The following is a 113,203-nucleotide window of genomic DNA, read 5'->3' as shown; positions in this document are numbered from 1 at the left end:
AGCACGGTCACCTCGCCGTCCGGGGTGGACAGCATCGGTGCCGGGTGACCGGCGCGTGCCAGGGAGCAGTGCCGGGAGACCGGATCGTAGACCGCGTACACGCAGGTGGCCCCAAGCATCTGGTCCACTGTGGACCCCCCGCTGCCGTCGGCGTTCGCCTCCAGCTCGGCGGCCAGCAGGCTGACCAGATCGTCCAGCCGTGCCACCACCTCGTCCGGTTCCAGGTCGAGGCTGGCCAGCGTGCGCACGGCGGCGCGCAGGCGGCCCATGGAGGCCGCGGCATGGAGCCCGTGGCCGACCACGTCTCCCACGACGAGTGCGACCCGGGCCCCTGACAACGGGATCACGTCGAACCAGTCACCGCCGATGCCCGGTTCACCGCTCGCCGGGAGGTAGCGGCAGGCCACCTCGACCGCCGGCAGGTCGGACACCGCACGCGGCAGCAGGCTGCGCTGCAGGGTCAGGGCGGCGCTCTGCTGCTGGGTGAAGCGGCGCGCGTTGTCGATGCAGACGGCCGCACGCGAGGAAAACTCATGGGCCACCGCGGCATCGTCGTCCTCGAAAGGCTCCGAGTGGCGCACTCGCCACAGGCTCACTACGCCCAGTACCAGGCCGCGCGCCACCAAAGGCACCACGATCAGCGAATGAACACCGAGACCCATGGCTATCTCGATCCGCCGCCGGTCCATGGCGTACCACTCGGGACGCAGGGACAGCAGCCGGTCGAGTATCGGGCGGCGCTCGGCCAGGCACCGCGCCTGCGGGGAATCCGGAAGGACCGGGACCACCTCGCCCTCCTGGTACGGGACCCGGCGTTCCGGGGGCGAGAGGGCTACTCGGAGCAGCGGACCTCTCACACTGGAGGGTGGTTCGTCACCAAGTGTCACCGGCTTCACAAGGTCCACCGAGCAGTAGTCGGCGAGGCCGTGTGCGGCCACCTCGGCCAGTTCCCGGGCCGTCTGTGCCACGTCCAGTGAGGTTCCGATCCGGGCGCTTGCCTCGTTCAGGAGGGCGAGTCTGCGTTGGGCCCGATGACGGTCGGTCACGTCCTCGATCGTCTCGGCCACGCCGAGGACCCGGCCCGCGGGGTCTTCCATCCGGAACGCCGAGACGGACACGATCCGGTCCCGGCGCGGATCATGGCGTGCCCGGGCCGACTGCTCCGTGAAGATCAACGGCTCGCCGGTCTCCAGGACGTGCCGTACCCGCTCTTCGGTCGGACCCGCGTCCTCGTCGACCATGAATTCGCGAGGGCGACGGCCCACCGGCGCCTCGGCCGGGACGCCGCTCGCCTTTTCGACCGCACGGTTGACCCGGATCACCCTGCTGTCCGGGCCGTAAGTGACCAGACCGATCGGGGACCGGCGGTACAGGCCGTCCAGCAGCGCACGGTCCCGCTGCCAGGCAATGACCTCCGAGGCGGGGGCTCCGACCAGGATCCACTCCCGACCGTCCCCGTCCCGAGTGATCGCGCGGGCCCGGAAACCCATTTCCATACGCCGTCCGTCGCGGTGCCGGACGGGCAGGACCCCGAACCAGCCCCCCGTCCTCATGGCGTCCACGACGACGGACCGCACGACAGGCAGGTCACGGGCGTCCACCAGGAGGTCCTGCCACGCCCGTCCGATCACTTCCTTGGCCGGATAGCCCAGCAGCTCCTGCGCACGTGTGCTCCAGCCGACCACGGCGCCTCGATCGTCGAGCACGGCCGAGGCGCCGCGCCCGAGGGCGAACGGATCCTCAGGACTCTCGCTGAAATGCATCGACGGCATCCCCATAGCCACCACCTTGCCTACGTGACTCCGATGTTCCTCCCCGCGCTCTCCGTTCGCGACCTTCCCGTCGACTCAGGCCGGCCCGGCCACGTCTCCGATACCTCCGGCTGCTTCTCCGGTACCTCCTTGTCGAGGTACTGCTGGTGGCTGCGGTTGCCAGGGCTGATGCGTCCCGAAGTACGCTCACCTCTTGGAGCTCTGCCGTCTGGTGCTCGCCCAAAGCCTGCTGCTGAAGGGCGAGTTGGACGGCGCGGAGGCGACATCCAGCCGTCCGAGCTCGCTTCGCCCATGCGCGGTACGGGTAAACCTCCGCCATGGAGACGTTGTCGATCGTTCTGCCGGTTGCCGCGACTGTCTCGGTGGCGGCTCTGGCATTCTTCCAGTGGGCCCGCAGTGAAAAGCGACAGGCCGGCAATGACCATGCGACACGGCAAGCACTGGATATAGAGCAACGTCGAAATTTGGCAGCACCATTTCGCCAAGAACGCGCAGCCGCTCTCCGGGCGCTGATCGACACCCTCAAGCAGCTGGAGCTGAATTCCCGCTGGAACGCGGGCAGTCAGGACATGAGGGCTGAGATTCCTAAGCTGAATTCATTCCTCATTCAAAATCGCGCATTGCTCGGGCAGTACGAGTGCGAGCTCGCGCGGCAATTCTTGGAAGGTCTGACCTGGATTGACCAATATCAGGAGCAGCGCCGCGACAGCTGGAGAGAATACCGTCAGTCGGAGATAGAGTCCGGTCGTGCAGATCCTGGCGAATATGAAAGCTCGTGGGCGGACACGAGGGCGTCGGACATCCCGCACGCGGAAATGTGGGACGCCGTTAGGAAGTGGGAATCGGCCGGAGAAGCCCTGGAGTCACGTCTCCGAGATGTGCTTCAGGGGAAAGATCTCCCCTTGTAAGCGGCTCCATGCCCAGTAGGCGCAGAGCCGCAGCTCAGGCCGCGCTGATGAGGAAAGGGAACCTCTGCCGGGCGTCAGAGAAGCCTGGCGAGGGAGGCCGGGGAGGGTTTTCCGCGGCGTCGGCGCGGTGGGCACAGGCCGGAAACACGAGCCGGACAATGCCGCCGACCGACTCTGGCGACTGCAGGTCTTCGGCACCCGAAAGGTACTACTGGTGCTTGCCTCCCTTGATGGCATCTTCCGGGACGACGTACCAGGCGTCCACAGCAGGAGTGCCGTGCATCGGGGCCGGCGGAACCTTCGTAAGGTCCACCGCAAGGTCGACCGTCACGCAGCCGTAGCCGCCGTGCCCGCCACCTGCGTTGCGGGATCTGAGCGTGCAGCGCGCTGCTCACCGGATCGGAGCCGGTCAGCAGCGCCTTCAACGTCCTCGTCGCGTCCTGGAAGAGAGACTCAGGCATTCGCCTTGGCCACGCCGACCGGGTACGAAACCCCCGTCCCGCCGTGCCTGTGCTGTCATGTGGCCCGCCGGCCGCGGTTTACCGTCCGGTGGGCCGGCCCGTCACCCCAGGTGGTGGGTAAGAGATTCGTGTTCCGCGGGATAAGGACGTTCCTGTGGCAGCAGCCGGGTCGCGGAGGCCAAGTCACCATCGTTGACGAGGGCGTGGATCTCGTGAGCGAGCGGGGTCACGTCCCGGATGGCGATCGTCCACTCGTCCGCGTAGCGTCGTGCGGCCTCACCGGAGAGACCCAGTTGCAAGGACCGGTACGGCAGGCGTTGGAGGTGCAGGTCCCGTTCAGGGTCCCACTGCACACGGGTGGGCGCGTGTTTCAACTGACGTTGCCAGGTGGCGCGGTCGGGATGCACCCCACGGGCGTAGCTCGACAGACACGCGTGGCGCAGTGCCCAGTCGAAGCCGTCACGGCTGATCTCGACAGCGAGGACGGTCTCCTGCCCCGCTTTCGCGCCCCAGCCGCAGCGGTACATCATCCACAGGAATGACGGCTTGATCCACGTCATCCTGTCCCGCTTCCACGTGGCGGGGAAACGGCCCTCGCGTACGGCGGGCAGACCGATCTCCGGCGAGTACGCCTGGTAGACGGTGATCGTGGACTCCGTGTAGGCGGCACGGATGCCGCGTTGCGGTGCTTCCATGGCGTACAGCGTGGGGTCGGCGGGCACGGACGGCCACTGATTTTCGGCTGCCGTGCGCTGCGACGGAGGGCGCCCGTCGCAGCATCGTGCGAGTTGCCGGTGCCACGGCCGGCCTCTTCATGCGCCTGGTCTCACGGCACTGGCTACTTGTCCGTGGTGTCCAGCGCCGGAGCTACACCCGTCGGGCAGGACGCCCCCAGTCGCCTTCGGACGCGGTACTCAGCTTGACCCCTGTTGTGCCGTGTGACCCGTCGCTCACCTCGTGCGGTGGGCGAGCAGACGGCCGACACCATGTCACGTCGGCTCATCGGTTCCTGCTCAGGACCCGTACCTGGCCTGCGGGGCGGTGAGCCGGTCGACGACGAGCGCGAGCCAGCCGCTGGGTGAATACGGTGCCGGAGGGTCGACCTCCATGCCCAGCTCGGCAACGGCGAGGGCGTGGTCGGACTCGTCGAGGTCGAGCGTGAGGAGTTCGTGCAGCTCGCCGACGAGCCGGGCGACGAGATGGGGGTCGGTGAAGGTCCGGTAGTCGTCGACGGCCGCGTCGTGGTCGTTGAACTCGTCCGGCATGTCCTGCGAGAACCAGCCGCCGAGGAACTGGCCCAGCTCGGGGAAGCGGGCGCGCCATTCCCAGTGGGTGGCGGGGGTGTCCGGGGGCGGGGCCTCGCCCTCCTCGATGCTGTGCTTCAGGTGATCGGCGAGGCAGTGCAGCCACTGCCGGATCTCGTCTTCGGGCAGGCCTACGTCGGGGATCGCGTAGAACTCCCCGAGGCGAAGCCGCAAGCGCCCCGGCGGATTCTCGGCGTAGTCCCGCAGCTGTCGCTCGGCGATGGCGAGAGCCCACGGTCGCGTGTGCCAGGTCTGCCGGAGATAGGCAGTCAGGGCTTGACTGGCCGCGTCCGGGGTGTCGTCGGCCGGCTGCCCGGCGTAGGCGCGGATCACCTGGTCGAGTTCGCCGTAGCGGCGGTCGTGTTCGAGGGGGCTCAGGGGCACGGTGGTCAGCCTCTACGGGTCGTCTCTACAGGTAGATGGGGAAGGTGGTGTGGACGGTGAAGCCGTGGGGGCGGGAGGTGTCCCGCTTGAGGACCACGCGGGCCGCCCGGACATCGACGGGCTTCCGCCCGGCCAGCATCATCGCCTGCAGAAGGACGCGTCCGGCCGGCTCGGGCCGGGACGGCCGGGACGCCTCGATGGTCAGGCGCGAGCGCGTGGACTGGGCCAGCCAGCGATGGATGGCCTGCTCGTTGACGGTGACGACCTGCTGGGTGGCCCACTGGGCGGTCTCGCGGTCGGGGTAGGTGGCGGAACGGGTGCGCACCTTCGGTGTCCTCTCCTGGGAGCTGTGGGGGCAGCGATTGGCTAGTCGTCCTCGAAGCGCCAGAGCACCAGGACGTTCTCATCCGACACCCCGATGAGACAGATGTCGATGGTGGTGCCGGCAAGGGCATTGGCGTGAAAGGACGAGGCCAGGAAGTCGGCCTCTTCACCGTCTTCCGCGTGCCCATGATTGGTGAAGAAGCGCGCGTCATTCCCCACGGCGTTCAGGACGTCGCGCAGACAGACGTCGCGTTCCACATCCGGTGTGCGAAGGGATTCCAGAGGGCCGTACAAAAGAGATCCGACCGAAATCAGCCCGGCCAGATCCAGGGCTTTGGTGGGTGCGACCTGCAGGATCCCGTCTCGCAATTCCGTGCGGTCGACCTGCCGGAGTACGGGATGCTCCTGGATCGTGTTCATGACGGTGTCATGCCAGTCCGCGCCTTCGCGTGCCACGAGCGCGGCGAAAGACTGACCTTCGTCGAAACGCCCCTGTACGCAGGCGGGCAGGCCCGTCTTCCTCTCCATCACAGATCCTCCCACGGTGTGCTCACGGCAGCGTCGGCATGGACGTATAGACCACATAGGGCGGGTGAAGGCCATTCTTGTATTTAAGTACGACCTTCACGGTGTGTGTGTCCTGCGCCGCACTTGCCTGAGGGCTCCCTACCTCAACGGTACGCCCGGTCGCAGAATTGAACCCAACCGGATCCAGAGTCAGAATTGAACTGTCCCTACGCGGCCTGGAAAGCCACTTCTCGATCTTTTCCTGATTGTCAACGCCTGCGTTCTGCTGACCTGAATTAGCGGGCGGTCCCACATATTCCAGCGCGTCTTGTGTGTATTTCTGTGCGGAGGTCAGATCGGTGAAGCTGGAAGCGGCGTCGATCGTGGGCTGATCCCTGAGTCGCTGCGCGAGCTGCTCGTCGGTCTTGCCCACGTGTTTGTCGATGATGTGGCTCCCGTGGACTCCCTCCTGGTTCGCCAGGTCGATCGGATACACGTGGTTGGCTTCGTTGTCCCCCGGCACCGTGTACAGCGGGTTTCCCTTGAAATCGGTCAGGGCCCGCGCACCGAACGCCTCGGCCCTGGCCGACTCGGCATTGAAGGTCGGTGCGCTCGTGTAAGCCTCGTCCAGAGCCGGCAGCAGCGACTTGATTGCATGGGCCTGGCGGTGGACACGGTTGTTGTAGGCCGACACGGCGTCGTTCAGGGCGCCCTCGTCGATGTCCAGCACGATGCCGACCGAGAGGTCCGTGACCAGGCCCTTGCCCGCTTCCCACAGTCCTTTCACCAGGCTCTTGGCGTCCGTGACGTCCACATCTCTGGGATCGAGTTGTTTGAGACTGTCGATGACGGCTTGGCGGTAGATCCGGTGCACGTCGTGTCTGACGTCTTCGGCCGCCTTGGCGACGGCATAGACCGCGTCGACCATGGCGTCGCACGTGTCGAACAGGACGGCGAAGACGGGGTGGCTGGTCCCCCTTCTCTTGGCGTCGTCATTGGACCAGTCGTGTCCCTCGCGGGTTTTGCCCCAGGCGGAGGTTCCCCACAACGTGCTGCAGAACGTGCGCATCGCGTTGTACCAGTCCTGATTGGTCTGGTCCGTGATGGTGCCGACGAGGCCCGTGAGCGTTCCGTCCACCATGCCGAGCGTGGTCTGTGGCATCCGCCATGTCTGGGAGATCGAGTTCAGGCGCAGGTGGTTGGGCAACGGCAGGATCGTCGCCGCTTTGCCCCAGCGGCACTCGTGCTCCAGCAAAGGCCGCATGACGGCCAGGACCGCGGCCTCCAGGCCTTCCAGGGCCTCCTGCATCCAGTCCTGGCCGGCGTCGATGTCCCCCCACTTGAAGTCGGTGACGGGACCGTATTTCGGGGGTGTGGTGATGACGTGGGGGATGGGCCGGTGCGTCGTGTGCCCTGCCGGAGAGGGGTGTGTGGCGGCGTCGGCCGCCGCGTAGTTGTTGGCAGTGGTCGTGAAGCCGACCGCGGCGCCGCCGACGCTCACCACGGACTTGGCCCATACCTCGAGGAACCTGTCGGCGACTTGCAGGTAGCCGGTCGTGAAGTCCTTCATGGCCGCCCCTCTGCCGCCGCCGTCGGGGTACCGGGCCAGTTCGTCGAGGAACGACTTGATGCCCCGGTCCAGGGGGTCCTGCTGCCCGGCCACACCTGTCGAGACCCCGTACAGGACGGACGGGGTCACGTCGATCGTTCCGCTCTTTGGAGCCGGCGGAGTGGCCATCAAACGGCTCCCCAACCGCGCAGCACTGCTCGGTGTGCTGCCGCGTAGTTGGCGTGGCCGGTGGCGACGTAGGCGTGGAGCCACTTCTGGGCTGCCTGTAGGTCCTGTGCGGAGCGGTCCCAGTCGTTGAGTTTCTGGACGAAGACCTCGCGGGCCTCACCCTTCCACGACAGGACGACGGACTGGACACGCTCGTACAGGCTCTCCAGCTTGTCGTTGAGCTGCTTGAGGATGTCCTCCAGTTCGGTGGCGAGTTCGTGGAGGGTGGAGAAGGAGATGGTGATGTGACCGTCGTCGGCGGCGGGCGCGGTCGACATGATCCCCCTTGGTGTCGGCAACTGGGCGTGCGAATCGAGTACTTGGTGCGCGGCTGCTCAGGTCAGAAGGAGTCGAGGCTGCTGCGCGGTGGTGACGAAGCACCGCCCGTCCCGGTCTCCGGGTTGGGAGTGGAGAGCTTGTCGACTTCGCTGTTGATGTCCACCTGGATGCGCTGCATCTGTGCGAGCACCTCCAGGTCGTGTTCGCTGAACCCGTCCCGGCCCAGCCGTACGGCCTCCTCCAGCAGCTTCATCACTTCACGGATGCGTACGGAGTCCTCGGTGGCCGCCCGGTGGAACTCCCGGTACGCCGTGGCCGCCGGGCCGCGCCAGCCGGCCTCGATGCGGTCGACGATCGTGTCCATGCGCTTGACCTGCTTGTCGAGATGGTCCTGCATGTCGCCGAGGTCACCGGCGAGCTTCGTCAGGCCCTTCGACGACACACGCAGATCGGGGCCGCCTCCCTCGTCCGCGCTTGCGCCGATTACTCCCATGCCGCATCCCCCGTCTGGTCGGCATCTTGTGTCCCAACAGACTTGAGGATCTTACGGAAGGGACACCATTAACGGATGTACGGGGGGGGAAGAGAGCGAGACGACAGACAGCGGCGTGCTCAGGCCTCGGCAGACGCGACGCCGGTCAGGTACGTCGCCACCCACGCGGCCGTGGTGTCATGCGATCGGTGATCGACGCCACGGCCGGTTGGCCGGAAGCTCAGGCCGGTTCAGTTACTCCTCCGGTACTTCCGGCGCCGAAGCGATACCCGTCGGGCAGGAAGCCGCCCGTTCGTTTCGAAGGTGGTACTTGGCTTGACCCCGTCCCGCCGATCCCGCAGTACCCGTTCATGGTGCGGTCAAGATACTGCTGGTGACTGCTCTCGCCTGGTCGGAGTGGGTGTGCTCAGCGTTCGACGAAGCGAGGCTCCGGCCATGCGGTGATGGGCTCGCGGGACGCCGAGTAGAGCTCCAGGAGCGAGAGATAGCCGTCCTCCGTGAACACCATTACCCCGGTGGCCTCCGGCACGACGTACCAGGCATCCGCAGCCGGATTGCCGTGAGTCGGTGCCGGTGGCACCGCGGCGCGATCCACTGCCAGGTCTACGGTCGCGCAGTCGTATCCGCACGTGTTCGCCACCTGCGTGTGCGGGATCTGAGCGCGAAGGGCGCTGCTCACCGGATCCGTGCCGGTCAGCAGCGCCCGCAAGGTCTCCGTAGCCCGCTGGGAGAGGGGCTCAGCCATCTGCCTCGGCGACACCGACCGGGCACGAAACGCCCGTCCCTACGAGGGTGTACCGATGCGACCCATGACGAACTCCACGGGCACGAGACGAGCAGCGATCTATTGCCGGATCAGCCAGGACCGGGGAGGTGCCGGACTCGGATGCCAGAAGGTCACCGGATGCCCGTCGACCACCAGCGGCTGTTCGAGATCCTCGACGACACGAGCCGCCGGAAACCCCTCGCCCGCCAGCCACCGCGACACGGCCACCTCTTTGTGGGCCGCCGACAGATACTCGACCGACCACGCTATACGCACGATCACTGGCACCGAGGTGAGCCGGAAGAGCGCGTTCTCCCCGAGACGGATCAACTCCGCGCCTCTGTCATCGAGCCCCGCAGCCCGGCAGGCGGCAACCATCACCCGCGCAGCCCCCGCCGACGTGAACCCCTCTTCCGATCGAGCAGCGCCAACCGCCATGCCCGTACCAGCTCCGCTAGTCGCGCGCGATCAACCAGCGCACACCTATGGGTGACCAACCCGACGCACGCCAGACACGACCTCGACCGTACCCATCCACAGACGGTTCTCAAGGAGCGAACTTCCGCAGGCACCGACGAAAGGGGGACGCGAGAGCTCTCAGCTTGGGAAGCTGAGGGCATTTGCGGCTTACTCCGAGGCTGACGTGCGGCTGAGTCGTATCGGCGCCCGGTGCGAGGTCGGCCGGTTCCCCCGTGTTCCCCGTGGTTTCCCGTACGATCTGGCACGGATCTGGCACGACCGCACGGGGTCGGCTGTCCGTCCGCGGGTTCGCAGGTACCGCTGGAGCCGGTACCGCAGCAGTCCGGCCTGGCCGGTGCCCAGGCCGCCTGGGCGGTGCTTTCGGCGCAATTCAGCTTCCTCGTCTCGCCGCCCCCGCCAGAATCCATGCTTCGACCGCCTCGTACTGCTGGCGCTGTTCCTCGGCCTTTTGCCGCCCGGAGATCTTTGTCCCTGTCCAGCCGAGAGCGAAGCCCAGAGGTATGGAGACAAGGCCGGTGGTGGTGAACGGGAACCAGTTGAAGTTGGAGTGCGGGAAGGCGGAGAAGGGGGAACCGGAGACGAGGTTGGTGCCGGTCATGAGGACGAGGGTGGCGAGTGTGCCGCCGATCAGGGTCCACAGCAGACCCGTGCGGGTGTAGCGGCGCCAGAAGAGGCTGTAGACCAGTGCCGGTGCGAGTGCGGATGCACCGATGGAGGCCGACAGCAGAGCCAACGGCTGCAGATTGTGGTGCTGGACGAGGGTGGCCAGCAGGATGGTGGGGGCGCCCACCGCCAGGGCGGAGACCCGGGCGATGGTCATCTCGCGGCGGGGAGTCGTATCACGGTGCGCGAGCAGGTCGTGCGCGAGGGTGTTGGCACAGGCCAGGATCATGCTGGCGACCGATGCGAGCAGGGTGAGGAAAAGCGCCGTTGTGACCATGGTGAACAGGAACGTTTCGGACGTCGAAACGCTCGTTCCGAGCGCGGCCCGTGAGCCCAGCAGATACGCGGTCCTGCCCGTCGGGTCGGCACCGGCGATCGTCGTGCGCCCGATCAGCGCCGTTGCCCCGATGCTGACGACCGTGCAGATCAGCATGAACAGTGCGACGCACGACACAGCCCAGGACATGGACCGGCGCACCTGACGGGCACTGGTCGCGGTGTACATGCGCATGGTGACGTGCGGCAGGCAGGCGCCGCCGAGGATGACGGTGAGCTCCGAGCTGATCATGTCGAGCCGGGGGCTGGGGCCACCCGCGAACTGGAGACCGGAGTGCAGGAAGGCCGACCCCACGCCGCTGTGCGCTGCCGCGGCGGAGAACAGCTTGCCCAGGTCCCAGTCGAACTGCCGCAGAATCAGCGCGGCCACGACCGCGCCGGAGCCGAACAGCATCACGATCTTCAAGACCTGGATGAGGGCTGTGCCCTTCATACCGCCGATCACCGCGTAAGTGATCATCAGTGCGCCGATCCCGACGATGCATCCAGTCTTCAGCGAGTCACTGGAAAAGCCAAGGATGAAAGCCAGCAGATCACCGGTGCCGGCGAGCTGGATGAGCATCATCGGCAGCAGGGCCGCGATCGTCGCCACACACGCGGCGATGCGCACCTTGCGGCCGGGCATCCGCCGCGCAAGCACGTCGCCCATGGTGAACCGGCCCGCGTTGCGCAACGGTTCGGCCAGCAGGAACATCAGCAGCATGAGGGAGAGGGCTATGCTCAGTGCCAGGACGACGCCGTCGTACCCGTCGAGCGCGATCACCCCACCTGTGGACAGGACCGTCGCCGCGGAAATGTAATCCCCAGCGATGGCAAGGCCGTTGCGCATCGGCGACAGCGCCCCGTACCCGGTGTAGAACTCGTCGAGGTCGTCACCGTCAGGTCCTGTCATCACGCACAGCAGCAGGATGATCGTAGCGACCGTCGTGAATGCCACCAAAGACATCGCTTGCGTGGAACTGCTGAAACCGCTCACTGAGCCACTCCCCGCTTCACGTCCAGCTCGGCGTGCTTGCGAATGCGGTCCGCAATCGGGTCGACCCTGCGGCGCGCGGCGTGCTCGTACAGCCCAACCGACAGACAGGTGACGGGTACCTGGAGCAGCCCGAGAAGCAGCCCCGTGGACAGGCCGCCTGAGACAGTGCCCGTCATCAACGACGGTGCGAACGCGGACAGCACAAGAAAGAGCGTGAAGTATCCGAGCGCCGTCAACGTCGCCACGCGCCGCTGGGTGCGGTAGGCGCGGCGCAACATACGTAGGTCGCTGTGGTGACCGAGTCCCGCGTGAGGCGACGTCGTCCCACTGTCGAAGTCCTGATGCTGCTGCCACGCGTAGATGACATCGGAAGAGGAGAAATGAGGCGCGGGGCGGTACGGCGCTCCTGACCGGTGCGGCTGGTATTCGGGATAAGGGAACGGATCTGGCATCCCGTTTCTCCTCATGCGACTCATGGCCCCATACGGGACCGAAGGGAAGCGGGGGGTGCGCGCACGCTACCCAGCAGGTATGGACCTGCGCCAGACTCTGGCCAAACTGAACAGTTGGTATGCAGCAGATCGATGGCTGTATCAACTACTTCTGTTCGGCGCCGGGGAATCACGGGCCACTGGCCTCGATATTTCGTGACGGCCCGTTGGTTCATCCAGTGGGCCGTTTCGGCTGCTCAGGCAGGATTCGGCAGTGCCTGGAGTCGCGCGAACGCGGTGGTGATCAGCTGGGGCCAGTGCTGGGCCAGTGCTGGGCCAGGCGGAGCCAGCGGCACCCTTCGCGGCACCTCCGGCAATGCCGTGATGGCGACGAGGGTTGCAGTCGCGGTGCCGAAGGATTGCGGTGATGCTGTCAGCGGGAGCGTGGCCGGCCTCGCGCGGGCAGTGTGCGTCGGCCTCATCCTTATCAGGTCGATCAACAGGGCTGCGGGACCTCCGCGAGCCTCCCCCATGCCTCGATCTGCCTGCCGCTGAGGTTCAGCGTCGATCGGCACCGTTCGCGCCTGTTGGTGTCAGCTGTTGGTGTCAGGAATCCGGGCGGTCTTGACTGGGCGGCCCGTCAGACTCCCGCGCCCACGCGAAGGGCATGGGTTCGGTGGTGTCCACAACCCAGGGTTCAGGGTACCGAGCGTGACATCCTGCGCATCGAGCGACGAATGTCCCGACCTCGGGGTTCGTCAGGACGCTGTAGTGCGACGAAGGCAGCGCGCGCATCACGTAGCCGTTGGCGGTCGTTTCAAGTGCTGGCCACGCGGGCGAGCACTCACACGGCACGGCCCTCGCGAAGTCCTCGTCGCCAGGTGTGTGATGCGTCTTCGTGAACTTCTTGTAGAGCTCCCTCAACGGGTGCACGTTGTCCCCTCCCCAGAGGCCGCTTGGCGTGATCACGTGGGCCCCATGAGCCGCACAGACTATCCCGAGGCCGGCGGAGCGGCTTTGAGCCTCAACCCACCAGTCTCCGCAGCTCGCCACTACGGACCCGGAGCCGGAAACGGCGCCCCCTCCATCCCGGTGCCGGCCGATCCCCCGCCGGAGGCGCAGAGGGGCCGAGCCCAAGGGGCCAGCCCGCGCCTCGCGCGGGCCCTTGAAAGCCGTACAGGAAGTTGTAACTCGGAAATAGCCGAAGCGGGCCGAGCGGGACTGACTCGCAGCTGCGAGGGACAGCAGCACTGAGCCCCTTCCTTGATCAAGGAAGGGGCGGGTTCTTGTCGAGGTACTGCTGGTGGCAGTGCTCAATGGCCAAGAGGGGCCGCTGCGGCGTATGCGACGAGGTTCGCGAAGCGCAGCCACACGAGCAGATGACCGTTCAGGGGCGCGTAGCCCGGACGGATGAGGCTCTCGATTCGGAGGATCGTCTCGGCCAGGGCGTCTCGCGTCGGGGCGTCCACATGGCCGAGGTTCGTGAGGTACGAGGTGGCACAGCTGTCGAGGCGGGCGTGCAGGTCGGCCGGCTGCTGGGCCTGGTTGTCGCGGTACAGACTCTCGTCCGGGAAGGGAAAACGCTGGAACGTCGTGTGGTGGTTCGCTACGGCAGCGATGAGTCCCAAGCGAGAGGGTTCCGTTTCGCTGGGCCAGCGGGGTCCCGTCATCTGCGGTGTGTCGATGCGGCGTGGGGTGCGTCGGCCGGCCGTTTTCTCCGCGTGACGCCGGACGGCGAAGGCATCGACCTCGTTGAGCCGGACCGCTCGGCTGGCTTCCAAGGTCTCCAGCGCGCGCAGCAGGGCCGCCGGGTCTCTGCGGAGATCAGGGGAAGGGCGTGCCGTCGCGGCGAGGTAGGCCCAGGTCGCGTTGAAGCCCAGTGGACAGTACTGCCCGACGGCACATCTGAGGGAGGTGTGCCGTCGGGCGAGTGGCAACTGCTTGTCGCGCACCCTGCGCGCGTAGGTTCTGAAGCCCATCCGGCGACGTCAGCCTGCGGCCTTGGCCACGCCGGTCGGGCAGGACACGCCGGTGCCGCCCAGGCCGCAGTACCCGTCCGGGTTTTTGCTGCCTGAAAGGTACTGCTGGTGGTAGGCCTCGGCCGGGTAGAAGGTGCGGTCCTTCGCGGGGAGGAGTTCGGTGGTGATGGTGCCGTAGCCGGAGGAGGTCAGGACCTTCTGGTAGGCGGCGCGGGAGGCGGTCGCGGTGGCTGCCTGGGCGGGGGTGTGGGTGTGGATGGCGGAGCGGTACTGGGTGCCGACGTCGTTGCCCTGGCGGAAGCCCTGGGTCGGGTTGTGGGACTCCCAGAAGACCTGGAGGAGGCGCTCGTAGGAGATCAGGCCGGGGTCGTGGACCACGCGGACGACCTCCGTGTGGCCGGTCAGGCCCGAGCAGACCTCCTCGTACGTGGGGTGCTCGGTGAAGCCGCCCTGGTAGCCGACCAGGGTCGTGTACACGCCCGTAGGGAGCTGCCAGAACTTGCGCTCGGCGCCCCAGAAACAGCCCATGCCGAAGTCGGCGATCTCCAGGCCCTCAGGGTAGGGGCCGAGGAGGGGGTTGCCGAGGACGGTGTGCCGGCCGGGGACCGTGAAGATCGGCTCCGGGCGGCCGAGCAGTGCCTGTTCGGCGGTCGGGAGCTGAGGGGTACGGCTGTGCAGGAACATGCGGTCTCCACGGGGTCACAGGGGCACGGGGCCGGGGCGCCGCGGTGTTCAACGGGTGAGCCTCGGTCGTGATTCCGGGGCTCGTACGTCCTCAGCGGGGCAGTGACGCCGGCGTTCCGCCGTTGGCCTCGTAGCCCGCCACCGCCAGGGCGCGGTAGAGCGCGTAGTCCGCCGCCGGGTCGGGTGTGAGCGTCCAGGGGAGAGCGCCCACGTGGCCGTCCACGTGCACCAGCTGGTTCATGGCCTCGGCCCAGCGCTCGCCGCGGACCAGGAAGAGCACCAGGAGGTGGCGCACGTGAGCCAGCATCGGGTCGTCGGGGCGGGCCGCGTGCACCGCGTAGAGCGCGCCGTGGACCGCCTTGGTGACGACCTCGCTCTGGTAGAAGCCGCGGACCAGGTTCACCTCGGGGAGGTGCTCGAAGACCGCGAAGAGGGGCATGGCGGCCAGCAGGGAGCCCTGAGGGGCGCGGGCCGCCGCGGCCTCCGCGAAGGAGTACGCCACCTCGCGCGAGCCGTGCCACTTCTCGCACCAGTAGTGCAGGGCCGCCAGATGCGCGCCCATGTGGGCCGGCGCGCGGTCCAGGATCTTCAGCCAGAGCGCCTCGAACTCCGGCCGGGAGTAGGCGAGTCCGCGGGCCACCGACAGTTCGATGATGTACGGGATCGGGTCACCGGGGGAGAGCAGGGCCGCCTCGCCACATGCCGTCCTCGCCTCCTCCATGATGATCCGGAACTCGTCCGTCCCCGGCGTCGAAGTCCGCCACGCCTGCTGGACCAGGAACTCCGCGTGCACCGCCGCGCCGCCCGCGTCCTTGGGCTTCTCGGCCCGCCACACCCGCAGCCACTGCCCGCCCGGCGTCTCGCTGACCCCGCCCGGACGCTGCTGCAGCTCCAGGGACGCGGCGCCGGCGAAGGCCTGCACCCGCTGCCAGCGCGTCTCGCCCGAGATCTCCGTGCCCGCCAGGAGCTGCGAGGCCGCTTGGTACTCCTGCGTGCGCTGCACCAGGTCCAGGACGTCCAGGAGGTCCCCGTCCGGTCCGGGCATACGGATGTCCAGCTCTTCCTGACGCAGGAATCCGTAGTTCGCCGGGTCCGCCGCGTCCGGGTCGCCGGGCGAGACCAGCTGAATGCCGGTGCGCCTGCGCCTGAGGACCGGCAGCAGGACCAGGCTGAACATGGCCAGCGCCATCAGGACCCAGAGAATCTCCATGCCTCAAGCGAACCAGACGGGTCCGACAATTGGCCAACCCGGTCCGGTACCGGCCGGGACCGCAGACCACCAGACGCCCCGCACAAGCCGTGAGCCGCCATCAGGCCCGCGGGCGCACTACGCTCGGGACCCATGAGCGACAGGCACATCAGTCAGCACTTCGAGACCCTCGCGATCCACGCGGGCAACACCGCCGATCCCCTTACCGGCGCGGTCGTCCCGCCGATCTATCAGGTCTCGACCTACAAGCAGGACGGCGTCGGAGGGCTGCGCGGCGGCTACGAGTACAGCCGCAGCGCCAACCCCACCAGGACCGCCCTCGAAGAGAACCTCGCCGCCCTGGAGGGCGGTCGTCGCGGCCTCGCGTTCGCGTCCGGACTGGCGGCCGAGGACTGCCTGTTGCGTACGCTGCTCAGCCCCGGCGACCACGTGGTCATCCCGAACGATGCGTACGGCGGCACGTTCCGCCTCTTCGCGAAGGTCGTCTCGCGGTGGGGCGTCGAGTGGTCCGTGGCCGACACCAGCGACCCGGCCTCCGTACGCGCCGCCCTCACGCCGAAGACCAAGGTCGTGTGGGTGGAGACCCCCTCCAACCCGCTTCTCGGCATCACCGACATCGCCGCCGTCGCGCAGATCGCGCGCGAGGCGGGCGCCCGGCTCGTCGTCGACAACACCTTCGCCACCCCCTACCTGCAGCAGCCGCTCGCGCTCGGCGCGGACGTCGTCGTGCACTCGCTGACCAAGTACATGGGCGGGCACTCGGACGTCGTCGGCGGCGCGCTGATCGTCGGCGACCAGGCGCTCGGCGAGGAGCTGGCGTACCACCAGAACGCGATGGGGGCGGTCGCCGGGCCCTTCGACTCCTGGCTGGTGCTGCGCGGCACCAAGACGCTCTCGGTGCGCATGGACCGGCACAGCGAGAACGCCACCAAGATCGCCGACATGCTCACCCGGCACGCGCGCGTGACCCGCGTCCTCTACCCGGGCCTCCCGGAGCACCCCGGTCACGAGATCGCCGCCAAGCAGATGAAGGCGTTCGGCGGCATGGTCTCCTTCCAGGTCGAGGGCGGCGAGGAAGCGGCCGTCGAGGTCTGCAACCGCGCCAAGGTCTTCACCCTCGGTGAGTCCCTGGGCGGCGTGGAGTCCCTGATCGAGCACCCCGGGCGCATGACGCATGCGTCCGCCGCCGGTTCGGCCCTGGAGGTCCCCGCCGACCTCGTCCGCCTCTCCGTGGGCATCGAGAACGTCGACGACCTGCTCCAGGACCTGCAGCACGCCCTCGGCTGAACCCGGCCTCGGTCCCTCGGGGTCACCAGCCCGTCAGGGGTGGGGTCGTCTGCGAAGGCGGCTCCACCCAGGGACGGGCCATGGACGCCCACACCACGAAGGCGACGGCCGCGGCGAACAGCAGCAGCCACATCACCCGCCGGGCCAGCGTCCTGCGGCGCAGCATCCGGCTCCCGCGACGCACGACGTCCGCGTACAGGTCGGGCGGCACGGTGGGCTGCTTCTGCTCCAGCAGCCGCCGTACGTTCGCCTCGCGCTCGGGCAGGTTCACGACCGCACCACCGACCTCACGACCGCACCACCGTGTTTCACGACCGCACCACCGTGCTTCATGACGGCACCACCTTCGCCATGGTCGGTGCCGGTCCGCGCGGCGGGTGCAGCAGTGCCGTCATCGCCCGGGCGCAGATCGCCCTGACCCGTTCCACGGGGAGCCCGAGCAGGGCCGCCGTCTGTTCCTCGGCGACCCCCTCGTACATCCTCAGGACCAGGACCAGCCGCTCCTGGGGCGTCAGCCGGGCCAGGACGGCCACGGAACCGGAGGGGGATGGGGACGGGGACAGGGATGGGCGGAAGCGTCCCAGGGCGCCGTACTGGTGCCACGCCCCGCGCGCGAAGCGGACGGCCAGCTGCTGGCGGGCCCGGTCGTACGGGTCCTCACCGCGCAGCCGGTCCCAGGAGGCGTACGTGTGGGCCAGCGCCAGCGTCAGCAGGCGCCGCGCGCGCGGGTTGGCGTTCGGCGGCTCCGCGGTGAGCAGTGTGGCGGCATGCAGCAGCCGCCCTGCCGCGCCCGCGACGAACGCCTCGAACTCCCGGGCCCGGCGGGCGTTTTGGAACGCGCGCCGTTCTCGCACCACGCCTCCCGCCCGAGGACGAGCCTGACGGAACCAAGGGTCCGGCCGTGTACGACGGGCCGCACCGTGTGCGACAAGGACCCGGTCTCATATGAGGCCAGACGCGGCCCCGCGGTCAAGAGTCCGGCAGGCACACACGTGCGAAGGCTCAGGAAGGGGCGGGACGGCCAGGAAGCCGGCGCGAGGGTCAGGAAGCCGGCTGCTCCCCCGCCGCGCCCCCCGTCGGGGCCATCCGGGACGAGAGCGCGCTGTTGAAGCGCGTGAGGAGCGAGCAGAAGGCCTCACGCTCCTCGGGCGCCCAGTCGTGGGTCAGCTCGGCCATCAACTGACGCCTTGAGGAGCGCACTTCGTCGAGGCGGGACTGTCCGCGCGGCGACAGCTGGAGCACCACGGCGCGTCCGTCCTCGGGGTGCGAGGTCCGCTTGACGAGACCGGTGTCGACCAGCGGGGCCACCTGCCGGGTGACCGTCGAGGAGTCGATGCCCATGCTCGCGGCGAGCGCCTTGACGCCCATCGGGCCTTCCTTGTCGAGGCGGTTGAGCAGCAGGTATGCGGCGCGGTCCATGGAGTTGCGGACCTGCCCCACTCCGCCGAGCCGGGTCTGTTCGGCACGGCGCGCGAACAAGGCGACCTCGTGCTGAAGCGTGTCGAGGAGACCGGTGTCACCGACGGTCGTCATGTCCATCGACATTTCTGGTGTTGTGGGCATGGCCGGGGGCTCAATTCATGCGTGGGGAGCTGGGTTGGGGGAAAGGGTACGCGGCCCGGACGCGGGTCGTACCGACGCTGAGTAAAACCGGTCTCGGCCCGTGGTCACACCAGGAGTCCGCGGGTGTGAACTGGGAGACTGGTGGTCATGAGCTACAGCACGGCCGACTCCTTGCCCAGGGTGACTCTGGACGACGTACGAGGCGCCCAGAAGATGCTCACGGGCGTGGCGCGGACGACCGCGATGGAGGGCAGCAGGTACCTGTCCCAGCTGGTGGGCGCCCCGGTGCACTTCAAGTGCGAGAACCTCCAGCGCACCGGCTCGTTCAAGCTGCGTGGCGCGTATGTGCGCATCGCCGGGCTGCTTCCGGAGGAGCGCGCCGCGGGTGTGGTCGCGGCCAGCGCGGGCAACCACGCGCAGGGCGTCGCCCTCGCCTCCTCGCTGCTCGGCGTGCGCTCCACGGTCTTCATGCCGACCGGCGCCCCGCTGCCGAAGGTCGCGGCCACCCGCGACTACGGCGCCGAGGTGAGGCTGCACGGTCAAGTGGTCGACGAGACGCTGGCCGCGGCGCAGGAGTACGCGGCCGAGACGGGCGCGGTGTTCATCCACCCCTTCGACCACCCCGACATCATCGCGGGTCAGGGCACGGTCGGCCTGGAGATCCTGGAGCAGTGCCCCGAGGTGCGCACGATCGTCGTCGGGATCGGCGGCGGGGGGCTGGCGGCGGGCGTCGCGGTCGCGGTGAAGGCGCTGCGCTCCGATGTACGGATCATCGGCGTGCAGGCGGCGGGCGCGGCGGCGTATCCGCTCTCGTTGGCGGCGGGGCGCCCGGTGTCGATCGACAACCCGGCGACGATGGCCGACGGCATCAAGGTCGGACGGCCCGGCGATGTGCCGTTCCGGATCGTCGAGGAGCTGGTGGACGAGGTCCGCACGGTGTCGGAGAGCCATCTGTCGAGCGCGCTGCTGCTCTGTCTGGAGCGGGCCAAGCTGGTCGTCGAACCGGCGGGCGCGAGCCCGGTCGCGGCGTTGCTGAGTGAGCCCGGGACCTTCGAGGGCCCGGTCGTCGCGCTGCTGTCGGGCGGCAATGTGGACCCGCTGCTGATGCAGCGCATCCTGCGCCACGGCATGGCCGCGAGCGGCCGCTACCTCGCGGTCACGCTGCGGCTGACGGACCGTCCCGGTGCTCTGGCCACACTTCTGGGGGTGTTGTCAGTGGCGGACGCTAACGTCCTCGATGTGAGCCACGTACGGACCGATCCCCGGCTCGGGCTCACGGAGGTGGAGGTCGAGCTGCACCTGGAGACGAAGGGTCCGGAGCACTGCGCCGAGGTCGGCCGCGCCCTGCGCAAGGCCGGCTACACGGTCATCGACTGATCGACTGACATCCATCGTCCGAGGTCAGGGCCTCTGTCCTCGAACCTCGGAAAAATCTGTTGAGTAACGCGATACATCGCGTTACGGTGTGGCGTGCCCAGTCCCCGCCCGGCCTCTCGCTGCGCTCGTCGCAGCCTGTGAGGCGGGACGAGACGGGCAAAGGTAAGAAGTTACCGTGAAAATTCCCCAACGACGTGGAGAACTCACATGCCAGGCGCCATCTATGCCGAAGGCCTGGTGAAGACCTTCGGTGACGTAAGGGCTCTGGACGGCGTCGATCTCGATGTCCCGGAAGGCACCGTCCTGGGCCTGCTGGGACCGAACGGCGCGGGCAAGACGACTGCCGTCCGCTGTCTGACGACCCTCCTGCGCCCCGACAGCGGCAAGGCCGTCGTCGCGGGCGTCGACGTGCTCAAGCACCCCGACGCGGTACGGCGCAGGGTCGGCCTCTCCGGACAGTTCGCGGCCGTCGACGAGTACCTGACCGGCCGCGAGAACCTCCAGATGGTCGGCCAGCTCTACCAGATGAGGGCGAAGGCCGCGAAGGTCCGCGCGACCGAGCTCCTCGAGCAGTTCAACCTGACGGAGGCCGCCGACCGCCCCGCGAAGACGTACTCGGGCGGTATGCGCCGGCGGCTCGACCTGGCCGCCGCGCTGGTCGTCTCACCGCCGGTGATGTTCATGGACGAGCCGACGACCGGCCTCGACCCGCGCAACCGGCAGCAGCTGTGGGAGGTCATCAAGCAGTTGGTCTCCGGCGGTACGACCCTGCTCCTGACCACGCAGTACCTGGAGGAGGCCGACCACCTCGCGCACGACATCTGTGTGGTCGACCACGGCCGTGTGATCGCCCGCGGTACCGCCGACCAGCTCAAGGCGCAGACCGGTGGTGAGCGCGTCGAGGTCGTCGTGCACGAGCGTGAGCACATAGCGACGGCCTCGGAGGTGCTCCGCGGCTTCGGCAAGGGCGAGACGACCGTCGAGGAGCACACCCGCAAGCTCACCGTGCCCGTCACCGGCGGCGCGAAGCTCCTCGCGGAGGTCATCCGCGAGCTGGACAGCCGCGGCATCGAGATTGACGACATCGGGCTGCGCAGGCCCACGCTCGACGACGTCTTCCTCTCCCTGACCGGGCATGTCGCCGAGATGAAGGACGAGGAGAACGGGGTGGCCGGGGACGCGAGGGGCCGCAAGCCGATGAAGGACCCGGCGAAGAAGGACCCCGCGAAGGACCCGGCGAAGAACGAGACCGCGCAGACGGAAACCGCGCAGACGGAAACCGCGCAGACGGAGGCCACGAAGTGAGTGCCGTGACAGACGCCGTCCCCGCGGCGGCCCCCCAGGGCGCCATCGTGCAGTCCGTGCGCGACTCCCTGGTCATCGCCCGGCGGAACGTGATCCGCATGACCAGGATTCCCGAGATGGTCATTTTTGGGCTGATCCAGCCCATTATGTTCGTCGTGCTGTTCAGCTATGTGTTCGGCGGCTCGATCAACGTCCCGGGTGCGGGCCTCAGCCCCTCCGGATACCGCGAGTTCCTGATGGCCGGCATCTTCGCGCAGACCGTCACGTTCGCCACCGCGGGCGCCGGAGCGGGCATCGCCGACGACATGCACAAGGGCCTCATCGACCGGTTCCGCTCGCTGCCCATGGCGCGCGGCGCGGTCCTGACCGGCCGGACCCTCGCCGACCTGGTGCAGACGGCCCTCACCCTGGTGGTCCTCGCGATCGTCGCCGTCCTGGTCGGCTGGCGCACGCACGAGAACTTCGGCAAGGTGCTGGCCGGATTCGCCCTCCTGCTCCTGCTCGGCTACGCGTTCTCGTGGATCGGCGCGCTGATCGGCCTGTCCGTACGCACCCCCGAGGCGGCCACCTCCGGCGGCCTGATCTGGCTGTTCCCGCTGACGTTCATCTCGAACGCGTTCGTGCCGTCGGAGAACATGCCCGCGTTCTTGCGGACCATCGCGAACTGGAACCCCTTCAGCGCCACCGTGCAGGCCTGCCGCCAGCTCTTCGGCAACCTCCCGGCGGGCTATCCGGTGCCGGACGCCTGGCCCATGCAGCATCCGGCGTTGGCGTCGTTGCTGTGGTCCGTGGTGATCGTCGTGGTGTTCCGAACGCTCGCGGTACGCAAGTACCGCCGGGCAGACGCCTGATCACGCTTCTTCGCTGCACCCCCCTGTACGGCCGCCGCCCAGGCGCAGCCTGACCGAGCAAGGATCGACCAGAGGCCCCGGCAGACGCCGGGGCCTCTGTCGTTGCCTGTCAGGAGGTGAGGACGGAGATGCCGTCTCCGAGCAGCTTCAGCCCGAGAACGAAGAACAGGACCGCCATCACGGCGACATTGTGCTCGGCTGCCCAGTCCTTCCAGCTGCCGAGCGTCGTTCTGGCTCGCTCTCCTCCGAGGAGGAAGACTCCCAGTGGTGCCAGCAGGCCGAGGGTGGCGATCAGGACGAAGATTGCCAGCGATGCGATCTGCTGCCCGACCGGCAGTCCGGCCGAGCCGATCGCGGCGGCCGCGGCGATGGTCAGCGGGGCGTTCTTGGCGTTGAGCGCGGCCAAGGCCAGTCCGAGTCCGAAGACCTTGACCGGCGTGAGGCGGTCGATCGCGCCCATCCACTTCGGCAGCTGGGCTTGCGAGGGATCCTTCGGGCGCCGGTGCCATTGCCGGGCGCCGAAGAGGACGAGGAGCACGCCCAGAGCGAGCTTGAGGGCTCCCACCCAGGTGGCCGGTTGATGGTGGGCGGAGGCACCTGCGGGGGAAGCGATCGCCAGCATCACCGCGCCCAGTGCCGAGAGCCCCAGGATCCAGCCGACGGTGAAGAGGGGGCCGTTGAGACGTCCCCGAGGCGTGGCGAGTATGAGGATGATGGCGATGATCGGGAGCGGGCTGATCGCGACGCCGGCCGCAAGCCCCAGCACGTCACCGAGAACTTTGCCCATGATTACCTCCTGGTGGGTGGGTCAGGGCGGCGATCGAGTTGAGCAAGGCTTGGTGAGAGTGGGTGGCCCGACCATCTGTGCGGCCGGCTGGGGACGACGACCGACTGGGCAAGTTCCCGTTCCATTTTCCTGCGGCTTTCGGGATCTGTCCTCGGGAGCTGCTCGGAACGCGGGGACCGTGGCCTTGGCCGGGGTGCGGGGCGGTGTGTGTGGATCCAGGCTCGGAGGTGAGGTCACCTCCGACGAGACGCAGCGATGCCCCCGGCGTGGCCGGGGGCATCGTCGTAGGGGTCGGTTCCGGCTCAGCCCTTGTAGGGCTCGGCCTTGAGGATCTTCACCGAGGCGAGCTTGCCGTTGGGCAGCTCGTACTGGGCGTCCTCGCCGATCTTCTTGCCGTTCACGCCGGAGCCCAGGGGGGACTGGGGCGAGTAGGTCTCGATGTCGGCGCTGGCGTACTCGCGCGAGGCGAGCAGGAAGTCCAGTGTGTCGTCCTCGTCGCCGTCGAAGGCGATGGTGACGACCATGCCGGGGGCGACCATGCCGTCCGCCGCGGGGGCCTCGCCCACCTTGGCGTTCTCCAGGAGCTGGGTCAGCTGGCGCACACGGAGCTCCTGCTTGCCCTGCTCTTCTTTGGCCGCGTGGTACCCGCCGTTCTCGCGCAGGTCGCCCTCCTCGCGCGCGGCCGCGATCTTGGCGGCGATCTCCGTGCGCGCAGGACCAGACAGGTAGTCCAGCTCGGCCCTGAGCTGGTTGTACGCCTCCTGGGTCAGCCAGGTGACGTTCTCGCTGGTCTGGGTCACAGGTGCTCCTCGTAGGTACTGGGAATACAAAGCATCGCCCTACCCAGAAGAATGTGCTTTCACGGGTGGGCGAAACCACGAGCCTAACAATTCCCGGGCAGAAGGGGGAGGACATAAGACATCAGAATTACGTCAACGCAGGTCAGCGCCTAGGTGCCACGGGTGATGCCGGAGGGGGCGGGCGGTGCAAGGGCGGCGACAGCGGGTGGTGTCAGTCGGCGTGGCAGCCGAGCAGCTCCGCCGTGCCGCCGCGGGAGGTGGTACGGAGCGTGACGACCTTGTCGATACGGGAGGAGTCCTGGTCGAAACGGAAGTCCGCACGGCCCACCTCGCTGCCGTCGTCGGCCTGCGAGCGCAGCGTGCAGTAGCCGTGGGCGCCCGCGTCCTTGCGCACCTCCAGGTGCACCTCGACCGCGTTGTCCGAGACGGCCTTGAAGGTGATCACCTCGGCGCTGATCTTGTTCGAGAAGACGTAGTAGTACGCGAACCAGCCCATCAGGACGAGCAGGGCCACGCCCAGCACACTGCCGATGACCTTGAGTTTCCGGTCCGCGCGCTCGTCCTCGGAGCGGCCGTACCGGCCCTCGGGCAGCTGTGTGCTCGCCGTGCTCATGATCGTCCTCTCGGGGACGGGGTCCCGGAATTATTCGTCCCCCGATTCCGTCACTATAGAAGCCGCCCAGGACGCCGAAACACGCCGGGCGCCGACTTGCCGACTGGCCTCACCGGCCGACTTACTGAGGATCGAGTCTTGACTGACCAGCTGCGACTGATGGCCGTGCACGCCCACCCCGACGACGAGTCGAGCAAGGGCGCGGCCACCATGGCGAAGTACGTGTCCGAGGGGGTGGACGTGCTGGTCGTGACCTGCACGGGCGGGGAGCGCGGCTCCATCCTCAACCCGAAGCTCCAGGGCGACCAGTACATCGAGGAGCACATCCACGAGGTACGCAAGAAGGAGATGGACGAGGCCCGCGAGATCCTCGGCATCAAGCAGGAGTGGCTCGGATTCGTGGACTCCGGCCTTCCGGAGGGTGACCCGCTGCCGCCGCTCCCCGAGGGCTGCTTCGCGCTCGAGGACGTGGACAAGGCGGCCGGAGAGCTGGTCCGGCAGATCCGCTCGTTCCGTCCGCAGGTGATCACCACGTACGACGAGAACGGTGGTTATCCGCACCCCGACCACATCATGACCCACAAGATCTCGATGGTGGCGTTCGAGGGGGCGACGGACACCGAGAAGTACCCGGAGTCCGAGTACGGCCCGGCGTTCCAGCCGCAGAAGCTCTACTACAACCAGGGCTTCAACCGCCCGCGCACCGAGGCGCTGCACAACGCCCTCCTTGAGCGCGGTCTGGAGTCGCCGTACGGGGACTGGCTGAAGCGGTGGAGCGAGTTCGAGCGCACCGAGCGCACGCTGACCACGCACGTTCCGTGCGCGGACTTCTTCGAGATCCGCGACAAGGCGCTGATCGCGCACGCCACGCAGATCGACCCCGACGGCGGCTGGTTCAAGGTCCCGATGGAGATCCAGAAGGAGGTCTGGCCGACCGAGGAGTACGAGCTCGCCACCTCTCTGGTCGACACTTCCCTCCCCGAGGACGACCTCTTCGCGGGCATCCGCGACAATGCCTGATATGAGCGCAAGCCTGGCACTGACGCACCTCGTTCCCCTCGCCAAGGAGGTCGACGAGAACAAGGTCACCCCCGGCGTCCTCGGTTTCATCGTCTTCGCGGCGTTGGCCCTGGCGGTGTGGGGCCTGATGAAGTCCATGAACCGGCACATGGGGAAGGTCACCTTCGAGGAGGACCCGGAGAAGTCCGAGAAGGGCGCCGTGGCCTCCGGCAAGGGGGGCGGCTCCGGTGCCGGTCCCGGCGGGAAGGCCTCGCCCGCGAAGGGCTGAGCCTGGTGTGCGCACTCCTGCCACCGGTGGCCGGAGTGCGCATCCTCACCCTCGCCACCGTCCTCTCGTACGAAGGGGTCCCTCTGTACGAAGGGGCCCTGTGTACGAAGGGGCCCTGTGTGCGCGGGGGCGGCCGTCGGCGTGGTCGTACCGTGACGCGCCGCGGTCACACCGTGGTCCGCTCCAGCCTGTTGTCCATGCCGCACTGCAGGGCGTACGCGAAGCCGAGCGGGTTGCTCCACGCGTCGGCGAAGTGACGGGCGAGCCCGTGGACGATCTCGCCCGCGGTCTCCCGGCCGCCGAGATAGCGGGTGACGTACGCCTGGGCGTACTCGGCGGCGAACAGCTGCGGCATCTCGATCTGCGGCCCCAGCACCCCGCCCGCGCCCGCCTCGATGAGCGAGCCGCCCAGGCGTGCCGGCTCGGCGGTGGCGGGCAGCCCGGCGTAACCGGCGTTGAGGAACACCAAGGGGCGCTGCGTGAACAGGGGGCCGGCGGAGCCGCGCTCGGCGAGGACCGTACGGACATCGATGTCCTTGCCGTCGCTCAACCGAAGGACGAACAGCGGGGCGCTGTCGTCGGCGACGGGTCTGAAGTGCCCGTGGCACCAGAAATACATCAGCTGCTCGTCGAGCCCGCCGGAGCGCAGGGCGCGCACCAGTTCGTCGCGCAGGGCGCGTTCGACGCGGACGGTGCCGGTGGCGAGGGCGCTGTCGACCTCGGTGGCCCGGGTGACGCCCTGCGGGTCGATGCCCTTGTCGTGATTCAGGCTCACCACCGGTAACAAGGGCGGCAGCGGGGCGTCGTGCTCGTCACCGGCGGGGACCGGGAAGCGCGGGTGATGCCCGCCGGTCTGCTCGATCTGGTGCCGATAGCCGAGGAAACGCCGGAAAGCGTCGCCGCCGGGCCCGTTCGCGGTGCCCTCGGGCAGCGCGAGCATCGGCCAGGGCAGGAACAGGTCGGAGTCGACGCGGATGCGCAACGGCTCCTCGCGGCTCAGCGCGTCGGTCAGGATCTCGCCGAAGCGCCGGGTGCCCCGGCCGCCGTCGCCGAGCAGCTCCCCGTACAGCAGATGGGAGCCCTGACGGGCGAGCTCGTCGAGGATCCCGCACAGTTCCTGCCGGGGCTCGGCGGTGAGATCCGGGCAGGTGGCGTACGGGAAGTGGGGGCGGCCCCCGACCGGGATCCCGCGCTCGTCGACGGGCTGGAAGTCGACCAGCTCCCGTTTCCACAGCGCCCGCAGATGCGCCGCGGCGGCGGTGACGGCGGCCGGCTTCACATTCAGCCGCAGCGCGTGCTCGGTCGCGGACGGGGGCGCGGCGGGGCCGTACATCCGGGCCCGGATGTGGTCGTCGGCGTGGGCGTCGAGGGCGAGGACCAGGTCCGGGTGACGGACGGTGGGGGCCGGGCGGCGGGTGAAGCCGCGGCTGGGGTCCTGGACGACCTGGCTGAGAAGTTCGCGGGCCATCGGGCTCAGGCCCTCCGCGCGGACGGGCGGGGCGCGGGCGCGGTGGGCCGGTGCGGCCCCGGATCGGACGGGACGACGTCGATCTCGGCCTCGACCTGCTGGAGGACCGTCCCGGTGGTGGGGTCCTCGACGGTGAAACGCAGCCGGTGCGAGCCGGGGCGGTGCGGGGTGAAGCGGAACTCCGCCCCGTCGGCGGGGACGCCGTGCGCGGGGTCGATCTCCGCGTGGCCGAGGGAGGTCGCGCGGGCCGTGAGCGGGGGGAGCGGGGCGGCGGACCACCGGTGCCCGGGCCCGGGCACGACGTCGAGGGCGATACGGGCGGGCACGTCCGGGACGGGTACGTCGTCGAGAAGGGTCAGCCGCACGTGGGCCATGGACTCGTCGGGGCGGTCGCGGTCACCCGGGCGTGGGAAGCCGGGACGCGGTTCGGGCTGGGTGTCGCGGGCGGCGCGCGGGATCAGCGGTTCGCCGGCCTCGGTCCACCCGAGCGTGTCCAGCAGGGCGGTGGGGTAGCGGCAGGCCAGTTCGTACGGCGGCTCGCCGTCCGGGGGCGGTCCGGCTTCGGCGAGGTCCACCCAGGCCTCGCCCGCCTCGTCGCCGATCCCATGGAACACATGGCGGATCTCGGCCGCCCACTCGCCGTTCAGGAAGCGGTGGGCGGGGGAGCGGAGCGCGTACTCGAGCATCGTCCAGGCCCGCCCGTGCGGGCAGTCCGCCTCCTCGAAGAGCGCCAAGGCCCCCTCGAACAACCGGTCAGCCTCGCGCCGACGCTCGCCCGTCCCGCCCGTCCCGTCGACGCCGCCCGTCCCGCCCGTCCCGTCCGTCCCGTCCGTGCGGGCCAGGGTCAGCGCGTGGTGGTGCAGTGTCCATGCCGTCCCGAGCCGGTCGGAGACCTCATGGAAGCTGCACTGGACGTCCGCGAACTCCTTCTGCCAGGGAAAGCCGGGCTCGTCCGCCCGCGCCACGGTCCACCACAGGTGCGCCCACGCGGCGCCGCGCCGGTCGCCCGCGCGCTCGTGCAGCCGACGCGCCTCGGCGAGGGCGTCCGGGTCCGGGGCGCCCGAGCGAGTGGCCAGCCGCGCGAGTTCGCCGCCCGCCCACGCCTCGCCCGGCGTCTCACCGACCGCCCGGAACGTCTCCCGCGCGGCGTGCAGCAGCCTCCGCGCGTCCTCGGCCCGGCCGCGTAATCGGCACATCCGCCCGTACAGGAAGACCGCCCACGCCTCGCCGCGCCGGTCGCCCGCGACCTGGTGGGCCTCCACCGCCCGCCTCAGCAGCGGTCCGGCCGCGCGCGGATCACCCCGGTCGCAGTGGACGGCCGCCCGGGTGAGCAGCGCCCAGCCGTCGGCGCAGCGGTCGGAGGGGAGGGCGGAGAGGTGCTGCTCGGCCTCGCCGAGGCGGCCCCTGCGGTGAGCCGTGACAGCCCGTTCGAGGAGGACCGTGTGGTCGTCGGGGGCGCGGGTCGACGGTGGAGCGGCGTCCTCCCGGGCGTCCGCCGAGCCCACCAGAAGGGTCGAGCCCACCAGAAGGAAGGACCCCGACCCGGCGAAGGCACCGACCAGATCGGCGAGAAGGGACCCGTCCGCCGCTCCCGCGGGGACCCCGTCCACCACCACGACGCAGGGATGTACGACGAACCCGCCCCGGCAGGCCTCGACGACCGCGTCCGCCGCCTCGCCCGGCGTCCGCCCGGCCTCCCCCGACCGCTCCCCGGCGTCCGCCACCCGTAAGCAGTACACCGGAAGTCCCGCCTCGTCCGCGACCTCTCGTGCCACCGCGTCGAGAAACGCGGACCGGTCCGGGTCGGGTGCGCCGCTCACCACCAGGAGCCGTCTGCTCTTCAACTCCCGCCGTGCCGCGGCGAGGTCGCGTGTGTGCCCGACGAACGACACGGAAGTCCCCCTCGTACCCGAACATCCCCACCGAGCTAGCGCGCCCTGGTCACCGCCACCCCCATGACCTCCCGGGCGTGCCGGCTCGGCACCATTCCCAGGCGCCAAGCCTGCCATCCCGCGTCCAGGTCGACCCCCCGTTCCAGCAAGAGTTGGTAGGCCTCCACGTAGTCGTCGAGCTTTCCGTCGCGGAGCGGGTGGCCGGTGCGGGAGAGCTGCGCCAGTTCCTCCTGGGCGACGGCGCTGCCCACTTCGAGGCCGCCCGGGGAGCCGTACGGCAGAAGGGTGCACCTCAGGAACCTGGCCCAGTCCTCGCCGCGCCGGTCCCCGTACGAGGCGAACAGGCCGGTCGCCTCGTCGCACAGGGCGAGGGCCCCCGGCGTACGGGCGTTCCCGGCGTCGACCACCGCCAGCTCCAGGCAGGTCCACGCCTCGCCGTGGGCCACGCCGATGCGCTGGAAGTCGGCGCGCGCGTCCACCAGGAGCTGGCGTGCGAAGCCCGAGTTGCGCAGGGAGCCGGTCTGGGCGGCCCGTTGGTCGCGGGTGACGCGCGCCGAGTGGTGGCGGGCGCAGGCGAGCCCGTACACGTCCCGTATCCGCGAGAACATCGTGCGGGAGCGCTCCAGTTCACGGACCGCCTGGTCCAGGTTGCCGGTCTCCTCCAGGGACTGGCCCAGGTAGTAGATCGTCCAGGCCTCGCCGCGCGCGTCCTCGTTCTCCCGGTGCCGGGAGACCGCCTGGCGCAGGCCGTCGACCGCGGTGGACGGGTCGCCGTCGACGAGGCGGGCACGGGCCAGCTGGGTCAGGGCCCAGGCCTCGCCGCGGGCGTCGCGCGTACGGCCGTACAGGTCGAGGGCATCACGCAACTCCCGTTCCGCGCGCGGAACGTCGCCCATCCGCAGACCCAGCTGGCCGAGCTGGAAGTGGGCCCACGCCTCGCCGTGCACGGACTCGCCCGCGCGGTGCAGGACCAGGGCCTCGGTGAGCAGGTTCAGGGCGAGGGCGAGATGGCCCCGGTCGCGCTCCACGGCGGCCAGCGCGTGCATCGTCCACGCGCGGTCCGTCGCCAGCTCGGGGGAGGCCTGCAGGGCCATGGCCTCCTGGAGCTTGGCGGCCGCCTCGGTGAGGTTGCCCTGGTGGTGGAGGGTGATGCCGAGGGAGCCCAGGGCCCGGGCCGCGCCCGCGTCGTGGTGCGCCTCGAAGTAGAGGTTCACCACGGACGACAGGGTGGTGTGGGCCTTGTCCAGCTCGCCGAGCTGGCGGGCCGCGATACCGGTGCGCCACTGCACCGAGCGCACCAGCAGGCCCTGGTCGACGGCCTGCGTCAACTCGCTGATCTCGCCCAGGCGGTAGAGGTCGCCACGCAGCAGGCAGTAGTCGCACAGGGCGCCGAGGAGGTTCAGTACGGCCGCTTGGTTCACGCCTTCCGCGTGGCGCAGGGCGGCCGTGATGAAGCTCGACTCGTCGTCCAGCCAGCGCAGGGCCGCGTCGAGGGACGTGAAGCCGTGCGGCCCGAACTGATCCGCTCGCGTCGATGTCTTGCCGTCGACCAGGCGGATCACCGAGTCGGCCAGCTCCGCGTAGTTCACGATCAGACGCTCCTGGGCCGCCGTCCGCTCGGACGGCTCCTCCTCGTCGAGCAGCCGTGCCTGGGCGAAGCCCCGGACGAGGTCGTGCAGCCGGTAGCGGCTGCCGCGGACGTGGTCGATGAGGCCCGCCTGCGCGAGCGCGGTGAGGTGGCGGGTGGCCTCCTGTTCGTCCGTCGCCAGCAGGGAGGCGGCGGCGGCGGCGCCGAGCGAGGCCCGGCCGGCCAGCGCCAGCCGGCGCAGCAGGCGTCTCGCCGTGTCGGTCTGGTCGGTGTAGCGCAGCCACAGGACCCGCTCGACCGGCTCCACCGGGCCGTACGCGCCGAGGTCGGAGGCCAGTTGGCGCGGGGTGCGCGGGCCGAGGGAGGAACCCGCGATGCGCAGGGCGAGGGGGAGGCTGCCGCACAGCTCCCGTACCTGGTCGGAGGCTTCGGCGTCGTACGGGTCCGGCTTCTCCTGCGCCGCCGCGTTCAGCAGTTCCTCGGCGCCCGCCGCGTCCAGGGCGTCGACCGGGAGCTGGTGCACCCAGGCGGGGAGATCGACGGGCAGGTCGAGCGGTTTGCGGGCCGTGACCAGGACCAGGCTGTCCGAGCGCTCGGGGACCAGGGCGCGGACCTGCTCGGCGTCGCTCGCGTCGTCGAGCACGATCGTGACGGGCAGGTCCGTCAGGTGCTGGTGGTACAGCTTGCCGAGGCGTCTGACCTGCTGGTCCTGCGAGGAACGCTCACGGAAGAGGAGCTGCTCGCGGGGTGCGCCGAGCCGGTTGAGGAGGTGCAGCATGGCATCGCGGGTGGTGAGGGGCGGCTCCTCGGTGCTGTCGCCGCGCAGGTCCACCACGCACGCGCCGCGGAACTGGTCCTTCAGGTTGTGCGCCGCCCGGATCGCGAGGGTGCTGCGGCCTGAGCCGGGGGCGCCGTGCAGGACGACGACGGTCGGCTTCGTCTCGGTGCTGGCGCGGGCCGCGTGCACCCACTGCGCCACCCGGGACAGCTCGGTCCGGCGCCCCGTGAACGGGCCGGCCGGCTCGGGAAGCTGCCCGAACGACTGCTCCAGTACGTTGCGTCTGCGCGCGGCGGCACTCTTGTCGGTGCGCCGCAGCTGGGGCGCACCCTGCTTGGCCCCCGCGGAGGCGCTGAGCACCCGCTGCTGATCGAGGAACGGCCGGATGCCCCGTACCTCCAGCGCGGCCAGCCACTGGAGCCGCAACTGCTCGGGGCCGCCCGGCTGGCCCAGGGCTCCCGCCCGTCGGCTCGCGGCCGGTACGTGCGAGGCGGTCACCTTGAGCACGGTGGCCGCCGCGCCCACCACGGCGACGGTCGCCCCCGCGCCGACGGCCGTTCCGGCGCCCGTGCCCAGAGCCAGGTCAGCCGCGCAGGCCGCGACGGCGGCAACCACCGCCACCAGCAGGGGAGTTCCGGCGCCCTCCCGGGCGTACCGCTGTCCGAACGTCAGCCGGCCGGCCTCCGCCTCGTCCAGCGCCCGGGTGTACGCCCCGTACTCCTCGGCGGCGGCCTCCGCCATGGTGTCGAGCGCGGGCCGGGCCCGCGACAGCAGCACGGCCCCGTCGCTCCGCCCGCCCGAGCGCCGTACCTCTTCCTCCACGGCCCGGGTCAACAGCCGCTCGGCCTCCGCCCGATGGCCTTCCCGCATGTCACGTCCCCCTCCGGCGACAACTCGCTTGTGTTCAAGTGTCCTTGGTGGGGGGCGTGAGCGCGAGGGGGCGACGCGATCAATGGGCAGCTGCGCCCGGCGCGTCAGCGGCCGGGGACTGCGGCAGGATGGACCCATGCCGAACCGACTGGCCCACGAGACGTCCCCCTACCTGCTCCAGCACGCCGACAACCCCGTCGACTGGTGGCCCTGGTCGGCCGAGGCCTTCGAGGAGGCCCGTGAGCGGGGTGTGCCCGTGCTGCTCAGCGTCGGATATAGCAGCTGTCACTGGTGTCATGTCATGGCGCACGAGTCCTTCGAGGATGAGGCGACCGCGGCCTACCTCAACGAGCACTTCGTCAGCGTCAAGGTCGACCGCGAGGAGCGGCCCGACGTCGACGCCGTCTACATGGAGGCCGTGCAGGCGGCCACGGGGCAGGGCGGGTGGCCCATGACCGTGTTTCTCACGCAGGATGCGGAGCCCTTCTATTTCGGGACGTATTTTCCGCCCGCGCCCCGGCATGGGATGCCGTCGTTCCGGCAGGTGCTGGAGGGGGTGCGCGGGGCCTGGGTCGATCGCCGGGGCGAGGTCGCCGAGGTCGCGGCGAAGATCGTGCGGGATCTCGGCGAGCGGGAGATGAGCTTCGGGGGCGGCGAGGTGCCCGGCGAGGAAGACCTGGCCGGGGCGCTGCTCGGGCTCACCCGGGAGTACGACGCCTCGCGCGGCGGCTTCGGGGGCGCGCCCAAGTTCCCGCCGTCCATGGTGATCGAGTTCCTGCTGCGGCACCACGCGCGGACCGGTTCCGAGGGTGCTCTCCAGATGGCGCAGGACACCTCTGAACGGATGGCGCGGGGTGGGATCTACGACCAGTTGGGTGGGGGGTTCGCGCGGTACTCCGTGGATCGCGAGTGGGTTGTGCCCCACTTCGAGAAGATGTTGTACGACAATGCGCTTTTGTGCAGGGTCTATGCGCATCTCTGGCGCACCACCGGCTCGGAGCTCGCCCGTCGCGTCGCCCTGGAGACCGCCGACTTCATGGTGGGCGAACTCCGCACGAACGAAGGCGGGTTCGCCTCCGCGCTCGACGCCGACAGTGACGACGGCACGGGGAAGCACGTCGAGGGTGCGTACTACGTGTGGACTCCGCGGCAGCTCCGTGAGGTTCTCGGCGCGGAGGACGGCGAACTCGCGGCACGGTACTTCGGGGTGACGGAGGAGGGGACCTTCGAGGAGGGTTCCTCCGTGCTGCAACTGCCGCAGCAGGACGAGTTGTTCGACGCGCAGAAGGTGGCCGGCATCCGGCGTCGGCTGCTCGCCGCGCGGGCCGAGCGGTCCGCTCCCGGGCGCGACGACAAGATCGTCGCCGCCTGGAACGGGCTCGCCGTCGCCGCGCTCGCGGAGACCGGCGCCTACTTCGACCGCCCCGACCTCGTGGACGCCGCGATCGCCGCCGCGGATCTCCTCGTACGGGTGCACCTGGACGACCGGGCGCGACTGTCCCGTACCAGCAAGGACGGGCAGGCCGGGGCCAACGCGGGGGTGTTGGAGGACTACGCCGACGTCGCCGAGGGGTTCCTCGCGCTGGCCTCCGTCACCGGGGAAGGGGTGTGGCTGGAATTCGCCGGGTTCCTGCTGGACCAGGTGATCACGCAGTTCACCGATCCCGAGTCCGGTGCGCTGTACGACACCGCGGCCGACGCCGAGCGGCTCATCCGCCGGCCCCAGGACCCCACCGACAACGCGACGCCTTCCGGCTGGAGCGCGGCGGCCGGTGCCCTGCTGAGCTATGCCGCCCAGACCGGCGCCGAGCCCCATCGGACCGCCGCCGAAAGGGCGTTGGGCGTGGTGAAGGCGCTCGGGCCGCGCGCTCCCCGTTTCATCGGCTGGGGGCTCGCGGTGGCGGAGGCGCTGCTCGACGGTCCGCGTGAGGTCGCGGTCGTGGGGCCGGAGGGGCATCCCCTGACAAAAGCCCTGCACCGGACGGCCCTGCTCGGTACCGCGCCGGGCGCCGTGGTCGCCGTGGGGACTCCGGAGAGTGACGAGCTGCCGCTCCTTGCCGACCGCCCCCTCGTGCAGGGCGAACCCGCCGCGTATGTCTGCCGTAACTTCACTTGTGACGCTCCGACGACCGATCCCGACCGGCTTCGAACGGCCCTGAGCAGCTGAAACACACATCATCGGACCGTCTGTCAACGGGCAGAAACGCGACCGGTGTTCGAATCGTTCAGCAAGTGATCCGACTGTGATGAAACACGCTCTTCACCAGAACAGTCCGTGCCCTTCACGGATCGCCCATAGTCTCTGCATCGTGACGCGGCGGATGTGACACATCGTCGCGACTGGGGGTTTGGGGATCTGGGGGGATCTGTTGCTCACGTCTGTCTTTATTGCTGCCGTTTCACTGGCCCTGTTCTGGATGGCGGCGTTCACGCTCTGGTGGCAGATGCACGCGTGGCGCACGCCCGAGGTGCTGGCGTCCACCCGGTTCAGCAGGCCGGACGGCGATGACCGGCTGGCGTTCTCGCTGCTGCTGCCGGCCCGCCACGAACAGGCCGTGCTCGACCACACCATCCAGCGACTGCTGGAATCGAGCCACACCGACTTCGAGATCATCGTCATCGTCGGACACGACGATCCGGAGACCACCGAGGTCGCCCGGCAGGCCGCGGCCCGCGACGGGCGGGTGCGGGTCGTCGTCGACCATCACGAGAAGAAGAACAAGCCGAAGGCCATGAACACGGCGCTGCCGCACTGCCGCGGCGACGTCGTCGGGGTCTTCGACGCCGAGGACCAGGTCCATCCGGAGCTGCTCGCCCATGTCGACCACGCGTTCCGCACGACGGGTGCGGACGTCGTCCAGGGCGGGGTCCAGCTCATCAACTTCCACTCCAACTGGTACAGCCTGCGCAACTGCCTGGAGTACTTCTTCTGGTTCCGCTCGCGCCTGCACCTGCATGCGCAGAAAGGTTTCATCCCGCTCGGCGGCAACACCGTCTTCGTACGGACGGACGTACTGCGGGAAGCGGACGGCTGGGACCCCGAGTGCCTTGCCGAGGACTGCGACCTGGGGGTACGGCTCTCCAGCGTCGGCAAGAAGGTCGTCGTCGCCTACGACTCCGACATGGTGACCCGGGAGGAGACCCCGGGCAGCCTGGTGTCGCTGATGAAACAGCGCACCCGGTGGAACCAGGGCTTCCTGCAGGTCTACCGCAAGAAGGACTGGAAGCAACTGCCCGGCTTCGGACAGCGGTTGCTCGCCCGCTACACGCTGATGACGCCGTATCTGCAGGCTGTCTCCGGGGTGGTCATCCCGCTCAACGTGGCCATCGCGCTCTTCCTCGACGTGCCCGTCGGGATCGCCTTCATCACCTTCCTGCCGGCCGTGACCGCCCTGGTCACCTTCGTCTTCGAGCTCGTCGGACTGCACGACTTCGGCAAGCAGTACGGGCTGCGCGTCCGGTTCGTCCACTACCTGAAGCTCGTGGTCGGTGGCCCCTTCTATCAGGTGCTCCTCGCCGGTGCGGCCGTCCGTGCCGTATGGCGTGAGCAAAGGGGACGCAACGACTGGGAGTTGACCAGTCATGTCGGCGCGCACCTCACCGAGGCCGAAGCGGCCCGCTAGGACCTGAGGCCACCCGCCGGGCATCCCTGCCGGCGGGTGGGCCCCAGTGCCGTACGCCTTGGTTCCGCGTGCCCCGGTGCCACAGGCCTTGGTGCCGCAGTCCTTGGGCCCGAACATCCCGAACTACCGAAAGTCCCGAGAGGACCTTCCCGCGTGACCTCGACACTTCCCGCGGTGACCACGTCCACGGTCCCCGCGACGCGACCCGCCGCGCCCGACATCGTCCACGACCACCCGCCGCTCCGGCGGCTGCGCACCTCGCGCGCCGACCTGCTGCTGTGCGGCGCCCTGCTGCTGGCGATCATCGTCGTGCAGGGCTGGAACATCACCGACTACCCGACCCTCAGCGACGACGAGGGCACCTATCTCGCCCAGGCATGGGCCGTGCAGCAGGGCAAGGGCCTCGCGCACTACACGTACTGGTACGACCACCCGCCACTGGGCTGGATCCAGATAGCCGCCCTGACCTGGATCCCCGCCCACATCAGCCCTTCGCTGATGACGGTCGGCTCGATGCGCGTCGCGATGCTCGTGATCAGTGCCGCCAGCGCGGTCCTGCTGTACGTCCTCGCGCGCCGTCTCTCGCTGCCGCGCTGGGCCGCGGGCCTCGCGATGGTGCTCTTCGGGCTCTCCCCGCTGTCGGTGGTGCTCCAGCGCGAGATCTTCCTCGACAACATCGCGGTGATGTGGACGCTGCTCGCGTTCTGCCTCGCCGCGTCCCCGAGCCGGCACCTCTGGCACCACTTCGGGGCGGGCATCGCGGCCGCGGCCGCCGTGCTCACCAAGGAGACGATGCTCGTCGTCCTGCCCGCGCTCCTGGTCACCATGTGGCGCCACGGCCACCGCGACACCCGCAAGTTCGCGCTCACCGGAGCCATCACCGCCTGCGTCCTGATCGGCCTCGCGTACCCGCTGTTCGCCCTGCTCAAGGGCGAGCTGTTCCCGGGCGCGGGCCATGTCTCGCTCTGGGACGGCATCACGTACCAGATGAGCCGCCCCGGCTCCGGCTTCATCCTCGACCCCGGCTCCGGCTCGTACGGCGTGCTGCACTCCTGGCTCTACTACGACCGGGTGCTGATCGTCGGAGGCCTCGCCGGAGCGCTGCTGCTCCTGGCCACCTGGCGCTGGTCCGTCACCGCCCGCGCCCTCGCCGGACCCGCCCTCACGGTGGCGATCCTCGCCCTGGTGGCGCTGCGCCCGAGCGGCTATCTGCCCGCGATGTACATCATCCAGGCGCTGCCGTTCCTCGCGCTGGTCCTCGCCGGAGGCGCCGCCAGCCTCGCCCATCTGGTGCTGCGCAGGTGGCGGAGCGACGAGGAGAAGCCGTACGTCACCTGGGGACGGCGGGTGACGGCGGCCGCGCTCGTGGCGGTCGCCGCGCTCTATGTGCTACCGCACTGGTACGACGGCGACCGCACCGCCGTGACCGCCGACGCCAACGCCCCCTACCGGGCGGCGGCCACCTGGCTGAAGACCGAGGTCCAGGACCCGGCGGACACCCGGGTCCTGGTCGACGACGCCCTCTGGCTCGACCTGGTCCACGACGGCTACCGGCCCGGGCTCGGCGTCATCTGGTTCTACAAGGCGGACCTCGACCCCGCGGTGACCAGGACGATGCCGCGCGGCTGGAAGGACATCGACTACGTCGTCGCCTCCCCGACGGTGCGGCGTGACGCGGTCGACCTGCCCAACGTCAAGGCGGCCATCGAGCATTCGACGCCGGTCGCCACCTTCGGCGAGGGCGCCGACCGGATCGAGATCCGGCAGATCGACGAGAGCACGGGGAACACCATGACCACGACGACGTCCGGGGGCAGTCGATGAGCAGCTTCGAGAGCACCGTCCCCGAGGAGCTCGGCGATCCCGCCGTACGCGCCGCCACCGCGAGTGAGCCGGAGGGGCGCGCCGGTGTCGAGAGGGCGTGGAGGTCCCCCCGCTCATGGGGGTCCCCCCGCTCGAGCGAAGTCGAGAGTGGGGGAGAAGTCGAGAATGGGGGAGAAGTCGAGAATGGGGGAGAAGTCGAGAATGGGGGAGAAGTCGAGAATGGGGGAGAAGTCGAGAATGGGGGAGCGCGGAGGCCCGAAGGGTTGAGCACGATCGCCCTCTCGACACCGGCTGGAGCGCCCCGGAGGCGAGCCGAGCGCGAAAACGAAGTTCCCGAGCCGGGCGCCGTCACCATCGTCGTACCGACGTTCAACGAGTCCGCGAACGTATGGGAGTTGCTCCAGCAGATCACCGAGTCGGTGCCCGCGCGGCTGCCCTGCGAGGTCGTCTTCGTCGACGACTCCACGGACGACACACCCGAGGTCATCCGCGAAGCGGCGAAGGACTGCCCTTTCCCGGTGACCGTCCTGCACCGGGAGGAGCCGGTCGGCGGACTCGGCGGCGCGGTCGTCGAGGGGATGAAGGCGGCCGGGTCCGACTGGATCGTCGTCATGGACGGCGACTGCCAGCATCCCCCCTCGCTGGTTCCGGAGTTGGTCGCCACCGGTGAGCGGGCGAACGCCGGGCTCGTCGTCGCCAGTCGGTACATCAAGGGCGGCAGCCGCGAGGGCCTCGCGGGCGGTTATCGCATCGCCGTCTCGCGCGGCGCGACCTGGCTGACCAAGACGCTCTTCCCGCGCCGGCTGCGCGGTATCAGCGACCCGATGAGCGGCTTCTTCGCCATCCGCCGCAGCGCGGTCACCGCCGAGGTCCTGCAGCCGCTCGGCTACAAGATCCTCCTCGAACTCGCCGTCCGCAGCCGTCCCCGCGCGGTCACCGAGGTGCCCTTCGTCTTCCAGGACCGGTTCGCGGGCGAGTCCAAGTCGACCGCGCAGGAGGGCTTCCGGTTCCTGCGTCACCTCGCCGGGCTGCGCACCGCCTCGCCGGTCGCCCGGATGGTCGTCTTCGGTCTGATCGGCGCCACCGGCTTCCTGCCGAACCTGATCGGCCTGTACGCGCTCACCGCCGCCGGCCTGCACTACGTACCGGCCGAGATCCTCGCCAACCAGTTCGGCGTCGCCTGGAACTTCCTGCTCATCGAGCATCTGCTGTTCCGCGAGCGCCGAAAGCACCGCAACTGGTGGGACCGGGTGGGCCGGTTCGCGCTGCTCGCCAACGCCGACCTGGTGCTGCGCATCCCGCTGATCGCCCTGTTCGTCGGCCACTTCGGGATGGGCGCCCTGTCCGCCACCGCGCTGGCCCTGGTGATGACCTTCGTCCTGCGCTTCGTGGGCACCGAGGCGCTGGTCTATCTGCCGCGCCGCAGCAGTGGGGCCCCGGGTGGGAGTCACACAACTAGGAGAGCCGCGTGAAACATCTCGCACGACCCAGACGGAGAACCTCACTGCTGGCGGTGGCGGGCCTGGCCGCCGGGCTGCTGCTCGTCTCGCCCCAGCCCGCCTCCGCCGCCAACCTCGTCACCAACCCGGGTTTCGAGACCGACGGCACGGACGGCATGCCGTACTGCTGGGAGAGGTCCGGCTGGGGCGACAACGACTTCACCTTCTCCACCGTCGCCGATTCCCACTCCGGCTCCAAGGCCATGAAGGTCACGCTGACCCGGCGCGTCGACGGCGACCGCAAGGCCCTCATCACGGAGTCCGCGACCTGCGCGCCGGTGGTCACCGCGGGCAAGCAGTACGACCTCGGCCTCTGGTACAAGACGACGACGCCCGACGCCGCGATCACGCTCTTCCGGCACGACACCACGGTGGGCTGGCAGTACTGGACCGACCTCAAGACGCTGGACATGGCGGCGGGCTGGACGCAGGCGAGCGTCCGTACGCCCGCCGTCCCGGCCGGTACCGACCGCATCACCTGGGGCGTCTCGGTGTACGGCACCGGCTCGGCGATCACCGACGACTACACGATGGAACAGGTCTCCGACCCGATCCCGCCGGCCACCTGCACCGCCGGCGCCGACGAGTGTGCCAACGGCCGCTGGGACGTGCTGCCCACGCAGAACCCGGTGCGCTCCATGCACTCCGTCGTCCTCAACAACGGCAAGGTGCTGCTGATCGCCGGGTCCGGCAACAGCGAGGAGAACTTCGACGCGGGCACGTTCACCAGCGCGGTCTACGACCCGGTGAAGGGCACGTACAAGGTGATCCCCACGCCGAAGGACATGTTCTGCTCGGGTCACGTCCAGCTCGCCGACGGGCGGGTCCTGGTGATGAGCGGCAACAAGGCGTTCCCGGTCGCGGGCGGGCACGGCTACGAGGGGTACAAGGACTCGTACATCTTCGACCCGGTCACCGAGACGTACAGCAGGACGAACGACCTGAACGACGGCCACTGGTACCCGTCGGCCACCGAGCTCGGCAACGGTGACGTCATCTCGTTCGGCGGACTGCGCGAGGACTCCACCGGGTCGGTGACGGCCGAGCGCTGGTCGGCGGCGCAGCAGAAGTGGCTGCCGTTCACGCAGGTCAACCAGACCTGGTCGTACTGGGGTCTGTACCCGTCGATGATCCTGATGCAGGACGGCCGGCTCTTCTACTCGGGCAGCCACGTCTTCGGCAACGGCACGCCCGGCACGGGTTCGGCGATCTACGACTACGACGCGAACACCGTGACGGCGGTCCCCGGGCTCCAGAGCAAGGACGAGCGCGACCAGTCGGCGAGCGTGCTGCTGCCCCCGGCCCAGGACCAGAAGGTGCTGACGATCGGCGGCGGCAACATCGACTCCAACCCGGAGGCGAACCGGCTCACCGACATCATCGACCTGAAGGCCGCGAACCCGGCGTACACGGTCGGCCCGCAGATCCCGCAGGGCACGGTCGACCTCGGCAACGGCAAGGTCGCCGAGACCGGCAACCAGGGCAAGATGTACGTCTCCGCCGTGCTCCTGCCCGACGGCAAGGTGCTTGAGACGGGCGGTGGCCTGCACAACCGCGCCAACCCGGTGTTCGAGGCGTCGATGTTCGACCCGGCGACCTCCACCTTCGATCCGGTGGCCGCCGACCCCGAGGCGCGCGGCTACCACTCCTCCGCGTTCCTGCTGCCCGACGGCCGGGTGATGGCCACCGGTGACAACCCGGGCAACGGCACCTGGAACCACAACGTGTCCATCTACACCCCGCCCTACCTCCTCAAGGGCACCCGTCCGACGATCACGTCGGTGATCGACAACGAGTGGGTGTACGGGGACACGCAGCGCATCACGGTCGACCGGCCGATCGTGAAGGCCGAGCTGATCCGCCCGGCCGCGGTGACGCACTCCTCCGATCCGAACCAGCGTTTCGTGGACCTGCCCCTGTCGGTGGACGGCAACAACGTCGACCTGAACGTGACGAGCAACCCCGACATGGCCCCGCCCGGTTGGTACATGCTCTTCGCGGTGGACGCCAATGGGGTGCCCTCGGTCGCCGAGTGGGTGCACCTCCAGGGCCCCGCCGCCCTGGCCACGGACACCGCCTCGGCGCATGTCCACTCCTTCGCCGACTCCCTTGAGGGCACGGTCACCAAGGGCGGCAAGAAGCGGACCTCGCAGAAGGTCAGCACGACGATCTCCGGCTGCGACCGGCACTACGGCACGATCAACGTCTGTGTGCCGACCGTCTTCCCGGACGGCGTCAAGAAGACGACGGCCTCGCGCTGCGCGTGGCTGAAGACGAACGACTACGGCCGCCTGAAGGTCAACGGCAAGGACGACCCGCTGGGTCTCGACCCGAACAAGGACGGGCTGGCCTGCGGAGCCAAGGATCTGAGGCGGCCCTAGGCATCCAGGGCCTGTCCGCCGGGCAGGTCCTGGCTCCCGAACTCGGTGAGGGCGCGCTCCACGATGGTCTCCAGGCTGTCGTGGTGCGCGCCCTTCCAGTAGGCGCGCCCGCACTCCTGGCACTGCGCGAACACGTCGTAGGACCGCTCGGTGCCGCCTTCCAGCTGGTCCACGACCTGCTCCTTGGTGGCCTCCTCGAGCAGGCCGTTGCAGGCGGTGCAGCGCGTCCAGGGCCTCAGCTCGGGCGTGAACCGACCCAGTACGTCGCGGAGTTGGTCGTCGGGCCGGGTGCTGTAGATGAACGCGCCCGCCCACAGCTCGCGGCGGCGCAGCAGGCCCCGGTCGCGGCTGAGCATCACGCGCCGTTCGGCGGCGGAGCGCGCGGCGAGGGCCGGGTCGCCGATGTCCGTCGACTCGTACGCCGCGTCGACCCCGAGGAGGCGCAGCCGGCGCGCGAGGGTGCCGAGGTGGACGTCGAGGAGGAAGCGGAGCGGGGCGCCGGGAACCCGCTGCGGGCGCTCGACCGCCCGTACGTCGACGCTCTCGCCGGCCCCCGGGAGGTGCGAGACGGGCACCTCGCGGCCGTCCACGACGAGGGCGCCGACCTCGGTCAGCGGGACGCCGAGCGACTCCACGACATGCCCGAGGGTGGAGGAGCCGTCGGTGGCGACCGCCGTGGCTCCCGAACGGCGCCCGTGCGGTACGAACATCCCCAGCTCGGGGGCGAAGGCGACATGGATCTCCGGTCCGTTCACCCGGTCAGGATGTCACGCCGGAGAGCCCCGGCCTCAGGGGTTTTCGGCGGAGAGACCGTGTTCCAGGACGTCCATCGTGCGGTCCACCAGGTCCTTGAAGTCGTCCCGGTGGTCGTTCTCCGCCCAGTACAGGGACGTCTCCATCAGGCCGCCGATGATCGCCATCGCGTAGACCCGCACCTCCAGGCTGTCCGGGTCCCGGCCGGTGCGCTCGCCGATGGCCTGGCAGAGCATGGTGCCGGTGACCGACATGCTCTCCATCATCCGCGAGCGCACCGCCGGGACCTGGACCATCAGGTGGGTGCGCAGCCGGGACATCTCGGGGTCGTCCTTGAGGCCGAGCCGGATGGCCTTCTGCATCACGTACCGGAGGGTGTCCATCCACGGCTCGTCCATGGGCCGGGCTCGCAACTCCTCCATGATGAGCGGGTCGTACTCGTCCGTGAGGACGATGTCCTCCTTGGTGGGGAAGTAGCGGAAGACGGTCGACGGTGACACCTCGGCGCGCTCGGCGATCTGCTCGATCGTCGTCGCGTCGTACCCCTGTTCCCTGACGAGCGCGTACGTCGCGGTGCGGATCGCCTCGCGGGTCTTGATCTTCTTCCGCTCGCGCAGGCCCAGCTGAGGGCGGTCGGCGGGGCTGAAGGGGGAGGGTGCGGCCGTCATGCCGTTCATTGTCCGGCATCCGCCACAACGGTGGCCATGGCCGGGTCGTCGTCCTCCTTCGTGGCCTGCGTGACCGGGGTGTTCGGCAGGAGCGCCGCGGCCAGCAGGGCGGTGACGAGGGCCGCGATGCCGCACACCAGCAGGACCAGGCCCATGCCGTGGACGTACGCGCTGTTCGCGGAGGCCGCGAGGTCGGCCGAGCCCGCCTTCTGGGCGACGATGTGGGCCGCGACCACGGACTCCCCGGCGGTGTCGGCGGCCTTCGCGGGCAGACCGGTGACGTCGAGGCGGTCCCGGAAGGTGCTCGCCAGCAGGCTGCCGAGGAGGGCGATGCCGATCGCGGCGCCTACCTGGCGGGTCGTCATGAGGAGCCCGGCGCCGCTGCCGGCCCGGTCGCGAGGCAGGGCGCCGAGGGCGCCGTCCATCGCGGGGACGACCGAGAAACCGAAGCCGAAGCCGGTGATGGACAGCCACAGCGCGGTGAAGCCGTAGCCCGAGTCGACGGTCGTACGGCTGCCGAGGAGCGCGGCGAAGGCCAGCACCACCAGGCCCGCGCAGACCACCGCGCGGGAGCCGAACCGGGCGACGACCGGCTGGGCGGCCCGGGCCGCGACGATCAGGCCGCCCATCATGGGCAGCAGCCTGACGCCGGTGCCGAGGGCGTCGTTGCCGAGCACCGCCTGGAGGTACTGCGGCAGCACGAACAGCAGGCCGGACAGGACGAACATCACCAGGGTCGCCGCGAGCGTGTTGAACAGGAATCCGCGGTGGCTGAGCAGTGACATGTCGAGCATGGGGCGTTCCATGCGCCGCTCGCGCAGCACGAGGGCGGCGATGAGGACCGCGGCTCCGGCGAGCATGCCCACGATCAGCGGGTCGCCCCAGCCGCGGCCGGGCGCCTCGATGATCGCGTAGATGAGGGAGCCGAGGCCGGCCGCCGTGAACGCGGTGGAGAGGGTGTCGACCTTGGGGGAGGCGGGGTCGCTGGTCTCGGGGAGCAGGAAGACGCAGGCGGCGATGCCGATCGCGGCCATCGGGATGTTGACCAGGAAGACCGAACCCCACCAGAAGTGGTTGAGCAGCCAGCCGCCGATGATCGGGCCCAGCGGCAGGCCGAGCGACGAGGCGGCCGAGATGATGCCGACGGCCTTGGTGCGCTCGTCGGGGCCGAAGAGCGAGGGCAGTACGGACAGGGCGAGCGGGGTGATCAGGGCCGCGCCGACGCCCATCACCGTGCGGGCCGCGATGACCCAGTTCACGTCGCCCGCCAGAGAACCGGCCACGGAACCGGCGAGGAAGATGCCGAGCCCCACGACCAGCATCCGGCGCCGTCCGAAGCGGTCGCCGAGCAGTCCCGCCGGGAGCATCAGCGCGGCGAAGACGATCACGTACGCGTCCGCCATCCACTGCTGCTGGCCGGTGGTGGCGCCGAGTTCGCCCGCCATCGTCGGCAGGGCCACGTTGAGGATCGTCGTGTCGAAGCCGAGCGTGAGCATGCTCGCGACCAGGGCCCCGAGGGCCCACCAGCGATGGGGGTCCCCCCGCTCGAACGAAGTTGAGAGTGGGGGAGGGTCGCGCCGCACACCGTCGTCTTGAGTGACAGTAACCATGAAATGAGAGTAACTATCAAAAGATTGTGAATGTCAATGGGAGGCAACTGTCAGGGCATACAAAAATGGCCACGGCTCGGAAGCCGTGGCCATGAGGAGAGGCAGGGGGGTGTGTCACCCGTGCTGGTAAGCCACCAGTGAGATGCCCACGTAGTGCACGACGAACGCCGCGAGGGTGAGGGAGTGGAAGACCTCGTGGAAGCCGAACCAGCGGGGGGAGGGGTTGGGGCGCTTGATCCCGTAGATCACACCGCCCGCGCTGTAGAGCAGTCCGCCGACGATCACCAGGACCAGCACGGCGATGCCGCCCGTGCGCATGAAGTCCGGGAGGAAGAAGACGGCCGCCCAGCCCATCGCTATGTAGCAGGGGGTGTAGAGCCAGCGCGGGGCGCCGACCCAGAACACCCGGAAGATGATCCCCGCCGCCGCGGCGGCCCAGATGCTCCACAGGAGCCACTGCCCCTTGGCGCCGGGGAGCAGCAGCATCGTCAGCGGTGTGTACGTGCCGGCGATGATCAGGAAGATGTTGGCGTGGTCGAGTCTGCGCAGCACGCCGTCCATCCGCGGACTCCAGTTGCCGCGGTGGTAGAGCGCGCTCACTCCGAACAGGAGGCAGGCCGTCAGCACGAAGATCCCGCAGGCGATGCGGGCCCGCGTGGAACTGGCCAGAGCGGTGAGGACCAGGCCGGAGATCAGGACGGCCGGGAACATGCCGAGGTGCAGCCAGCCGCGGAGCTTGGGCTTGACCGGATGCGACGGGGAGAGCGCCGCGGGACTGCGGCCTGCGGCCGGCGAGTCCGTGGGCGCGTCGGGGACGGGCGCAGTCATAGGCGGAATCCTACCTACGGAACCGTAAGTTACGTGTCAGTACGGCGCACTGAACAGCCAAGAATGGCCATGTTCTCACGAGTGCGGCGCGAGGCAGCGTCCACGCAAAAGAACCTTCAGCTGAACCCAACGTGTACGCAAAGAATCACGGATACACGTGGCGATGGTCACTCCGCTCACGTGTGCGGCCCTCTGGACATATGGGCGAACCCGTCGGATGATCAAATGAGTGCGGTCGACACCGGATGAGCGCCATGGGTATCCACACCCCCGAAGCGTCCGGGTCGCAGCCCCCACGGGGCCTCAATAAAAAACCCCTCATCTAGGAGCAATCGTGGCGCGCGACATCGCGGCTCCCTCCACCGTCCCCACCCAGCACAAGGAACTGATCTCGTGGGTCAACGAGATCGCAGAACTGACCCAGCCGGACAACGTGGTCTGGTGTGACGGATCCGAGGCCGAGTACGAGCGCCTGTGCGAGGAGCTCGTTCACAAGGGCACCTTCAAGAAGCTTGATCCGATCAAGCGCCCGCATTCCTACTACGCCGCTTCCGACCCGACCGATGTCGCGCGGGTCGAGGACCGGACGTTCATCTGCTCCGAGAAGGAGGAGGACGCGGGCCCGACCAACCACTGGAAGGCGCCCGCCGAGATGCGGGCCATCTTCACCGGAGAGGGAGAAGCGGGGGAGAAGGGCGTCTTCCGCGGCTCGATGAAGGGCCGGACGATGTACGTCGTCCCGTTCTGCATGGGCCCGCTCGGCTCCGACCTCTCCGCGATCGGCGTCGAGATAACCGACTCCGCCTACGTCGCCGTGTCCATGCGCACCATGACCCGCATGGGACAGCCCGTCCTCGACGAGCTCGGCACCGACGGCTTCTTCGTGCGTGCTGTGCACACGCTCGGAGCGCCGCTGGCCGAGGGCGAGGCGGACGTGCCGTGGCCGTGCAACTCCACCAAGTACATCTCGCACTTCCCCGAGTCCCGCGAGATCTGGTCGTACGGATCGGGCTACGGCGGCAACGCGCTGCTCGGCAAGAAGTGCTACGCCCTGCGCATCGCGTCCGTCATGGCGCGGGACGAGGGCTGGCTCGCCGAGCACATGCTCATCCTCAAGCTGACCCCGCCGCAGGGCGAGTCCAAGTACGTCGCCGCCGCCTTCCCGAGCGCCTGCGGCAAGACCAACCTCGCCATGCTGGAGCCCACCGTCTCCGGCTGGACGGTCGAGACGATCGGCGACGACATCGCGTGGATGCGGTTCGGCGAGGACGGCCGGCTGTACGCGATCAACCCCGAGGCCGGTTTCTTCGGCGTCGCGCCCGGCACCGGTGAGCACACCAACGCCAACGCGATGAAGACGCTGTGGGGCAACTCCGTCTTCACCAACGTCGCGCTCACCGACGACAACGACATCTGGTGGGAGGGCATGACGGAGGAGACTCCGGCCCACCTGACCGACTGGAAGGGCAACGACTGGACGCCGGAGTCCGGTACGCCCGCCGCCCACCCCAACGCCCGCTTCACCGTCCCCGCCTCGCAGTGCCCGATCATCGCGCCCGAGTGGGAGGACCCCAAGGGCGTGCCGATCTCGGCGATCCTCTTCGGCGGACGCCGCGCCACCGCCGTACCGCTGGTGACGGAGTCCTTCGACTGGAACCACGGCGTCTTCCTCGGCGCCAACGTGGCCTCCGAGAAGACCGCCGCCGCCGAGGGCAAGGTCGGCGAGCTGCGCCGCGACCCCTTCGCCATGCTGCCGTTCTGCGGCTACAACATGGGCGACTACATGGGGCACTGGGTCGACGTCGCCAAGGACAAGGACCAGGCGAAGCTCCCGAAGATCTACTACGTGAACTGGTTCCGCAAGAACGACGCGGGCAAGTTCGTGTGGCCGGGCTTCGGCGAGAACAGCCGTGTCCTGAAGTGGATCGTGGACCGTCTCGACGGCCGCGCCGAGGGTGTCGAGACCCCCATCGGCATCCTGCCGGCCAAGGGCGCCCTGGACACCAAGGGGCTCGACCTCTCCGAGGCCGACCTCGACTTCCTGCTCACCGTCGACAAGGACGTGTGGCGCGAGGAGGCGGCACTCGTGCCCGAGCACCTCAACACCTTCGGCGAGCACACCCCGAAGGAACTGTGGGACGAGTACCGCGCGCTGGTGCGGCGCCTGGGCTGAGTTCCGAGTGGGCGGCGGCCTCGCGGCTGCCGTCCACCCCTGAACTCCGCGGCCGGTCCGACTTGCCCTGACCTGCGACGTCGTCAAGACCGGCCGCGGTGACCGAGGCGAGGCCGGGAGGTCTCTCGCCGTACGTGAACGCCGGAGGGGGCGAAAACCTCTCGGTGCCATTTCTCGTATCACCTCCGCCCGGACGGGCGTTTCGCGGGACACTCGGGACATCCTGCAAGGAACCCCGAAACGAGGTGAGCGGGGTGCGCACACCCGTCAGTGACCCCATGAAGATCGGCCCGTACCGCATCGTGGGGCGGCTGGGCTCCGGCGGTATGGGATGGGTGTACCTCGGCCGCTCGCCCGCCGGGCGCGAGGTCGCGGTGAAGGTGGTCCGCCCCGAGCTCGCGGCGGAGGGCGAGTTCAGGGAGCGCTTCGCCCGCGAGGTCGCCGCCGCCCGGGTCGTGAGCGGCGCGTACACCGCCGCCGTGGTCGACGCCGACACCGAGGCCGAACTGCCCTGGCTCGCCACGATGTACGTCCCCGGACCCTCGCTCGCCGAGGCGGTCCGCACCGACGGCCCGCTGCCCGAGCCGCAGGTACGACGGCTCGGCGCGGGCCTGGTCGAGGCACTGCAGGCCATCCACGCCGCCCGCGTGGTGCACCGGGACCTGAAACCGGCGAACGTGCTCCTCGCCTCCGACGGGCCCCGCGTCATCGACTTCGGGATCTCCCGTGTCGACGGCGCCCCCGGGCTCACCCAGGTCGGCGTCGTGGTCGGCACCCCGCCGTTCATGTCGCCCGAGCAGATCAAGGGGGAGCGGGTGGGGCCGCCGAGCGACGTCTTCTCCCTCGGCGGAGTGCTGGTGTACGCGCTCACGGGCCGCCCGCCGCACGGCAGCGGGGAGGCGGTGCGCTACCGGGTCGTGCTCGCCGAGCCCGAACTCGACGGCGTACCGGCGGGAATGCGGGAACTCATCGGACACTGCCTGGCCAAGCGGCCCGAGGACCGGCCTCGACTGGCGGATCTCCTCACGGAGTTGCTGGAGCTTCCGGCCAAGTCGGCCTCCTGGCCGCCGCCCACCGTGGCCCGCAGTATCAAGGCGCGCACCCGTGAGCTGGCGGTCCGCCGCGGGGCCGGTACGAGCGTGTCCGTGCCCTCGTGTCTGCTGCTGCACGCCCAGGCGCTGCTGGACGCCGGGCTGACCGACGCGATGGTCGCCGAGGCGGTGGGCCGTGGCGGCGTCTGATCCCTTTCCCGGCCGGGAGTCCGTTCCCGCCAGGGACCACGACATTCTCGAAGTCGGCGCGCACTGGCGCCGGTTGGTGCAGAACTGGGTCGCCCGACGCAATTACCACACCGAGACCGACACCGTTTCCGTGTCCCTGCAATTCGATCTCAAGGAAACGGGACGGATGATAACGGTGCGTTTCATGACCACCAAAAGACTTCTGGTCGCCTTCGCGACGGACGGTCATTATCTGCGCCAGGACCAACTCGCGGTCGCCGCCGCGGCATCGAACGCATGGAATACCGAACAACTGAATCCCATGTTGTCCGTGTGGGACGTACGAGGACCGCGCCCCTGCCTCGCCGGAGTCTGCGACCTGCCGCTGACCTGCCGGATGACCCAAACGGATTTCGATGCCTTGGCCAGTGATTGGGTGGAACGGGCGCGGCAGATGTTCACCCGCTGCCATCAGGTATTCAAGTTGTAGAAGTGAGAACCGGCGTGTGCCCCGGACCCCTTCCGGGTGCACGCCGGTTGCCCCCACTATTGGGCGAGTGCCTTTCAGGCCACGGGGGGTTGCCCATGAGGCGTTCGCTGTACTTCATCGGGATTCTGGGAATGCTGGCCACTCTGGTGTCGGCGGGGACGACGACGGCGGCCGCGGCGTCCTGCGAAACGGACTTGCCGGCGCGCCTGAACTGCTGGTTCCGCTGGATCGGCGCAGGCACCTTCGTGGTCACCCTGAACGACGCGCTGCCGTTCGACGGGGACGAGCGGGCCCGCCGGAGCGTCGAGCGGAAAGTGGTGACGACCAGCCGCAGCCACCTCATCGTCGAGGTGCCGGCGAACCAGCACACCGGCCCGGGCGGCACGGCCCTGCTGCTGCTCGCGGGGGTCCGCTGGGTGGAGGCGAGCGCCTACATCGACCGGCTGTCGCCCGAGGCCGTGCAGGACCTGAAGGCCGTGGGCGCCTGCGACGTCGACAACCGCGACGACCTGTGTGCCCGCCTCGCCACCCGCTCCCTGCGCGGCAGCGACCTGATCAGGGCGGACGCGAGGAGCGACCGCTCCCAGCACGCCTACTCCGTCGACGCGCCCGCGCCCACCGACCCGGCCACCGGCACGCCTCCCACGACCCACGCCGCCTCCGGGCAGGTCAAGGACACGAAGTCCACGGGCCCGCTCTTCGACAAGAAGACCACCGCGCTCACCGCCCTCTGCGCCCTGCTCGTCCTGCTCCTCACCGCCTTCCTGGTCCTGGTCCGCCGCTCCTCCCGGGGCCCCGCGACCGCGACCGCCGCCCCCCACCACGCCACGTCCGCTCCCACGCCCCCCGCCTCGTCCGCCGCCGAACCCGCCACACAGGCCACCGCACAGGCCGCCGCACAGGCCACCGCACCGGCCGCCGCACCGGCCCCGCGACCCCCGGCGTCCGACGAGCCGACCACCCGGCTCAGGGCCGCACCCGCCCCCCGCCAGGGACGCGAGGCCGGCGAGGGGAAGGAACCCGCGCGGACCGCCGTCGTCCGTACCGAACTGCACCCCCAGGGCTATGTCGAACTGGACCACGTCCTGTACCGCGCGGTCTGGTCCGACCCGACGAGTCCGCCGCCCCTGCCCGGCGGACTCGTCGACGTCACCGACGCACGCGAACGGGACTCCGACGTCCTGCACGCCTTCCCCACGGCCGCCGGGCGCCACGACCAGCACATGCGGCCCTGAGTTCGCACACCAGGAGAGACGAAGATGCACAGCGAATACCCGCCCACGCTGCCGGCGGAGTACGCCGACATCGAGTTCGAGAACAACGCGCAGCGCCTGCCGCTGGTGCTCTGCCTCGACACCTCCAGCTCCATGGCGGGGGCGCCCATCCAGACGCTCAACAACGCGCTCATGGAGTGGACCCGGGAACTCCACGACGACGTCAGCCTCAGCTACAGCGTCGAGGTCGCCGTCATCACCTTCGGCGGCCAGGGCGTCGGCGCCTGGCGCGGACCCCAACTCCTCGACCCGCGCGCCCCGGTGAGCCCCTTCGTACCCGCCCACCTCTTCCGGCCGCCCCGGCTCACCGCGGCCGGGGTGACGCTGATGACCGAGGCGCTGGAGCTGTCGATGCACATCGTCGCCGCCCGCAAGGCCGAGCTGCGCGCCTCCGGCCTTCAGTACTACCGGCCGCAGATCTGCCTGGTCACCGACGGGCTGCCGACCGACGGCACGGGCCACCTCACCGACTCCTGGCACCGGTTGATCCCCGTCCTCGCCGAGGAACAGCGCGCCCGCCGCTTCCGGCTCTACGCGATAGGCGTCGGCGGCATCACCGACATGGGCGAGCAGGTCCTCCAGGCCTTCGCGCCCAAGTTCAACGCCCGCCTCCAGGGCTTCCCCTTCCGCGAGCTGCTGCAGATGATGTCCGCCAGCGCGAACGCCGAGCAGAAGGGCGCGGGCGACGAGGTCTTCGAGAAGATCTTCAGCCAGTTCAAGACCCAGCGTCCGGCCTGGGAATCCTGACCGATGGCGGACAGGGGCGGGACGAAGAAGGGCGAGCGGGAGTCGCCGTGGCGCGTGCACGGTATGAGCGTCGAGGGCTACCGGCACCGCCGCCAGGGCCTGCCCTGCCAGGACGCCTGCGCGTACACGGAGTCGCCGTCGGTGGTGGTGCTCGCGGTCGCGGACGGCGCGGGCAGCCGGCCGCGCTCCGACGAGGGCTCCCTGCTCGCGGTGGAACTGGCCGCCGAGCACTTCGGACGGCGGGCGGCCGCGGCGGCGGACGGCGGACCTGGAACCGCCGTGCGTGAACTGCTCGTGGACGCCTTCCACGACGTCAGCAAGGTGTTTCTGGACACGACCGGCGCGGATGCCCCCGACTTCGCCACCACCCTCACCGTCGTGGTGCTCACTCCGGGCTGGCTGGGCCATCTGACCCTGGGCGACGGCTTCGTCGTCGTACGCGCCGGTACGGAGGACGGCGAGCGGCAGTTCCATCTGCTGCCGCAGGCCGCCGAGGCGAGCGAGTACAGCAACGAGACGGTGTTCCTCACCTCGCCGGACGCGGGACGCTGGGTGCGGACCGACTGTGTGTCCGACCCCGGGATCGACGGGGTGCTGCTGTCCACCGACGGACTCGCGCAGGCCGCGCTCAACCGCTCGGCCGGCGGCGCGTCGAGCCCCAACGCGTCCTTCGCCGATGCCGTCTTCCGCTCCCTGGACGCTCCGGGACCGGTGTCGGACAACGCGCACGAGGCACTGGCCGCGCTGCTGAGGTCGGACCGGCTGACCGCGCTGAACGCCGACGACAAGACCCTGCTGCGGGCCGTCCGCAAGGCGCGCCCATGAGCGGCCTGACCGTGTTCCTGGACGGCAAGCCCGTCACCCTCGCGGAACTGCCTCTCAAGGGCGGCGGCCAGGCGGCCGTCTTCCCGGTGGTCGGCGACGACGGGATCGTCGTCAAGCTCTACCGCGATCCACCAGGTCCCGAGCAGGAGCGCCGGCTGACCCGGATGCTGACCATGTCCCCGCTGGCCGCCCGCCCCACCAACGCCTTCCAGCCGCCCGAACTGGCCTGGCCCACGGCCGTCGCCCGCGGCGCGCGGGGGGAGTTCCTCGGCTATGCCATGCGGCGCTTCGGCGAACCCGCGCACATCCAGCTGATCGGCCTGTTCACCCGTGCCCAGCGGCGCAAGCTCTTCCCCGAACGGGCCGACTGGCGCTTCCTGCTCGGCGTCGCCTGGAACCTCGCGTTCATGACCGCCCGCATGCACCACGACAACCTCGTCATCGGCGACTTCTCCAGCAGCAACGTCGTGGTCGACGCGAACGGCTTCGTCACCTTCCTCGACTGCGACTCCATCGCCTTCACCGACCCGGCGACCGGGGAACTCTTCCCCTGCCTGATGCACACCACCGACTACTCGCCCCCCGAGCGCCAGGCGGGCGGCCCGGCCGGCCGCGCCACCGACGACTTCGCCCTCGCGGTCCTCGTCTACCAGCTGTTGACGGCCGGCAACCACCCCTTCGGGGGCGTCCCGCACGACAGCGCGTCCGAGTCGACCGTCAAGGACAACATCGCCGCCAGCTGCTCGTACGTGGTCCGCCCCGAGCGGGTCGTCATCCCGCGCGGGACCGTCGACCCCTCCGTCCTGCCGCCGGACCTGCTCACCCTGGCCCGTGCCGCGTTCGGCCCCGGTGTCCTCGCACCCGCCGCCCGGCCCCCCGCGGAGGCCTGGCTGCGTGCCCTGAACAAGGAGCGCTCCCAGGTACGGATCTGCGCGCTCCGCCCCTTGCACGCGTACGGCTCCCATCTGACGTCCTGCCCGTGGTGCACGCGGGTGGCGACCACGGGCCACGACGTGTTCAACGGGCCCGCGCCGCTCCCGCTGCCGGACCCGCCGCCGCGGGAGGAGGAGCGGCCGGACGGACGTCTGAGCCCGGCACTGAAGGTCGCCCTGCTGGTCGCGCTGGTGGTGGCCCTGGCGGTCGCCGCGAGGCAACTGGGCGGCGGTTGATCACTGCGAGCGACCGCGGTCCTCCAGATAGCGCGTGTGCGACTCCTGGCGCCGGGCCTCGACCTCCCGCAGGGCCACCGCGAGCCGGTCGGCCTCCTCGTACAGCAGGGTGAGCTGGCGCTCCAGGTGGCGTTCCGGTGGTTCGGTGCCGGGCGTCAGCCGTGTCCACCACCGGGTCCGTACGAAGGTGTCGACGGCCTCGGGGATGTCCTGCCGTACGGCACGGGACAGCGCGTGCACGCCCTCCGGGTCCTGCACGAGCACCTCGGCGACCCAGCCGGGATCGAGCAGCGCGGTCAGGAGCTCGGTCAGTTCGGTGAGCCGGCCCGCGGCCGCCGGGGGCAGTTCCACACCGCCCAGATACTCCCGCAGCCGGCCGAAGTCACCCCGCAGCTCCTCCAGCTGGGCCGAGGGGTCGGGGAAGTCCGGCAGCGGCGGACGCTCCGGCGGGGCGACCAGGGCGCCCGCCCCGTACAGCCCCGCGACGACGATCGGCCAGTACGGGCCCGCGACCCCCGCGAAGGTGAGGGCCAGACCGACGAGCCCGCAGGCGCTGCCGGTGAGGTTCTTGCGGGACTCCAGATACTTCAGGGGGTTCCTATTGGTAGCCACGGATCTCCTCGAAGGCGCCGTCGAGCGAACCCTTGCGGGCGTCGAAGAGGCGGCCGCCGGTCAGGTCGGCGATGTGCTGGAGCTCGCCGGGGTCGGAGTCGCCGAACAGGATCGGGAAGACCGGGATCTCCTTCTGCCCGCCCGGCAGCCGGCCGTAGAAGCCGTCGAAGTCCTCGGGGTCGGCGCCCCTCGTGTTCTCGCCGTCCGTCATCAGCACGATCGACGTGAACGTGTCGCCGCCCGCGCCCAGATGCTCGTACGCCTTCTCCAGCGAGGTGTAGATCGCGGTGTTGCCGGAGGCGCTCAGGGCCTCGGTGTCCTTGCGGATGCCGTCGAGACCGGCCCTGGGGTCCTCGGGCCGCACCACGTGCGTGTGGACGCTCTTGACCTTCGAGCCGAACGGCATCAGCGTCACCTCCTCGCGGTCGCGGAAGTCGCCCGTCAGCCCGGTGAGCGCCTTCTTCAGCCGGTCGAGCCGGCCGCCTTCCATCGAGCCGGAGGTGTCGAGGACGTAGACGGTCCGGGAGGGCCGGCGGAGCTTGTTCTCGTAGGAGTCCAGGAGGTGGTCGGCGACGGACCGGCTGCCGGGGAAGGGGAGTTCACGTCGGCGCCCGGTGTCGAGGCCGGCCGCCGGGGCGATGGAGGCGACGACCGGGCGGCGCCGCGTCTGCTGCGTGATCTCCCGCTGCACGGCCGGAGCGCGCAGCGCCTCGGTGAGGCGGCGGACACTCTCGCGGGTGTCCTTGCTGGAGGAGGCGAGCGAGGAGAGCGGGTAGTCGGCGGTCACCACGCCGTCGCGCGGGCGGATGACCGTGAGCCCCTTCATGCCCGTGAGGATCGACTCGTAGTTGAGCAGGGCGTCCACGGTGCCGCGCCGCTCGTACGCCGTCGCCAGCCAGCCCGAGGATCCCGACGTCAGTTTCTGCCCCTTGAAGAACTCCTTGAGCCGCGGGGTCGCCTTCGCCACGTCCGCGTCGGTGAGCGCCGACTGCGCCCCGGACAGGCCCGAGGCCACCGAGATCAGCGTGGAGAAACCGGAGTTGGAGCGGGCCGGGTCGGTCATGCCGTACGTCAGTTTCCCGTCCGCGACGGCCTGCTCGACCTGCGACCAGGTGACGTCCCGCGGCTTCCAGCCCAGCGCGTTCACGGTCGCGGGCTTCACTCCGATCGCCACCGGGCTCGACATGATCGGCGTTTCCGAGACGACCTTCTTCGCCGCTTCGGGGCGCAGCCGCAGATAGTCGTCGGACGACAGCCACAGCGCGTCGTACGCGCCGTCCACCTTGCCCTTCGCGAGCAGGTCGACGGCGGAGAGGGTGCCCATGTAGGTGGGGCGGACCTTGATTCCGGTGTCCTTGCGGACCTGTTCGAGGATCGGCGCCATGTCGCTGAGCTCACTGGAGGCGAGGACGCGCAGGGTGCCGGGTTCGGGGGCGTTGCTGTCGGAGTGCTGCTTCTGGTCCTGCGCCGTGCAGCCGGTGACCGCGGCGGTGGCCGTGACGGCGAGCAGGGACACGAGGGCGTAGGCCCTGCGACGTCTCACGCGGAGCCTTCTTCCAGGGCGCCCCGCGAGCGACTGCGCTCCAAGTAGGCGCTCGCGTGCTGGAGTTCGGACGTGAGGGACTCGACGGTCGCGGCCATCGACTCGGTCGCCTGCACCTTGTAGGTGTCGATGGCGTCGAGGGTGCGGTAGATCTGCTGGAAGGCGGTGCGCAGGGTCTCCGCGCCGACGGCCGGGTCGGCGGCGATGCGCTGGATCTCCCCGCTCTGGGTGGCGAGCATCTCGGCGTTGCCGCGGATCAGGTCCTCGGTCGTGCCGCGCAGGGCGTTGACCTGGTCGACGACCTTGCGCTGGTTCTCGAGGGCGGAGGCCAGCATCACGGAGATGCGCAGTGCGGACACCGTGGTGGTGGCGGCGCGGTCGACGCCCTTGATGAGCTCGTCGTTGTTGCGCCGGACCACGTCCATGGCCAGATAGCCCTGCGCGCACACCGCGAGCTGGGTCAGCAGGTCCTGGTGCTTCTGCCGGACGGGGAAGAGGACATCGGCGCGCAGGGTGTCGGCCTGCGCGGGGTCCACGGTCTCGGCGGTGGCGATGTGGTCCTCGACCGCCGTGTCCAGGGCCTGGGTGAGGACGACGTACTCCTGGAGCTTGCCCATCGTCTCCCAGAGGCGGACGCGCTCGGTCTGCAACGCGGCGTTGTCGCGGCGCAGTTCGTCCTGGCCGCCGCGCAGCGAGCCCACGATCTTGTTCAGGGTGGCCTGCGAGGAGGCGTACTTGGCGACGTGGTCACGCAGTTTGTTGCCGCCGGGCAGCTTGGACAGGAACTTCCGCCCCTTGCTCGCGGGCAGGTCGCGCGGGTCCAGGTCCTCGACCACACGGCGGAGTTCGACCAGCGAGCCCGCGACGTGCGACTGGGCGTCCCCGCCCTTGTCGGGCAGGCTGCGCAGGGTGCGCTCCAGCATGCGGTTGGACTGCGCGGCGGCGCCCCGCATCTCGCTCGCGCCGAGGCCCGCGATCTCCCCGACCTTGCCCGCGAACTCGGGCGAGCGGGCGTCGAGGGCGGCGAGGCCACCGACGTACTCGGCGGCCCGGCGGGCCATCTCGTCCTGCACGGACGGGTCGACGGGCACCAGCCCGCCCGCCTTCTCACGGGGCACGGGCGCGACGGCCTCGGGCGGTGTGAGGGTGAAGGTGTCTTCGGTCGTCACTTGCTTTTCCCCCTAGTTCCCGGCCCGGCGCGCCATCTCGTGCAGCACCTTGTAGGCGGGCACGGGCGCCTGCCGGACGCCGGTCAGCTTCTGGTTGAGGTAGGTGGCGTGGGCGGCGGTGGCCGCCGTGAACTCCCCGGTCGCGCCCTGCGGCCGGAACCCGTGCTTGACGGCGAGCCTGCGCAGGGTCGGGTCACTGCTGAGGAGCTCACCGAGCGCGCGGCCCTCGGGAGTGAGGGGTACGACGGTGTGGTCGCTGTTCGCCGTGGTGTCCGGGTAGAGGACGGTGAGGTCACCGACGTCCTGGCCCTGGTTGAGCAGCGCGGCGACCTGCGACTCGTACACGAGCACGAGCGGGTTCCCGGCCCCGCTGATGAAGTCACGGAACGCCGCGTCCGTGCTGGACTGCTGCGCGCCCTGGACGCTGACGAGCTTGTGCAGGAGGGGCGCGGTGCGTCCGACGGCGGCGGTGTCGGAAGCGACCCGGCCGCCGTCGGCCACGTACGAGGCGGCGGCGAGGTAGAGCGCGCCGGAGTTGGAGGTGTTCGGATCGGTGCTGGCGATGAAGAGCGTGCCGGTCAGCTCGCCGTGCGCGGCGGCTCCCTTGAGCTGCTGCCAGGTCCGGTCCTGCCCGGCGGCCTTGAGATAGGCGGCCATCTTGAGCGTGCCGGTGCCCTTGCCGACGGTCGCGAGCCCGTTCGCCGCCAGGACCTCGGCGGCGCTGCGGTGCGCGACGACCACGAGGGGCGAGTAGAACGGGCGCGGCAGCGGCTGCCGTACGTGGAACTTGGCGGCCAGCTCGTCGGCCGGGGCCTGGCTGGAGGGGAAGGCGAAGTCGTACCCCTTGAGGTCCAGGCCGTCCATGGCCCAGGACCCGGAGGTCTCCGTCTTCACGGTGAAGCCCTTGGCAGCCAGGGCCTTCACCACGTCGGGATCGGCGAAGAACTCCGCCTTCTCCGATCCGATCACTCCTTGCACGGTCTTCGTTGCCGTGCCCTTGTCCTGACCTTCGCGGCCTGCGACGACGGCTGCTACCACGCCGCCGATCAGCAGGACCGCCAGGACGATTCCCGCGATGCGTCTCACACCGAGGAGAGTGCTCCCGGAACCCAACATTCCCGGTCGTGCCGGGTGAACGGAGGGTGTCCGACCGATCCCGGTATGCAACCGGAACGGCGGCTTCGAGCCGTCCGTGTGGGGGGGGACTGGCAGTACCAGGCTGTGGCGGCGCAGGGGGAGCACCATGGAGGGGTGAGCCGACGAGACCTTCGAGATCATCAGGACCATCGAGACCTTCGGGGTCATCGTGAGCACGGAGAGCTGGGTACCGCGCTGCGGCACTGGCGCGACCGGACCACACCCCAGGAGGCCGGGCTGCCGACGGGCGGCGCACGGCGGGCGCCCGGACTGCGCCGGGAGGAACTGGCGCAGCTCGCCGGACTCTCGGTGGACTACGTCACGCGCCTCGAACAGGGCCGGGCCACCTCCCCTTCCGGCCAGGTCGTCGGCGCGCTCGCCCGCGGCCTGCGCCTGTCGGAGCCCGAGCGCGACCACCTCTACCGGCTGGCCGGGCACGCCCCGCCCACGGCCGGACACATCTCGCAGCACATCCCGTCGAGCGTGCAGCGCCTCCTGGACCAGCTGGGCCAGTCCCCGATCGGGGTGCACGACGCGGCGTACAACCTCATCTCGTGGAACCCGCTGTGGGCCGCGCTGGTGGGGGACCCGTCCGGCTGGCGCGGGCGCGAACGCAACTACGTGTGGCGGCAGTTCACGGGTCTGTCCAGCCGGACCACGCGCACCCCGGAGCAGGAGCGGAGGCTGCATACGGCCCTGGTGTCGGATCTGCGGTCCGCCACCGCCCGCTATCCCGACGACCGGGGGCTGCGCTCGCTGATCGCGGATCTGCGGCGGGAGAGCGAGTCGTTCCGTGAGCTGTGGGCCTCGCACGCGGTCGGGTTCCACACGGCCGACACCAAGGCGGTCCGCCATCCCGAGGTGGGGACGATCGTCCTGGACTGCGACACGCTCGCGGTGCCGGGCGGGGACCTGCGGATCACGATCTGGTCGGCCGCGCCGGGCACGGAGGCGGCACAGCAACTGGCGCTGCTCGCGACGCTCGGGTTGCAGACGACGGCCACTGCTCTCGGCTGACCGAGGGGTGTGTGGCACCCGGTCCGCACGTCGCTGCGGGTGCGCGCGGACCGGGGCCGTACAAGGGGAGCCCGGGGGCTCGGGCGCGGGCTCTCAGCGAGCCGCGAGTGCGCGGGGTTCGGCGGCCAAGGCGTGGGCGTCCATGCGCTCGGCGGCCAGGATCGCGACCGCGGTGTCCGCGCGGGACGCGGCGACGACGAGGGCACGGCCGGCGAGGGCGTGGGCCCGCTGGTGGAGAGCGACGACGTGCGGCTCGCGCACGGCGGCGGCCGACGACGCGCGGACCGGCGCCACTCCTCCCCGCAGTCGCGCCACCTGCCCGGCGAGCCGCTCGGCCGCCGCCTCCAGGTCGGCGGACGGCTCGATCGCGCGGATCTCGTCGGTCACCGCGAGGAGCGCCGCGAGGTGTCCGGCGAGCTGGATGTCCAGCTCCTCCTCGCGCGACCGGTGGGGAAAGTCGGAGGGGGTACCGGCCGTCGTGTGGACCGACTTGGTGCGGATCGGTTCGTACATGGGGACGGCCTCCTGTGCTCTTTCAGGAAGCCATCCTAGCTTGGATTTCGTCTAAAGTTGAGCCATGTCGCACATCTTGTCGTCCCGCGCACACTGTGTGAGCGTCACGGCTGGCTGTAACCGTCCAGGAAGTTCCCGATCCGGGTCACCGCGTCGGTCAGATCGCCCACGCTCGGCAGGGTGACCACCCGGAAGTGGTCCGATTCGGGCCAGTTGAAGCCGGTCCCCTGGACGACCATGATCTTCTCCTGGCGGAGCAGGTCGAGGACCATCCGGCGGTCGTCCTTGATCTTGAAGACCTTCGGGTCGAGCCGCGGGAAGAGGTAGAGCGCGCCCTTGGGCTTCACGCAGCTCACGCCCGGGATCTGGGTCAGCAGCTCGTAGGCGACGTCCCGCTGTTCCTTCAGCCGGCCGCCGGGGAGCACCAGGTCGTTGATCGTCTGCCGTCCGCTGAGCGCCGCGACCACGCCGTGCTGACCGGGCATGTTCGCGCACAGGCGCATGTTCGCGAGGATCGTCAGGCCCTCGATGTAGGAGTCGGCGTGCGCGCGGGGGCCGGAGATCGACATCCAGCCCACCCGGTAGCCCGCCACCCGGTACGCCTTCGACATGCCGTTGAAGGTGAGGGTGAGCAGGTCCGGCGCGACCGAGGCGGTCGGGGTGTGCGTGGCGCCGTCGTAGAGGATCTTGTCGTAGATCTCGTCCGAACAGACCAGGAGGTTGTGGCGGCGGGCGATGTCGGTGAGCCCGCGCAGCATCGCCTCGTCGTACACCGCGCCCGTCGGGTTGTTCGGGTTGATGATGACGATCGCCTTGGTGCGGTCGGTGACCTTGCGCTCCACGTCCGCGAGGTCGGGCATCCAGTCCGACTGCTCGTCGCAGTGGTAGTGCACGGCGGTGCCGCCGGACAGGGACACGGCGGCGGTCCACAGTGGGTAGTCCGGCGCCGGTACGAGGACCTCGTCACCGTCGTCCAGCAGGCCCTGCATCGCCATCACGATCAGCTCGGACACGCCGTTGCCGATGAAGACGTGCTCGACGTCGGTCTCGATGCCGAGGGTCTGGTTGTGCATCACGACGGCGCGGCGGGCGGCGAGCAGGCCCTTCGCGTCGCCGTAGCCGTGCGCCGTCGACACGTTCCGGAGGATGTCCTCCAGGATCTCGGGCGGGCACTCGAAACCGAACGCGGCCGGATTGCCGGTGTTCAGCTTGAGGATCCGATGACCTGCCGCTTCCAGCCGCATCGCCTCCTCGAGCACCGGGCCCCGGATCTCGTAACAGACGTTGGCGAGCTTGGTCGACTGGATCACCTGCATGACGGTGAGCTTACGGCCGCGTAACGCTCGGCGGGGGGTGTTTTCCACCACGTGAGACGTGGCGTTTTGGGTCGCTTTCTTCCCCCGCGTTGTGCCGTAAGCCCTTGCGGTCCTTAGAATCCGCGCCCATGTCCTGGCAGAACGGTGAGACCGAGGCCGAGCCGAGGGTGTACCTCCCGAGCGGCGACGGCGAGGCGCCTCCGGCGTACGAGGCGTACGCGGATCCGGCGGCGGCGCACGGCTGGCAGGACGCGTACGACGGGCCGGGTGCGTACGACAGGCCTGGTGCGGGTGCGGCCGATGGCGACGGGCCGGATGCGGGGACGGCCGATGGCGACGGGCCGGGTGCGGGGACGGGTGACGACGGAGCCCTGGCGCGTGCCGGGGCCGGCCGCCGCGACCGCTCGCGGCGGCGGCGCCGCGAGCGGCTCCCGCGGCGGCGGGTGGCGGTGGCCGGCGGCGCCGTGTGCGTGGTCGTCCTCGGTGCGGTGGTCGTGGGACTGTTCGACTCCGGGCCGTCCGGGGGCTCCTCGCCGTCCGGGCGGAGCGATGGTGACGGCCGGAGGGCGTCGGCGTCCCCGGAGTCGAAGGCGTCGGTGGGTGGCTCGACCGCCGGCGCGGCGGAGACGACGCCGGGTGACTCGCCCGCCGCCTCCGGAGCGAGCGCCGAGCGGACCTCTCCGGGCGCGTCCGCGTCCACCTCGGCGACGCCGTCCACGGCGGCGCCACGGTCCCCGTCGGCCGGGACCTCCACCGCTCCCGCGGTCGACCCCACCACGACCGCGACCGCGAGCGCGACCACGGGGCACGGTGCCGCCAACGGCAATCCCGGCCACGGCCAGGGCGCCACCAAGCGGCCGAAGTAGCCGCCGGTCCCCGTCGGCTCGCCCGCGTATACGACATGCCCCGTCCCGCCGCTCCGGCATGCCCATGGCCGGAAACCGCTCCTTGTCCCTCCCGTCCCCTCGATTGACAATGCGCATGACAAAACTGGAAGTGGCCGGAAGATCTCCGGTCGCCCAAGTCGCAAGAGGGGACCCCCACATGAGAAAGCCTCTCGTCGCCGCGCTCTTCGCCCTGGTGATCACCGGGGCGGGCGTGGCACCCGCGGTCGCGGCACCCGCACCCGCGGCGGCGTCCACGTCCACGTCCGTGTCCGCGGTCAAGGCGGACACGAAGGCGGCGGCGCCGACCCTCCAGGCCGTCAGCCTCGCCGGGACCGTCGCGCTCAGCAACTGCTCCGGCTCCGTCATCCGCTTCCCCAACTCCGCGGACAGCGACCCGGCGCTCGTGCTCTCCAACGGCCACTGCCTGGAGACGGGCTTCCCGGAGCCCGGTGAAGTGATCGTCGACCAGGCGTCCAGCCGTACCTTCGGCCTGCTCAACTCCGCCGGCACCCGGGTGGCGACCCTGCGGGCCAGCAAGGTCGCGTACTCGACGATGACCGACACGGACGTCACGATCTACCAGCTCACCAGCACCTACACGACGATCAAGAACTCGTACGGCATCAGCGCGCTGACCGTGCAGGACACGCACCCGACCGTCGGCACCGCCATCACGGTCGCCTCCGGTTACTGGAAGCGGCTCTACAACTGCAGCATCGACGGGTTCGCGTACCGCCTCAAGGAGGGCGACTGGACCTGGAAGGACTCGATTCGCTACACCTCCGCCTGCAACACCATCGGCGGCACCTCGGGCTCGCCGGTCATCGACCAGGCCACCGGCAAGGTCGTCGCCGTCAACAACACCGGTAACGAGGACGGCGAGACCTGCACGGTGAACAACCCCTGCGAGGTCGACGCGAGCGGCAACGTCACCATTCACCCGGGCATCAACTACGCCGAGGAGACCTACCAGATCCCGGCGTGCTTCACGACCGGCAACAAGCTCAGCCTGAGCGCGAGCGGGTGCACCCTGCCCAAGCCGTGACCCCTGTGCGGCGGCGGGCGGTCACCGGGGAGTCCGGCGGACCGCCCGCCCCGCCAGTACGTCCGTGCGCCGCCCGTCCTCGATGACGAACCGGCCGTCGACCAGGACGTACGGGATGCCCGTGGGGAGTCTGCGCGGCTCCTCGAACGTCGAGCCCGCCGCGACCGTGGCCGGGTCGAAGAGGACGAGGTCGGCGCGGTACCCCTCGCGGACCAGGCCGCGGTCGGGCAGCCGCAGCCGGGCGGCGGGCCGGCCGGTGAGATGGGCGACGCACTCCTCCAGGGACAGCACGCCCAACTCCCGTACGTACTTCCCCAGATACTGCGGGAACGTGCCGTACGCGCGCGGGTGCGGCTTGTCGCCGCGCAGGATGCCGTCCGAACCGCCGGTGTGCACACGGTGGCGCATGATCGCGCGGACGTTCTCCTCGTGACCGACGTGCTGGAGGATCGTCGGGCCCAGCCGGTCGTCGAGGAGCAGGCGGCGGGCGGTCGTCCAGGGGCTCTCGCCGAGCCGGTCGGCGGACTGCCGGACCGTGCTGCCGACGTACGACGCGAGCGCCGGGTCGGTGACTCCCGAGATCTCGATCGTGTCCCACTCGATGGGCACGCCGTGGCAGCCGTCGGCGCCGATCACCTCCATGTGGTGCCGGACGCGCTCGGCCGTCTCCTCGTCCTTCAGGCGCGTGAGGATCGCCTCCGGGCCGCCCTCGCTCGCCCAGCTCGGCAGCATCGCCACGAGGGTGGTGCAGCCGGGCGTGTAGGGGTACGTGTCGAGGGTGATGTCCGCGTCCGCGGCGAGGGCGTCGTCCAGGAGGGCCAGCAGCTCCGGGGCCCTGCCCTCGTTGACCCCGAAGTTCATCGTGGCGTGGGCGAGGTGGAGCGGGCAGCCCGCCTCGCGGGTGAGGGCCACCATCTCCTCGTACGCCGCGAGGGCGCCCGCCCCGTACGAGCGGTGGTGCGGGCAGTAGTAGCCGCCGTACTCCGCCACCACCCGGCACAGCTCGGTGAGTTCGGCGTCCTGGGCGTACATGCCGGGGGTGTAGGTGAGGCCGGAGGACATGCCGACGGCGCCCTCGCGCATCCCGTCGGCCACCAGTCGCCGCATCCGCTCCAGCTCCCGCGCCGTCGCCGGGCGGTCCTCCCAGCCGACGGCGAGCATCCGGACGGTGCCCTGCGGGATCAGATACGCGGCGTTCACCGCGATGCCCTCGCCGTCGAAGCCGTGGTCGAGCCGGTCCAGGTACTCGCCCACCGAACGCCAGCTGAAGTCGATGTCGTCACCGGGTCCGTTCCAGCCGGTGATCGTGGACCGGACCTCCGCGAGGGTGCGGTCGTCGACCGGCGCGTACGACAGCCCGTCCTGGCCGATGACCTCCAGGGTCACCCCCTGCGCCGCCTTCGCGCTGTGGTCCGGGTCGCGCAGGAGGGCGAGGTCGCTGTGGGCGTGCATGTCGACGAAGCCGGGGGAGAGGGCCAGGCCCTCGGCGTCGAGGACCCGCCGGGCGACCGGCCGCAGACAGCCGGCCGCCGCCCCCTCCTTGAGCACGGTGGTGATCCTGCCGTCCTCGATGCCCACGTCGGCGCGGTACGAGGGGCCTCCGGTGCCGTCGACGACCTCCGCGTCGCGGATGACGAGATCCATCACAGGGGCCTCCTGGAATCATTCGTCACAACGGCCTCTCAGAAGAACGTACGGATGTAGTCCACGACCGTGCCGTCCGCCTCCACCAGCGGAATCAGCTGCCACTTGTCGAAGGACGTGCAGGGGTGGGACAGCCCGAGGCCCACCCAGTCCCCGACCTCCACGTCCGCCTCCGGGTCCGTGCGCAGCCACGCGTGCTGGTCGGAGAGCGCGGTCACCGTCAGACCCGTCGCCGGCCGCTCGGCACCGTCCCGCCGCACCACCTGGGCCTCGGGCAGATCGAGGTCGTACGCCGCGTCCCGCTTGCCCGCGTTGAGGAAGGCCTGCTCGGGGGAGGGCCGGGAGACGACCTGGGCCCAGAGGCGGAACGCGGGGTGCAGGGCGCCCTCCTCGGGGACCCGGGTGAAGGGGGTCAGCCGGCGGTAGTGGCCGTCGTCGTGCGAGACGTAGGCGCCCGAGCGCAGCAGCTTCAGTACGGGCAGGGAGAGGTCGGGGAGCTCGGAGAAGACGTCCGCGACGGCGTCGAACCAGGCGCTGCCGCCCGCACTGACGACGATCTCCGTCAGTCCCTCGAACCGGCCCGCCTTGTCGAAGTCCACCGCCAGCGCGGTCAGCCGTCGCAGCCAGGCGTGCACGCGCTCGGGGTCCGCCCCCGGGACCTCGCCCTCGTAACCCGCCACGCCGACCAGCCGCAGGGTCCGCGTCGCGGCCACCGCGTCCGCGACCGCCGCGCACTCGGCCTCCGTACGCACCCCGGTGCGGGCCCCCGCGCCGGCGGCGAGCTCGACGACCACGTCCACCGGACGGGTGGAGCCGTGCAGTGCCGCGTCCATCAGCTCGACGCCGCGCACCGAGTCGACGTAACAGACGAAGCGGAAGTCCGGGTCGGCCGCCAGCTCGGACGCGATCCAGCGCAGCGCCGCCGCGTCGACGAGTTCGTTCGCGAGGAAGATCCGCTCGATCCCGAACTCCCGTGCCACGCGCACCTGGTGGGGCACGGCGAGCGTGATGCCCCAGGCGCCGTGCTCGATCTGCCGCCAGAACAGCTGGGGGGCCATCGAGGTCTTGCCGTGCGGGGCGAAGACGAGGCCGTGACGGTCGGCGTACGTCTCCATCAGTTCGAGGTTGTGCGTCAGGCGCTCGGCGGACAGGGCGAGGACGGGGGTGGTGAAGCCGCCGGTGAACAGGTCGCGGCGCTGGGCGGCCAGCTCGCCGACGGTCAGGCCCTCGGCGTCCGGGGGGAGGCCCTTGAAGCGGTGGTCGACGCGGTCCGCGGCGAGACGGTCCGCCGCCGGACGGGCGGCGGCATCGGAGGCGGTCATGGGGGCCATCCCTTCAAGGGTGCTGCACGTGTTGCATCATGTGCAACGGTCATTGCGTATGTCGCTTACTGCTGTCTAACATCCCAGCCAACGCAGGGTCAACGGTGCCGCCCTGTCCCGTCGGCCGCGAGAACGAGGAGCCCCAGACATCGTGACCCCCAACGGACCTGTCGACGCCCCGGACGTCGTGGATGTCGTCGCGCTCGGCGAGTCCATGGTCACGTTCCTGCCCACCCGGCCCGGGCGCCTCGCCGATGTGCCGTCGTTCGAACGGGGGATCGGCGGAGCCGAGTCCAACGTGGCGTGCGTGCTCGCGGCGGCCGGGCACACCGCGCGCTGGGTCGGCCGGGTCGGCACCGACGGGTTCGGCGACCATCTCGTCGAGGCGATCGCCGCGTACGGCGTCGACACCTCCGCCGTACGACGGGATCCCGCGCGCCCGACGGGCGTCTACTTCCGCACGGCGGGCGACCGGGCGAGCGACGCCCACGAGGTCGCGTACTACCGGGCCGGATCCGCCGCCTCCGCGATGACCGTGGACAACGTGGACGTGGACGCCCTGAGCGCGGGCCGCGTACTGCACCTGTCCGGCATCACCGCGGCGCTGTCCGAGGACTGCCTCGGCCTGATGCGCGAACTCACCGCGCCTCGCGCGAGGCGCCCCCTCGTCTCCTTCGACGTCAACCACCGCGCCGGGTTGTGGCGCGACGCCGACGGACCGCGCGTCCTGCTCGACCTCGCGCGCGGCGCGGACATCGTGTTCGTCGGGGACGACGAGGCCCGCGCGGCCTGGGGGCTGTGCGGGGCGCGGGCGATCCGCGACGCGCTGCCGGAACCGGCCGTCCTCGTCGTCAAGCAGGGCGGGGACGGGGCGACCATGTTCGAGAGGGCCGAGGCGGGCCGCGCGGTTTCGGGGTCCGCCCAGGACGCCTCCGACACCGCCACGTTCGTACACGCCCTGCGCGTCGACGTGATCGCGGCCGTCGGCGCGGGCGACGCCTTCGCCGCCGGGTTCCTCTCCGCCACCCTGCGCGCACTGCCCGCCCGGGAGCGGCTCCGGCACGGCCACCTCATGGCCGCCGCCGCCCTCACCGTCCACGCCGACCTCGCCGCGCCCCCCTCCCGCGACCACGCCGACCGGCTGGCCGCTCTGGACGACGACGCGTGGGAGACACTTCGACTCGGCCCCGGCTGGACCGAAGCCGTCACGCGGGCCCAGGAGGAGGTACGTACCCCATGAGCCAGACCGTCGACCGAGCGCTGAGCATCCTGCCGCTGCTCGCCGAGGGCCCCGCCGACCTCGGCCAGGTCGCCGACCGCCTCGGCGTCCACAAGTCCACCGCGCTCCGCCTCCTGCGCACCCTGCACGAGCACGGCCTCGTCTACCGCCAGTCCGACCAGCGCTACCGCCTCGGCGCCCGCCTTTTCGCCCTCGCCCAGGAAGCCGTCGAGAACCTCGACGTCCGCGAGATCGCCCACCCCCATCTCATGCGGCTCAACGAGACGTGCGGGCACACCGTCCACCTCGCGGTGTACGAGGAGAACGAGGTCCTCTACATCGACAAGGTGGAGAGCCGCTACCCGGTGCGCATGTACTCGCGGATCGGGAAGCCGGTCGCCATCACGGTCGCCGCCGTCGCCAAACTCCTCCTCGCCGATCTCCCCGAGCCCGAGCGCCGCGCTCTCGCGGACAAGCTCGACTACCCCATGTACACGGCCCGTTCGACCCCCAACGCACCGGCCTTCCTCAAGGAACTGGCCACGGTGCGCGAACAGGGCTGGGCCACCGACCTCGGTGGCCACGAGGAGTCCATCAACTGCGTCGCGGCCCCCATCCGCGGCGCCGACGGACGCGTCGTCGCCGCGATGTCGGTCTCCGCGCCGAACGTCGTCGTCACCGCCGACGAACTCCTCACCCTGCTCCCGCTGGTGCGCCGGACCGCCGACGCCATCAGCCACGAGTACTCCGGCAAGCCCCCAGCCAAGGAAGAGAGTGCCCGACGTCCATGACCGAGAAGACCGCCCTCACCCCCAAGACCCACACCACGCCGCCCGCGAAGTTCTCGCACGGCGTGAAGAAGGGGAACATCCTCCAGGTCGCCGGACAGGTCGGCTTCCTCCCGGCCGAGGAGGGCAAGCCGCCCACGCCCGCCGGTCCCACCCTGCGTGAACAGACCCTCCAGACCCTCGCCAACGTCCAGGCGATCCTCGAGGAGGGCGGCGCGAGCTGGGACGACGCGATGATGATCCGCGTCTACCTCACGGACGTCGACCACTTCGCCGAGATGAACCAGATCTACAACACCTACTTCGAGGAGCAGGGCCTCACCGCGCCCCCCGCCGCCCGCACCACGGTCTACGTGGGCCTGCCGGCCGGCCTCCTCATCGAGATCGACGCGCTCGCCGTACTGGGCTGAGCGACCCCCTCGAACCCCCGCACCCCGTACGTCATCACGGCACGGCGTCCCCCCATGGGACGCCGTGCCGCGATCCCCCCTGCCCGAAAGCCGCATGCACCACTTACCCGACTGCAGAGGTCCCCCGCTCATGTCCTCGCTCATGTCCTCGCCCCTGCCCCTGCTCGCCGCCACCGCACCCCCGGCCCCACCTCACACCGGCGGTCTGATCGCCCTCATCCACGGCACCGCCGGTCTGCTGACCGTCGCCGCGCTCGGCATCGCCCTGCTCCTCGTCCTGATCATCAAGGCGAGACTCCAGCCCTTCGTGGCGCTGCTCGCGGTCTCCATAGCCGTCGGCCTCGCGGCCGGTCTCTCCGTCACCGAACTCTTCGGCACGGTCCAGCGCTCCGACGCCGTCTCCCTCATCGAGTCCGGCATGGGCGGCACTCTCGGACACATCGCGATCATCATCGGGCTCGGCACGATGCTCGGCGCGATCCTCGAAGTCAGCGGCGGGGCCGAGGTGTTGGCGTCCCGGCTGCTGAACCTCTTCGGCGAGGAGCGGGCGCCCCTCGCCATGGGCCTCACCGGCCTCATCTTCGGTATCCCGGTCTTCTTCGACGTCGGCATCTTCGTCCTCGCGCCGATCGTGTACGCGGCCGCCAAGCGCGGCGGCAAGTCGATCCTGCTCTACTGCCTGCCGCTGCTCGCGGGTCTCTCCATGACCCACGCGTTCCTGCCGCCGCACCCGGGCCCGGTCGCCGCCGCGGGACTGCTCCACGTGCAGCTCGGCTGGGTCATCCTCATGGGCATCGTCTGCGGCATCCCCGCCGTGCTCGCCGCCTGGGTCTGGTCCGCGTGGATCGGCAGGCGGATCTTCGTCCCCGTACCGCAGGACATGGCCGAGGCCGCCGACGAGGCGAGGGCCGCGCTGGTCGAGGAGCAGCGGGCCGCCGGGGTCGCGCCGCAGGAGAAGCCGGTGCCGCTCGGCACGGTCCTGGCCATCATCGGTACGCCCCTGGTGCTGATCCTGCTCGCGACCTTCTCCTCGATCGCCTTCGACCCCTCCACGGGCCGCTCGGTCATCGAGTTCTTCGGCCACCCCTTCGTCGCGCTGACGATCGCGCTGCTGCTGGCGTACTACCTGCTCGGCATCCGCCGCGGCTGGTCCCGCAAGTCGCTGGAGACGGTGTCCACGGCCTCGCTGAAGCCGGTCGGCAACATTCTGCTCGTGGTCGGCGCGGGCGGTGTCTTCGGCGCGGTCCTCAAGGGCAGCGGGGTCGCCCAGGCCCTCTCCGACACCTTCAACGACGTCGGCCTGCCGGTGATCGTCCTCGCCTACCTCATCTCCCTGGTCCTGCGTGTCGCCCAGGGCTCGGCGACGGTGGCCATCGTCACCACGGCCGGCATCGTGGCCCCGCTGCTGACCGAGGGCGACCACTCCCAGGCCTTCGTCGCCCTGGTCATCATGGCGATCTCGGCGGGCTCCATCTTCGCCTCGCACGTCAACGACGGCGGCTTCTGGATGGTCGCGAAGTACTTCGGCATCTCCGAACGGGACACCCTCAAGACCTGGACGGTCCTGGAGTCGGTGCTGTCGGTGGCGGGCTTCGCGGTGGCGGCGGTGGTGAGCCTGTTCGTGTAGGTACGGGGCGTCTTCGTGCAACAGTCGCGTTGCCAACTTGGGGGCTGGCTGTGTCCGACACAGGATCTTCGACCATACTGCCCGCTGTGGAGCAGCGCATAGGTTCGAAGAGCCAGCCCCTGGACGCCGCCGCGGTGAACCCGGCGTACATCCCCGGGCTCACGTCACCCGCGAAGGCGGAGCCGAAGGACGCGGCCGTCGAGGAGGCCGAGTCCGAGGAGACCGCCTCCGAAGAGGCCGTGTCCGAGGAGGCGGTTGTCGAGGACGCCGCCCCCGGGGACGAGGTCTCCGAGGAGGCACCCGCCGAACCCGAAGAGGAGGCCACCTCCGAATCCGAATCCGACTCGGACTCCGAGCCCGAACCGGACCCGGACGGACCGGTGTTCGAGGCGTCCGACCGGCGCGCCTCGATCAAGGCCGACCACGGCGGCGTACGGCTGCGTCTGGACGACCAGGAGGCGGAGTTCCGCTGGGACGAGATCGGCGCCGTCGAGACGGAGTCGCCCCGCTTCGGGAAGCGGTTCACCATCACGGTGCACACCCCGGACCGCCGCTGGTACCCGATCGAGATCGAGGCGACGGCCCGGGCGCGGTTCAAGGAGTGGGAGGACCAGCTGGACGCGGTCCTGGACGCCTACTTCGAAGACGGTGAGGAGAGCGCCCTGTAGGGGCGCGGGGAACTGCGCGACCAGCCACGACGGGCCCGCAGTTCCCCACACACCGCACCGTCCCGGTCAACTGCAGTACTGCGTCGCCTTCCCGATCGACCGATACATGCAGTCCGCGTTCTCCAGCAACTGCAACACGGCGTCCCGGTTCCGTGAGGTCTCCCGCTCGATGACCTCGTCGGGCGGGTAGAACCCGCCTCCGGAACTGGACGTGGGATACATCTCGAAGGTGTAGTCGAAGATCTTCTGACTGCCCCAGAGGTAGTCGTCGATCGACCCGTCGGTGATGTACAGGTCGCTGGACTGCTCCGGGGTGTACCCGTTGCTGGCCGCCATCTTCTGGCCGACGGCCTTGAACGCGGCGGCGTCGTCCGCGGTCATGCCGGTCGCGGTGTCGGCGTTGGTGTACCCGAAGGGCCACAGCACGAGTTCGCTGTACGTGTGGAAGTCGATGCCGGCCTTGATCTGCTGCTTCCCGCCGACGACCCGGCTGCGTACGAAGTCGGCGACGACCTTCACCTCGGGCGCGGACTCGGCGGAGGCGCCGCGGTAGGTCTCGGAGGACGTGGAGCCCGACGAGCCGCCGCAGCAGCCCCACTTGTAGTTCCAGTTGCGGTTGAGGTCCGTACCGACGTACGAGGAACCGGAGTTGGGCTGGCGGTTCTTGCGCCAGGAGCGGTAGGAGCCGGTCGCGATGTCGTACTCGCCGCCGTCCGGGTTGAGGTCCGGGACGATCCAGATCTCGCGGTTGTTCACCATGTTGGTGACCCGGGAGTCGTTGCCGTACCCGGCCCCGAGCTCGCGCAGCAGATACAGCGCCATCTCGACGGTCAGGTGCTCGCGGGCGTGCTGGTGGAAGGTGAGGAGGACCTCGGGCTCGTTCTCGTCGGTGGCCACGTTGTCGCTGACCTTGATGGCGACGATGTCCCGGCCCTGGTACGACTTCCCGATCACCCGCTTGCTCATGATGCTCGGGTAGGCCGCGAGCCGCTGGTCGATCTCCGTGTTCATCTCGGTGTAGTTGTGGTACTTCGCGTCGGCCGAGGGGAAGTCGAGGAGGCGGACGTCACCGGCGCCGTTCGACCGGTTCGGCGCGGACCCCAACAGGGAGACCTCGTAGCCGAGTCGCCGCAGTTCTTTGACCTGGTCGGCGCGGCCCGAGACGACGACGGTCTCCTCGTCGGCCTCGTCCACGGTGACGCCGGTCCGCTGGATGGCGGTGCGGGTCACCGGGGTGGTGCTCTGGTGGATCTCGTACTGGCGGATGTCGTCGGCCGAGGGTGCGGGGGCCTTCGCTCCCGTCGCCGTGGCGTGGGTGGCGGTGGCGGTGATCGGGGCGGCGAGGGCGAGCGCGAGCAGGGTCGCGAGGGTGACGGTGCGCCTGCCGCGTCGGTGAAGTCGCATGAAGTCTCCTTGGCGGAGTGTGGGGGGTGGAACCAGTGCGACGTACGGAGTGCGGGTGTGGCGCTCATGGTGAGCGTTTGGCATGGTCAGGTCAAGAGTCGCTAAAGGGTCGATGGCGGAAACCGGTCATGCCTCGGACCCCGTCGGCAGGTCCGCCCGACGGGGCCCGAGTAGGGAAAGGGGCGAGGGAACTCAGCCCGGGCCGCGCCACTTCGCACTGAGGGCGATCGCCCGGAGCTGCTTCGTCGTGAGCGCGGGGGCGGTGCGCGTCGCGGCCGCCATCTGGCTGCCGGAGTTGAAGGCACTCACCACCACACGGAACCCGTCGGTCCTGAGGGTGTCGGCGGTCCACATGACGACGCCGGCGCCGCCCTTCTCGCCCGGCTTTTTGTGCGTGACGACCTTCGTGCCGTCGGCCAGCGTCTCCGCGCCCGCCCCGAAGAGCTGGTCCTCGACGTCCGACATGTTCGGCTGCACGTTGATCTGGACCAGGCTCCTGCCCTTGCCGTCGTCGAGGACGACATAGCCGTACCCGCTGTCCGGGCCGCTCTTGGCGACCACCTTGACGCCCTTGGGAAGCAGCGAGACGAGCGTGGAGGTGACCGCGCGGCCGTCGATGCCCGAGGGCTGTGCGGGGAGCGCCGTCGGGGCCCTGGGGTCCACCGGGATCGCGTCGACGACGCCCAGCCACGCGCCGGCCGTGACGAGGGTCTTCAACCGCGCCGGAGACAGGGGTGGTTCGGCCCTGCTGACCGGCGCGTCCTTCTCGGCGGCGGCGTTCCATTCGCTCACGCCGACGTGCTGACCCTTGGGGGTGACGAGGTCCGCCGTCCACAGCTTCGTGTCCGCGCGGCGGTCCGGGTACTCGTAACCCTGGAAGATCTTGAGCGCCGAGCCGTCGGACAGCCTGGTCACGACGCAACCGTCGTACGGCGTCAGGACTTTGTCCGGGCACTCGACGGTCTGGCGGGCCTGCTCGCTGCCCGGCAGGACCCGGTCGAAGCCGACGGCGATGGCCGCCTTGCCCTTGCCGTCGTTGTAGACGACCTGTGCGTACGGCGGCAGCTTCTCGTGAGTGCCGCGTGCTGCCGCCGAGCCGAACTCGCCCCGGGGGAGCAGCTTCTCGAGGATGTCGATCAGTTGGTCGCCGGTGTACGACGCCTTGGGGGTGGCCGAGGCGACGGGGGTCTTCGCACCGGTGGCCACGGACTGCCGCCCGTCGTCGCCGCCCGGTACGAGGAGTGCCCCGCCGAGGCCCACGAGCGCGACCGAGGCCACGCCCCCCACGACGGCGGCCCTGCGCCGTAGTAGCAGCCGGTGGCCGCGCGTCTCGCCGGCGGCGACCAGGGCGCGCCGGTCGGTCTCGTAGGCCCCGCCGGCGTGCCGCAGGGCCTCGCCGAGCCGTTCCTCGAAACGGTCCTCGGGGTCGTGGCTCCGGTCGTGGTCGTGGTCGCGGTCGTCAACGGGCATGGCGAATCACCCTCTCTGCTCTCCGTAAGGGCTGTCTGTCGGAGCTGTGGGTCGGAGCTGTGGGTCGGAAGTCTCGGTACGGTCGTCGGCGCCGGGTCGGCGTCAGGGTCTGGCGTGCTCGCCGAGGGCGTCCCCGAGCAGCAGCCGCAGCCGGGCGAGCGCGCGGGTGCAGCGGGTGCGTACGGCGGCCGAGCTGACGTTCATGGCCTCGGCGGTCTCCTCGACGCTGCGGTCCTCCCAGTAGCGCAGCACGACCACGGCCCGGTCCTTGGCGGACAGCCGGCCGAGGGCCTCGACCAGGGTCAGCCGCAGGGGCGTGTCGGTGTCGGCCGCGCGCGGGTCGGGAAGGTCGGGGAACTCGTCCGTGGCGCGTTCCCGGCTGCTGCGGCGCCGCTGGTGGGCGAGGAAGGTACGGGTGAGGACGGTCTGGGCGTACCCGGCGGGGTTGCCGACTCGGGAGACCCGGTACCAGCGGACGTACAGGCGACCGAGGGTCTCCTGCACCAGGTCCTCGGCGAGATGGGTGTCCCCGCCGGTGAGCAGACAGGCGGAACGGTAGAGATGCCCCGCCCGCGCCGCCGCGAACTCGGCGTAGTCGTCCCCCCGGACCTGTCTCATCCCGCCCCCGTGTCTTCGGTACCGCCGCCTTCACTTCATTGATGCGCCGGCCCCCCGGAAATGTTTCAGAGGGCCCAAGGGCGCCCTCCGCGTAGGGGATCCGCGTACGCGGGGATAGGTTGCCGGAGTGACAGACCAGCCGCCCGCTTCCACCCCACCGGGCTTCGGCCCGCCCCCGCCGCAGTACGCCCCGCAGCCACCCCAGCCCTCGGCGCCCGGACCGGAGTTCCTGGCGGTCGACAAGCACAACTCGGTCGTCGTCGACGCGTCGGGTGTGGCCTTCGAGATGTACGACATCACGGTCGACTTCCCCTGGGCCGAGATCCGCAGCGTCCACTACAAGGCGAGCCCCAACGGCAAGGCCCTGATGGTCGCCGTGGTCCACCTGGACGGCAGGGTCTACGAGTGCGTGGTGAACGCGAAGCCGCGGGAGTTGTTGCGCGGGTGGTTCGCACAGCTGGCGTGGGTGCTGGGGTACTACCGGCCGATGGGGTAGCCGTCCGGCGCTCAGAGGAGGTGGTCGGCCCTGCCCGCCTTGATATCGAGGATCATCGTGCGGAGCGCTTCGCGGGTGTCGGTGAGGTAGTGGTCTTCGGCTCCGGCTATGGCGATGTAGGCGTTGCCGTCGGGGTCGGTGCCGAGGCGGAAGCAGTTGTTGCCTTCACCGCAGAACGGGTCTTCCCAGGCGATGTGGTCGGTCACGACGTCTCCTACAGTCCGTGGGCGATCTGTTGGATGAGGTCGCGTGACCCTGCTGGGGTCATCGCCGCACCGTCCATCCAGTCCAGATGGGCACGGTACTTCGTGAGCTGAGCCTCGGCGTGGGTGAATTCCGGTCCGTGGGCCGAGTCCAGTTGCACGGTGTCGAGCCGGGGCACGGCCCCGTCCGCGAAGAGCACTGCGTGCCCCGCGCCGGGGAACCCGCCTTTGGACGTGGGGATCACTCGGACCTCGACGTTCTCGCGCTCGGACTGGGCGCCCAGATGGCCGAGTTGCTGCCGGGTCGCTTCCGCCCCGCCGTACGGCATGCGCAGGGCCGCTTCATGGACGTAGGCGACGTACGGGAGCGGGTCCGGCCGCTCGAAGACCTGCTGGCGCTCCAACCGATGCGCGACCCGCAGTTCGACCTCGAGCCGGGTCAGTGGCGGCAGGACGGCGGCGAAGACGGCTCGGGCGTATTCCTCGGTCTGGAGCAGCCCCGGCGCGTGCATGACCTGGGCGGTCCGGACACGGGTGGCGTGCCACTCCAGCTCCGCGATGTCCAGGAGTCCGGAGGGCAGTGTGCCCCGGTGACGCTCCCACCAGCCGCGCTCCTTTCCGTCCGCCATGGCCACCAGGGCTTCTACATAACCCTCGTCCGTGCAGGCGTAGTTGCACGCGAGGGTGCGGACGCGCTCGGGCGAGAAGGGGCGGATGCCCGACTCCATGTTGGACAGCCGTGTCCTGTCGATGCCGAGAAGACCCGCCGCGTACTCCGTGGTGGCTCCCGCCGCCAGGCGCATCTTGCGCAACTCGGCACCGAGACGCTTCTGCCGTTCCGTCGGGGTGGTTCTGGTTGCCATGGCGACAGTCTGCCTGCCTCGGGCAGGACAGGTCCACGTCCTAAGGGGGTAATTATCCCCAAGGTGATGGACATAGTGACTCCGCAATCTCTACATTCGGTAACGCATCCGCCACTCTTGGCAGTTGGAAGCGCCTCGCGGCCCCTGCCCGCGACAGGCCACCACTGCCCTCCCCCCCTGGAGGACCGATGTCCCCATGCCCCCTCGCGACCGCCTACCCCGCCGACCCCACCCGGCCCAGCCCCGAAACCCTCGCGTACAGCCTCACCCTTCCGGCCGCGCTGGCCAGCCCGGCGCTCGCGCGAGCGGCCACGCGCGCGTTCCTCGCGGCGCACGGCCTGGGCGACATCACGGACGCGGCACTGCAGGCGGTCGGTGAACTGACCGCGGCCGCCTGTCAGTTCACCGAATCCCCGGATTTCTACCTGTCGCTCCGTTACCGGGGTGGCGCCTTCCGCGTGATCGTCTACGACCGGCACCCACGCCATACCCACCCGCGCCTGACCGCCGCCTGCGACGCCCGCCGCCGCGCGGCCCTGCGGGTCCTGGCCTGTGTATGCCGGGCCTGCGACGGCGACTGGGGCTTCGGGGAGTCGCGGGAGCCGGGCGGGGGGACGCGGATGTGGGCGACGCTGCCGCGGGCGAGCGCGGCAGCGTACCTGATGGATGGCTGATCCTCGGATCCTCAGAGCCCGTGCACGTGCGGCCCCACCGCGTTCGACCACGCGTTGCCCGCCGCCGCGTCCCAGTTCGTCGACCAGGTCATCGCGCCGCGCAGGTCCGGGTAGGTCTTGGAGGGCTTGAAGGAACCGCAGTTGGTGGCCTTCGTCAGGCAGTCCAGGGCGTTGTTCACCACCGAAGGAGACACGTAGCCGCTGCCCGCGCCGCTCGTCGAGGCCGGGAGGCCCAGGCCCACCTGGGAGGGGGCCAGACCGCCCTGGAGCTGGATGCAGGCGAGGGCGGTGAGGAAGTCGACCGAGCCCTGGCTGTAGACCTTGCCGTCGCAGCCCAGCATCGAACCGCTGTTGTAGTACTGCATGTTGACGACCGTCAGGATGTCCTTGATGTTCAGGGCCGTCTGGAAGTACGTGTTCGACGTGGACTGCATGTCGATCGTCTGCGGGGCCATGGTGATGATGAGGGACGAGCCGGCCTTTGCGGAGAGCGACCTCAGGGCCTGCGTCATGTACGTCGCGTTGAGGCCGTTCTCCAGGTCGATGTCGACGCCGTCGAAGCCGTACGTCTGCATGAGGGAGTAGACGGAGTTCGCGAAGTTCGTCGCGGACGTGGAGTCGCTGATCGACACCGTGCCGTTCTGGCCGCCGATGGAAATGACGACCTTCTTGCCCGCGGCCTGCTTGGCCTTGATGTCCGCCTTGAACTGGTCGACGGTGTAGCCGCCGAGCCCGGCCGAGTCGAGGTTGAAGGTCACCGCGCCCGGCGTGCCCGTCGCGTCCGCGAACGCCACCGCGATGATGTCGTACTGGGACTGCACCGCGGAGATCTTCTGGACCGTGGCGCCGTTGTTGAAGTTCTGCCAGTAGCCCGTGACGGCGTGCTTGGGCAGAGTGCCGCCACCGCCGCCCGAGGACGCCGTCGTCGTACCCGTCACCGCCGTCGACTTCGCCGACTCACCCGCCGCGTTCGTCGCCGTGACCTGGAAGGAGTACGAGGTGGAGGCCGCGAGGGACGAGACGGTCGCCGATGTCCCCGTCGTCGACTGGACCTTCGTACCCGCCTGGTAGACGTTGTAGCCCGTCGCGCCCGACACCGTGTTCCAGGAGAGGGAGACGGAGGAGGACGTGGTGGAGGAGACCGCCAGACCGGTGGGTGCCGCCGGGACCGTGGGAGCCGGGTCGCCGCCTCCGCCGCCGTCGGGGCCGAAGACCGAGAGGTCGTCGGCGTAGTACGGGGCCTGGCCGTACCACCCGTGCGTGTACACCGTCACCGAGGTCGTTGACGCGCCCGTGGTGAAGGTGGTCGAGAGCTGTTTCCAGGAGGCGGAGTCGGGGGTCCACGTCGAGACGTCCGTGGTGCCGGTGCCCGTCACGCCCAGGTAGGCGTACCCGCCCTGCAGCCACGCGCTCAGCGTGTACGTCGAGTTGGGCTTGACCGCGACGGCCTGGGTGCACTGGGCGTTGTCCTGCCCGGCGGGCGTGCCCTTGAGGGCGGCCGAGCCGCCGTGCACCGGCGAGGAGACGGTCGTACCGCTGCCCGCCGTACAGGTCCAGCTGCTCAGGCCCGACTCGTAGCCGCCGTTCTTGGCGTTGTTGACGTCCGCCGCCTGGGCCTGGCCCGCCAGACCGGTGAGGGAGAGGACGGAGGCGGTGACGACGGCGGCGAGGGCGCCCGCCCATCTCCGCCGGGGCGGTCGGGGCATACGTATGACGCGGTCCACTGGGACCTCCGGTGAGGGGAGGGGAGAAGAGGGGGGGGAGAAGCGGGGTGCGGAACGGTGGCCACCGTCGGACGTTGCTGGCGTACAAGTTGGTCCAGACCAATTGGGTTGTCAAGACCTCTGGTGGGTGACAGGGATGGCCGGGTACCTCAAGGGGCCCACGGGGTGGGCGACTTGTGGCATATTCGTCTCACTCTGCGTTGATCAAGGCCGTACCTTCCGTGAGTTGATGTGGAAGATTCGGTGTTGAGGCGGCCATGCCGTGGATATGGTGCTGATGCAAGAGGACGTCACAGGGGCCATCTGAGGCGGTGGTCGACCACCCCGCCACAGTGAACGGGGTGTGTGCAGCGTGCCGACCGCGATAGCCGTCACCAGTCCCGATCTGGTGCTCCCGCCGCACGACCGGCAGACCCCGCCCGCCGTGGTCCAGCCCCTCGACAGTCTCGAAAGCTCCCTCACGGGCATGCACGCCCTCATCGAGCAGCACGGGTACGTCATCGCCCTCTACCCGGCCTCGGCCGAGAACGCGGTCACCCGGCGGCTGCACACCGTCCGCTCCGTCCTGGAGAGCGACCGCATCGCCCTGCTCGGCATCGACCTGCCGCCGCTCGGAGTGGCCCTGCTGGCCCAGCAGTTGCGGCAACTGTCGGTCTGCGACTTCAGTCCGGGCGTGCTCGCCTCCTCCGCCCGGCTGCTCGCCCACTACATCTACGCCGGCGCCCTGCTCGGCTCGGTCGCCAAGCTCGACCGGGTCCCGGTGACGCTGAAGTCGCACGCCAAGTCATGGGTGCCGGGAGCCCAGTTCGCCGTCCTGTCCCATCCGCGCCCGCAGCTGGCCCGGATCGGGCAGGACGAGCTCCCCGGGCCCGAGTTCGGCACCCGGCTGCTCGTCGCCGCGGGCCAGCCGCCCTCCGACTGGGTCACCGCGACCCTCGCGCCCGCCTGGCGTGTGCAGGGTGTCGCGACGGTACCGCTGCCCCAGGAGTCGGCCCGCTGGTGGGGCACCACCAAGCTCGCCGAGTTCGCCGCCGGTCTGTACGACGTCTCCGTGCTCTACCAGCTCGTGTCGTCCGTCCGCCGGGAGGAGTGCCACTGGTGCGGCCTCGAACTCATCGGTGACCGCTGCGGGTTCTGTGCCGCGCCGCTGCCCCCGCCTTCCGAGCTTCCGGCGGCCACGGTGCGGGCAGCATCCTCAGTACGCGCTCTGCCCCGAGGAGCCACGTAAGCCACGTCCGTACGCCCGAACAACACGCTGATCGACACGTCGAACAACACGTCGAAGAACACACGCTGAACCACGCCAGGCACGACCGCTCGACCCCGCCCGTCCCCGCCCCACGATCGAGGTTGTCCGCGTCATGAACTCACGCCAGCGCCGCGGCGTCATCCTGCTGGTCCTCTCGGTCCTGTGCGCCCTGGGCGCCTTCGCCGGAGTGCTCTCGGTGATCCGCGACGTGAACTCCAAGGTCGGCCCGGAGGTGGCGGCGTACCGCCTGAAGGACGACATCGCGCCCTACAAGGAGCTGTCGGCCGACCAGTTCCAGAAGGTCTCGATGCCCAAGCGCTGGCTGTCGAGCACGGCGGTCACGAACCTCGGCCAGATCCGCGGGAAGATCGCCGTCACGCAACTGGAGAAGGGCTCCCTGCTCCAGACCGACATGATCGTCGACCGGCCCGCGCTGGAGGCGGGCCAGCAGGAGATCGCGATCATGATCGACGCGGCGACCGGTGTGGCCGGAAAGATCGACCCGGGCTCCAGGGTCAACATCTACGCCACCTTCAAGGCCGAGAACGACAAACAGAAGGACCAGTCCAAGGTCATCGTGGCGAACGCCCGCGTCATCGACGTCGGCAAACTCACCGCCCTCGACCCCGGCCAGTCCAGCAACGACCGGCGCAACAGCGCCACCCAGGCCGTCCCCATCACCTTCGCGCTCGACACCGCCGATGCCCAACGCGTCGCGTACGCCGAGTCGTTCGCCGAACACGTCCGCCTCGCCCTGGTCGCGGGCGGCTCGGACACGACCGTCGCCCCCGGCGACCGTACGTACACCCTCGACGAGGACAAGTAGGAGGCCGCGCATGAGGTCCACGCCCACGGGGCTGTGCCGATGACCATCCGTATCCTCCCGGCCGTCAGTGACGTCGACTCGGCCCGCGCGCTCGCCACCCTGCTGAGCCAGCTCGCGGACGCCGAGCCGGCCCCGCCCGTCCCCGACTCCACGGCGCTCCTCGACACCCTGGCGCGGCTCGCCGCCGAGTCCCTCGACGAACTGCCCGAAGTCGTCCTCGTCCACGAACGCATAGGTCCCGTACCGGCGTTGGACCTGATCCGCGACGTGGTCATGCGCTTCCCCGCGATCGGCGTCGTCTTCATCACCGCGGACACCAGCACCGGTGTCCTCACCGCCGCCATGGACTCCGGCGCCCGCGGCATCATCGGCCTCCCGCTGGGCTACGACGCCCTCGCCGAACGCGTCCAGGCCGCCGCCGGGTGGTCGCTCGGCATGCGCCGCCACCTCGGCAGCGGCACCCCCGAGCTGTACGCGGGCCCCGGCGGCACCGTCGTCACGGTCACCGGGGCGAAGGGCGGCGTCGGAGCGACGGTCACCGCCGTCGAACTCGCTCTTGCCGCCCAGGCGTCGGGGCGCAGCGTCGCGCTGGTGGACCTCGACCTCCAGTCCGGCGACGTGGCCTCGTACCTGGACGTCCAGTTCCGGCGGTCGATCGCCGACCTCGCCGGAATCAGCGACATCAACCCCCGCGTCCTCCAGGACGCCGTCTACTCCCACGACAGCGGAGTGGGCCTCCTGCTGGCCCCGGCCGAGGGCGAACGCGGCGAGGAGGTCACCGACCGGGTGACCCGCCAGGTGCTGGGCGCCCTGCGCTCCCGTCACGACGTCGTGGTCGTCGACTGCGGCGCCCAGATGAACTCCGCGACCGCCGCGGCCGTCGAGATGGCCGACCGGGCCCTCCTCCTCGTCACCCCCGACGTGGTCGCCGTGCGCGCCGCCAAACGCATGGTCCGCATGTGGGACCGCCTCCAGATCCGCAAGGCGGAGGAGACGACCACGGTCGTCAACCGTTTCGCCCGCGCTACGGAGATCCAGCCCTCCCTCGTCGAACGCGTCACCGGCACCAAGGTCGCCCGCACCCCCGTCCCCGCCGCCTTCAAGGAACTCCAGTCCGTCGTCGACGCGGGGCGCCTCCAGGACCTGGACACCCGCTCGACGGTCAAGCAGGCGCTGTGGGCGCTGGCGGGGGAGCTCGGTCTCGTGGTCGCCCAGGAGACCGGCGGGGGTGGCGGCAGGCGCCGCAAGACCTCGTCGGACCGGGGCGCGCTGGCCCTGCGGCGCAAGGGCGGCGACCGGGGTGCGGTCACCCTCGAATTCGCCGGCATGTTCCCCATCCTGCTCGTCGTGATGACGATCCTGTGGCAGTGCGTGCTGTACGGCTACTCGTACTCGCTGGCCGGGAACGCGGCGGACGAGGCGGCGCGGGCGGCGACGGCGGCGTACGCGGTCAACGGTGACGTACCCGGGGTATGCCAGACGGCAGGAAGTAAGCATCTGCCGGGCGCCTGGAGCGGTGCCGAGATCCGCTGCGGCGCGGCGGGCTCGGTGATGAAGGCCACCGTGAAGGTCGACGTGCCGCTCTTCTTCCCGGGCTTCGACGCGGGCTGGCACGTGGAAGGGAACGCGGGCGCCGCGCTGGAGGGGAACAAGGGATGAGGCCCCTACGGTGGCTGAGGCGTCGGCTCCGCGACGACCGGGGCGTCTCCATGCTGGAGTTCGCCGGGTTCCTGCCCATCCTGCTCGTCATCGGGATGGCCGCCATCCAGCTCGGCCTCATCGGGTACGGGATCAACCAGGCGGGGACGGGGGCGCGGGCCGCGGCACGGGTCGCCTCGCAGCAGGACGGCGACGGCGTGGCCGCGGGCCATGCCGCGGTCAGTGGATGGCTGAACCCGGACGTTCCCCCTCCCGCGAAGGGCGCCGACTCGACCACCGCGACGGTCACCGTCCACGTCCCGTCCGTCATCCCCCTCTTCGGCCCCTACACCGTCACCCGCCACGCCACCATGCCCACCGACAACTGAACCGGAAACGGACCACCGACGAATGACCGGGAGGAGCTGAACCCATGAGCCTGCGCAGCCGACTCTCCACCCCCGACGAGTCGGGCCCCGCCCGCGAGGACGGACACCTCGTCGCCGTCTACCGAGCCAAGCTCCTCGAGGAGATCGACCTCGCGGAGATGTCGAGCCTGGCGGCAGCCGAACGCCGGGTACGCCTGGAGCGCGTGCTCGGCCACATCATCAGCCGTGAGGGCCCGGTCCTGTCCTCCGCCGAGCGCTCCCAGCTGATCCGGCGGGTCGTCGACGAGGCCCTCGGCCTCGGTGTCCTCGAACCGCTGCTCGCCGACGCGTCCATCACCGAGATCATGGTCAACGGGCCGGACTCCATCTTCGTGGAGCGGGCGGGACGGGTCGAACAGCTCCCGCTCCGTTTCGCCTCCCACGACCAGCTGATGCAGACCATCGAGCGCATCGTCTCCACGGTCAACCGCCGCGTCGACGAGTCGAACCCCATGGTCGACGCCCGTCTCCCCACCGGCGAGCGCGTCAACGTCATCATCCCGCCGCTCGCCCTCACCGGCCCCACCCTGACCATCCGCCGCTTCCCCCGCGCGTACACCCTGCCCGAACTCATCGACCTCGGCTCGCTCGACGAGCAGATGCTGATGCTGCTCGCGGCCTTCGTGCGGGCCCGCTTCAACGTCATCGTCAGCGGCGGCACCGGCAGCGGGAAGACGACCCTGCTCAACGCCCTCTCCGGCCTGATCCCGTCCCGCGAGCGCATCATCACCATCGAGGACTCGGCCGAACTCCAGCTCCAGCAGGAACACGTCATCCGGCTGGAGTCCCGCCCCCCGAACGTCGAGGGCAAGGGCCACATCACCATCCGTGACCTGGTCCGCAACTCCCTCCGTATGCGGCCCGACCGCATCATCGTCGGCGAGGTCCGCGGCGGCGAGACCCTCGACATGCTCCAGGCGATGTCGACCGGCCACGACGGGTCCCTGGCCACCGTTCACGCGAACTCCGCCGAGGACGCCCTCATGAGGCTCCAGACCCTCGGCTCGATGTCCGAGGTCCAGATCCCCTTCGAGGCGCTGAAGGACCAGATCAACTCGGCCGTGGACGTCGTCGTCCAGCTCACCCGCCACGCCGACGGCTCCCGCAAGGTCACCGAGATAGCCCTGGTCGTCTCGCACGGCCGCGAACAGTTCCGCGTTGTCCCCGTCACCCGCTTCGTCCCCCGCCCCGCAGGCCCCGACCGTGTCGTACACGGCCATTTCGAGCACCTTCCGCTGCCGCGCCAGGTCGCCGAGAAGCTGTACGTCGCCAATGAACCGCTGCCGCCCGCGTTCGGCGTGGCCGAGGTCCTCGACGTACTCGACACGAGGCGGGCCATCGGATGACCAACCCCGCCCCCGAAGGGAGGCAGCCATGAACGACCCCGCACTCCTGGCCCTCGGCGCCACCGTGCTGTGCGGCACCCTCGCCGTCGCGGGCGTCCACATGTACGCCTCGGGCCGTGCCCAGCGCCAGGCCCTCGTCGACCGCCTCTCCGGCGGCGGCCCGCTGCGCACCGCGGCCGGCCGCGTACGCCGTTTCGCCGCGATCGACCGCCGACTGCGCCGCACCCGCCTCGGCCGGACGATCCACCTGCGCCTGTCGGCGACGGGCCTGGACGTGACGGCGGGGGAGTTCGCCACGTACGTCACCGCGGTCGTCGTCGCGCTGTGGCTGATCGCCGCGTCGGTGCTGGCCCCCTTCTTCGGCCCGATCGCCGCCCTCGTGGGCGTGTGGAGCGCGGCCATCTTTCTCAACTGGCAGCGCCAGAAACGCATCGAGGCCTTCATCGGTCAACTCCCCGACGTGGCCCGCCTGCTGGCCAACGCGACCGCCGCGGGGCTGGCCCTGCGGACGGCACTGGCGATGGCGGCGGAGGAGCTCGAAGCCCCCGCGGGTGAGGAACTCGCTCACGTGGCCGACCAGTTGATGCTGGGCCGCACCATCGACGACGCCCTCGGTGAACTCTCCGAGCGTCTCCCCTCCCGCGAGCTGATCGTCCTCGTCACGACCCTGGTCCTCGCCAACAAGGCGGGCGGTTCGGTCGTCAGTTCCCTGCGCAACCTCACCCACACCCTGGAGGACCGCAAGGAGACCCGCCGCGAGGTCCGCACCATGCTCTCCGAGGTCAACGCCACCGCCTTCACGGTCCCGATGCTCGGTCTGGGCTCGCTGCTCCTGATCAACTCCTCGAACGAGGGGGCCCTCGCCCGCGTCACCGGCTCCGGCCTCGGCCAGACCCTCGTCCTGATCTCGCTCGGCCTCTACACCGTCGGCTTCTTCGTCATCCGCCGCCTCGGCAAGATCGAAGTCTGAGAGAGGAGGGGTCACGTTGCTCGCACTGCTGCTCGCCCTCCTGACGGCCGGGGCCGTCGCGGGCGCCCTGCTGGGCATCCGCATGATCCGCGCCGACGCCAAACTCCCGAGCGACCTCGCGCTCGCCCTGGAGGTCGGCGGAACCCGCGTCTCCACGGCCGAGTCCGCCGTCGACCGCCTCGGCATGCGCTTCGCCCCCACGGTCCTGCGCCTCATGGGCCCCCGCCGTGTCGAGGCCAAACGCCGCCGCATCGACATGGCGGGCAACCCCGGCGGCCTGACCCTCAACCGCTACGCCGCCCGCCGCGCGGTGTACGGCGTCTTCGGCGTCGTACTCGGCCTCGTCTTCCTCTCCAACGGCCAGCTCCTGTTCGCCGTCCTCACCCTGGCCTTCGGGCTCGTCGCCGCCGACGCCCTCATCTGGCAGGCCGTCCGCGAACGCAAGGAGGTCATCGACCGCACCCTCCCCGACTTCCTCGACGTGCTCGCGGTCGTGGTCTCGGCGGGCCTCGGCTTCCGGCAGGCGCTGGACCGGGTCGCGGAGAAGTACGAGGGCCCCTGGGCGGACGAACTGCGCATCACGCTGCGCCAGATGGACATGGGCGTCAGCCGCCGCCAGGCGTTCGACGAACTGCGCAAGCGCAACTCCTCCGAGCAGGTCGCGCAGTTCGTCTCGGCGCTGCAGCAGGGCGAGGAACTGGGTTCGCCCATCGCCGAGACCCTCATCCAACTCGCCACGGACATGCGCCGCACGGACGCCCAGAACGCCCGCCGCCGCGCCGCCAAGACCATCCCCAAGGCGACGATGGTGACCCTCGTCTTCATGCTCCCGGCGACGATGATCCTGATCGCCACGGGCATGTTCCTGGGGTCGGGCACGAACTTCGGTTCGATCCTGGGCCGCTGATGACCAGCCGCCGTACTCCCCTGCCGAGGCCGTCACCGCCCTGGACGCTCCCTCGGTGGCTGTCAGGGCCCCCGCCGTGGCTGACCCGGCTGTGGGCGCGGCGGCACCTCGCGAGCACCGAGGACGGCTACCTGGCCGACGACGCCCCGGCCCCCGGCAGCGTCCGCCTCCAGCTCAACGCCCTCCAGGCACTGTGCCGCCAGGCCTTCGGCGTCCGCCTCGCCGCGATCGCGATCGGCGCCCCCTTCGCGATGACCAACGCCGTGAACGGCCCGCCCCGCTACACGGTCCTGGCCGCCGCCGTCCTCGGCGTCATGGGTTCGTACGCCATGCTCAGGGACTGGGACCGGTTCGGCCCCCGCCTCCTCGCGCACCCCACCTTGATGGCCGTGGACCTGACGTTCGGCGCGGTCCTGCTCCTGACGGCGTCGCCCGCGTCCCCCCTCGCGTACGCGACGGTCTGCACGCCACTTCTGGCAGGCCTGCTGTACGGCTGGCGCGGCTCGGGCATCTTCACCGGCCTCCAGCTGACCGTGCTGGTGACGGTGTACAGGGCCTGGCAGCACCACCCGGGATCCGGCGCCAGCACCCTCCTCGTCGCCGGCTTCTGCGTCGGCGCCGGCATCATCGGCGTCACCCTGCGCAACCTGATGTTCCGCTTCGGTACGGCGAGCCAGGCGCTGTCGGAGGCGAACTCCCGCCTGGCCGTCGCCGAGGCGGTGGAGTCCGAACGGGCCCGCCTGGCCCGCGAGATGCACGACTCGGTCGCGAAGACCCTGCACGGCCTGGCCCTGGCGGCCGGTGCCCTCGCCGCCTCGGCCGCCGCCGGGGACGCGGACCCGCACACGCTGGGGCGGCAGGCGACGATGGTCGCGGGCGCGGCCCGCCGGGCGGCCGCGGAGTCCCGCGACCTCCTCTCCGACCTGCGCCGCCACACGGACCTCACGAGTGCGAACACGGACGTCCTGTCCGAACTCGACGCCCACGTGCGGACCTTCGAGTCCCGCACCCACCTCCCCACTTTCCTCCACCATCGGGGCGAGCCCCCGATCCTCCCGTACGCCACCGCCCACCACGTCCTGGCGATCGTGTCCGAGGCGCTGGAGAACGCCCACCGCCACGCGGACGCGACGCGGGTGACGGTGGAACTCGACGTGTCCGAAGCCGAGTGCGCCGTACGCGTACGGGACGACGGAGTCGGTCTGCCCCCGCCCGTTGCCCTCGATGACCCGACCCTCGACGACCTGACCAGATCCGGCCACTTCGGGTTGCTCGGCATGGCGGAGCGAGCCGCGTCGCTGGGCGGCCGCATCGACCTGAACCGTTCCCCGCAAGGAGGCGCGGAGATTCACCTGACCCTCCCGCGATCCTCCGCCGTCCCCCACCGTCCCCCCACCCCCCAAGAGGAGGCCGCACATGCCTGACCAGGCACTTCCCGGCCCGAACCTCCGTGTACTCGTGGCCGACGACAACCCGGTCGTCCGGGCCGGCCTGGCCGCGCTGCTCGACGGCCACCCGGACCTCGAGGTCGTCGCGCAGGCGGCCGACGGCGAGGAGGCCATCGCGACCGCCACCCGACTGCGCCCGGACGTCGTCCTCCTCGACGTCCGCATGCCCGGCACGGACGGGTTGACGGCCCTGCCCGCCCTCTCCCTGCTCGCCCCCGTGATGATGCTGACCTACAGCCGCGAACCCGAGGTCGTGGCCGAGGCGTTGCGCCGGGGCGCGGTCGGCTATCTCGTCCACGGCGAGTTCACGGCCGCCGAACTGATCTCCGCCGTACGGGAGATACGGCACGCGACTTCCGCTTGCGCGACTGTCCCGGATTCACTCGGTGTTTCGTACGAACCGAACGATTATCCTTCGCATCTGCAACTGGTTGTGGGACAGTCGTCGAAGGCTCGGTCCGGCTTCGCGGCGAGGCTCCACCGTCGCGTGCCCAACCGGCTCAACTTCGGCCTGAGTTCACGGGAGGTGGAGGTCATGGATCTCATCGCGTCCGGCATGAGCAATCGGCAGATCGCCGCCGCCTGCTTCATCAGCGAGAAGACCGTCAAGAACCACATCAACCGCATCTTCGCAAAGCTGCACAGTTCCTCACGCAGCGAAGCGATCGCCCACTGGCTGGGCACGGCACGTGAGGGGTGGAGCCGATGACTCCACCCACGGGAAGTTGGGCCCCTGGGCCCACCCGGAGTAGGCGCGGTCTCACGTACGGTGCTCGGGTCGGTAGTGGTGGCGTCGGGCGGGAGGACAGGGGCCATGGTGATGAGGGACTGGACGCTGAGGGCGGGGGTCCGGGTGGAGCGCGCTCTGGAGGACTGGACGGAGACGGTCTCCACCCGAATGCGCGGTCGCGGGCGGGATGCGGGGGCCGGGTTCGTGGAGTACGCGGGTCTGATGATTCTGATCGCGGGGATCTACACCCTCATCGATCAGCTCGGCCTGAACGGAAAGATTTCGCAGGCGATCGGCAACGCGGTGGGCAAAGTCATCGGCACAGCCTGATCGGCGGCCCGCCGCGCGGCGATCGAGGGCAGACTCTCCCCATCTATATCTGGATGACGGGGATTCTCCTCTTCGCCGCGATCGCCTTCTTCGTGTTCGCCCAAGCAGCGTCCGCCCGGAATGGAGCTCAATCCGCGGCGGACGCTGCGGCGTTGGCGGCCGCGCGGGACTCCCGCGACGAACTGATGACGGGTTTGGCGGGGGCCGTGGGCACGGACGACCACTGGCTGGACTGGCTCAAGGGCGACCTGTTCAAGGGCACGGGAGCCGCGGCTGCGGCTGATCAGCTGGCCGCTGAGAATGACTCGACCGTGCAGGGTTTTACCCCGACCGCAGTGAACGGATTTCCGGGCTACCGGGTGGATATCGAGACCCGGTACACGGTTGGCAAGTCGATCATTCCCGGCACGGAGGACGAGCACGCGACGGCCCATGCCACCGCTGTCATCCAGCCACGCTGCGACTTCGATCCGGCCGCGGATCCCAAGAAGCCCGTCGAACTGAATTGCGACGGACGGATCGTCAACATCGACCCCGGAAAGTTCCATCCGGTCGACCTTCCGGACCCGTCCGTGCTGTTCTCTGTGCATCTGGCCGAGTGAGAGGAAGCCGTACCGATGGACTTTCGGCACACCATGAAGGGCCGCAGGGCGCTGAGCGCACTGGCGATCACGGCTGGGTTGCTCCTCACGGTGGCCGGTTGCGGAGGGGGCGGAGACGCCAAGTCGGGCAAGCAGGCGTCGACTTCGTCTCCTGCCCGGAGCAGCGGTGACAGCAAGGCGAAGGAAAGCGGCTCACCCGCCGTGAATCAAGCGATCGCCGAAGTGAAGAGCAACGGAATCACGCTGACGATCACTTCGGCCAAGCGCGACCAGGGCGGGTTCGTCACTGTCAACGGCACGGTCACCAACGGCACCTCCGGCATCTGGATCGGCGCCGAATGGATCAGTGACGAAACCGAGTTGAAGGGCAACGGCGGATCCCTCGCCGGAGCCAGTCTGGTCGATGAGAAGGGCAAGAAGAAGTACCTCATCCTCCGGGACACCGAAGGGCACTGCCTCTGCACGAAGTTCCAGGGCGGTGTCTCCCAGGGCGCCACCGCCGACTGGTTCGCCCAGTTTCCGGCGCCGCCCGCCGGGACGACGAGCGTGCAGTTCCAGGTACCGACCATGCCCCCAGCCACCCTCACACTCTCCGACGGCGAGTGACCCATGGCCCTCACCTCCCGCACCGCGGCCGCTATGTTCACGACCTTCGCCGTACTGACCACTCTGACCCTCAGCGGTACCCAGGCGTACGCGGACGGCGGGAACCCGAGCGCACCCCCGGGCAGTCTCACCACCTCCCCACCCCCCACCGTCGACCCCACCAGCCCCGGCCTGAAGCTCGCCGACGGCGCCACGCTCGCGCCGGCCAAGGTGTTGGACATCAAGTCGGTCGTCGAGGACCTCGGTGGTGAGGAGCGGCGGGAGGACACCAACTCCGACGTGACGTTCGCGTTGCAGGCCGAGGTGCTGTTCCCCAAGGACAGTTCGAAGCTGAACCCCGACGCCCATTCCCGTATCCAGGCGATCGCGGACGAGATCAAGAACCAGAAGGCGACGACGGTCAGGGTGTTCGGGTTCACCGACAACCTCGGCTCGTACGCCCACGGCCTGGTCCTCTCCAAGAAGCGCGCGGAGATCGTCCACGACGAACTGGCGGCGGCGCTCGGATCGACGGACGTCACGTTCGAGGTGCGCGGCTACAGCGAGGACTACCCGATCGCGGACAACACCTCGGAGGAGGGCCGCCGGAAGAACCGCCGGGTGGAGGTGACGTTCCCACGCGGCGCGGTGAACGGTGGTTCCTCGGGAGCCCAGAGCTGAGAACCTGATGGCATGAGAAGAATCGTCCTGATGATGTCGGTGTCCCTGGACGGATTCATCGAGGGACCGAACCGTGAGATCGGCTGGCACCGCGTCGACGCGGAGCTGCACCGCCACTTCAACGAGGAGGTCAGCAAGCTCGGTGGCCTGCTGGAAGGCCGCGTGACGCACGAGCTGATGGCCGGGTTCTGGCCGACGGCCGACCAGGATCCGGACAGCCCGGACAGTACGGCCGAGGTGGTCGAGTTCGCGGGGATCTGGCGGGACATCCCCAAGTACGTGTACTCGCGGACGCTGGAGCGGGCCGACTGGAACACCACGATCGTCCGGGACGTCGTACCGGACGAGGTCAGGGCGCTCAAGGAACAGCCCGGCGGGGACCTCGGCCTCGGCGGCGCCGACCTCGCGGCCGCGTTCCTGCGGCACGACCTGGTCGACGAGTTCCGGGTGTACGTCCATCCGGTGCTGATCGGCCGCGGCAAACCCCTGTTCCCGGAGTCGTACACCCCGACCGATCTCCGGTTCGCCGAGTCACGGGCCTTCGGCAACGGGGTCGTACTCCTGCGCTACGAACGCGAGAGCACCGCCCCCGCCGCCGCCTCTGCCGAGGCGTAATGGTGTTGTCCGCGAGCCGGGGCATGGGTAGGAAGGCTCCATGACTGTTCTCGGCGTCGTGTTCCGGCCCCAACTGCCCCCCGAGCGTCTGCGGGCCGTCGCGCGCGCGGCGGACGACGCGGGCCTGGAGGAGCTGTGGCTGTGGGAGGACTGCTTCCTCGAAGGGGGCATCTCGGCCGCGGCGGCAGCCCTCGCCTGGACCGAACGGGTCCGGGTCGGCGTGGGCCTGCTGCCCGTCCCGCTGCGCAACGTCGCCGTCACCGCGATGGAGGCCGCCACGCTGCACCGGATGTTCCCGGGGCGCGCGATCCTGGGCGTCGGCCACGGCGTACAGGACTGGATGGGGCAGGTCGGGGCGCGTGCGGAGTCGCCCGTGACGCTGCTGCGCGAGCACCTCGACGCGCTGCGGGCGCTGTTGCGGGGCGAGCGGGTCAGCACGGACGGCCGGTACGTGAAGCTGGACGGCGTGGCCCTCGACTGGCCGCCGGCAGGGGCACCGGAGGTGCTCGCGGGCGCCACCGGGCCGCGTTCGCTCCGGCTCTCCGGGGCCGCCGCCGACGGCACCGTCCTCACCGCCGCCACCGCGCCGGAGGGGGTACGGCGGGCACGCCGGCTCATCGACGAGGGCCGGGAGTCGGCGGGCCGGACCGACCACCACCGGGTGGTCGTCTACCTCCACACGGCCACCGGACCGGACGCGGCGGCCCGGCTGCGCGCCGAGATCGAGGCGAACGGTGAGGATCCGCTGCCGGAGCACGGCGTCGCCGGGGACGCGGACGCGGTCGCCAAGGCCGTACAGCGCCTCGCGGAGGCGGGCGCCGACACCGTCGTCCTCCAGCCGACCGCCGACGAACCGGACCCCGAGGCCCTCGTGCGGTTCGCGGCGGAGGAAGTACGGCCGCTCATCATGTAGGCCGGTCGTTGTCGGTGCCCGCTGCCACACTCGTCGGTATGAGCGAAGACGACGTGCGACTGAGGGATGTGGTCGAAGCCGACCTCGACCTGTTCCTGGCCTACGAGCACGATCCCGAGGCGGCCCGGCGGTCGAGGTTCGAGCCCCGGCCGCGGGACGCGTTCATGTCCCACTGGAGGACCAGGATCCTCGGCGACGACACCGTCCTCGTCCAGACGGTGTCTGTGGACGGCGTGCCGGCGGGGAACCTCGTCTCCTGGTGGGAGAACGAGCGGCGCTTCATCGGCTACTGGTTCGGCCGCCCGTACTGGGGCCGGGGGATCGGCACCAAGGCCCTGGCCCGCTTCCTCGACCTGGAGAGGACCCGCCCCCTGTACGCCGACCCCTTCACCGGCAACACCGCGTCCGTACGCCTCCTGGAGCGGCACGGTTTCCAGCACCACGGAACCGTCCACCACGGCGACGACGACCACACCCTGCTCGTACTCCCCGGGGAGTGAAGGCACCGGCGACGAGCGTCCTGGACCCCTGGACCCCGGCCGCCGGAACCCCCGTCGCCCGGTGGAAAACCCCTCGCCTCCCCACCACCCCCTTGAGAAGATCCCCCCATGGCCACCACCCGTACCTTCGAAGCCCTCGTCGACGAGGCCGTGGCCGTGCCCGTCGAGGGCTGGGACTTTTCCTGGTTCGAGGGGCGTGCCACCGAGGAGCGGCCCTCGTGGGGGTATGCGCGGGCGATGGGGGAGCGGCTGGCGCAGGCGTCCGCCGCGCTGGACATCCAGACCGGTGGCGGTGAGGTGCTCGTCTCCGCGCCGACGCTGCCCCCGCTCACCGTCGCCACCGAGGGCTGGCCCCCGAACGTCGCGAAGGCCACCGCCCTGCTGCACCCCCGTGGCGCCGTGGTCGTCGCCTCTCCGGAGGACGCCCCGCTGCCCTTCGCGGACGGCGCCTTCGACCTGGTCACCAGCCGGCACCCGGTCACGACGCACTGGTCCGAGATCGCGCGCGTCCTGCGCCCCGGCGGCACGTACTTCTCCCAGCAGGTCGGCCCGGCGAGCGTCTTCGAACTCGTCGAGTACTTCCTCGGCCCGCTGCCGGAGGACGTCAGGAACGGCCGGCACCCGGACCGCGCCCGCGCCGCCGCCGAGTCCGCCGGGCTCGACGTCGTCGACCTGCGCGCGGAGCGGCTGCGCATCGAGTTCCACGACATCGGTGCCGTCGTCCACTTCCTGCGCAAGGTGATCTGGATGGTCCCCGGCTTCACCGTCGACCGGTACCGGACCGAGCTGCGGGCCCTGCACGAGCGGATCGAGGCGAAGGGCTCGTTCGTCGCGCACAGCGCCCGCTTCCTGATCGAGGCGCGCAAGCCGCGTCGTTCCGCCTGAGAAGGGGCTCGCGTTGGGGCTCAGGCGTGCGGGCCCGTCGTCACTTTCCCCACCACCAACTCCGCCCTCGCCTCCAGGATTTCACCCACCCGTTCCACCTGCTCCGCCAACTCCCGTTCCTGCCTCGGCGTCAGCCCTTCCAACGGCTCCACGGTGACCGTCGTACGCCGTCCCCGGAGGCGCTGGTGCCAGACCCCGGCCACCACACCGTCGACCAGCAGCACGGGGAAGTTCCCGGCCTGACCGCCCGCGAGAGCACGCGCGTACGCCGGCCCGGGGAAGAGCACCTCGCGGGGCCCCGCGGCGATGGCGTACGCGTCGAAGTACGGAAGCAGCCGCACCCCGCTCACCGGCGCCTCCGGAAACTCCGTGTCGCCCGCCGCGACCCACGCCGGCCCCTCGAAGTCGACCTCCTCGATGGCCCCCGCCCCCGCCAGCGAGGCGAAGAGCTCCGTGGCCCAACCGCGCGAAGCCGCCGCCCACTTGGCGAACTGCCCCGGCGTCGCCGGTCCGTACGCGCGCAGATAGCGCCCTACGAGCAGAGCGATCCCCTCGTCGGCGGCGAGCGGCTCGAAGTGCGGGGGCCGGGTGTACGTCACCTTGCGGCCCCGGTTCGGGGCGAAACACAGCGTGCCGTGCTGACCCGCCCGGTGCATGACCTGCCGCCAGCGCGGCCACATGCCCTGGAACGCGGGCAGCACCAGGTCCCCGGCCCAGGAACCGGTGCGCGCCACCACCTCGTCGCTCAACTCGTCGATGGTCGGCCGCGCGCCGTCCAGGGCGTCCCCGATCGCCGCCACGACCTCGTCCGCCTGCTCCTCGGTGAGCCGCGCGGCAGGCGCGAGGGGGCTGCGGCCGGACGGGATCGCCGTCAACGCCGCCGTCCAGAGGGGCAGTTCCGCGGTGGGGAGCAGATGTACGGTGCCGCGTGGTCCGTACGTCTTCACCAGCGAGCCGTCCTCCCAGAGCGCGGCGCGTACATCTGCCCGTGTGACCCCATCGGCGCGTACGCCCACGGACACCTCGGCCGCCGACAGGACTTGTGCGTGCGCGCCGAGCATCGCGCCGACGACGTCGGCGACCGGAGTCCCGCCGCGCGCCGCGGCGGCCAGGGACTGGCGCTCCATGCGGCGCGCGCTCGCCTCGTTCCATGTGATCTTCAGGGTCATGCGGCGAAGGTAGGCGGGAATGAGGTCAGATCCTGTCCTCTGGAACGCCCGGGAACCGATTGGCCGAAAACACCCTGATGTAACCGGTCATGGGTGAGATGTCCGTCCGCATGACGGACTTCTGCACAGGGTTTCCACATCGTTATCGGGGGTGGGTCGTCCGGGCTGTTCGCCTCACGTAAGTTCAGACCAAGGTAATTCGCGTGAGCAAAGCTGCGCGTGCAGCACCGCGCAGTGGAGGGGGCTGCGCGGTGCTGCGCCCCGTCTGACGCCGCATCACCGGTCGTGCACCGTGATCTGCGCCCCGCGCCGTACGCCCCATCGCTCCATCGCCCCGGCCTCCGCCTCCAGGATGTGGCGGGAGCGTGGACGGGGGCGCCCCATGCGCCCCGGCTTCATCGTCCGCACCGCCAGGACGCGGAATTTCCGGTCCAAATAGGCGACGTCGATCGCGAACCGCATCCCCAGCGTGTGCACAGCACCGGCCGGCGAGAGCAGCAGGGCCCCGTCGATCCGGTCGCGCCCGAGCAGTCCACGGCGCCGGGCGCGGGCCGACGCGGCGACCTCCAGCGGCACCGGTGCGGGGGTCTCCGGCGTGGTGAGCATGGTCATGGGTGCGAAGTTAGCGGCGCCGTCAAGCGGGCGACATGGCGGCGCGTCACTCTCCCGGAGTACGTGGGGGCGAGTCGGCAGGGAAGACCCAGTTGGTCGCAAACCCTCCGGATCTCCCCGTTTACCTCTCCATTCCCTTTGAATCCGCTGTGATTCGGCCATGGTCACGCCCTGAATGAGAGGTTCCGGGGCCACCGTGGCGTCGTCGTCCGATTTCGGAGAGTAGTTGTGGCACGCCGATGCACGCAGCATCACTTACGAAGGGTTATGGTGGAAACCCCCCCTCGGGCCGGTCCGTCTCCCCCCCACGGACCGGCCCGTTTTTTGTGCCCCCACACCCCACCCCGCCCGCCGCCCCGGCCTGCGCCCCCGTGCGCCCCCCTGACCTCGGCGACCGGCCTTGGTGACGCAGCGCCCCCACCCCGTTCACCGGTATCGACGAGGCGCCGTTGCTCTCCTCCAGCGTGATCGACCGGACAGGCCCTTGCCGGGCCGTTGGTTTCGCGGGGGTAGGCTTCGCCCCCGGGGACCGCCATATGGACAGGGGTTGCGCTGAGCGAGGCCGCTCTGCCGCGCCCGTCCGATCCGCACGGAGGGGCTGACAACACGTGAACCTGCGGGACGACCTGCGCCGGCTGCTGCTCAGGTTCTACACACGCAGGGTGGAGGGCCACCTCGACCACGACCAGGTGCCCAAGCACATCGGCGTCATCATGGACGGCAACCGGCGCTGGGCGAAGGCGGCGGGCAGCACGGCCGCCCAGGGGCACCGTGCCGGTGCCGACAAGATCGAGGAGTTCCTCGGCTGGTGCTCGGAGACCGATGTCGAGGTCGTCACCCTCTGGCTGCTCTCGACGGACAACTTCGACCGCCCCGAGGAGGAGCTCGTCCCCCTGCTCGGCATCATCGAGGGCGTCGTACGCACCCTCGCCGCCGACGGCCGCTGGCGCGTGCACCACGTGGGCACGCCGGACATCCTGCCCTCCCAGATGCAGACCGCGCTGAAGGAGGCCGAGGAGACCACGGCGCACGTCGACGGGATACTGGTCAACGTCGCCATCGGCTACGGCGGCCGCCAGGAGATCGCCGACGCCGTGCGCTCCATGCTCCTCGACGCCGCCGACAAGGGCTCCTCGATCGAGGACGTCGCCGAGTCGGTGGACATCGACCTCATCGGCAAGCACCTCTATACGAGTGACCAGCCCGACCCCGACCTGGTGATCCGCACCAGCGGCGAGCAGCGGCTGTCCGGATTCATGCTGTGGCAGACCGCCCACTCGGAGTACTACTTCTGCGAAGTCTTCTGGCCGGCGTTCCGCAAGGTCGACTTCCTGCGCGCCCTGCGCGACTACGCGGCGCGACACCGCCGCTACGGAGGCTGACCCAGGGGGATGCGAGGGGTGCGCGTCATCCGGAGTTAACGAACGCGTGGCCACATGCTCTTGCATGGCCTCGCATGTTCGAGGGCATAAGCCATGCAGGTCGACGCCCGAACCACGGGTGTCGTATCTCAGCGGACGGCACGGGGCCGTCCGCCCGGGAGGCCCTTTGCACCAGCCCGACCGTGCGGTCTGTACGGACGAGACGGAGGGCCGGTCTCCGGCCCGCGCAATGCGGCCAGGACCGGTCCAGCTCTTCTCCGTCGCTCCCCGACCTCATCCGAGGGGGTACGTCCTTCCGTGGTGACCAGCACAAAGCGCCGTATGCCAGACCGGCGCACCTATGTTCTCGACACCAGCGTCCTGCTGGCCGACCCGAACGCCCTGAGCCGCTTCGACGAGCACGAGGTAGTGCTTCCGATCGTCGTGGTGACGGAACTGGAGGCCAAGAGGCACCATCCGGAACTCGGCTACTTCGCCCGGCAGGCCCTGCGCCTGCTCGACGAGTTCCGGGTGCGGTTCGGTCGTCTCGACGCCCCCATCCCGATCGGGGAACTCGGTGGGACCGTACGCGTCGAGCTCAACCACTCGGACCCCAGCGTCCTGCCCAGCGGGTACCGCCTGGGGGACAACGACTCCCGCATCCTCGCGGTCGCCCGCAACCTGCAGGCCGAGGGGTACGACGTCACCGTCGTCTCGAAGGACCTGCCGCTCAGGATCAAGGCCTCGTCCGTCGGCCTCCTCGCCGAGGAGTACCGCGCGGAACTGGCCATCACGGGCTCCTCCGGCTGGACCGGAATGTCCGAACTGACCCTGTCCGGCGAACAGGTGGACATCCTCTTCGAGGAGGGACACGCGTACGTCCCCGAAGCGGCCGACCTTCCGGTGCACACCGGTCTGACGATCCAGTCGGAGCGCGGCAAGGCCCTCGGCCGTGTCACCGCCGAGGGCAACGTCCGGCTGGTGCGGGGCGATCGGGAGGCCTTCGGCATCAAGGGCCGCAGTGCCGAGCAGCGCATCGCGCTCGATCTGCTGCTCGACCCGGACATCGGCATCCTGTCGATGGGCGGCCGGGCGGGCACCGGCAAGTCGGCGCTCGCGCTCTGCGCGGGTCTGGAGGCGGTGCTGGAGCGACGCCAGCACCAGAAGGTGATGGTCTTCCGGCCGCTGTACGCGGTGGGCGGGCAGGAGCTCGGCTATCTGCCCGGCTCCGAGGCCGAGAAGATGGGCCCCTGGGCGCAGGCGGTCTTCGACACGCTGTCGGCGGTCACCTCGCGCGACGTCATCGAGGAGGTCACCGCGCGCGGCATGCTGGAGGTCCTGCCGCTCACCCATATCCGCGGCCGCTCCCTGCATGACGCCTTCGTGATCGTGGACGAGGCCCAGTCACTGGAACGGAACGTGCTGCTGACCGTTCTGTCCCGCATCGGCGCCAACTCGCGGGTGGTTCTCACCCATGACGTGGCACAGCGGGACAATCTGCGCGTCGGCCGCTACGACGGTGTGGTCGCCGTCGTGGAGAAGCTGAAGGGTCATCCGCTCTTCGCGCACGTGACGTTGAACCGCTCCGAGAGGTCCCAGATCGCGGCGCTTGTGACCGAAATGCTGGAGGACGGACAGATCTGACCCATCTGCAACCACTTGACCTGGTTGGTCAAAACGTGGTGGATGCACGGTAGTTGACGCCGCCCGGCAAAAGGCGAAGAGCCTAGCCGGGCGGCGTCTTCGTGCGCGCTTGTTTCCGTGAAACTCCTGGGGTAAACGGGGTGTGAGCTTTCACACGCAACGGGGAATTGCCTCGCGGCGTCGGGTTACGGCAGAGTCTCAGTCCTGTCAGGCCCCGCATACGACACACGTGTACCCCCAGCGGTACCGCACCTCAGGAACACCAGAACTTCATAGAGCCGTCGTATGCCGCCCGCGCACCACGCGGCACTTCCGTCAAGGGAGTTGCCCACCGGGCCCGTGCCTCCCGTGACCCCGCAGTTGGGAGGCCAGCGTTCAGGGGCACGATTGCGTCCGCGAGGGTCACCTAAGCGGGCGATGCTGGAAGGAAACCGTGTGAGCCGGATTTCGGTCCGGGGACTCGCAGTGGCCTCGGCCACCGCGGTCACCGCTGTCGGCGCCGTGAGTGGTGTTGCCTCGGGCAACACCGGCCAGCCGTCGAACGACGCCGAGGCTACGGCGAGCGACTCGACTCTGCTCGCGGACATACCTGCGGGCCAGCAGGCCCAGGTGCAGACCGCGTCCCTGACGCAGCAGGCCGACGCACAGGCCATCGCCGCGGACGCGAGCGCCAAGAAGGACGCGGAGGAGGCTGCCCGCAAGCAGGCGGCCAAGGACGCGGTCGCGAAGCAGAAGGCCGCGGCGGACGCCAAGGCGCGCAAGGAGGCCGCGGAAGCGGCCAGCCGCTCCGAGACGCGTGCCACCGCCGCTGTCAGCCTGGCCCCGCAGTCCTCGTACACCGTCGCCGAGGTCCAGGCCATCGCGCGTCAGATCATCCCCAGCGGTCAGTTCCAGTGCTTCAGCAACATCGTGGACCACGAGTCCACCTGGAACTACCGGGCGCAGAACCCCTCTTCCGGCGCCTACGGTCTCGTGCAGTCGCTGCCCGGCAACAAGATGGCGTCCGTCGGTGCCGACTGGCAGACCAACCCGGCCACGCAGATCAAGTGGGGCCTCAACTACATGAACGAGCGCTACGGCAGCCCCTGCGACGCTTGGTCGTACTGGCAGGCTCACGGCAACTACTGAGCTGTCGTCACCTCCGGCCGCTCAACCTTTCGAAGCCCCTCCCCGTCCTAGGGTGAGGGGCTTCGGCCATGTACGGTCGGAACCGACGACTCCAGGGGGGAGTGGTGGGGAGCAGCGGGGGAAAAGGACGGATCATGTCGAGAGTGCCAGGGTTGCTCGGTCGGCTCGGCGCTGGGCTGACCGAGCTGGGTGCGCGGCTGGACGAGCGCCGCGCCGAGGTGGAGAAGGAGTCGGGGGGCTCGCTCGACCTGATCGACGAGACCGACGACCGGTCGCCGCGCGGCTCCACGCCGAAGGTGCGGACGGACGCGAAGCCTTCCGCACCCCCTGTCGACGCCGCTCCCGAACCCACGCCCGAACCCACGCCCGACGAACGTGAACCGGGATCCGATTCCGGTTCGGAGCCCTCCGCCGTTTCCGACCCCGTCCCCCACTACACCCGTGGGCCGGAGACGGACACCCGGCCCGATCCCGTCCTGGCCGTGCCGTGGGGCGTACGGGTCGCGGCCGAGGCCGGCTGGCGGCTGCTCGTTCTCGCGGGCACCCTCTGGGTGTTGATGCGGGTGATCAGCGCCGTACAACTGGTCGTCCTGGCCTTCGTCGCCGCGCTGCTCATCACCGCGCTCCTTCAGCCCACCGTGGCGCGCCTGAAGAGACTGGGATTCCCCAGGGGCCTCGCCACCGCGCTCACCGCGATCCTCGGCTTCGTCATCATGGGGCTGGTCGGCTGGTTCGTGGTCTGGCAGGTCCAGGAGAACATCGACAACCTCTCGAGCCAGATCCAGGACGGCATCGACGAGTTGCGCAAGTGGCTCCTCAACAGCCCGTTCCATGTGACGGACAAGCAGATCAACGAGATCGCCAAGAACCTGCGGGACGCGATCGGCGCGAACACGGACCAGATCACGTCGGCGGGGCTGGAGGGCGTGACCGTCATAGTGGAAGCCCTGACCGGCATCCTCCTGACGATGTTCTCGACGCTCTTCCTTCTCTACGACGGCAAGCGGATCTGGGAGTGGACGCTGAAGCTGGTGCCGGCGGCGGCCCGGCCGGGCGTCGCCGGTGCCGGACCGCGCGCCTGGCGGACGCTCACCGCCTACGTCCGGGGCACGGTGATAGTGGCGTTGATCGACGCGACCTTCATCGGCCTGGGCATCTACTTCCTCGACGTCCCGATGGCCGTCCCGCTGGCCGTGTTCATCTTCCTCTTCTCCTTCATCCCCCTGGTCGGCGCGGTGGCCTCGGGCGCGCTCGCGGTCGTCGTCGCCCTGGTCACCCAGGGCGTGTTCACCGCGGTCATGACCCTCGTCGTGGTCCTCGCGGTCCAGCAGATCGAAGGCCACATCCTCCAGCCGTTCATCCTGGGCCGCGCGGTCCGGGTCCATCCGCTGGCGGTGGTCCTCTCCGTCGCCGCGGGTGGGCTGGTCGCGGGGATCGGCGGGGCCGTGGTGGCGGTGCCGCTGGTGGCGGTCACCAACACGGTGGTGGGATACCTGCGTTCGTACTCCCGCGAGCCGGGACTCCGCCACGCGCCGGAGCCGCGGGGCGCCACGGCGATGGATGTGGCCCCGGTACACCCCCCATCTCCGTGACGATCCCGGCCCGGGCGGGTGGGGGCTCGGCGCGCAGTTCCCCGCGCCCCTGGGGCACGGGGCTGTGCCCGGCGCCCCATGCTTTTAGGGGCGCGGGGAACTTCGCGACCAGCCCCCACCGGGCCCGCAGCCGAAGAGCTCACCCAGGGGGTCTGGGGGCGGAGCCCCCAGGTGATGCCGAGGCCCCGCCCACCCGGCCAGGGTGAACGGGGCCTGAGAGAAGACGCGGAGGCTACTCCGAGAGAACGGCTTCGGCGTCCAGGGTCGTGGCGACCGCCTGGATCACGGAAGCGATCTTGAACGCCTCCTGGATCGTCTCCCGGTCGACGCCCGCCTTGCGGAGCACCTGCTCATGGGAGTCAAGACACTGCCCGCAGCCGTTCACCGCGGACACCGCCAGCGACCACAGCTCGAAGTCGACCTTCTCGACACCGGGATTGCCGATGACGTTCATCCGCAGACCGGCCCGCAGGGTCCCGTACTCGGGGTCCGACAGCAGGTGCCGCGTGCGGTAGAAGACGTTGTTCATCGCCATGATCGCGGCAGCCGACTTGGCGGCGGTGTACGCCTCCGGCGACAGCTGAGCCTTCGCCTCCGGCTCCAGCTCCCGCAGCACCCGCGGCGACCGCGCCGCGATCGCGCACGCCAGCACCGTCCCCCACAGCTGCTGCTGCGGAAGGTCCGAGTTGCCGATGACCGAGCCGAGGTTGAGACGCAGGTCCTTCGCGTAGTCCGGCAGGGCGGACTTCAGTTCGTCGAGGGACATGGAGGGTTACTCACCCGCCAGGAGCGCCACCGGGTCGAGGGTGTTCTCGCCCTTGGTCCAGTTGCACGGGCAGAGCTCGTCCGTCTGGAGCGCGTCGAGGACCCGGAGGACCTCCTTGGGGTTACGGCCGACGGAACCGGCGGTCACCATGGAGAACTGGATCTCGTTGTTCTGGTCGACGATGAACACCGCACGCTTGGCGAAGCCGTCCTCGCCCTCGATGCCGAGGTCCCGCATGAGCTCGTGCTTCGAGTCGGCCATCATCGGGAAGGGCAGGTCACGCAGGTCGTCGTGGTCCTTGCGCCAGGCGTGGTGCACGAACTCGGAGTCGCCGGAGAAGCCGAGCACCTGAGCGTCACGGTCGGCGAACTCGCCGTTCAGCTTGCCGAAGGCCGCGATCTCGGTCGGGCACACGAAGGTGAAGTCCTTGGGCCATGCGAAGATCACCTTCCACTGACCCTCGTAGGTCTTGTGGTTGATCTGCAGGAACTCCTCGCCCTTCTCCAGCGAGACACAGGCGGTCAGATCGAACTCGGGGAACTTGTCACCGACAGTGAGCACGCGCTCTCCTTGCAGCAGGGAAAAGCCCTTTTTGGGGGCGTTTCCCGGGGGTTGGACGAAGCTGATGGTGGCACACGCTGCATTGATTACAGAAATAGCTACACTCGGTCGTGTTGATCGACTGCGGCTATCAGTGACTATGAGTAAGAGGTACGGCCATGGCCAGCCCGATGGGCAACGCAAGCTCCAAGGGCCCCATGAGCGGTAAGGGAGCCCTGAGCGGCAAGGGCCCCATGAGCCCCAAGGGGAACGGGCGCCGTCAGCCGAGCCTCGCCCAACTGCGCGCCTTCGCCGCCGTGGCCGAGCACCTGCACTTCCGTGACGCGGCCGCCGCGATCGGCATGAGCCAGCCCGCGCTGTCGGGCGCGGTATCCGTCCTGGAGGAGACGCTCGGCGTGACCCTCCTGGAGCGTACGACCCGCAAGGTGCTGCTCTCACCCGCCGGCGAGCGGCTCGCCGTACGCGCGAAGGCGGTACTGGACGAGGTCGGCGCGCTCATGGAGGAGGCGGAGGCGGTACGGGCGCCGTTCACCGGTGCGCTGCGCCTCGGCGTCATCCCCACCGTCGCGCCCTACCTCCTGCCCACCGTCCTCAACCTGGTCCACGACCGCTACCCGGACCTCGACCTCCAGGTCCACGAGGAGCAGACCGCCAACCTCCTCGACGGGCTGACCTCCGGCCGTCTCGACCTGCTGCTGCTCGCCGTTCCCCTCGGTGTGCCCGGAATGACCGAACTCCCGCTGTTCGACGAGGACTTCGTGCTCGTCACCCCGCTCGACCACTCGCTCGGCGGCCGGGAGGGAATCCCCCGCGAAGCCCTGCGCGAGCTCAACCTGCTCCTGCTCGACGAGGGGCACTGTCTGCGCGACCAGGCCCTCGACATCTGCCGCGAGGCGGGCCGGGAGGACGCGCCGGTCACCACCACGGCTGCGGGCCTGTCCACCTTGGTCCAGCTCGTCGCCGGCGGCCTCGGCTGCACCCTGCTGCCGCGCACCGCCGTCAAGGTCGAGACGACCCGCAGCAACCAGCTCCTCACCGGCTACTTCGCGGACCCGGCGCCGACCCGGCGGATCGCGCTGGCGATGCGCGCCGGGGCCGCGCGGGGCGGCGAGTACGAGGAACTGGCCGCAGCGCTCCGAGAAGCGCTGCGGCCACTGCCGGTACGGGTGTGGGACCGGGACGCATGAGCGCCCCGGCCCACGGGCCCCGTCACTCGGTGCGCAGGCCGTCCGGTCGCATCAGACGCAGCAGCGGTGGCAGGCTGAGTGCGGTCACCAGCAGGACGACTCCCGCGCCGATGCCGGTCATCGACAGCAGGCTCGGCCAGTCCACACGCACCGGGACGCTGGTCATCTTCTGCAGGACCACGCCCAGGGTCACGCCGACCACGGAAGCCAGCAGCAGACCCAGCGCGATCGGGAGCGCGGTCTGCCAGAGCACCGACAGGCTCAGCGTGCGGCGTCGAGTGCCGAAGGCGACCAGGACGGAGAGCAGTTTCTTTCGCTCGCGCAGCTGTTCCAGCTGGGAGACCAGCAGGCTCGCGCCGATCAGGAACAGGACGCAGGCCGCGCCGACGGACAGGCCGGTGCGGATGGAGGTGTAGCGGTTGTCCTGCTCGGTCGACGCCCAGGTCCAGGCGTGGGCCAGCGGGCTGACTTTCGCCGTGGTGTTGCGAACGAGATCGTAGACGTCCGGTGTCGACTGGTCGATCTTCAGGTAGGCGTTGCCTTCGATCGCCCGCGCGGCCTGGGCCGGCAGTGCGCTCGGGGTGAACAGGATGCCGCCGCCCAGGCCGTTCGTCGCGTCCGTGCGGACCCGGGCTTCCTTGATGTCCTGCGGTACGGTCCAGGCGGCCTGCCTGCCCCTGAAGCTCTCGTCGTAGGAGGGGTCGATGTAGAGGGTTCGGCCGGGCTTGCCGAGCTTCGCCGCGTCCAGGTCGCTGTCGGGGCCCTTGACGAGGAAGACGTCGCCGTCGCGGCACGTCTGCAGCGTGGCCACCTCGCGCAGCGACGCGCAGTTGCCGACGGTCACGTTCGTGGACGTATTGGGGTCCCGCTTCTTGTCGCCCAGCGAACCGGAGCCGATCGCGGTGACCTGTCGTACGCCCTTGGTCCGCGCGAACTGCTCGCGGGCCTGGTCGAGCGGGACGTCGTACGGCAGGCGGACCTGCATCTGCGCCCGCTCGAGGTCGTTCGACGTGTTCTTGGTGTAGTCGCCCTCGACTCCGGCGAACAGCATTTGCAGGGCGATGGCGCCGGCCACCGCGACCGCGATGCCGTTGACCATGCGGGCCGCCGTTCCGCTGCTCAACTGAAGTCTGCGGATGGCGAGTTGCCAGGACACCGAGCCGGATCCGAGCCGGGCGACGACCGTTTCGACGATCCAGGGCAGCAGCGCCGTGACGCCGATCAGGAGCAGCAGGACACCGCCGATCACCAGGTACTGGTTGAAGTTTCCGCTGGTGTTGCCCTTGCCGATCATCGGGTAGAGCATCGCGAGTCCGCCGATCGGCAGCAGCAGCCGCCACCACAGCCGGCGCCGCGCGGGCTTGGCCGCACGGACCACGCCGAGCGGCTCGATGACGACACCGCGCAGCGCGAGCAGGGTGACCAGGACCGCGGCCGCGGGCACCGCGACGGCGACCAGGGCGGCCAGTGCGGGCGTGGGGTTCAGATAGCTCGGGAACACGCTCTTGCCGAAGATCTCGACAGATCCCGCCAGTTGACGGGCCAGCAGGAAGAAAACCGTGCCGAAGACGAGCCCGAGGACAGCGCCCGAGAGGGCCTCGCCCGCGGCGATCCGCCGGGTCATCCGGCTGTCGGAGCCGACCAGGCGCAGTGCCGCGAGCCGCCGGTCGCGCCGCTCGCCGCCGAAGCGCACGGCCGCGGCGATGAAGACACCGACCGGCAGCAGCAGTACCACGAAGACGACGATGATCAGGAGGAGGAGTACGGGGTCCAGTTTGTCGGGCGGTCCGAGGGGCTCCCCGAAGTGGTCGATACGGGTCACTCTGGAGCCGTCGATCCTCGGGGCGAGGTTGTCGGCGCCCGCGTAGTAGCTGAGTTCGCTCGCGCCGACGAGACCGGGCTCCCCGATGGTCCCGATGGTGCGGTACGGCAGCCGCTCGCGCAGCAGTTTCCCGCTGCCGGACTTCAGCAGGTCCGCCAGCGCGGGGGAGACCACCATCTCGCCCGGCGCCGGGATCTTCTTCACCCCCGGCGGCAGCGGCGCCCGGGCCCCCTCGGGCTGCAGCTCGCGTCCGCGGATGTCCTTGTCGCGGTAGGTGTCGTCGACGGCCGCGACGAGCAGGGTCCGATCGGACGCCTTGGGTATGCCCACATCGGTGAACGTGATGTCCGTACGGGCCTTCTCGCGGTCGCTGCGGGCCTGGAGCGCACTCGGCAGCGCCGTGGTGAGCAGCAGCAGCGCGACGCCGAGCCCGACCCCGACGGCCGTGAGGACCGCACGCATCCAGCCCTCGCGTCCGCCGGTGAAGGCGAACTTGGCGCCCATGGCCAGGTCTCTGGACCACTGCCGGACGCTGCGAGCGGCGCTCATACGACCCGCTCCATGTCGCGGGACTTTCCGTCGCGTACGACGATTTCGCGATCCGAGTAGGCGGCCACCCGCGCCTCGTGCGTGACGAGGACGACGGCGGCGTTGGTCGAGCGGGCCGCCTCGGTGAGCAGATCCATCACGCGTTCGCCGTTGAAGGAGTCGAGTGCTCCGGTGGGCTCGTCCGCGAAGAGTACGCGCGGGCTGGTGACCAGTGCCCGGGCGACGGCGACCCGCTGTCCCTGGCCGCCGGATATCTCACCCGGCCGCTTGTTCTTGAGGTCGTGGACCTCCAGCCGTTCCATCCAGGACAGGGAGGTTCGCTCGGCCTCCTTGCGCCCGGTGCCGTTGAGCCGCAGCGGGAGGGCGACGTTCTCGACACAGGTCAGTTCGGGAACGAGCTGCCCGAACTGGAACACGAACCCGAACTCGCTGCGCCGCAGCGCGCTGCGCTGTGCGTCGTTCATGGTCGCCATCTCCTGGCCGTTGTAGATGATGGATCCGGAGTCCGGAGTCACGATGCCGGCCAGGCAGTGCAGGAGGGTCGACTTGCCGGAGCCGGAGGGGCCCATCACGGCGACGACCTCGCCCGGGTGGATGGAGAACTCGGCGCCGTCGAGGGCGCTGGTGGGGCCGTACGCCTTGCGCAGGTCGTGGGCCGTGAGCAGGGAGCCTGCGGGAGTCATCGGGTTACCGCCTCGGCGAGTTTTTCGAGGCGCGCGGCGGTGAGCTCCAGCCACCGCAGGTCGGCCTCCAGATGGAAGAGGGCGTGGTCGCAGATCAGCTGGTCGGCCAGGTCGCCCTTGCGTTTGCGGTCCGTCAGGATGCGCATCATCCGCAGGTGCTCGGAGCGCTGCGTGTCGAGGATCTCGGACGCGTCCCGGTGGGTGAGCAGCGCGAGAACGACCTTCGTGTAGAGGGTCGACTGCAGATACGGCTCGGGCTTCTCCGGCGTCGCGAGCCACTGCTGTACGTCGGTGATCCCGGCGTCGGTGATCGCGTACCGCTTCCGCTCCGGGCCGCCGCCCGCCTCAATCCCGTCGACCTCGACGAGTCCGTGCTTGAGCAGCCGGGACATCGTCGAGTAGACCTGGCCGTAGTGCAGCGGCCTGTCGTGACCGAACTTCTCGTCGAAGGCCCGCTTCAGGTCGTAACCGTGGCGGGGCCCGGACTCCAGGAGTCCTAGGAGGGTGTGACCGATGGACATGCCGAGCACTCTACACACGGCGTATACACCGCACGTATACACACCGCGAATAGATCATGATGGACGCCACGTCCGTGCAGGTCAGGCCCGATTGTCACGGTTCCGTCACCAGGTTTCCTCGCCCCCGCCGCCCCTACCCGTCCCATCCCAGGGAGCTCCGCCCCCAGCCCCCCGCACCAGCCAGAACGGCCTCGCCCTCAACCACCGGACAGCCCGAAACAAGCGAGCCGCGCCGGCCGGGCCACCCCCCCCCGTCCCCGAGCACCGCACCACCCGAACCTTCCAGGCCCGCAAAAAACTGCAAGACCGCCCCCCGGTCCCCCAGAAACGCAGGACCTGCGCGACCAGCCCCACCGGCCCGCAGCCGAAGAACGACCCCAGCGTCCAGGGTCGCGAGGAACTGCGCGACCAGCCCCCACGGGCCCGCAGCCGAAGAGCGACCTCCGGTCCCCCGGGGGCGCGGGGAACTGCGCGACCGGCCCCCACCGGCCTGCAGTCGAAGAGTGACCCCGGCGTTCAGGGGCGCGGGAAACTGCGCGATCGGCCCCCACGGGCCCGCAGCCGAAGAGCGACCCCCGGTCCCCCAGGGGCGCGGGGAACTGCGCGACCAACCCCCACGGGCCCGCAGTCGACGATCGACCCTGGCGTTCAGGGGCGCGGGGATCTGCGCGACCAACCCCCACGGGCCCGCAGTCGACGGACGACCCTGGCGTTCAGGGGCGCGGGGAACTGCGCGACAAGCCCCCACTCACCCGCACGCGGCAGGCAGGCGCACGCGGCGGCAGAGGAACCCGCCGGTTCCTACTCCTCCGTCGCGTCCGTCGCGGAAGCGGACGGTCGCCCCCGTCGAGGAATCGGCCCCGCCCCACCCGGCAACCGCCCCGCCTCCGCAAGCGCCCGCCGCAACAGATACTCGATCTGCGCGTTGGCCGAGCGCAGCTCATCCGTCGCCCACCGGGCCAGCGCTTCATGGACCAGCGGATCCAGCCGCAGCAGAACCTGCTTACGCGGCTGCGGCTGCGGCCGTGGCCGACGCTCGGGGACCGACCCCCCGGAGGGATCCGTCACTGGTAGAGGGACCCCGTGTTCAGGACGGGCTGCGGAGCCCGGTCACCGCACAACACCACCAACAGGTTCGACACCATCGCCGCCTTCCGCTCGGGGTCCAGCTCCACGATGTCCCGCTCGGTGATCCGGGCGAGCGCGGCCTCGACCATCCCGACCGCCCCGTCCACGATCTCCCGCCGCGCCGCGACCACCGCCCCGGCCTGCTGGCGCTGAAGCATCGCGGAGGCGATCTCGGGAGCGTACGCGAGATGCGTGAAGCGCGACTCGATGATCGCGACCCCGGCCGCCTCCACCCGCGCGTGCAGTTCGACGGCGAGCTTCTCGGTGATCTCCTCGGCGTTGCCGCGCAGTGAGAGACCGTCCGCGTCGTGGGCGTCGTAGGGGTACTCGATCGCGATGTGCCGTACGGCCGCCTCGGTCTGTGTGGCGACGAACTCCAGGAAGTCGTCGACCTCGAAGGTGGCCTGCGCGGTGTCCTCGACCCTCCAGACCACGACCGCGGCGAGCTCTATCGGATTGCCGTAAGCGTCGTTGACCTTGAGGACGGCGGTCTCGTGGTTGCGTACCCGGGTCGAGATCTTGGTGCGGGAGGTGAAGGGGTTCACCCAGCGCAGCCCGTCCTGGCGGATCGTTCCCCGGTACCGCCCGAAGAGCTGGACGACCCGCGCCTCACCGGGCGCCACCGTGTTCAGCCCGCACATCGCGATGAACGCGGCGAGGCCGATCAGGATGCCGGGGACGATCAGCGCGGCCTTGGCCCCGCCGGCGTCGACCGTCGTGGCGGCCGCGACCATGCCGGCGCCGAGCAGCAGCCCGACCAGCCCGAACAGCAGCGCGAGCCCGCCGCCGATGCTGTGCGCGGCGAACTCCCGTACCCGCGGATCGGGCATCCGCGGCACATCGGCGGGAGCCGAGGAGTCACTGGGAGTCGAGCCGTTGGGAGTCGAGTCGTGTTCCGGCATAGGTGCCCCCGTTTTCGTGGGGCGGAAGCCCGTACGACTCCCACCCGTCCATGACCAACCAGGCCTATCTAAGTGATATCACTTTACCCGCCACGGCAACCTTCCACCCCTCTCGCACGTCGGTTGAGGTGGGACGGATGCGATGTCCTGAGTGGTACGTGCTGATTGTCACGTCCGCAAAAGACCGGATCGATAGCCCTTTGTCATAGCGCGTGGTGTTAGTTTGCTGAGCTGACCTCAGCGGTGGACCTGTGTGACGCGCGAACACGAACGCGACACCCGAGCGCGTGAGTGAACGCGGCAGGACACGCGTACAAGAGAGCGCGACACGAGAGCGAGCGGAGCGGACGCAGCCATGGGACGAGCGGAAGAGAGACGAGCGCGGCAGCACGGTGGCCGCCGCGCGGCGGCCATGCCCTCGTCCGGAGGAAAGCCCCGGCGCACCGGCATACGCCGGTTCGTGAACTGGAAGACGATCCTCGGCACCTTCCTGGGCTTCTGCCTGCTCGGCATGGGCGCCTTCATCGTGCTCTACATGGTGGTGTCCATACCCCAGGGCAACGCCGACGCACAGCGCCAGAGCAACATCTACAAGTACAGCGACGGCAGCACGCTCGCCCGGACCGGCAAGGTCAACCGCGAGATCGTCGGCCTGGACAAGGTGCCCAAGGACGTCCAGAAGACCTTCGTCGCCGCGGAGAACAAGTCCTTCTACAAGGACGCCGGCGTCGACCTCAAGGGCACGGCCCGAGGTCTGATCAACACCCTGTCCGGCAAGGGCAAACAGGGTGGTTCGACGATCACCCAGCAGTACGTCAAGAACTACTACCTCACCCAGGACCAGACCGTCACGCGCAAGCTGAAGGAACTGGTCATCTCGCTGAAGCTGGACCGTCAGCAGTCCAAGGACGACATCCTCGCGGGCTACATCAACACCAGCTACTACGGCCGCAACTCCTACGGCATCCAGGCGGCGGCCCAGGCGTACTACGGCAAGGACGCGAGCGACCTCACGGTCGAGCAGGGTGCGTACCTCGCCTCGCTGCTCCAGGCCCCGAGCCAGTACGACTGGGGTGCCGCCACGGACACCGGCAAGCGGCTGGTCACGGCCCGCTGGAACTACACCCTCGACAACATGGTCGAGGAGGGCTGGCTGCCCGCCGCCAAGCGCGCGACCATGAAGTTCCCGGTCCCGCAGGACCCCAAGGGCGTGCCCGGCATGGAGGGCCAGACCGGCTACCTGGTGGACGCGGCCAACAGCGCGCTGGCCAACCGGCTCGTGACCCAGGGCGCCGCCGCCAACTACGAGGACGCCAAGGCGCTGGTCGACGCGGGCGGCTGGACGATCACGCTCAACATCGACAAGAAGAAGCAGACGCAGCTGGAAGTCGCCGTCAAGACGAAGCTCACCGGCAAGCTGGACACCAAGAAGCGCAACGTCGACGGTGACGTCGAGGCCGGTGCCGCGTCCGTCGACCCCAAGACCGGCAAGGTCGTGGCGATGTACGGCGGCGAGGACTACTTCAAGCACTACGTGAACAACGCGACCCGCCGCGACTACCAGCCCGCCTCCACCTTCAAGCCGCTGATCTTCGCGGCGGCCCTGGACGAGCAGGCCAAGACGCAGGACGGCCAGGACATCACGGCGGACACGGTCTACGACGGCACCAGCGGTCGCTCCGTCAAGGGCAGCAGCATCGGCTTCGCGCCGCCCAACGAGGACGACCAGAACTACGGCGACGTCACCGTCCAGACCGCGATGAACAAGTCCATCAACTCCGTCTTCGCGCAGATGGGCGTCGACGTCGGCATGGACGAGGTCCTCAAGGTCGCCGGCAAGCTCGGCATGGACACCAAGGGCATGCAGGCGGTGCCCGCGCAGACCCTCGGCACCATGGGCGCGAGCCCGCTGGAGATGGCGGGCATCTACGCGACCCTCGACAACCACGGCCGGAAGGTCACCCCGGCCGTCGTCGCCTCGGCCGAGCACAAGGACCGTACGGTCGACTTCCCGACCCCGATCGGCGACCAGGTCATCAGCTCCCAGGCGGCCGACACGGTCACCTCGGTGCTCACCGGCGTGGTCAACGACGGTACGGCCCAGGTCTCGGTGGCCCAGGCGGTCGACCGCAACGACCAGCAGGTCGCGGGCAAGACAGGTACGTCCGACAACAACAAGTCGGCCTGGTTCACCGGGTACACGCCGAACCTGGTCACCTCGGTCGGTCTGTTCGGTGAGGTCCCCAAGGACCGCAAGGACAGCGGTGGCAAGGTGGTCAAGCAGGGCACGCAGGTCTCCCTGAAGGGCGCCGCGGGCGGCGGCCGTGTCAACGGCGGCGGCTTCCCGGCCCAGATATGGGCGGCGTACACCTTCAACGCGATGGGCAGCGTCACCACCTTCGACCTGGACACCACCCAGGGCGCGGCGATGGAGCCCACCACCACGCCGACGATCAGTGACACGCCGAGCGAGCCGCCGTCGCAGACCCCGACCACCGAGCCGCCGACGAGCGAGCCGCCCACCACCAGCGCGCCGCCGACCCCGACGTCGCAGCCCCCGACCACCCCGGCGACGACACCCCCGACCACTCCGGCGGGGACCCCGACCGACGTGATCACACCACCGGACCCATTCAATCCGGACAACCAGCAGTAACCGTTAAAAAGGCCCATCAGGGCCTGAGCGAAAAAGGGCGCCCGGTGACTCACCGGGTGCCCTTTTTGCCGGGTGATTATCGGCCACAAAGGCCGAAACTTTAAAGTTCTATGAGAATTCCATTGACTCGGGTTGGGTGTCTGGACCATTCTCCCGTCAACGGGGAGGGAATCTTGGCGACACCTTGCGCTGCGCGTTGACCGGCTGACCGCGCTCAATTCTTGTCTGAATCCGCGAACTCCGAACTCGATGCGCGGCCCATCAGGCATGCCCGGATTGTGGTCAAGGTGCCCTTTCCTTTTCAGGGCTCTCGTAGTGCGGGAGCCATGTGAGAAGGGGATATTTTGCGACTCTACAGACGCATGCGGGTACGGCTGGCCGCGTTGGCGACCGGTGCGTTACTCGCCGGACTTACGCAGCCCGTGGCCTGGGCCGATCCACCGGCACCGGCGTCTTCCGACACGAAGGCGGCGGCCGAGGATCGGCGTGACGCGGTGCCGCAGGCCGAGCGGGCCGCGGTGCTGGGCAAGGGGTGGCAGGCGTCCGGCGACGTGGCGTGGACGACCTCGGGGGACGCGGACGGCTTCCATCTCCTGACCGCCAGGAAGAAGGACGGATACAGCTGGCGCACGATTGCGTCGCTTTCCGAGCCGGGATTCGACGCCGACGCCTGGATCGGCAACACCTGCGTCACCGGTTCGGGTAAGCGGGCGGTGGTGGTCTATGCGCCTCGTACCTTCACCAACAAGCCCCAGCTGATGGCTCGGGGCGGTTTCACCGCGGTGGTCGATCTGGCTTCCGGCCGGGTGACGAAGCTGGAACTCAAGGCGTCGCTGTCCTACTACAACCCGGGCTGCGGACCTGGTGAGACGGTGATCCTGACCCAGTCCGGTGGTGAGGACAGGGTCGGCACCCGGCTGTTCCGGCTGGACGCCTCGACAGGCAGGATCGGCAAGCCGATCCCGGTCAAGGGGCAGGTCACCTCGGCCGTCCCGGTTGCCGACGGTTCCATAGCCGCGGCCTCCGGCGCGGAGGTCATCAAGGTCGACGCCAGGGGCGGGCGCACGGCTCTCGCCCGTACCGACGGTGTGCCCTACCGTCTGACGCCCGACGGCGACGGGGGGATCGCCTTCCTCGACAAGCGCGGTGCCACGTCCAAGGTGAAGCGCATCACGGCCGGTGCCGTCGCGCACCCCGACGTACGCACCACGCGGGCGACCGTGCTGGCCCGGGGCCTCGCCACCGAGACCGGACTGACCCGCAGCGCGGGCACCGTGTATGTGACCGGCACGACCAGGCCGACAGCCGCCCGAACGCCGAGCACGGTGAAGAGGCTCGCGTCGACGCCGACGGACGTCACCGTCTCCACACGTGGCGAGGCCGTCCTGACCCACACGGCCTGGGCCGACGGCAAGGGCACGCTGCTGCAGCCCGGCGAGGCCACCAAGGCCCGTACGCTGAAGATGTCCCTGACCACCCGTGCCACCGGACGCAAGGCCTCCTTCACCGTCGATCCGGCGCATCGGGTGTCGGCGTACGCGGGCCAGGGCCGTGACGCGTCCCCGGGGCTGCTGTCCGGTTCCGGACGCAGTGCCAAGGCTTCGGTGGCCGCGACGGCCGCGGGTGATCCGAGCGACCCGGTGGAGGCGGAGCGCACCTGTTCCGTGCCGCGCAACGACGTGCGCAACCAGGCCATGCAGCCCAAGCCGCGCCAGGTGGAGTGGGCGGTCGACATGGCGGTCAAGGGCTTGCTGAACACGCACATCTCGCGCCCTGCCAACTGGAAGAACCTGGGCATGCCCGCGTACATGCCGCAGTCACTCTTCCTGAACCCGCCGCTCGACGGGGGCGGCCGCGCCATGGCGCAGGTCATGCTCGGGGTGACCACCCAGGAGTCGAACATGTGGCAGGCCGGCCGGGAGGCCGTGCCCGGGGTCACCGCCAGCCCGCTGATCGGCAACTACTACGGCATCAACCTCTACGACGGCGACCCCAGCAATGACTGGGACGTCGACTTCGCCAAGGCGGACTGCGGTTACGGCATCACGCAGATCACCGACCACATGCGGATGGCCGGCCGCGAGGACGGCCACGGCGGTGCGGCCTGGGACTACCAGAAGCAGCGGGCCGCCGCGCTGGACTACACCGCCAACATCGCCGCGGGCCTGCAGACCCTCGTCTCCAAGTGGAACGAGACCCGCGCCGCCGGCATGATCGCCAACCACGGCACCAGCGGTCGGCCGGAGAACTGGTACTTCGCCCTGTGGGCGTACAACTCGGGCTTCCACGCCAACGCCGGTGACGGCTCGCCGTGGGGCCTGGGCTGGGCCAACAACCCCGCCAATCCCGAATGGGACGCCGGACGACTGCCGTTCATGGAGAACGCGGCCGGCGGCGAGGACGCCAGCGCCGCGGCCCGCCCGCAGAACTGGCCCTACCAGGAGAAGGTCCTCGGCTTCGCCGCCCACCCGCCCTCCTTCCTGGAGTCGCCCGGCACGCTGGTCCCCGCGTTCCGCCCCGCCACCTGGAACGGCACCAGCTCGGCCGTCACCGTCAAGGGCAGCGCGCTCTACAACCGGGCCCACCTCAAGGCGCCCGAGGACGCCTTCTGCGAC

At 69.9% G+C, this 113,203-nt stretch carries 103 protein-coding genes and 1 pseudogene (2 of these 104 running past the window's edge); 53 read left to right on the top strand and 51 right to left on the bottom strand.

Annotated elements, in window-relative coordinates:
* Positions 1-1,778, bottom strand: the 5' portion of a protein-coding gene (locus ACZ7M2_RS09795; RefSeq protein WP_471594818.1) for a SpoIIE family protein phosphatase. The gene continues 661 nt to the left of window position 1, outside the view; the window shows 1,778 of its 2,439 coding nt (coding positions 1-1,778); the start codon lies at positions 1,776-1,778; the stop codon falls past the left edge of the window.
* Between the two features lie 311 nt (positions 1,779-2,089).
* Here ACZ7M2_RS09795 and ACZ7M2_RS09790 point away from each other — a divergent pair, with 311 nt between their 5' ends.
* Positions 2,090-2,680 carry a hypothetical protein gene (locus ACZ7M2_RS09790; RefSeq protein WP_471594817.1) on the top strand — a complete coding sequence of 197 codons (591 nt, stop codon included), beginning with the start codon at positions 2,090-2,092 and terminating at the stop codon, positions 2,678-2,680.
* Positions 2,681-3,242: 562 nt separating this feature from the next.
* Here the strand turns inward: ACZ7M2_RS09790 and ACZ7M2_RS09785 are convergent.
* From ACZ7M2_RS09785 to ACZ7M2_RS09720, 14 genes and pseudogenes are all read right to left on the bottom strand, one after another.
* A complete protein-coding gene (locus ACZ7M2_RS09785; protein ID WP_471594816.1) occupies positions 3,243-3,836 on the bottom strand; it encodes a DUF4291 domain-containing protein in 594 nt (197 codons plus the stop codon).
* A 318-nt stretch (positions 3,837-4,154) separates the two neighbouring features.
* A complete protein-coding gene (locus ACZ7M2_RS09780) occupies positions 4,155-4,829 on the bottom strand; it encodes a contact-dependent growth inhibition system immunity protein (RefSeq protein WP_471594815.1) in 675 nt (224 codons plus the stop codon).
* 25 nt (positions 4,830-4,854) lie between these two features.
* Positions 4,855-5,154, bottom strand: coding sequence for an RNase A-like domain-containing protein (locus ACZ7M2_RS09775; RefSeq protein WP_471594814.1), 300 nt, complete (start codon positions 5,152-5,154; stop codon positions 4,855-4,857).
* A 41-nt stretch (positions 5,155-5,195) separates the two neighbouring features.
* A complete protein-coding gene (locus ACZ7M2_RS09770) occupies positions 5,196-5,681 on the bottom strand; it encodes a hypothetical protein (RefSeq protein ID WP_471594813.1) in 486 nt (161 codons plus the stop codon).
* Positions 5,682-5,703: 22 nt separating this feature from the next.
* A complete protein-coding gene (locus ACZ7M2_RS09765; protein WP_471594812.1) occupies positions 5,704-7,398 on the bottom strand; it encodes an RNase A-like domain-containing protein in 1,695 nt (564 codons plus the stop codon).
* Positions 7,398-7,715, bottom strand: coding sequence for a WXG100 family type VII secretion target (locus tag ACZ7M2_RS09760; RefSeq protein WP_471594811.1), 318 nt, complete (start codon positions 7,713-7,715; stop codon positions 7,398-7,400). The genes ACZ7M2_RS09765 and ACZ7M2_RS09760 overlap by 1 nt, the downstream gene beginning before the upstream one ends.
* Before the next feature lie 62 nt (positions 7,716-7,777).
* A complete protein-coding gene (locus tag ACZ7M2_RS09755; RefSeq protein ID WP_471594810.1) occupies positions 7,778-8,209 on the bottom strand; it encodes a WXG100 family type VII secretion target in 432 nt (143 codons plus the stop codon).
* A gap of 406 nt (positions 8,210-8,615) precedes the next feature.
* Positions 8,616-8,954, bottom strand: a complete 339-nt coding sequence (locus tag ACZ7M2_RS09750) for a hypothetical protein (protein WP_471594809.1) — start codon at positions 8,952-8,954, stop codon at positions 8,616-8,618.
* A 141-nt stretch (positions 8,955-9,095) separates the two neighbouring features.
* Positions 9,096-9,413: pseudogene (locus tag ACZ7M2_RS09745) on the bottom strand (aminoglycoside phosphotransferase family protein); the annotation flags it as partial.
* Between the two features lie 412 nt (positions 9,414-9,825).
* Positions 9,826-11,400 carry a sodium/solute symporter gene (locus ACZ7M2_RS09740; RefSeq protein ID WP_471594808.1) on the bottom strand — a complete coding sequence of 525 codons (1,575 nt, stop codon included), beginning with the start codon at positions 11,398-11,400 and terminating at the stop codon, positions 9,826-9,828.
* 26 nt (positions 11,401-11,426) lie between these two features.
* Positions 11,427-11,882, bottom strand: a complete 456-nt coding sequence (locus ACZ7M2_RS09735) for a DUF485 domain-containing protein (RefSeq protein WP_471594807.1) — start codon at positions 11,880-11,882, stop codon at positions 11,427-11,429.
* Positions 11,883-13,174: 1,292 nt separating this feature from the next.
* Complete coding sequence (locus tag ACZ7M2_RS09730; protein ID WP_471594806.1) at positions 13,175-13,840, bottom strand: hypothetical protein; 666 nt, start codon at positions 13,838-13,840, stop codon at positions 13,175-13,177.
* Between the two features lie 9 nt (positions 13,841-13,849).
* Positions 13,850-14,524 (bottom strand): peptide-methionine (S)-S-oxide reductase MsrA, encoded by a 675-nt coding sequence (gene msrA / locus ACZ7M2_RS09725; protein ID WP_471594805.1) that lies wholly within the window; start codon positions 14,522-14,524, stop codon positions 13,850-13,852.
* Positions 14,525-14,615: 91 nt separating this feature from the next.
* On the bottom strand, positions 14,616-15,734 hold the full coding sequence (locus ACZ7M2_RS09720; RefSeq protein ID WP_352049813.1) for a hypothetical protein: 1,119 nt from the start codon (positions 15,732-15,734) through the stop codon (positions 14,616-14,618).
* Between the two features lie 132 nt (positions 15,735-15,866).
* Here ACZ7M2_RS09720 and ACZ7M2_RS09715 point away from each other — a divergent pair, with 132 nt between their 5' ends.
* On the top strand, positions 15,867-17,021 hold the full coding sequence (locus tag ACZ7M2_RS09715) for a cystathionine gamma-synthase (protein WP_471594804.1): 1,155 nt from the start codon (positions 15,867-15,869) through the stop codon (positions 17,019-17,021).
* Between the two features lie 22 nt (positions 17,022-17,043).
* Here ACZ7M2_RS09715 and ACZ7M2_RS09710 read toward each other — a convergent pair whose 3' ends face one another.
* The 3 genes from ACZ7M2_RS09710 to ACZ7M2_RS09700 all read right to left on the bottom strand — a co-directional run bounded on the left by ACZ7M2_RS09710 (position 17,044) and on the right by ACZ7M2_RS09700 (position 18,566).
* Positions 17,044-17,292, bottom strand: coding sequence for a hypothetical protein (locus tag ACZ7M2_RS09710; RefSeq protein WP_067368077.1), 249 nt, complete (start codon positions 17,290-17,292; stop codon positions 17,044-17,046).
* A gap of 58 nt (positions 17,293-17,350) precedes the next feature.
* On the bottom strand, positions 17,351-17,875 hold the full coding sequence (locus ACZ7M2_RS09705) for a sigma factor-like helix-turn-helix DNA-binding protein (RefSeq protein WP_471594803.1): 525 nt from the start codon (positions 17,873-17,875) through the stop codon (positions 17,351-17,353).
* A gap of 187 nt (positions 17,876-18,062) precedes the next feature.
* The gene (locus ACZ7M2_RS09700; RefSeq protein WP_403697215.1) at positions 18,063-18,566 is read right to left on the bottom strand and encodes a MarR family winged helix-turn-helix transcriptional regulator; all 504 of its coding nucleotides are present in this window, start codon (positions 18,564-18,566) and stop codon (positions 18,063-18,065) included.
* A gap of 165 nt (positions 18,567-18,731) precedes the next feature.
* Here ACZ7M2_RS09700 and ilvA point away from each other — a divergent pair, with 165 nt between their 5' ends.
* The 3 genes from ilvA (at position 18,732) to ACZ7M2_RS09685 (ending at position 22,117) form a co-directional block, all read left to right on the top strand.
* Positions 18,732-19,961: a threonine ammonia-lyase gene (ilvA, locus tag ACZ7M2_RS09695; protein WP_471594802.1), complete on the top strand. Its 1,230-nt coding sequence runs from the start codon at positions 18,732-18,734 to the stop codon at positions 19,959-19,961.
* Between the two features lie 207 nt (positions 19,962-20,168).
* Positions 20,169-21,266 (top strand): ATP-binding cassette domain-containing protein, encoded by a 1,098-nt coding sequence (locus ACZ7M2_RS09690; RefSeq protein ID WP_471594801.1) that lies wholly within the window; start codon positions 20,169-20,171, stop codon positions 21,264-21,266.
* Positions 21,263-22,117 (top strand): ABC transporter permease, encoded by an 855-nt coding sequence (locus ACZ7M2_RS09685; protein ID WP_471594800.1) that lies wholly within the window; start codon positions 21,263-21,265, stop codon positions 22,115-22,117. The genes ACZ7M2_RS09690 and ACZ7M2_RS09685 overlap by 4 nt, the downstream gene beginning before the upstream one ends.
* A gap of 109 nt (positions 22,118-22,226) precedes the next feature.
* On the opposite strand, the gene ACZ7M2_RS09680 is transcribed toward ACZ7M2_RS09685, so the two are convergent.
* The 3 genes from ACZ7M2_RS09680 to ACZ7M2_RS09670 all read right to left on the bottom strand — a co-directional run bounded on the left by ACZ7M2_RS09680 (position 22,227) and on the right by ACZ7M2_RS09670 (position 24,317).
* The gene (locus ACZ7M2_RS09680) at positions 22,227-22,904 is read right to left on the bottom strand and encodes a GAP family protein (protein ID WP_471594799.1); all 678 of its coding nucleotides are present in this window, start codon (positions 22,902-22,904) and stop codon (positions 22,227-22,229) included.
* 302 nt (positions 22,905-23,206) lie between these two features.
* Positions 23,207-23,704 carry a transcription elongation factor GreA gene (greA, locus tag ACZ7M2_RS09675; RefSeq protein WP_054234773.1) on the bottom strand — a complete coding sequence of 166 codons (498 nt, stop codon included), beginning with the start codon at positions 23,702-23,704 and terminating at the stop codon, positions 23,207-23,209.
* 211 nt (positions 23,705-23,915) lie between these two features.
* Positions 23,916-24,317, bottom strand: a complete 402-nt coding sequence (locus ACZ7M2_RS09670; protein ID WP_352049819.1) for a DUF4307 domain-containing protein — start codon at positions 24,315-24,317, stop codon at positions 23,916-23,918.
* A gap of 159 nt (positions 24,318-24,476) precedes the next feature.
* Between ACZ7M2_RS09670 and mca the strand changes: the two genes are divergently transcribed.
* Together mca and ACZ7M2_RS09660 are read left to right on the top strand one after the other, a co-directional pair.
* Positions 24,477-25,337: a mycothiol conjugate amidase Mca gene (gene mca, locus ACZ7M2_RS09665; RefSeq protein WP_075032337.1), complete on the top strand. Its 861-nt coding sequence runs from the start codon at positions 24,477-24,479 to the stop codon at positions 25,335-25,337.
* A complete protein-coding gene (locus tag ACZ7M2_RS09660) occupies positions 25,330-25,605 on the top strand; it encodes a hypothetical protein (RefSeq protein WP_470052337.1) in 276 nt (91 codons plus the stop codon). Before mca ends, ACZ7M2_RS09660 begins: the two co-directional genes overlap by 8 nt.
* A gap of 166 nt (positions 25,606-25,771) precedes the next feature.
* Here ACZ7M2_RS09660 and ACZ7M2_RS09655 read toward each other — a convergent pair whose 3' ends face one another.
* Genes ACZ7M2_RS09655 through ACZ7M2_RS09645 form a run of 3 tightly spaced genes read right to left on the bottom strand, consistent with a single transcriptional unit; the run spans position 25,772 to position 32,201 of the window.
* Positions 25,772-27,073 (bottom strand): hypothetical protein, encoded by a 1,302-nt coding sequence (locus ACZ7M2_RS09655; RefSeq protein ID WP_471594798.1) that lies wholly within the window; start codon positions 27,071-27,073, stop codon positions 25,772-25,774.
* A gap of 5 nt (positions 27,074-27,078) precedes the next feature.
* Positions 27,079-28,965: a tetratricopeptide repeat protein gene (locus tag ACZ7M2_RS09650; protein ID WP_471594797.1), complete on the bottom strand. Its 1,887-nt coding sequence runs from the start codon at positions 28,963-28,965 to the stop codon at positions 27,079-27,081.
* A gap of 35 nt (positions 28,966-29,000) precedes the next feature.
* Complete coding sequence (locus tag ACZ7M2_RS09645) at positions 29,001-32,201, bottom strand: AAA family ATPase (protein ID WP_471594796.1); 3,201 nt, start codon at positions 32,199-32,201, stop codon at positions 29,001-29,003.
* 136 nt (positions 32,202-32,337) lie between these two features.
* Here ACZ7M2_RS09645 and ACZ7M2_RS09640 point away from each other — a divergent pair, with 136 nt between their 5' ends.
* From ACZ7M2_RS09640 to ACZ7M2_RS09620, 5 genes are all read left to right on the top strand, one after another.
* Positions 32,338-34,368: a thioredoxin domain-containing protein gene (locus ACZ7M2_RS09640; RefSeq protein ID WP_471594795.1), complete on the top strand. Its 2,031-nt coding sequence runs from the start codon at positions 32,338-32,340 to the stop codon at positions 34,366-34,368.
* Between the two features lie 202 nt (positions 34,369-34,570).
* Positions 34,571-35,824: a glycosyltransferase gene (locus ACZ7M2_RS09635; protein ID WP_403696693.1), complete on the top strand. Its 1,254-nt coding sequence runs from the start codon at positions 34,571-34,573 to the stop codon at positions 35,822-35,824.
* 153 nt (positions 35,825-35,977) lie between these two features.
* Positions 35,978-37,648 (top strand): ArnT family glycosyltransferase, encoded by a 1,671-nt coding sequence (locus ACZ7M2_RS09630; RefSeq protein ID WP_471594794.1) that lies wholly within the window; start codon positions 35,978-35,980, stop codon positions 37,646-37,648.
* 272 nt (positions 37,649-37,920) lie between these two features.
* Positions 37,921-39,120 carry a glycosyltransferase gene (locus ACZ7M2_RS09625; RefSeq protein ID WP_471595213.1) on the top strand — a complete coding sequence of 400 codons (1,200 nt, stop codon included), beginning with the start codon at positions 37,921-37,923 and terminating at the stop codon, positions 39,118-39,120.
* Positions 39,121-39,263: 143 nt separating this feature from the next.
* Positions 39,264-41,528: a galactose oxidase-like domain-containing protein gene (locus ACZ7M2_RS09620; protein ID WP_471595212.1), complete on the top strand. Its 2,265-nt coding sequence runs from the start codon at positions 39,264-39,266 to the stop codon at positions 41,526-41,528.
* Here the strand turns inward: ACZ7M2_RS09620 and ACZ7M2_RS09615 are convergent.
* The 4 genes from ACZ7M2_RS09615 to trhA form a co-directional block, all read right to left on the bottom strand.
* Entirely contained in the window at positions 41,525-42,283 is a 759-nt protein-coding gene (locus ACZ7M2_RS09615) for a Mut7-C RNAse domain-containing protein (protein WP_471594793.1), read from the bottom strand. The two genes, ACZ7M2_RS09620 and ACZ7M2_RS09615, sit on opposite strands and share 4 nt — an antisense overlap.
* 33 nt (positions 42,284-42,316) lie before the next feature.
* A complete protein-coding gene (locus tag ACZ7M2_RS09610; protein ID WP_471594792.1) occupies positions 42,317-42,949 on the bottom strand; it encodes a TetR/AcrR family transcriptional regulator in 633 nt (210 codons plus the stop codon).
* A gap of 5 nt (positions 42,950-42,954) precedes the next feature.
* Positions 42,955-44,559, bottom strand: coding sequence for an MFS transporter (locus tag ACZ7M2_RS09605; protein ID WP_471594791.1), 1,605 nt, complete (start codon positions 44,557-44,559; stop codon positions 42,955-42,957).
* Between the two features lie 114 nt (positions 44,560-44,673).
* A complete protein-coding gene (gene trhA, locus ACZ7M2_RS09600) occupies positions 44,674-45,387 on the bottom strand; it encodes a PAQR family membrane homeostasis protein TrhA (protein WP_054234786.1) in 714 nt (237 codons plus the stop codon).
* 334 nt (positions 45,388-45,721) lie between these two features.
* On the opposite strand from trhA, the gene ACZ7M2_RS09595 reads away from it, so the two are divergent.
* The 7 genes from ACZ7M2_RS09595 (at position 45,722) to ACZ7M2_RS09565 (ending at position 53,285) form a co-directional block, all read left to right on the top strand.
* The gene (locus tag ACZ7M2_RS09595; protein WP_352049832.1) at positions 45,722-47,560 is read left to right on the top strand and encodes a phosphoenolpyruvate carboxykinase (GTP); all 1,839 of its coding nucleotides are present in this window, start codon (positions 45,722-45,724) and stop codon (positions 47,558-47,560) included.
* Positions 47,561-47,814: 254 nt separating this feature from the next.
* Positions 47,815-48,801: a protein kinase domain-containing protein gene (locus tag ACZ7M2_RS09590; protein WP_471594790.1), complete on the top strand. Its 987-nt coding sequence runs from the start codon at positions 47,815-47,817 to the stop codon at positions 48,799-48,801.
* 43 nt (positions 48,802-48,844) lie between these two features.
* On the top strand, positions 48,845-49,270 hold the full coding sequence (locus ACZ7M2_RS09585) for a hypothetical protein (protein ID WP_470052459.1): 426 nt from the start codon (positions 48,845-48,847) through the stop codon (positions 49,268-49,270).
* 95 nt (positions 49,271-49,365) lie between these two features.
* On the top strand, positions 49,366-50,505 hold the full coding sequence (locus ACZ7M2_RS09580; RefSeq protein ID WP_471594789.1) for a hypothetical protein: 1,140 nt from the start codon (positions 49,366-49,368) through the stop codon (positions 50,503-50,505).
* Between the two features lie 24 nt (positions 50,506-50,529).
* On the top strand, positions 50,530-51,291 hold the full coding sequence (locus ACZ7M2_RS09575; protein ID WP_471594788.1) for a vWA domain-containing protein: 762 nt from the start codon (positions 50,530-50,532) through the stop codon (positions 51,289-51,291).
* Positions 51,292-51,294: 3 nt separating this feature from the next.
* Positions 51,295-52,116 (top strand): PP2C family serine/threonine-protein phosphatase, encoded by an 822-nt coding sequence (locus ACZ7M2_RS09570; RefSeq protein ID WP_471594787.1) that lies wholly within the window; start codon positions 51,295-51,297, stop codon positions 52,114-52,116.
* On the top strand, positions 52,113-53,285 hold the full coding sequence (locus ACZ7M2_RS09565; protein WP_471594786.1) for a hypothetical protein: 1,173 nt from the start codon (positions 52,113-52,115) through the stop codon (positions 53,283-53,285). Before ACZ7M2_RS09570 ends, ACZ7M2_RS09565 begins: the two co-directional genes overlap by 4 nt.
* Here ACZ7M2_RS09565 and ACZ7M2_RS09560 read toward each other — a convergent pair whose 3' ends face one another.
* Genes ACZ7M2_RS09560 through ACZ7M2_RS09545 form a run of 4 tightly spaced genes read right to left on the bottom strand, consistent with a single transcriptional unit; the run spans position 53,286 to position 57,695 of the window.
* On the bottom strand, positions 53,286-53,876 hold the full coding sequence (locus ACZ7M2_RS09560; protein WP_471595211.1) for a hypothetical protein: 591 nt from the start codon (positions 53,874-53,876) through the stop codon (positions 53,286-53,288).
* A gap of 7 nt (positions 53,877-53,883) precedes the next feature.
* Complete coding sequence (locus ACZ7M2_RS09555; protein WP_471594785.1) at positions 53,884-55,440, bottom strand: substrate-binding and vWA domain-containing protein; 1,557 nt, start codon at positions 55,438-55,440, stop codon at positions 53,884-53,886.
* Positions 55,437-56,609, bottom strand: a complete 1,173-nt coding sequence (locus tag ACZ7M2_RS09550) for a toxic anion resistance protein (protein ID WP_471594784.1) — start codon at positions 56,607-56,609, stop codon at positions 55,437-55,439. Before ACZ7M2_RS09550 ends, ACZ7M2_RS09555 begins: the two co-directional genes overlap by 4 nt.
* 12 nt (positions 56,610-56,621) lie before the next feature.
* A complete protein-coding gene (locus ACZ7M2_RS09545) occupies positions 56,622-57,695 on the bottom strand; it encodes a hypothetical protein (RefSeq protein ID WP_471594783.1) in 1,074 nt (357 codons plus the stop codon).
* Positions 57,696-57,929: 234 nt separating this feature from the next.
* Between ACZ7M2_RS09545 and ACZ7M2_RS09540 the strand changes: the two genes are divergently transcribed.
* Positions 57,930-58,763, top strand: a complete 834-nt coding sequence (locus ACZ7M2_RS09540; protein ID WP_471595210.1) for a helix-turn-helix transcriptional regulator — start codon at positions 57,930-57,932, stop codon at positions 58,761-58,763.
* 93 nt (positions 58,764-58,856) lie between these two features.
* On the opposite strand, the gene ACZ7M2_RS09535 is transcribed toward ACZ7M2_RS09540, so the two are convergent.
* The gene (locus ACZ7M2_RS09535; protein ID WP_471594782.1) at positions 58,857-59,276 is read right to left on the bottom strand and encodes an SCO4983 family protein; all 420 of its coding nucleotides are present in this window, start codon (positions 59,274-59,276) and stop codon (positions 58,857-58,859) included.
* Positions 59,277-59,380: 104 nt separating this feature from the next.
* Positions 59,381-60,592, bottom strand: coding sequence for a pyridoxal phosphate-dependent aminotransferase (locus tag ACZ7M2_RS09530; protein WP_099920887.1), 1,212 nt, complete (start codon positions 60,590-60,592; stop codon positions 59,381-59,383).
* A 128-nt stretch (positions 60,593-60,720) separates the two neighbouring features.
* Here ACZ7M2_RS09530 and ACZ7M2_RS09525 point away from each other — a divergent pair, with 128 nt between their 5' ends.
* Complete coding sequence (locus ACZ7M2_RS09525) at positions 60,721-61,458, top strand: hypothetical protein (RefSeq protein WP_471594781.1); 738 nt, start codon at positions 60,721-60,723, stop codon at positions 61,456-61,458.
* 178 nt (positions 61,459-61,636) lie between these two features.
* Complete coding sequence (locus tag ACZ7M2_RS09520) at positions 61,637-62,524, top strand: S1 family peptidase (protein ID WP_471594780.1); 888 nt, start codon at positions 61,637-61,639, stop codon at positions 62,522-62,524.
* A gap of 21 nt (positions 62,525-62,545) precedes the next feature.
* Here the strand turns inward: ACZ7M2_RS09520 and ACZ7M2_RS09515 are convergent, their stop codons facing one another.
* A complete protein-coding gene (locus ACZ7M2_RS09515; RefSeq protein ID WP_471594779.1) occupies positions 62,546-64,168 on the bottom strand; it encodes an N-acyl-D-amino-acid deacylase family protein in 1,623 nt (540 codons plus the stop codon).
* 38 nt (positions 64,169-64,206) lie between these two features.
* Complete coding sequence (locus tag ACZ7M2_RS09510; RefSeq protein ID WP_471594778.1) at positions 64,207-65,490, bottom strand: amino acid deaminase; 1,284 nt, start codon at positions 65,488-65,490, stop codon at positions 64,207-64,209.
* 214 nt (positions 65,491-65,704) lie between these two features.
* On the opposite strand from ACZ7M2_RS09510, the gene ACZ7M2_RS09505 reads away from it, so the two are divergent.
* From ACZ7M2_RS09505 to ACZ7M2_RS09485, 5 genes are all read left to right on the top strand, one after another.
* A complete protein-coding gene (locus tag ACZ7M2_RS09505; protein WP_471595209.1) occupies positions 65,705-66,730 on the top strand; it encodes a sugar kinase in 1,026 nt (341 codons plus the stop codon).
* Positions 66,727-67,500, top strand: a complete 774-nt coding sequence (locus tag ACZ7M2_RS09500; RefSeq protein WP_471594777.1) for an IclR family transcriptional regulator — start codon at positions 66,727-66,729, stop codon at positions 67,498-67,500. The genes ACZ7M2_RS09505 and ACZ7M2_RS09500 overlap by 4 nt, the downstream gene beginning before the upstream one ends.
* Positions 67,497-67,907, top strand: coding sequence for a RidA family protein (locus tag ACZ7M2_RS09495; RefSeq protein ID WP_054234976.1), 411 nt, complete (start codon positions 67,497-67,499; stop codon positions 67,905-67,907). The genes ACZ7M2_RS09500 and ACZ7M2_RS09495 overlap by 4 nt, the downstream gene beginning before the upstream one ends.
* 142 nt (positions 67,908-68,049) lie before the next feature.
* Entirely contained in the window at positions 68,050-69,534 is a 1,485-nt protein-coding gene (locus tag ACZ7M2_RS09490; RefSeq protein ID WP_471595208.1) for a GntP family permease, read from the top strand.
* 86 nt (positions 69,535-69,620) lie between these two features.
* The gene (locus tag ACZ7M2_RS09485) at positions 69,621-70,202 is read left to right on the top strand and encodes a hypothetical protein (protein ID WP_471594776.1); all 582 of its coding nucleotides are present in this window, start codon (positions 69,621-69,623) and stop codon (positions 70,200-70,202) included.
* 66 nt (positions 70,203-70,268) lie between these two features.
* Here the strand turns inward: ACZ7M2_RS09485 and ACZ7M2_RS09480 are convergent, their stop codons facing one another.
* The 3 genes from ACZ7M2_RS09480 to ACZ7M2_RS09470 form a co-directional block, all read right to left on the bottom strand.
* Complete coding sequence (locus ACZ7M2_RS09480; RefSeq protein WP_471594775.1) at positions 70,269-71,606, bottom strand: M14 family metallopeptidase; 1,338 nt, start codon at positions 71,604-71,606, stop codon at positions 70,269-70,271.
* 192 nt (positions 71,607-71,798) lie between these two features.
* On the bottom strand, positions 71,799-73,076 hold the full coding sequence (locus ACZ7M2_RS09475) for a hypothetical protein (RefSeq protein ID WP_471594774.1): 1,278 nt from the start codon (positions 73,074-73,076) through the stop codon (positions 71,799-71,801).
* A gap of 102 nt (positions 73,077-73,178) precedes the next feature.
* On the bottom strand, positions 73,179-73,694 hold the full coding sequence (locus ACZ7M2_RS09470; protein ID WP_054234980.1) for a SigE family RNA polymerase sigma factor: 516 nt from the start codon (positions 73,692-73,694) through the stop codon (positions 73,179-73,181).
* A gap of 127 nt (positions 73,695-73,821) precedes the next feature.
* Between ACZ7M2_RS09470 and ACZ7M2_RS09465 the strand changes: the two genes are divergently transcribed.
* A complete protein-coding gene (locus tag ACZ7M2_RS09465; RefSeq protein ID WP_099920879.1) occupies positions 73,822-74,190 on the top strand; it encodes a hypothetical protein in 369 nt (122 codons plus the stop codon).
* Positions 74,191-74,201: 11 nt separating this feature from the next.
* Here the strand turns inward: ACZ7M2_RS09465 and ACZ7M2_RS09460 are convergent, their stop codons facing one another.
* Together ACZ7M2_RS09460 and ACZ7M2_RS09455 are read right to left on the bottom strand one after the other, a co-directional pair.
* Positions 74,202-74,396, bottom strand: a complete 195-nt coding sequence (locus tag ACZ7M2_RS09460; protein WP_450486528.1) for a hypothetical protein — start codon at positions 74,394-74,396, stop codon at positions 74,202-74,204.
* Positions 74,397-74,404: 8 nt separating this feature from the next.
* Complete coding sequence (locus ACZ7M2_RS09455) at positions 74,405-75,256, bottom strand: helix-turn-helix domain-containing protein (RefSeq protein WP_471594773.1); 852 nt, start codon at positions 75,254-75,256, stop codon at positions 74,405-74,407.
* Between the two features lie 188 nt (positions 75,257-75,444).
* On the opposite strand from ACZ7M2_RS09455, the gene ACZ7M2_RS09450 reads away from it, so the two are divergent.
* A complete protein-coding gene (locus ACZ7M2_RS09450; RefSeq protein WP_352049858.1) occupies positions 75,445-75,930 on the top strand; it encodes an ATP-binding protein in 486 nt (161 codons plus the stop codon).
* An 11-nt stretch (positions 75,931-75,941) separates the two neighbouring features.
* On the opposite strand, the gene ACZ7M2_RS09445 is transcribed toward ACZ7M2_RS09450, so the two are convergent.
* Entirely contained in the window at positions 75,942-77,636 is a 1,695-nt protein-coding gene (locus tag ACZ7M2_RS09445) for a chitinase (RefSeq protein WP_471594772.1), read from the bottom strand.
* A gap of 370 nt (positions 77,637-78,006) precedes the next feature.
* On the opposite strand from ACZ7M2_RS09445, the gene ACZ7M2_RS09440 reads away from it, so the two are divergent.
* The 17 genes from ACZ7M2_RS09440 (at position 78,007) to ACZ7M2_RS09360 (ending at position 92,307) form a co-directional block, all read left to right on the top strand.
* Positions 78,007-78,882: a hypothetical protein gene (locus ACZ7M2_RS09440; protein WP_471594771.1), complete on the top strand. Its 876-nt coding sequence runs from the start codon at positions 78,007-78,009 to the stop codon at positions 78,880-78,882.
* Positions 78,883-79,015: 133 nt separating this feature from the next.
* On the top strand, positions 79,016-79,729 hold the full coding sequence (gene cpaB / locus ACZ7M2_RS09435) for a Flp pilus assembly protein CpaB (protein ID WP_471594770.1): 714 nt from the start codon (positions 79,016-79,018) through the stop codon (positions 79,727-79,729).
* A gap of 39 nt (positions 79,730-79,768) precedes the next feature.
* Positions 79,769-81,388 (top strand): AAA family ATPase, encoded by a 1,620-nt coding sequence (locus ACZ7M2_RS09430; protein ID WP_471594769.1) that lies wholly within the window; start codon positions 79,769-79,771, stop codon positions 81,386-81,388.
* A complete protein-coding gene (locus tag ACZ7M2_RS09425) occupies positions 81,385-81,756 on the top strand; it encodes a TadE/TadG family type IV pilus assembly protein (RefSeq protein WP_471594768.1) in 372 nt (123 codons plus the stop codon). The genes ACZ7M2_RS09430 and ACZ7M2_RS09425 overlap by 4 nt, the downstream gene beginning before the upstream one ends.
* A 44-nt stretch (positions 81,757-81,800) precedes the next feature.
* Positions 81,801-83,141, top strand: coding sequence for a CpaF family protein (locus tag ACZ7M2_RS09420; RefSeq protein WP_471594767.1), 1,341 nt, complete (start codon positions 81,801-81,803; stop codon positions 83,139-83,141).
* Positions 83,142-83,169: 28 nt separating this feature from the next.
* Positions 83,170-84,111: a type II secretion system F family protein gene (locus tag ACZ7M2_RS09415; RefSeq protein ID WP_054234988.1), complete on the top strand. Its 942-nt coding sequence runs from the start codon at positions 83,170-83,172 to the stop codon at positions 84,109-84,111.
* 16 nt (positions 84,112-84,127) lie between these two features.
* Positions 84,128-85,018 (top strand): DUF5936 domain-containing protein, encoded by an 891-nt coding sequence (locus tag ACZ7M2_RS09410; RefSeq protein ID WP_060901398.1) that lies wholly within the window; start codon positions 84,128-84,130, stop codon positions 85,016-85,018.
* Positions 85,018-86,442: a sensor histidine kinase gene (locus ACZ7M2_RS09405; protein WP_471594766.1), complete on the top strand. Its 1,425-nt coding sequence runs from the start codon at positions 85,018-85,020 to the stop codon at positions 86,440-86,442. Before ACZ7M2_RS09410 ends, ACZ7M2_RS09405 begins: the two co-directional genes overlap by 1 nt.
* Positions 86,435-87,175 carry a response regulator gene (locus tag ACZ7M2_RS09400; protein ID WP_471594765.1) on the top strand — a complete coding sequence of 247 codons (741 nt, stop codon included), beginning with the start codon at positions 86,435-86,437 and terminating at the stop codon, positions 87,173-87,175. The genes ACZ7M2_RS09405 and ACZ7M2_RS09400 overlap by 8 nt, the downstream gene beginning before the upstream one ends.
* 105 nt (positions 87,176-87,280) lie before the next feature.
* Complete coding sequence (locus ACZ7M2_RS09395) at positions 87,281-87,526, top strand: hypothetical protein (RefSeq protein WP_471594764.1); 246 nt, start codon at positions 87,281-87,283, stop codon at positions 87,524-87,526.
* 53 nt (positions 87,527-87,579) lie between these two features.
* Positions 87,580-88,128: a pilus assembly protein TadG-related protein gene (locus ACZ7M2_RS09390; RefSeq protein ID WP_471594763.1), complete on the top strand. Its 549-nt coding sequence runs from the start codon at positions 87,580-87,582 to the stop codon at positions 88,126-88,128.
* Positions 88,129-88,143: 15 nt separating this feature from the next.
* Positions 88,144-88,734 carry a hypothetical protein gene (locus ACZ7M2_RS09385; protein WP_471594762.1) on the top strand — a complete coding sequence of 197 codons (591 nt, stop codon included), beginning with the start codon at positions 88,144-88,146 and terminating at the stop codon, positions 88,732-88,734.
* A 3-nt stretch (positions 88,735-88,737) separates the two neighbouring features.
* The gene (locus tag ACZ7M2_RS09380; protein WP_471594761.1) at positions 88,738-89,394 is read left to right on the top strand and encodes an OmpA family protein; all 657 of its coding nucleotides are present in this window, start codon (positions 88,738-88,740) and stop codon (positions 89,392-89,394) included.
* A 12-nt stretch (positions 89,395-89,406) separates the two neighbouring features.
* Entirely contained in the window at positions 89,407-90,009 is a 603-nt protein-coding gene (locus tag ACZ7M2_RS09375; protein WP_471594760.1) for a dihydrofolate reductase family protein, read from the top strand.
* Between the two features lie 40 nt (positions 90,010-90,049).
* Positions 90,050-90,922, top strand: coding sequence for an LLM class flavin-dependent oxidoreductase (locus ACZ7M2_RS09370; RefSeq protein WP_471594759.1), 873 nt, complete (start codon positions 90,050-90,052; stop codon positions 90,920-90,922).
* A 38-nt stretch (positions 90,923-90,960) separates the two neighbouring features.
* Entirely contained in the window at positions 90,961-91,422 is a 462-nt protein-coding gene (locus tag ACZ7M2_RS09365) for a GNAT family N-acetyltransferase (protein WP_471594758.1), read from the top strand.
* Positions 91,423-91,530: 108 nt separating this feature from the next.
* Positions 91,531-92,307, top strand: a complete 777-nt coding sequence (locus ACZ7M2_RS09360; RefSeq protein WP_471594757.1) for a class I SAM-dependent methyltransferase — start codon at positions 91,531-91,533, stop codon at positions 92,305-92,307.
* A gap of 20 nt (positions 92,308-92,327) precedes the next feature.
* Here ACZ7M2_RS09360 and ACZ7M2_RS09355 read toward each other — a convergent pair whose 3' ends face one another.
* Both ACZ7M2_RS09355 and ACZ7M2_RS09350 read right to left on the bottom strand, forming a co-directional pair.
* On the bottom strand, positions 92,328-93,476 hold the full coding sequence (locus ACZ7M2_RS09355; protein ID WP_471594756.1) for a winged helix DNA-binding domain-containing protein: 1,149 nt from the start codon (positions 93,474-93,476) through the stop codon (positions 92,328-92,330).
* Between the two features lie 276 nt (positions 93,477-93,752).
* Positions 93,753-94,088 (bottom strand): DUF192 domain-containing protein, encoded by a 336-nt coding sequence (locus tag ACZ7M2_RS09350; RefSeq protein WP_471594755.1) that lies wholly within the window; start codon positions 94,086-94,088, stop codon positions 93,753-93,755.
* Between the two features lie 608 nt (positions 94,089-94,696).
* On the opposite strand from ACZ7M2_RS09350, the gene ACZ7M2_RS09345 reads away from it, so the two are divergent.
* The 4 genes from ACZ7M2_RS09345 to ACZ7M2_RS09330 all read left to right on the top strand — a co-directional run bounded on the left by ACZ7M2_RS09345 (position 94,697) and on the right by ACZ7M2_RS09330 (position 99,813).
* Positions 94,697-95,470 carry an isoprenyl transferase gene (locus tag ACZ7M2_RS09345; RefSeq protein ID WP_471594754.1) on the top strand — a complete coding sequence of 258 codons (774 nt, stop codon included), beginning with the start codon at positions 94,697-94,699 and terminating at the stop codon, positions 95,468-95,470.
* Positions 95,471-95,767: 297 nt separating this feature from the next.
* Complete coding sequence (locus tag ACZ7M2_RS09340; protein ID WP_403696810.1) at positions 95,768-97,093, top strand: PhoH family protein; 1,326 nt, start codon at positions 95,768-95,770, stop codon at positions 97,091-97,093.
* Between the two features lie 435 nt (positions 97,094-97,528).
* Entirely contained in the window at positions 97,529-98,221 is a 693-nt protein-coding gene (locus ACZ7M2_RS09335; protein WP_248296959.1) for an aggregation-promoting factor C-terminal-like domain-containing protein, read from the top strand.
* 134 nt (positions 98,222-98,355) lie between these two features.
* Entirely contained in the window at positions 98,356-99,813 is a 1,458-nt protein-coding gene (locus tag ACZ7M2_RS09330) for an AI-2E family transporter (RefSeq protein ID WP_471594753.1), read from the top strand.
* A 232-nt stretch (positions 99,814-100,045) separates the two neighbouring features.
* Here the strand turns inward: ACZ7M2_RS09330 and ACZ7M2_RS09325 are convergent, their stop codons facing one another.
* Positions 100,046-100,579: an alkyl hydroperoxide reductase gene (locus ACZ7M2_RS09325; RefSeq protein WP_352045831.1), complete on the bottom strand. Its 534-nt coding sequence runs from the start codon at positions 100,577-100,579 to the stop codon at positions 100,046-100,048.
* A 6-nt stretch (positions 100,580-100,585) separates the two neighbouring features.
* Positions 100,586-101,140: a peroxiredoxin gene (locus tag ACZ7M2_RS09320; RefSeq protein ID WP_352045832.1), complete on the bottom strand. Its 555-nt coding sequence runs from the start codon at positions 101,138-101,140 to the stop codon at positions 100,586-100,588.
* A gap of 233 nt (positions 101,141-101,373) precedes the next feature.
* Between ACZ7M2_RS09320 and ACZ7M2_RS09315 the strand changes: the two genes are divergently transcribed.
* The gene (locus tag ACZ7M2_RS09315) at positions 101,374-102,327 is read left to right on the top strand and encodes a LysR substrate-binding domain-containing protein (protein ID WP_352046034.1); all 954 of its coding nucleotides are present in this window, start codon (positions 101,374-101,376) and stop codon (positions 102,325-102,327) included.
* Between the two features lie 22 nt (positions 102,328-102,349).
* Here ACZ7M2_RS09315 and ACZ7M2_RS09310 read toward each other — a convergent pair whose 3' ends face one another.
* The 5 genes from ACZ7M2_RS09310 to ACZ7M2_RS09290 all read right to left on the bottom strand — a co-directional run bounded on the left by ACZ7M2_RS09310 (position 102,350) and on the right by ACZ7M2_RS09290 (position 107,932).
* Positions 102,350-104,698, bottom strand: a complete 2,349-nt coding sequence (locus ACZ7M2_RS09310) for an ABC transporter permease (RefSeq protein ID WP_471594752.1) — start codon at positions 104,696-104,698, stop codon at positions 102,350-102,352.
* Positions 104,695-105,381 (bottom strand): ABC transporter ATP-binding protein, encoded by a 687-nt coding sequence (locus ACZ7M2_RS09305; protein WP_471594751.1) that lies wholly within the window; start codon positions 105,379-105,381, stop codon positions 104,695-104,697. Before ACZ7M2_RS09305 ends, ACZ7M2_RS09310 begins: the two co-directional genes overlap by 4 nt.
* Positions 105,378-105,902, bottom strand: a complete 525-nt coding sequence (locus ACZ7M2_RS09300; RefSeq protein ID WP_067368291.1) for a PadR family transcriptional regulator — start codon at positions 105,900-105,902, stop codon at positions 105,378-105,380. The genes ACZ7M2_RS09305 and ACZ7M2_RS09300 overlap by 4 nt, the downstream gene beginning before the upstream one ends.
* 801 nt (positions 105,903-106,703) lie before the next feature.
* Positions 106,704-106,970, bottom strand: a complete 267-nt coding sequence (locus ACZ7M2_RS09295) for a type II toxin-antitoxin system antitoxin (protein ID WP_352045835.1) — start codon at positions 106,968-106,970, stop codon at positions 106,704-106,706.
* The gene (locus ACZ7M2_RS09290) at positions 106,967-107,932 is read right to left on the bottom strand and encodes an SPFH domain-containing protein (RefSeq protein ID WP_471594750.1); all 966 of its coding nucleotides are present in this window, start codon (positions 107,930-107,932) and stop codon (positions 106,967-106,969) included. Before ACZ7M2_RS09290 ends, ACZ7M2_RS09295 begins: the two co-directional genes overlap by 4 nt.
* 355 nt (positions 107,933-108,287) lie before the next feature.
* Between ACZ7M2_RS09290 and ACZ7M2_RS09285 the strand changes: the two genes are divergently transcribed.
* Positions 108,288-110,588, top strand: a complete 2,301-nt coding sequence (locus ACZ7M2_RS09285) for a transglycosylase domain-containing protein (protein WP_471594749.1) — start codon at positions 108,288-108,290, stop codon at positions 110,586-110,588.
* Between the two features lie 344 nt (positions 110,589-110,932).
* On the top strand, positions 110,933-113,203 hold the 5' portion of the coding sequence (locus ACZ7M2_RS09280; protein ID WP_471594748.1) for a golvesin C-terminal-like domain-containing protein. 2,199 nt of this gene lie beyond the right edge of the window; the window shows 2,271 of its 4,470 coding nt (coding positions 1-2,271); its start codon is at positions 110,933-110,935; the stop codon falls past the right edge of the window.

The organism is Streptomyces sp. NPDC111507, assembly GCF_055638955.1.
Note: the sequence above shows the minus strand (reverse complement) of the source record. Positions and strands in the feature narration are given on the sequence as shown.

Coding starts and splice junctions, on each gene's coding strand:
- ACZ7M2_RS09790 (WP_471594817.1), top strand. CDS start 2,090: ATGGAGACGTTGTCGATCGTTCTGCCGGTTGCCGCGACTGTCTCGGTG.
- ACZ7M2_RS09785 (WP_471594816.1), bottom strand. CDS start 3,836: ATGGAAGCACCGCAACGCGGCATCCGTGCCGCCTACACGGAGTCCACG.
- ACZ7M2_RS09770 (WP_471594813.1), bottom strand. CDS start 5,681: ATGGAGAGGAAGACGGGCCTGCCCGCCTGCGTACAGGGGCGTTTCGAC.
- ACZ7M2_RS09765 (WP_471594812.1), bottom strand. CDS start 7,398: ATGGCCACTCCGCCGGCTCCAAAGAGCGGAACGATCGACGTGACCCCG.
- ACZ7M2_RS09760 (WP_471594811.1), bottom strand. CDS start 7,715: ATGTCGACCGCGCCCGCCGCCGACGACGGTCACATCACCATCTCCTTC.
- ACZ7M2_RS09755 (WP_471594810.1), bottom strand. CDS start 8,209: ATGGGAGTAATCGGCGCAAGCGCGGACGAGGGAGGCGGCCCCGATCTG.
- ACZ7M2_RS09750 (WP_471594809.1), bottom strand. CDS start 8,954: ATGGCTGAGCCCCTCTCCCAGCGGGCTACGGAGACCTTGCGGGCGCTG.
- ACZ7M2_RS09740 (WP_471594808.1), bottom strand. CDS start 11,400: ATGTCTTTGGTGGCATTCACGACGGTCGCTACGATCATCCTGCTGCTG.
- ACZ7M2_RS09735 (WP_471594807.1), bottom strand. CDS start 11,882: ATGCCAGATCCGTTCCCTTATCCCGAATACCAGCCGCACCGGTCAGGA.
- ACZ7M2_RS09730 (WP_471594806.1), bottom strand. CDS start 13,840: ATGGGCTTCAGAACCTACGCGCGCAGGGTGCGCGACAAGCAGTTGCCA.
- msrA (WP_471594805.1), bottom strand. CDS start 14,524: ATGTTCCTGCACAGCCGTACCCCTCAGCTCCCGACCGCCGAACAGGCA.
- ACZ7M2_RS09720 (WP_352049813.1), bottom strand. CDS start 15,734: ATGGAGATTCTCTGGGTCCTGATGGCGCTGGCCATGTTCAGCCTGGTC.
- ACZ7M2_RS09715 (WP_471594804.1), top strand. CDS start 15,867: ATGAGCGACAGGCACATCAGTCAGCACTTCGAGACCCTCGCGATCCAC.
- ACZ7M2_RS09700 (WP_403697215.1), bottom strand. CDS start 18,566: ATGTCGATGGACATGACGACCGTCGGTGACACCGGTCTCCTCGACACG.
- ilvA (WP_471594802.1), top strand. CDS start 18,732: ATGAGCTACAGCACGGCCGACTCCTTGCCCAGGGTGACTCTGGACGAC.
- ACZ7M2_RS09690 (WP_471594801.1), top strand. CDS start 20,169: ATGCCAGGCGCCATCTATGCCGAAGGCCTGGTGAAGACCTTCGGTGAC.
- ACZ7M2_RS09680 (WP_471594799.1), bottom strand. CDS start 22,904: ATGGGCAAAGTTCTCGGTGACGTGCTGGGGCTTGCGGCCGGCGTCGCG.
- ACZ7M2_RS09670 (WP_352049819.1), bottom strand. CDS start 24,317: ATGAGCACGGCGAGCACACAGCTGCCCGAGGGCCGGTACGGCCGCTCC.
- mca (WP_075032337.1), top strand. CDS start 24,477: ATGGCCGTGCACGCCCACCCCGACGACGAGTCGAGCAAGGGCGCGGCC.
- ACZ7M2_RS09660 (WP_470052337.1), top strand. CDS start 25,330: ATGCCTGATATGAGCGCAAGCCTGGCACTGACGCACCTCGTTCCCCTC.
- ACZ7M2_RS09655 (WP_471594798.1), bottom strand. CDS start 27,073: ATGGCCCGCGAACTTCTCAGCCAGGTCGTCCAGGACCCCAGCCGCGGC.
- ACZ7M2_RS09645 (WP_471594796.1), bottom strand. CDS start 32,201: ATGCGGGAAGGCCATCGGGCGGAGGCCGAGCGGCTGTTGACCCGGGCC.
- ACZ7M2_RS09640 (WP_471594795.1), top strand. CDS start 32,338: ATGCCGAACCGACTGGCCCACGAGACGTCCCCCTACCTGCTCCAGCAC.
- ACZ7M2_RS09620 (WP_471595212.1), top strand. CDS start 39,264: ATGCCGTACTGCTGGGAGAGGTCCGGCTGGGGCGACAACGACTTCACC.
- ACZ7M2_RS09610 (WP_471594792.1), bottom strand. CDS start 42,949: ATGACGGCCGCACCCTCCCCCTTCAGCCCCGCCGACCGCCCTCAGCTG.
- ACZ7M2_RS09605 (WP_471594791.1), bottom strand. CDS start 44,559: ATGGTTACTGTCACTCAAGACGACGGTGTGCGGCGCGACCCTCCCCCA.
- trhA (WP_054234786.1), bottom strand. CDS start 45,387: ATGACTGCGCCCGTCCCCGACGCGCCCACGGACTCGCCGGCCGCAGGC.
- ACZ7M2_RS09580 (WP_471594789.1), top strand. CDS start 49,366: ATGAGGCGTTCGCTGTACTTCATCGGGATTCTGGGAATGCTGGCCACT.
- ACZ7M2_RS09575 (WP_471594788.1), top strand. CDS start 50,530: ATGCACAGCGAATACCCGCCCACGCTGCCGGCGGAGTACGCCGACATC.
- ACZ7M2_RS09570 (WP_471594787.1), top strand. CDS start 51,295: ATGGCGGACAGGGGCGGGACGAAGAAGGGCGAGCGGGAGTCGCCGTGG.
- ACZ7M2_RS09565 (WP_471594786.1), top strand. CDS start 52,113: ATGAGCGGCCTGACCGTGTTCCTGGACGGCAAGCCCGTCACCCTCGCG.
- ACZ7M2_RS09535 (WP_471594782.1), bottom strand. CDS start 59,276: ATGTACGAACCGATCCGCACCAAGTCGGTCCACACGACGGCCGGTACC.
- ACZ7M2_RS09530 (WP_099920887.1), bottom strand. CDS start 60,592: ATGCAGGTGATCCAGTCGACCAAGCTCGCCAACGTCTGTTACGAGATC.
- ACZ7M2_RS09525 (WP_471594781.1), top strand. CDS start 60,721: ATGTCCTGGCAGAACGGTGAGACCGAGGCCGAGCCGAGGGTGTACCTC.
- ACZ7M2_RS09520 (WP_471594780.1), top strand. CDS start 61,637: ATGAGAAAGCCTCTCGTCGCCGCGCTCTTCGCCCTGGTGATCACCGGG.
- ACZ7M2_RS09515 (WP_471594779.1), bottom strand. CDS start 64,168: ATGGATCTCGTCATCCGCGACGCGGAGGTCGTCGACGGCACCGGAGGC.
- ACZ7M2_RS09510 (WP_471594778.1), bottom strand. CDS start 65,490: ATGACCGCCTCCGATGCCGCCGCCCGTCCGGCGGCGGACCGTCTCGCC.
- ACZ7M2_RS09505 (WP_471595209.1), top strand. CDS start 65,705: ATGGTCACGTTCCTGCCCACCCGGCCCGGGCGCCTCGCCGATGTGCCG.
- ACZ7M2_RS09500 (WP_471594777.1), top strand. CDS start 66,727: ATGAGCCAGACCGTCGACCGAGCGCTGAGCATCCTGCCGCTGCTCGCC.
- ACZ7M2_RS09495 (WP_054234976.1), top strand. CDS start 67,497: ATGACCGAGAAGACCGCCCTCACCCCCAAGACCCACACCACGCCGCCC.
- ACZ7M2_RS09490 (WP_471595208.1), top strand. CDS start 68,050: ATGTCCTCGCCCCTGCCCCTGCTCGCCGCCACCGCACCCCCGGCCCCA.
- ACZ7M2_RS09480 (WP_471594775.1), bottom strand. CDS start 71,606: ATGCGACTTCACCGACGCGGCAGGCGCACCGTCACCCTCGCGACCCTG.
- ACZ7M2_RS09475 (WP_471594774.1), bottom strand. CDS start 73,076: ATGCCCGTTGACGACCGCGACCACGACCACGACCGGAGCCACGACCCC.
- ACZ7M2_RS09470 (WP_054234980.1), bottom strand. CDS start 73,694: ATGAGACAGGTCCGGGGGGACGACTACGCCGAGTTCGCGGCGGCGCGG.
- ACZ7M2_RS09455 (WP_471594773.1), bottom strand. CDS start 75,256: ATGGCAACCAGAACCACCCCGACGGAACGGCAGAAGCGTCTCGGTGCC.
- ACZ7M2_RS09450 (WP_352049858.1), top strand. CDS start 75,445: ATGTCCCCATGCCCCCTCGCGACCGCCTACCCCGCCGACCCCACCCGG.
- ACZ7M2_RS09445 (WP_471594772.1), bottom strand. CDS start 77,636: ATGCCCCGACCGCCCCGGCGGAGATGGGCGGGCGCCCTCGCCGCCGTC.
- cpaB (WP_471594770.1), top strand. CDS start 79,016: ATGAACTCACGCCAGCGCCGCGGCGTCATCCTGCTGGTCCTCTCGGTC.
- ACZ7M2_RS09430 (WP_471594769.1), top strand. CDS start 79,769: ATGACCATCCGTATCCTCCCGGCCGTCAGTGACGTCGACTCGGCCCGC.
- ACZ7M2_RS09425 (WP_471594768.1), top strand. CDS start 81,385: ATGAGGCCCCTACGGTGGCTGAGGCGTCGGCTCCGCGACGACCGGGGC.
- ACZ7M2_RS09420 (WP_471594767.1), top strand. CDS start 81,801: ATGAGCCTGCGCAGCCGACTCTCCACCCCCGACGAGTCGGGCCCCGCC.
- ACZ7M2_RS09415 (WP_054234988.1), top strand. CDS start 83,170: ATGAACGACCCCGCACTCCTGGCCCTCGGCGCCACCGTGCTGTGCGGC.
- ACZ7M2_RS09405 (WP_471594766.1), top strand. CDS start 85,018: ATGACCAGCCGCCGTACTCCCCTGCCGAGGCCGTCACCGCCCTGGACG.
- ACZ7M2_RS09400 (WP_471594765.1), top strand. CDS start 86,435: ATGCCTGACCAGGCACTTCCCGGCCCGAACCTCCGTGTACTCGTGGCC.
- ACZ7M2_RS09395 (WP_471594764.1), top strand. CDS start 87,281: ATGGTGATGAGGGACTGGACGCTGAGGGCGGGGGTCCGGGTGGAGCGC.
- ACZ7M2_RS09390 (WP_471594763.1), top strand. CDS start 87,580: ATGACGGGGATTCTCCTCTTCGCCGCGATCGCCTTCTTCGTGTTCGCC.
- ACZ7M2_RS09385 (WP_471594762.1), top strand. CDS start 88,144: ATGGACTTTCGGCACACCATGAAGGGCCGCAGGGCGCTGAGCGCACTG.
- ACZ7M2_RS09380 (WP_471594761.1), top strand. CDS start 88,738: ATGGCCCTCACCTCCCGCACCGCGGCCGCTATGTTCACGACCTTCGCC.
- ACZ7M2_RS09375 (WP_471594760.1), top strand. CDS start 89,407: ATGAGAAGAATCGTCCTGATGATGTCGGTGTCCCTGGACGGATTCATC.
- ACZ7M2_RS09370 (WP_471594759.1), top strand. CDS start 90,050: ATGACTGTTCTCGGCGTCGTGTTCCGGCCCCAACTGCCCCCCGAGCGT.
- ACZ7M2_RS09365 (WP_471594758.1), top strand. CDS start 90,961: ATGAGCGAAGACGACGTGCGACTGAGGGATGTGGTCGAAGCCGACCTC.
- ACZ7M2_RS09360 (WP_471594757.1), top strand. CDS start 91,531: ATGGCCACCACCCGTACCTTCGAAGCCCTCGTCGACGAGGCCGTGGCC.
- ACZ7M2_RS09355 (WP_471594756.1), bottom strand. CDS start 93,476: ATGACCCTGAAGATCACATGGAACGAGGCGAGCGCGCGCCGCATGGAG.
- ACZ7M2_RS09350 (WP_471594755.1), bottom strand. CDS start 94,088: ATGACCATGCTCACCACGCCGGAGACCCCCGCACCGGTGCCGCTGGAG.
- ACZ7M2_RS09330 (WP_471594753.1), top strand. CDS start 98,356: ATGTCGAGAGTGCCAGGGTTGCTCGGTCGGCTCGGCGCTGGGCTGACC.
- ACZ7M2_RS09325 (WP_352045831.1), bottom strand. CDS start 100,579: ATGTCCCTCGACGAACTGAAGTCCGCCCTGCCGGACTACGCGAAGGAC.
- ACZ7M2_RS09315 (WP_352046034.1), top strand. CDS start 101,374: ATGAGCCCCAAGGGGAACGGGCGCCGTCAGCCGAGCCTCGCCCAACTG.
- ACZ7M2_RS09310 (WP_471594752.1), bottom strand. CDS start 104,698: ATGAGCGCCGCTCGCAGCGTCCGGCAGTGGTCCAGAGACCTGGCCATG.
- ACZ7M2_RS09305 (WP_471594751.1), bottom strand. CDS start 105,381: ATGACTCCCGCAGGCTCCCTGCTCACGGCCCACGACCTGCGCAAGGCG.
- ACZ7M2_RS09300 (WP_067368291.1), bottom strand. CDS start 105,902: ATGTCCATCGGTCACACCCTCCTAGGACTCCTGGAGTCCGGGCCCCGC.
- ACZ7M2_RS09290 (WP_471594750.1), bottom strand. CDS start 107,932: ATGCCGGAACACGACTCGACTCCCAACGGCTCGACTCCCAGTGACTCC.
- ACZ7M2_RS09285 (WP_471594749.1), top strand. CDS start 108,288: ATGGGACGAGCGGAAGAGAGACGAGCGCGGCAGCACGGTGGCCGCCGC.